This is a genomic window from Dryocola boscaweniae (assembly GCF_025215095.1).
GTDB lineage: Bacteria > Pseudomonadota > Gammaproteobacteria > Enterobacterales > Enterobacteriaceae > Dryocola > Dryocola boscaweniae.
The window spans coordinates 115343-230685 of sequence record NZ_JALHAP010000079.1; the positions used below are offsets into that span (position 1 = coordinate 115343).

The 115343-nt window shown below is 53.3% G+C and carries 95 protein-coding genes, 4 tRNA genes and 1 other RNA gene (2 of these 100 running past the window's edge); 65 read left to right on the forward strand and 35 right to left on the reverse strand.

The annotated features are described in order from the left end of the window. The 5 genes from pgk to MUA00_RS13070 form a co-directional block, all read left to right on the forward strand. Window positions 1-1008, forward strand: partial view of a phosphoglycerate kinase gene (gene pgk / locus MUA00_RS13050; protein WP_271123472.1) — the 3' portion only. The gene continues 156 nt to the left of window position 1, outside the view; only the last 1008 of its 1164 coding nucleotides appear in the window; the start codon falls outside the window, past its left edge; the stop codon is at window positions 1006-1008. A 91-nt stretch (window positions 1009-1099) separates the two neighbouring features. Further along, window positions 1100-2179: a class II fructose-bisphosphate aldolase gene (fbaA, locus tag MUA00_RS13055; RefSeq protein WP_271123473.1), complete on the forward strand. Its 1080-nt coding sequence runs from the start codon at window positions 1100-1102 to the stop codon at window positions 2177-2179. Window positions 2180-2357: 178 nt separating this feature from the next. Then, window positions 2358-3218: a small-conductance mechanosensitive channel MscS gene (gene mscS, locus MUA00_RS13060; protein WP_271123474.1), complete on the forward strand. Its 861-nt coding sequence runs from the start codon at window positions 2358-2360 to the stop codon at window positions 3216-3218. Window positions 3219-3352: 134 nt separating this feature from the next. Further along, complete coding sequence (gene argO / locus MUA00_RS13065) at window positions 3353-3988, forward strand: arginine exporter ArgO (protein ID WP_271123475.1); 636 nt, start codon at window positions 3353-3355, stop codon at window positions 3986-3988. A gap of 109 nt (window positions 3989-4097) precedes the next feature. Then, window positions 4098-4829 carry an oxidative stress defense protein gene (locus MUA00_RS13070; protein ID WP_271123476.1) on the forward strand — a complete coding sequence of 244 codons (732 nt, stop codon included), beginning with the start codon at window positions 4098-4100 and terminating at the stop codon, window positions 4827-4829. 77 nt (window positions 4830-4906) lie between these two features. Here the strand turns inward: MUA00_RS13070 and argP are convergent, their stop codons facing one another. After that, window positions 4907-5806 carry a DNA-binding transcriptional regulator ArgP gene (gene argP, locus MUA00_RS13075; RefSeq protein ID WP_271123477.1) on the reverse strand — a complete coding sequence of 300 codons (900 nt, stop codon included), beginning with the start codon at window positions 5804-5806 and terminating at the stop codon, window positions 4907-4909. 166 nt (window positions 5807-5972) lie between these two features. Between argP and rpiA the strand changes: the two genes are divergently transcribed. Both rpiA and serA read left to right on the forward strand, forming a co-directional pair. Beyond that, window positions 5973-6632: a ribose-5-phosphate isomerase RpiA gene (rpiA, locus tag MUA00_RS13080; RefSeq protein WP_271123478.1), complete on the forward strand. Its 660-nt coding sequence runs from the start codon at window positions 5973-5975 to the stop codon at window positions 6630-6632. A gap of 282 nt (window positions 6633-6914) precedes the next feature. Then, complete coding sequence (serA, locus tag MUA00_RS13085; protein WP_271123479.1) at window positions 6915-8153, forward strand: phosphoglycerate dehydrogenase; 1239 nt, start codon at window positions 6915-6917, stop codon at window positions 8151-8153. Window positions 8154-8241: 88 nt separating this feature from the next. Here the strand turns inward: serA and MUA00_RS13090 are convergent, their stop codons facing one another. The 3 genes from MUA00_RS13090 to zapA all read right to left on the reverse strand — a co-directional run bounded on the left by MUA00_RS13090 (window position 8242) and on the right by zapA (window position 9434). Beyond that, a complete protein-coding gene (locus tag MUA00_RS13090) occupies window positions 8242-8856 on the reverse strand; it encodes a 5-formyltetrahydrofolate cyclo-ligase (RefSeq protein ID WP_271123480.1) in 615 nt (204 codons plus the stop codon). 23 nt (window positions 8857-8879) lie between these two features. After that, window positions 8880-9063, reverse strand: a non-coding RNA gene (gene ssrS, locus MUA00_RS13095) — 6S RNA. 41 nt (window positions 9064-9104) lie between these two features. Then, complete coding sequence (gene zapA, locus MUA00_RS13100) at window positions 9105-9434, reverse strand: cell division protein ZapA (protein ID WP_271123481.1); 330 nt, start codon at window positions 9432-9434, stop codon at window positions 9105-9107. A 168-nt stretch (window positions 9435-9602) separates the two neighbouring features. On the opposite strand from zapA, the gene MUA00_RS13105 reads away from it, so the two are divergent. From MUA00_RS13105 to MUA00_RS13150, 10 genes are all read left to right on the forward strand, one after another. After that, the gene (locus MUA00_RS13105) at window positions 9603-10181 is read left to right on the forward strand and encodes a YecA/YgfB family protein (RefSeq protein WP_271123482.1); all 579 of its coding nucleotides are present in this window, start codon (window positions 9603-9605) and stop codon (window positions 10179-10181) included. A gap of 24 nt (window positions 10182-10205) precedes the next feature. Further along, window positions 10206-11522 (forward strand): Xaa-Pro aminopeptidase, encoded by a 1317-nt coding sequence (pepP, locus tag MUA00_RS13110; protein ID WP_271123483.1) that lies wholly within the window; start codon window positions 10206-10208, stop codon window positions 11520-11522. Next, a complete protein-coding gene (gene ubiH / locus MUA00_RS13115; RefSeq protein ID WP_271123484.1) occupies window positions 11519-12697 on the forward strand; it encodes a 2-octaprenyl-6-methoxyphenyl hydroxylase in 1179 nt (392 codons plus the stop codon). Before pepP ends, ubiH begins: the two co-directional genes overlap by 4 nt. Before the next feature lie 12 nt (window positions 12698-12709). Beyond that, window positions 12710-13912: an FAD-dependent 2-octaprenylphenol hydroxylase gene (gene ubiI, locus MUA00_RS13120; protein ID WP_271123485.1), complete on the forward strand. Its 1203-nt coding sequence runs from the start codon at window positions 12710-12712 to the stop codon at window positions 13910-13912. A gap of 436 nt (window positions 13913-14348) precedes the next feature. Beyond that, window positions 14349-15446 (forward strand): glycine cleavage system aminomethyltransferase GcvT, encoded by a 1098-nt coding sequence (gene gcvT, locus MUA00_RS13125; RefSeq protein WP_271123486.1) that lies wholly within the window; start codon window positions 14349-14351, stop codon window positions 15444-15446. 22 nt (window positions 15447-15468) lie between these two features. Beyond that, window positions 15469-15858: a glycine cleavage system protein GcvH gene (gcvH, locus tag MUA00_RS13130; RefSeq protein WP_271123487.1), complete on the forward strand. Its 390-nt coding sequence runs from the start codon at window positions 15469-15471 to the stop codon at window positions 15856-15858. Between the two features lie 128 nt (window positions 15859-15986). Beyond that, a complete protein-coding gene (gene gcvP / locus MUA00_RS13135; RefSeq protein WP_271123488.1) occupies window positions 15987-18860 on the forward strand; it encodes an aminomethyl-transferring glycine dehydrogenase in 2874 nt (957 codons plus the stop codon). Between the two features lie 147 nt (window positions 18861-19007). Next, on the forward strand, window positions 19008-19751 hold the full coding sequence (locus tag MUA00_RS13140) for an SDR family oxidoreductase (protein WP_271123489.1): 744 nt from the start codon (window positions 19008-19010) through the stop codon (window positions 19749-19751). An 83-nt stretch (window positions 19752-19834) separates the two neighbouring features. Continuing rightward, complete coding sequence (locus tag MUA00_RS13145; protein WP_271123490.1) at window positions 19835-20548, forward strand: response regulator transcription factor; 714 nt, start codon at window positions 19835-19837, stop codon at window positions 20546-20548. 3 nt (window positions 20549-20551) lie between these two features. Continuing rightward, window positions 20552-22018: a sensor histidine kinase gene (locus tag MUA00_RS13150; protein ID WP_271123491.1), complete on the forward strand. Its 1467-nt coding sequence runs from the start codon at window positions 20552-20554 to the stop codon at window positions 22016-22018. 151 nt (window positions 22019-22169) lie between these two features. On the opposite strand, the gene MUA00_RS13155 is transcribed toward MUA00_RS13150, so the two are convergent. The 3 genes from MUA00_RS13155 to MUA00_RS13165 form a co-directional block, all read right to left on the reverse strand. Continuing rightward, window positions 22170-23603 (reverse strand): 6-phospho-beta-glucosidase, encoded by a 1434-nt coding sequence (locus MUA00_RS13155; RefSeq protein WP_271123492.1) that lies wholly within the window; start codon window positions 23601-23603, stop codon window positions 22170-22172. A 163-nt stretch (window positions 23604-23766) separates the two neighbouring features. After that, window positions 23767-24498 carry a MurR/RpiR family transcriptional regulator gene (locus MUA00_RS13160; protein WP_271123493.1) on the reverse strand — a complete coding sequence of 244 codons (732 nt, stop codon included), beginning with the start codon at window positions 24496-24498 and terminating at the stop codon, window positions 23767-23769. Window positions 24499-24540: 42 nt separating this feature from the next. Beyond that, complete coding sequence (locus MUA00_RS13165) at window positions 24541-25137, reverse strand: HD domain-containing protein (RefSeq protein ID WP_271123494.1); 597 nt, start codon at window positions 25135-25137, stop codon at window positions 24541-24543. Window positions 25138-25295: 158 nt separating this feature from the next. Between MUA00_RS13165 and trhA the strand changes: the two genes are divergently transcribed. After that, window positions 25296-25949 carry a PAQR family membrane homeostasis protein TrhA gene (gene trhA / locus MUA00_RS13170; protein ID WP_271123495.1) on the forward strand — a complete coding sequence of 218 codons (654 nt, stop codon included), beginning with the start codon at window positions 25296-25298 and terminating at the stop codon, window positions 25947-25949. Window positions 25950-25988: 39 nt separating this feature from the next. Here trhA and ygfZ read toward each other — a convergent pair whose 3' ends face one another. Then, window positions 25989-26975 carry a tRNA-modifying protein YgfZ gene (gene ygfZ, locus MUA00_RS13175; RefSeq protein WP_271123496.1) on the reverse strand — a complete coding sequence of 329 codons (987 nt, stop codon included), beginning with the start codon at window positions 26973-26975 and terminating at the stop codon, window positions 25989-25991. Between the two features lie 246 nt (window positions 26976-27221). On the opposite strand from ygfZ, the gene sdhE reads away from it, so the two are divergent. Both sdhE and MUA00_RS13185 read left to right on the forward strand, forming a co-directional pair. Then, on the forward strand, window positions 27222-27488 hold the full coding sequence (gene sdhE, locus MUA00_RS13180) for an FAD assembly factor SdhE (RefSeq protein WP_121263928.1): 267 nt from the start codon (window positions 27222-27224) through the stop codon (window positions 27486-27488). Then, window positions 27469-27891, forward strand: a complete 423-nt coding sequence (locus MUA00_RS13185) for a protein YgfX (RefSeq protein ID WP_271123497.1) — start codon at window positions 27469-27471, stop codon at window positions 27889-27891. The genes sdhE and MUA00_RS13185 overlap by 20 nt, the downstream gene beginning before the upstream one ends. A 7-nt stretch (window positions 27892-27898) precedes the next feature. Here MUA00_RS13185 and fldB read toward each other — a convergent pair whose 3' ends face one another. Beyond that, on the reverse strand, window positions 27899-28420 hold the full coding sequence (gene fldB, locus MUA00_RS13190; protein ID WP_271123498.1) for a flavodoxin FldB: 522 nt from the start codon (window positions 28418-28420) through the stop codon (window positions 27899-27901). 101 nt (window positions 28421-28521) lie between these two features. On the opposite strand from fldB, the gene xerD reads away from it, so the two are divergent. The 11 genes from xerD to MUA00_RS13245 all read left to right on the forward strand — a co-directional run bounded on the left by xerD (window position 28522) and on the right by MUA00_RS13245 (window position 38044). Next, window positions 28522-29418, forward strand: coding sequence for a site-specific tyrosine recombinase XerD (gene xerD, locus MUA00_RS13195; RefSeq protein ID WP_271123499.1), 897 nt, complete (start codon window positions 28522-28524; stop codon window positions 29416-29418). Between the two features lie 22 nt (window positions 29419-29440). Then, a complete protein-coding gene (dsbC, locus tag MUA00_RS13200; protein ID WP_271123500.1) occupies window positions 29441-30160 on the forward strand; it encodes a bifunctional protein-disulfide isomerase/oxidoreductase DsbC in 720 nt (239 codons plus the stop codon). Window positions 30161-30163: 3 nt separating this feature from the next. After that, complete coding sequence (recJ, locus tag MUA00_RS13205) at window positions 30164-31897, forward strand: single-stranded-DNA-specific exonuclease RecJ (RefSeq protein ID WP_271123501.1); 1734 nt, start codon at window positions 30164-30166, stop codon at window positions 31895-31897. Between the two features lie 94 nt (window positions 31898-31991). Continuing rightward, a protein-coding gene (prfB, locus tag MUA00_RS13210) for a peptide chain release factor 2 (protein ID WP_121263943.1) occupies window positions 31992-33090 on the forward strand; the annotation gives its coding sequence in 2 pieces (ribosomal slippage) (window positions 31992-32066 and window positions 32068-33090; 1098 coding nt in all). 9 nt (window positions 33091-33099) lie between these two features. Beyond that, window positions 33100-34617, forward strand: coding sequence for a lysine--tRNA ligase (lysS, locus tag MUA00_RS13215; RefSeq protein WP_271123502.1), 1518 nt, complete (start codon window positions 33100-33102; stop codon window positions 34615-34617). Between the two features lie 41 nt (window positions 34618-34658). Then, window positions 34659-35444, forward strand: a complete 786-nt coding sequence (actS, locus tag MUA00_RS13220; protein ID WP_271123503.1) for an amidase activator ActS — start codon at window positions 34659-34661, stop codon at window positions 35442-35444. A gap of 97 nt (window positions 35445-35541) precedes the next feature. Next, window positions 35542-35615, forward strand: a tRNA-Gly gene (locus tag MUA00_RS13225). Window positions 35616-36190: 575 nt separating this feature from the next. Next, window positions 36191-36649: an STM2901 family protein gene (locus tag MUA00_RS13230; RefSeq protein ID WP_131050635.1), complete on the forward strand. Its 459-nt coding sequence runs from the start codon at window positions 36191-36193 to the stop codon at window positions 36647-36649. Further along, window positions 36643-36975, forward strand: coding sequence for a DUF1493 family protein (locus tag MUA00_RS13235; protein WP_271123504.1), 333 nt, complete (start codon window positions 36643-36645; stop codon window positions 36973-36975). The genes MUA00_RS13230 and MUA00_RS13235 overlap by 7 nt, the downstream gene beginning before the upstream one ends. Window positions 36976-36993: 18 nt before the next feature. After that, window positions 36994-37479 carry an Hcp family type VI secretion system effector gene (locus tag MUA00_RS13240; RefSeq protein ID WP_271123505.1) on the forward strand — a complete coding sequence of 162 codons (486 nt, stop codon included), beginning with the start codon at window positions 36994-36996 and terminating at the stop codon, window positions 37477-37479. A 154-nt stretch (window positions 37480-37633) separates the two neighbouring features. Beyond that, complete coding sequence (locus MUA00_RS13245; protein ID WP_271123506.1) at window positions 37634-38044, forward strand: VOC family protein; 411 nt, start codon at window positions 37634-37636, stop codon at window positions 38042-38044. 190 nt (window positions 38045-38234) lie between these two features. Here MUA00_RS13245 and MUA00_RS13250 read toward each other — a convergent pair whose 3' ends face one another. After that, entirely contained in the window at window positions 38235-46820 is an 8586-nt protein-coding gene (locus MUA00_RS13250) for a GH36-type glycosyl hydrolase domain-containing protein (protein ID WP_271123507.1), read from the reverse strand. A gap of 418 nt (window positions 46821-47238) precedes the next feature. Here MUA00_RS13250 and MUA00_RS13255 point away from each other — a divergent pair, with 418 nt between their 5' ends. Beyond that, a complete protein-coding gene (locus tag MUA00_RS13255; RefSeq protein ID WP_271123508.1) occupies window positions 47239-48420 on the forward strand; it encodes an acetyl-CoA C-acetyltransferase in 1182 nt (393 codons plus the stop codon). A gap of 398 nt (window positions 48421-48818) precedes the next feature. Next, complete coding sequence (locus tag MUA00_RS13260; RefSeq protein ID WP_271123509.1) at window positions 48819-49502, forward strand: porin; 684 nt, start codon at window positions 48819-48821, stop codon at window positions 49500-49502. Between the two features lie 271 nt (window positions 49503-49773). On the opposite strand, the gene MUA00_RS13265 is transcribed toward MUA00_RS13260, so the two are convergent. Continuing rightward, window positions 49774-50949, reverse strand: a complete 1176-nt coding sequence (locus tag MUA00_RS13265) for an oligogalacturonate lyase family protein (RefSeq protein WP_271123510.1) — start codon at window positions 50947-50949, stop codon at window positions 49774-49776. A 395-nt stretch (window positions 50950-51344) separates the two neighbouring features. On the opposite strand from MUA00_RS13265, the gene kduD reads away from it, so the two are divergent. Then, entirely contained in the window at window positions 51345-52106 is a 762-nt protein-coding gene (gene kduD / locus MUA00_RS13270) for a 2-dehydro-3-deoxy-D-gluconate 5-dehydrogenase KduD (protein WP_271123511.1), read from the forward strand. Window positions 52107-52270: 164 nt separating this feature from the next. Here the strand turns inward: kduD and MUA00_RS13275 are convergent, their stop codons facing one another. The 5 genes from MUA00_RS13275 to MUA00_RS13295 form a co-directional block, all read right to left on the reverse strand. After that, on the reverse strand, window positions 52271-53401 hold the full coding sequence (locus MUA00_RS13275; protein ID WP_271123512.1) for an oligogalacturonate lyase family protein: 1131 nt from the start codon (window positions 53399-53401) through the stop codon (window positions 52271-52273). An 82-nt stretch (window positions 53402-53483) separates the two neighbouring features. Further along, on the reverse strand, window positions 53484-54728 hold the full coding sequence (locus MUA00_RS13280) for an ABC transporter substrate-binding protein (protein WP_408639712.1): 1245 nt from the start codon (window positions 54726-54728) through the stop codon (window positions 53484-53486). Window positions 54729-54787: 59 nt separating this feature from the next. After that, the gene (locus MUA00_RS13285) at window positions 54788-55915 is read right to left on the reverse strand and encodes an ABC transporter ATP-binding protein (protein WP_271123514.1); all 1128 of its coding nucleotides are present in this window, start codon (window positions 55913-55915) and stop codon (window positions 54788-54790) included. A 13-nt stretch (window positions 55916-55928) separates the two neighbouring features. Beyond that, window positions 55929-56843 (reverse strand): carbohydrate ABC transporter permease, encoded by a 915-nt coding sequence (locus tag MUA00_RS13290; RefSeq protein WP_271123515.1) that lies wholly within the window; start codon window positions 56841-56843, stop codon window positions 55929-55931. Beyond that, window positions 56836-57726 carry a carbohydrate ABC transporter permease gene (locus tag MUA00_RS13295; RefSeq protein WP_271123516.1) on the reverse strand — a complete coding sequence of 297 codons (891 nt, stop codon included), beginning with the start codon at window positions 57724-57726 and terminating at the stop codon, window positions 56836-56838. Before MUA00_RS13295 ends, MUA00_RS13290 begins: the two co-directional genes overlap by 8 nt. A 692-nt stretch (window positions 57727-58418) precedes the next feature. Between MUA00_RS13295 and wzz(fepE) the strand changes: the two genes are divergently transcribed. Continuing rightward, window positions 58419-59555, forward strand: a complete 1137-nt coding sequence (gene wzz(fepE) / locus MUA00_RS13300; RefSeq protein ID WP_271123517.1) for an LPS O-antigen length regulator Wzz(fepE) — start codon at window positions 58419-58421, stop codon at window positions 59553-59555. 54 nt (window positions 59556-59609) lie between these two features. On the opposite strand, the gene MUA00_RS13305 is transcribed toward wzz(fepE), so the two are convergent. Beyond that, the gene (locus tag MUA00_RS13305) at window positions 59610-59933 is read right to left on the reverse strand and encodes a cupin domain-containing protein (protein WP_271123518.1); all 324 of its coding nucleotides are present in this window, start codon (window positions 59931-59933) and stop codon (window positions 59610-59612) included. Between the two features lie 164 nt (window positions 59934-60097). Between MUA00_RS13305 and MUA00_RS13310 the strand changes: the two genes are divergently transcribed. Together MUA00_RS13310 and MUA00_RS13315 are read left to right on the forward strand one after the other, a co-directional pair. Further along, window positions 60098-60796, forward strand: a complete 699-nt coding sequence (locus MUA00_RS13310; protein ID WP_271123519.1) for an aspartate/glutamate racemase — start codon at window positions 60098-60100, stop codon at window positions 60794-60796. A 204-nt stretch (window positions 60797-61000) separates the two neighbouring features. Continuing rightward, on the forward strand, window positions 61001-62167 hold the full coding sequence (locus MUA00_RS13315; RefSeq protein ID WP_271123520.1) for an MFS transporter: 1167 nt from the start codon (window positions 61001-61003) through the stop codon (window positions 62165-62167). 1 nt (window position 62168) lies between these two features. Here MUA00_RS13315 and MUA00_RS13320 read toward each other — a convergent pair whose 3' ends face one another. Further along, entirely contained in the window at window positions 62169-63092 is a 924-nt protein-coding gene (locus MUA00_RS13320; protein ID WP_271123521.1) for a LysR family transcriptional regulator, read from the reverse strand. Between the two features lie 169 nt (window positions 63093-63261). Here MUA00_RS13320 and lysA point away from each other — a divergent pair, with 169 nt between their 5' ends. Beyond that, window positions 63262-64524, forward strand: coding sequence for a diaminopimelate decarboxylase (gene lysA, locus MUA00_RS13325; RefSeq protein ID WP_271123522.1), 1263 nt, complete (start codon window positions 63262-63264; stop codon window positions 64522-64524). Here lysA and MUA00_RS13330 read toward each other — a convergent pair. Beyond that, entirely contained in the window at window positions 64516-65547 is a 1032-nt protein-coding gene (locus tag MUA00_RS13330) for a LacI family DNA-binding transcriptional regulator (protein ID WP_271123523.1), read from the reverse strand. The genes lysA and MUA00_RS13330 overlap by 9 nt on opposite strands. 171 nt (window positions 65548-65718) lie before the next feature. Then, on the reverse strand, window positions 65719-66726 hold the full coding sequence (galR, locus tag MUA00_RS13335) for an HTH-type transcriptional regulator GalR (RefSeq protein WP_271123524.1): 1008 nt from the start codon (window positions 66724-66726) through the stop codon (window positions 65719-65721). Between the two features lie 690 nt (window positions 66727-67416). Here galR and aas point away from each other — a divergent pair. Both aas and lplT read left to right on the forward strand, forming a co-directional pair. Then, on the forward strand, window positions 67417-69567 hold the full coding sequence (aas, locus tag MUA00_RS13340) for a bifunctional acyl-ACP--phospholipid O-acyltransferase/long-chain-fatty-acid--ACP ligase (RefSeq protein ID WP_271123525.1): 2151 nt from the start codon (window positions 67417-67419) through the stop codon (window positions 69565-69567). Next, window positions 69560-70756, forward strand: coding sequence for a lysophospholipid transporter LplT (gene lplT, locus MUA00_RS13345; RefSeq protein ID WP_271123526.1), 1197 nt, complete (start codon window positions 69560-69562; stop codon window positions 70754-70756). The genes aas and lplT overlap by 8 nt, the downstream gene beginning before the upstream one ends. A gap of 87 nt (window positions 70757-70843) precedes the next feature. Here lplT and MUA00_RS13350 read toward each other — a convergent pair whose 3' ends face one another. From MUA00_RS13350 to mutH, 4 genes are all read right to left on the reverse strand, one after another. Continuing rightward, window positions 70844-71884, reverse strand: coding sequence for an NADP(H)-dependent aldo-keto reductase (locus MUA00_RS13350; protein WP_271123527.1), 1041 nt, complete (start codon window positions 71882-71884; stop codon window positions 70844-70846). Between the two features lie 144 nt (window positions 71885-72028). Then, window positions 72029-72247, reverse strand: coding sequence for a YgdI/YgdR family lipoprotein (locus MUA00_RS13355; protein ID WP_271123528.1), 219 nt, complete (start codon window positions 72245-72247; stop codon window positions 72029-72031). A 126-nt stretch (window positions 72248-72373) separates the two neighbouring features. Beyond that, complete coding sequence (locus tag MUA00_RS13360) at window positions 72374-73087, reverse strand: TerC family protein (protein ID WP_271123529.1); 714 nt, start codon at window positions 73085-73087, stop codon at window positions 72374-72376. A 71-nt stretch (window positions 73088-73158) separates the two neighbouring features. After that, window positions 73159-73845 (reverse strand): DNA mismatch repair endonuclease MutH, encoded by a 687-nt coding sequence (gene mutH, locus MUA00_RS13365; RefSeq protein ID WP_271123530.1) that lies wholly within the window; start codon window positions 73843-73845, stop codon window positions 73159-73161. A 686-nt stretch (window positions 73846-74531) separates the two neighbouring features. Between mutH and rppH the strand changes: the two genes are divergently transcribed. From rppH to recD, 12 genes are all read left to right on the forward strand, one after another. After that, on the forward strand, window positions 74532-75062 hold the full coding sequence (rppH, locus tag MUA00_RS13370; protein ID WP_034498067.1) for an RNA pyrophosphohydrolase: 531 nt from the start codon (window positions 74532-74534) through the stop codon (window positions 75060-75062). Between the two features lie 12 nt (window positions 75063-75074). Then, window positions 75075-77321 carry a phosphoenolpyruvate--protein phosphotransferase gene (gene ptsP / locus MUA00_RS13375; protein WP_271123531.1) on the forward strand — a complete coding sequence of 749 codons (2247 nt, stop codon included), beginning with the start codon at window positions 75075-75077 and terminating at the stop codon, window positions 77319-77321. A gap of 171 nt (window positions 77322-77492) precedes the next feature. Next, window positions 77493-78368, forward strand: coding sequence for a prolipoprotein diacylglyceryl transferase (gene lgt, locus MUA00_RS13380; RefSeq protein ID WP_271123642.1), 876 nt, complete (start codon window positions 77493-77495; stop codon window positions 78366-78368). 6 nt (window positions 78369-78374) lie between these two features. Then, a complete protein-coding gene (gene thyA, locus MUA00_RS13385) occupies window positions 78375-79169 on the forward strand; it encodes a thymidylate synthase (protein WP_271123532.1) in 795 nt (264 codons plus the stop codon). A gap of 129 nt (window positions 79170-79298) precedes the next feature. Next, complete coding sequence (locus MUA00_RS13390) at window positions 79299-79826, forward strand: prepilin peptidase-dependent protein (protein WP_333780876.1); 528 nt, start codon at window positions 79299-79301, stop codon at window positions 79824-79826. Further along, a complete protein-coding gene (locus MUA00_RS13395; protein ID WP_271123533.1) occupies window positions 79817-80377 on the forward strand; it encodes a prepilin peptidase-dependent protein in 561 nt (186 codons plus the stop codon). The genes MUA00_RS13390 and MUA00_RS13395 overlap by 10 nt, the downstream gene beginning before the upstream one ends. Continuing rightward, a complete protein-coding gene (locus MUA00_RS13400) occupies window positions 80374-80802 on the forward strand; it encodes a DUF2509 family protein (protein WP_271123534.1) in 429 nt (142 codons plus the stop codon). The genes MUA00_RS13395 and MUA00_RS13400 overlap by 4 nt, the downstream gene beginning before the upstream one ends. Beyond that, window positions 80784-81125: a prepilin-type N-terminal cleavage/methylation domain-containing protein gene (locus tag MUA00_RS13405; RefSeq protein WP_271123535.1), complete on the forward strand. Its 342-nt coding sequence runs from the start codon at window positions 80784-80786 to the stop codon at window positions 81123-81125. Before MUA00_RS13400 ends, MUA00_RS13405 begins: the two co-directional genes overlap by 19 nt. A gap of 7 nt (window positions 81126-81132) precedes the next feature. Continuing rightward, window positions 81133-84507: an exodeoxyribonuclease V subunit gamma gene (gene recC, locus MUA00_RS13410; protein ID WP_271123536.1), complete on the forward strand. Its 3375-nt coding sequence runs from the start codon at window positions 81133-81135 to the stop codon at window positions 84505-84507. Between the two features lie 155 nt (window positions 84508-84662). Then, window positions 84663-87551: a pitrilysin gene (gene ptrA, locus MUA00_RS13415; protein WP_271123537.1), complete on the forward strand. Its 2889-nt coding sequence runs from the start codon at window positions 84663-84665 to the stop codon at window positions 87549-87551. A gap of 130 nt (window positions 87552-87681) precedes the next feature. Continuing rightward, on the forward strand, window positions 87682-91224 hold the full coding sequence (gene recB / locus MUA00_RS13420) for an exodeoxyribonuclease V subunit beta (RefSeq protein WP_271123538.1): 3543 nt from the start codon (window positions 87682-87684) through the stop codon (window positions 91222-91224). Next, window positions 91221-93056 carry an exodeoxyribonuclease V subunit alpha gene (recD, locus tag MUA00_RS13425; protein WP_271123539.1) on the forward strand — a complete coding sequence of 612 codons (1836 nt, stop codon included), beginning with the start codon at window positions 91221-91223 and terminating at the stop codon, window positions 93054-93056. Before recB ends, recD begins: the two co-directional genes overlap by 4 nt. A gap of 39 nt (window positions 93057-93095) precedes the next feature. On the opposite strand, the gene argA is transcribed toward recD, so the two are convergent. Next, window positions 93096-94427, reverse strand: coding sequence for an amino-acid N-acetyltransferase (gene argA, locus MUA00_RS13430; protein WP_271123540.1), 1332 nt, complete (start codon window positions 94425-94427; stop codon window positions 93096-93098). Window positions 94428-94663: 236 nt separating this feature from the next. On the opposite strand from argA, the gene amiC reads away from it, so the two are divergent. After that, window positions 94664-95914, forward strand: a complete 1251-nt coding sequence (gene amiC, locus MUA00_RS13435) for an N-acetylmuramoyl-L-alanine amidase AmiC (RefSeq protein WP_271123541.1) — start codon at window positions 94664-94666, stop codon at window positions 95912-95914. A 77-nt stretch (window positions 95915-95991) separates the two neighbouring features. Here the strand turns inward: amiC and MUA00_RS13440 are convergent. The 3 genes from MUA00_RS13440 to MUA00_RS13450 all read right to left on the reverse strand — a co-directional run bounded on the left by MUA00_RS13440 (window position 95992) and on the right by MUA00_RS13450 (window position 96346). Next, window positions 95992-96068: transfer RNA gene (locus MUA00_RS13440), tRNA-Met, on the reverse strand. Between the two features lie 62 nt (window positions 96069-96130). Next, a tRNA-Met gene (locus tag MUA00_RS13445) sits at window positions 96131-96207 on the reverse strand. A gap of 62 nt (window positions 96208-96269) precedes the next feature. Beyond that, window positions 96270-96346 (reverse strand) — tRNA-Met (locus MUA00_RS13450). A 208-nt stretch (window positions 96347-96554) separates the two neighbouring features. On the opposite strand from MUA00_RS13450, the gene mltA reads away from it, so the two are divergent. Beyond that, entirely contained in the window at window positions 96555-97661 is a 1107-nt protein-coding gene (mltA, locus tag MUA00_RS13455; protein WP_271123644.1) for a murein transglycosylase A, read from the forward strand. A gap of 72 nt (window positions 97662-97733) precedes the next feature. Then, window positions 97734-98540 (forward strand): tRNA cyclic N6-threonylcarbamoyladenosine(37) synthase TcdA, encoded by an 807-nt coding sequence (gene tcdA, locus MUA00_RS13460; protein ID WP_271123542.1) that lies wholly within the window; start codon window positions 97734-97736, stop codon window positions 98538-98540. Here the strand turns inward: tcdA and csdE are convergent, their stop codons facing one another. Together csdE and csdA are read right to left on the reverse strand one after the other, a co-directional pair. Next, the gene (gene csdE, locus MUA00_RS13465; RefSeq protein ID WP_271123543.1) at window positions 98541-98984 is read right to left on the reverse strand and encodes a cysteine desulfurase sulfur acceptor subunit CsdE; all 444 of its coding nucleotides are present in this window, start codon (window positions 98982-98984) and stop codon (window positions 98541-98543) included. Further along, entirely contained in the window at window positions 98985-100190 is a 1206-nt protein-coding gene (gene csdA, locus MUA00_RS13470) for a cysteine desulfurase CsdA (protein ID WP_271123544.1), read from the reverse strand. A 195-nt stretch (window positions 100191-100385) separates the two neighbouring features. Here csdA and MUA00_RS13475 point away from each other — a divergent pair, with 195 nt between their 5' ends. The 4 genes from MUA00_RS13475 (at window position 100386) to rlmM (ending at window position 103418) form a co-directional block, all read left to right on the forward strand. After that, window positions 100386-100613: a YgdI/YgdR family lipoprotein gene (locus MUA00_RS13475; RefSeq protein WP_271123545.1), complete on the forward strand. Its 228-nt coding sequence runs from the start codon at window positions 100386-100388 to the stop codon at window positions 100611-100613. A 343-nt stretch (window positions 100614-100956) separates the two neighbouring features. Beyond that, entirely contained in the window at window positions 100957-101874 is a 918-nt protein-coding gene (gcvA, locus tag MUA00_RS13480; protein ID WP_271123546.1) for a glycine cleavage system transcriptional regulator GcvA, read from the forward strand. A 49-nt stretch (window positions 101875-101923) separates the two neighbouring features. Further along, window positions 101924-102319 carry a DUF423 domain-containing protein gene (locus tag MUA00_RS13485; protein ID WP_271123547.1) on the forward strand — a complete coding sequence of 132 codons (396 nt, stop codon included), beginning with the start codon at window positions 101924-101926 and terminating at the stop codon, window positions 102317-102319. Beyond that, complete coding sequence (rlmM, locus tag MUA00_RS13490; RefSeq protein WP_271123548.1) at window positions 102312-103418, forward strand: 23S rRNA (cytidine(2498)-2'-O)-methyltransferase RlmM; 1107 nt, start codon at window positions 102312-102314, stop codon at window positions 103416-103418. The genes MUA00_RS13485 and rlmM overlap by 8 nt, the downstream gene beginning before the upstream one ends. Window positions 103419-103564: 146 nt before the next feature. Here rlmM and xni read toward each other — a convergent pair whose 3' ends face one another. Continuing rightward, complete coding sequence (xni, locus tag MUA00_RS13495; protein WP_271123549.1) at window positions 103565-104329, reverse strand: flap endonuclease Xni; 765 nt, start codon at window positions 104327-104329, stop codon at window positions 103565-103567. A 185-nt stretch (window positions 104330-104514) separates the two neighbouring features. On the opposite strand from xni, the gene MUA00_RS13500 reads away from it, so the two are divergent. Beyond that, a complete protein-coding gene (locus MUA00_RS13500; protein WP_271123550.1) occupies window positions 104515-105699 on the forward strand; it encodes an aminotransferase-like domain-containing protein in 1185 nt (394 codons plus the stop codon). 435 nt (window positions 105700-106134) lie between these two features. Continuing rightward, complete coding sequence (kduI, locus tag MUA00_RS13505; RefSeq protein ID WP_271123551.1) at window positions 106135-106971, forward strand: 5-dehydro-4-deoxy-D-glucuronate isomerase; 837 nt, start codon at window positions 106135-106137, stop codon at window positions 106969-106971. Between the two features lie 112 nt (window positions 106972-107083). Here kduI and MUA00_RS13510 read toward each other — a convergent pair whose 3' ends face one another. From MUA00_RS13510 to queF, 4 genes are all read right to left on the reverse strand, one after another. Next, window positions 107084-108448 (reverse strand): L-serine ammonia-lyase, encoded by a 1365-nt coding sequence (locus tag MUA00_RS13510; protein ID WP_271123552.1) that lies wholly within the window; start codon window positions 108446-108448, stop codon window positions 107084-107086. A gap of 72 nt (window positions 108449-108520) precedes the next feature. Then, a complete protein-coding gene (locus MUA00_RS13515; RefSeq protein WP_271123553.1) occupies window positions 108521-109810 on the reverse strand; it encodes an HAAAP family serine/threonine permease in 1290 nt (429 codons plus the stop codon). Window positions 109811-110269: 459 nt separating this feature from the next. Further along, window positions 110270-111634 carry a nucleotide 5'-monophosphate nucleosidase PpnN gene (gene ppnN / locus MUA00_RS13520; RefSeq protein ID WP_271123554.1) on the reverse strand — a complete coding sequence of 455 codons (1365 nt, stop codon included), beginning with the start codon at window positions 111632-111634 and terminating at the stop codon, window positions 110270-110272. 114 nt (window positions 111635-111748) lie between these two features. Continuing rightward, window positions 111749-112591 (reverse strand): NADPH-dependent 7-cyano-7-deazaguanine reductase QueF, encoded by an 843-nt coding sequence (gene queF, locus MUA00_RS13525; RefSeq protein ID WP_271123555.1) that lies wholly within the window; start codon window positions 112589-112591, stop codon window positions 111749-111751. 68 nt (window positions 112592-112659) lie between these two features. Here queF and syd point away from each other — a divergent pair, with 68 nt between their 5' ends. From syd to MUA00_RS13545, 4 genes are all read left to right on the forward strand, one after another. Continuing rightward, the gene (gene syd / locus MUA00_RS13530; protein WP_271123645.1) at window positions 112660-113208 is read left to right on the forward strand and encodes a SecY-interacting protein; all 549 of its coding nucleotides are present in this window, start codon (window positions 112660-112662) and stop codon (window positions 113206-113208) included. Window positions 113209-113863: 655 nt separating this feature from the next. Further along, window positions 113864-114193 carry a YqcC family protein gene (locus tag MUA00_RS13535; protein ID WP_271123556.1) on the forward strand — a complete coding sequence of 110 codons (330 nt, stop codon included), beginning with the start codon at window positions 113864-113866 and terminating at the stop codon, window positions 114191-114193. Continuing rightward, entirely contained in the window at window positions 114193-114975 is a 783-nt protein-coding gene (truC, locus tag MUA00_RS13540; RefSeq protein WP_271123557.1) for a tRNA pseudouridine(65) synthase TruC, read from the forward strand. Before MUA00_RS13535 ends, truC begins: the two co-directional genes overlap by 1 nt. Window positions 114976-114991: 16 nt before the next feature. Continuing rightward, a protein-coding gene (locus MUA00_RS13545; protein WP_271123558.1) for a flavodoxin crosses the window boundary here: on the forward strand, window positions 114992-115343 show its 5' portion. 98 nt of this gene lie beyond the right edge of the window; only the first 352 of its 450 coding nucleotides appear in the window; the start codon lies at window positions 114992-114994; the stop codon falls past the right edge of the window.

A 115343-nucleotide genomic window follows, 5' to 3' on the forward strand; every position in this document is an offset into this window, starting at 1 on the left:
AAAGTGATGGTTACTTCTCACCTGGGCCGTCCGACCGAAGGCGAGTACAACGAAGAATTCTCTCTGCTGCCAGTTGTTAACTATCTGAAAGACAAATTGTCTGCCCCGGTTCGCCTGGCTAAAGATTACCTGGATGGCGTTGAAGTCGCTGCCGGCGAGCTGGTCGTGCTGGAAAACGTTCGCTTCAATAAAGGCGAAAAGAAAGACGACGAAACCCTGTCTAAAAAATACGCTGCTCTGTGCGACGTATTCGTCATGGATGCTTTCGGTACCGCTCACCGCGCCCAGGCTTCTACTCACGGCGTGGGTAAATTCGCGGATATCGCCTGTGCAGGCCCGCTGTTGGCTGAAGAGCTGGACGCGCTGGGCAAAGCATTGAAAGAACCTGCTCGCCCGATGGTTGCTATCGTTGGCGGTTCTAAAGTTTCCACCAAACTGACCGTTCTGGATTCCCTGTCCAAAATTGCTGACCAACTGATCGTCGGCGGTGGCATTGCAAACACCTTCGTTGCCGCTCAAGGCCACAACGTGGGTAAATCCCTGTACGAAGCAGATCTAGTTGATGAAGCAAAACGTCTGCTGACAACCTGCGATATCCCGGTTCCAACTGACGTACGCGTAGCGACTGAGTTCTCTGAAACCGCGCCAGCGACGCTGAAATCTGTAAACGACATCAAAGATGAAGAACAGATTCTGGATCTGGGCGATGTTTCTGCGCAGAAACTGGCTGAGATCCTGAAAAACGCGAAAACCATTCTGTGGAACGGCCCGGTTGGCGTGTTCGAATTCCCGAACTTCCGCAAAGGTACTGAAATCGTCGCTAACGCTATCGCCGACAGCGAAGCGTTCTCCATCGCAGGCGGCGGCGATACTCTGGCCGCAATCGATCTGTTCGGTATTTCCGACAAAATTTCCTACATCTCTACTGGCGGCGGCGCATTCCTCGAATTCGTGGAAGGCAAAGTTCTGCCAGCGGTAGCCATGCTCGAAGAGCGCGCTAAGAAGTAATAATTACGGGCAGGGTATCCTGCCCGTTGATTTCTTGTCGCCCGTAAACCTTAGGCGGCACAAACGTTTCGACGATACAGGACAAACAACCATGTCTAAGATTTTTGATTTCGTAAAACCAGGCGTAATCACTGGTGATGATGTACAGAAAGTTTTCCAGGTAGCTAAAGAAAACAACTTCGCTCTGCCGGCAGTGAACTGCGTAGGCACCGACTCCATCAACGCCGTACTGGAAACCGCTGCGAAAGTTAAAGCGCCGGTAATCGTTCAGTTCTCTAACGGCGGTGCTGCTTTCATCGCTGGTAAGGGCGTGAAAACCGACGTTCCTCAGGGTGCTGCAATCCTGGGCGCTATCTCTGGCGCACACCACGTGCATCAGATGGCTGAGCATTATGGCGTGCCGGTAATCCTGCACACCGACCACTGCGCTAAGAAACTGCTGCCGTGGATCGATGGCCTGTTAGACGCGGGTGAAAAACACTTCGCAGCGACCGGCAAACCACTGTTCTCTTCTCACATGATTGACCTGTCCGAAGAGTCTCTGGAAGAGAACATCGAGATCTGCTCTAAATACCTGGAGCGCATGTCCAAAATCGGCATGACTCTGGAAATCGAACTGGGCTGCACCGGCGGCGAAGAAGATGGCGTGGACAACAGCCATATGGACGCATCCGCGCTGTACACCCAGCCAGAAGACGTTGATTACGCCTACACAAAGCTGAACGCAATCAGCCCGCGCTTCACCATCGCGGCTTCCTTCGGTAACGTACACGGCGTATACAAACCAGGTAACGTTAAGTTGACCCCGACTATCCTGCGTGACTCTCAGGATTATGTGTCCAAAAAACACAACCTGCCGCACAATGCGCTGAACTTCGTGTTCCACGGCGGTTCCGGTTCTACCGCTCAGGAAATCAAAGATTCCGTGAGCTACGGCGTTATCAAAATGAACATCGATACCGATACCCAGTGGGCAACATGGGAAGGTATCCTGAACTACTACAAAGAAAACGAAGCTTACCTGCAGGGCCAGTTGGGCAACCCTAAAGGCGAAGATCAGCCGAACAAGAAATACTACGATCCACGCGTATGGCTGCGTGCTGCACAGACTTCTATGATCGTTCGTCTGGAGCAGGCTTTCAAAGAGCTGAACGCTGTCGACGTTCTGTAATTTAAAGCGCTTTATGCCTGAATCAAGCCCGCTTCGCGCGGGCTTTTTTGTCGATTTTTTTTGCACCTGTCGGCCATTTTTGTGACCAACCTGGCACATTCACCGGTTTTTACTTACCCTTTAAAGTCTTAGCCGCGCCTGTCGGGCGCAATTTTTCGGTAAGAACAAGGAACCGTGAATGGAAGATCTCAATGTAGTAGACAGTATTAATAATGCCGGAGGTTGGCTGGTACACAACCAGGCGTTACTGCTGAGCTATGCGGTCAACATCGTGGCGGCCATTGCCATTATCGTCGTCGGGATGATTATCGCCCGTGCGGTCTCTGGCGCAATTAATCGTGTGATGCGCGCTCGTCATATTGATGCAACGGTGGCTGATTTCCTTTCCGCTCTGGTGCGTTACGGGATTATCGCCTTTACGCTTATCGCAGCACTTGGCCGGGTTGGCGTACAAACCGCATCGGTTATCGCCGTACTTGGTGCCGCAGGTCTGGCGATTGGTCTGGCGCTGCAAGGCTCCCTTTCTAACCTGGCAGCAGGCGTCCTGCTGGTAACCTTCCGTCCTTTCCGTGCCGGTGAGTATGTTGATCTTGGGGGAACCGCCGGTACCGTACTGAGCGTGCAAATTTTCTCCACCACGCTGCGTTCCGCGGACGGCAAAATTGTGGTGGTGCCGAACAAGAAAATCATCGACGGAAACATCACGAACTTTTCACGTGAGCCCGTACGTCGCAATGAATTTATCATTGGCGTGGCGTACGACGCGGATGTCGACAAGGTCAGGCAGATCCTGACTGAAATCATCAATAGCGACGATCGTATCCTGAAAGACCGTGAAATGACGGTGCGCCTGAACGAACTTGGTCCCTCCTCGGTGAACTTTGTGATACGGGTCTGGAGCAACAGCGGCGATTTGCAAAACGTTTACTGGGACGTGCTGGAGCGCATCAAAAAAGCGTTGGATGAAAACGGCATCGGCATTCCTTATCCGCAGATGGACGTGAACTTCAAACGCGTAAAAGAGCCTGCGCAAGGCTGATTATTTATGGCCAGTTTCGGCTGGCCTCTTTATCATTAGCCATTCTGATAAACCATTAAAATTATCCATTTCCGCTAATAATTCTTCCCTGGTACACTTCTCTTCAGTTGCTAAACGTTGAAGAGTAAATCATCGTGTTATCTTACTATTTTCAAGGGCTTGTATTAGGCGCTGCTATGATCCTGCCCCTTGGTCCGCAGAATGCTTTCGTGATGAATCAGGGCATTCGTCGTCAGTACCATCTGATGATTGCCTCGCTTTGCGCATTAAGCGATCTGGTGCTGATCTGCGGCGGAATATTCGGCGGCAGCGCAATTTTGATGAGATCACCGTGGCTGCTGGCGATTGTGACCTGGGGCGGCGTGGCGTTTCTGCTGTGGTACGGGTGGGGGGCGCTGCGAACCGCGATGAGCGCCAGCGTGGAACTGGCAACGGCTGAGGTGATGAAGCAGGGGCGCTGGCGAATCATCGCTACCATGCTGGCCGTGACCTGGCTTAATCCGCACGTTTATCTCGATACTTTTGTTGTGCTGGGCAGCCTGGGCGGACAGCTTGCTGAAGAGCCGAAGCGCTGGTTTGCACTCGGCACCGTCAGCGCTTCGATTCTGTGGTTTTACGGGCTGGCGATTCTCGCCGCATGGCTTGCGCCGCGCTTGCGGACAGCGAAAGCCCAGAGGATCATTAACGGCGTTGTGGGTCTTGTGATGTGGTTTATCGCCTCCCAGTTGGCGTGGGACGGCGTCCGGCACATCAATGCGCTGGCGGGCTAATTCGCCTTTATCCGATAGACAAGTTACCATTTCAGACTAAGCTTGCTGCCAGACGCCCGCGTTCTTACCCGGACGTGATGACAGTGGAACGTAGCATGGAGGAATTACAGTGAAGTTTAAAACCCTGGCATTAGCCGCTTTAGTAGGATTTGGCTCGGTACCAGCGCTGGCGGATGAGTTGCCAAACGGCCCGCACGTTGTGACATCCGGCACCGCAAGCGTGGATGCCGTACCTGATATCGCCACGCTCGCCATTGAAGTAAATGTCTCCGCGAAAGACGCGGCATCGGCCAAGAAGCAGGCTGACGATCGTGTTGCGCAATATCTGACGTTTCTGCAGCAAAGCGGCGTCGAGAAGAAAGATATCAACGCCGCGAATTTGCGCACCCAGCCTGAATATGAATATCTGAAGGACGGTAAAACGCAGCTAAAAGGCTATCGTGCCGTGCGCCAGGTTGAAGTGACGCTGCGCAAGCTCGACAAGATGAACGAATTGCTGGATGGCGCTTTAAAATCCGGCCTGAACGAAATTCGTTCTGTTTCGCTGGGTGTTGCGCATCCGGAAGAGTACAAAGACAAAGCGCGTAAAGCGGCTATTGATGACGCGACTCGTCAGGCCAAACTGCTGGCCGAGGGCTTTGAGAGCAAACTGGGGCCGGTATATAGTGTGCGCTATCACGTTTCGAACTATCAGCCAGCGCCAATGGTGCGCATGATGAAAGCCGACGCTGCGGCGCCGGTTTCTGCGCAAGACACCTACGATCAGCAGACCATTCAGTTTGACGATCAGGTTGATGTGGTGTTTGAGCTGGAACGAGCTCAGAGTCAGGCTGCGCAATAGCAATTTAAAACGTAGTGGATGGCGTTTGCGCCATCCGACAAAATAAAGCCCGCTTTTGCACTTAAGCGGGCTTTTTGCTATTCGGCATCCTGACGCAGCACGCGGTGCCCGTATTCCAGCAGAGCGTCCGTCACGTTGCGCATCATCCTGCTTTCCGGCGCAAACCTGTGCCAGTACAGCATGCGCCTTTGCATCAGGCCAGGCGTCAGGTCGATTAACTCGCCGCTGTTGAGTTCTCTTTCAATTTGCAAATGCGGAATCATGCAACACGTCGTGCCCTGGCGCGCCAGTTGTACGAAGGCTTCCGATGAATTAACGATATGGCACGGCACGCTGCCGGGCGAAAGATCGAAGTTTTGCTGCAAAAACGCCTGATGCATATCATCAAGATGATCAAACGCCACCGCGGGCGCTTTTAATAGCGCAGAACGAGTGACGCCGTTCGGGAAGTAGCGAGCGGCAAAATCTTTGGAGCCGACAAACAGATAGTCCAGCGCGCCGAGCCGGTCGACCAGGCAGCTTGGCAGCGGCTGCGGTTGAATCGATACCGCGCCAACAACTTCGCCGCGACGCAGGCGTTCCTGAGTTCGGGTTTCGTCTTCGACCTGAAGATTCAGACGAATAGGGGAGTCGGCCAGCACCGGGGCAAGCGCTGGCAGCAACCAGGTTGCCAGGCTGTCGGCGTTTACCGCCAGCGACAGCAGCAGCGGCGTTGAGCCAGTTTGTTCATCACCCAGCCATTCTTCTTCCAGCAACTCCACCTGGCGCAACAGAGCCAGCAGTTTTTGCCCCTGTTCCGTCGGGCGCGGCGGCACCGTGCGAACTAACAATGGCTGGCCGAACATGTTTTCGAGCTGCTTGATACGTTGTGAAACCGCTGATTGAGTAATGCAGAGCTTTTGCGCCGCGCGCTCGAATCCTCGTTCACGAATAACCGCATCCAGCGCCTGTAGCGTTCTGTAGTCCGGGCGTTTCATTGTTGTTTGCTGACTCCTGTTTTCGTTGTGCCAGCACTATGACATAAATTTGTGACCGATCCAGACCAAATCCACAAAGATCGGATGAGTTCGGTCATTGCCGGGGACTTTCCCGCAACGCTTGCTTTATAATGCGCGTCAGTTTTCACAGCACAGGCAAATAACCATGACGCAGGATGAACTGAAAAAAGCAGTCGGTTGGGCAGCGCTCCAGTACGTGCAGCCAGGCACTATCGTTGGTGTGGGCACCGGCTCCACGGCCGCACATTTTATTGATGCTCTGGGCACCATCAAACATCAGATTGACGGTGCGGTTTCCAGCTCCGACGCCTCCACTGCCAAACTGAAAAGTCTCGGCATCCCCGTATACGATCTGAACGAAGTGGATTCTCTTGGCATCTATGTTGATGGCGCAGATGAAATCAACGGGCATATGCAGATGATCAAAGGCGGTGGCGCAGCGCTTACCCGCGAGAAAATCATTGCATCTGTGGCTGAGAAGTTTATTTGCATCGCGGATGCGTCCAAGCAGGTGGATATCCTGGGTAACTTCCCGCTGCCGGTAGAAGTGATTCCCATGGCGCGTAGCTGTGTAGCTCGCGAGCTCGTCAAACTGGGCGGACGCCCGGAATACCGCCAGGGCGTAGTGACGGATAACGGCAACATCATTCTTGATGTTTATGGCCTGAGCATCATCGACCCGATAGCGCTTGAAAACGCCATTAACGGCTTGCCGGGCGTGGTGACCGTTGGGTTGTTTGCCAACCGTGGCGCGGATGTCGCGCTGATTGGTACGGCTGACGGCGTGAAAACCATCGTAAAATGATCTGACCGGGGCGCACCATGCGCCCCAAAAATACGTATAAAAAATGACAAATTATTTTAACGGTAAATTTGGTGACATATGTCACATTCCTATAAAACACCTGTGATTCATTCCTGTAACTTCTGCACTACCAGCATTTTGTGCTAACCCCTTCCCTTTTATTCCTTTTTGTCACGGTGCGGATGCAATCGTTTATATTGCCGAAGGCGTAGATTTTGATATTTTGACAGAAGGGTAGCTTATAGGCAGTAACACAACAGCACAGAAAAATAGGGTCGGGAAATGGCAAAAGTATCACTGGAGAAAGACAAAATTAAATTCCTGCTGGTGGAAGGCGTGCACCAGAAAGCGGTCGAGAACCTTCGTGCGGCAGGTTATACCAACATCGAGTATCACAAAGGCGCGCTGGATAGCGATGCGCTTAAAGCTGCTATCCGTGATGCCCATTTCATCGGCTTACGTTCCCGTACTAACTTAACTGAAGATGTTCTGGCGGCGGCAGAGAAACTGGTCGCGGTCGGCTGCTTCTGTATCGGCACCAACCAGGTCGATCTGGATGCGGCGGCAAAACGTGGCATACCGGTCTTTAACGCGCCATTCTCCAACACCCGCTCTGTTGCTGAGCTGGTTATCGGCCAGCTATTGCTTCTGCTGCGCGGCATACCAGAGGCGAACGCAAAAGCGCACCGTGGCGTGTGGAACAAGCTGGCTGTAGGGTCCTTTGAAGCGCGCGGGAAAAAACTCGGTATCATTGGTTACGGCCATATCGGGACGCAGCTTGGCATTCTGGCTGAAGCGCTGGGCATGAACGTCTTTTTCTATGATATTGAAAATAAACTGCCGCTGGGTAACGCAACCCAGGTTCAGCATCTTTCCGATCTGCTTAACATGAGCGACGTCGTCAGCCTGCACGTGCCTGAAAACGCCTCGACTAAAAACATGATTGGCGCCAACGAACTGGCGCTGATGAAGCCGGGCGCGCTGCTAATTAACGACGCCCGCGGAACCGTGGTCGACATTCCTGCGCTGTGCGATGCGCTGGCCCGTAAGCATCTGGCCGGTGCGGCAATCGACGTGTTCCCGACGGAGCCTGCAACCAACAGCGATCCGTTCACTTCCCCGCTGTGTGAATTTGATAACGTGATCCTGACGCCGCACATCGGCGGGTCAACGCAGGAAGCGCAGGAAAATATTGGTCTTGAAGTGGCGGGTAAGCTGGCTAAATATTCCGATAACGGCTCAACGCTTTCTGCGGTGAACTTCCCGGAAGTTTCTCTGCCGTTGCACGGTGGCACCACAAGCCGCCTGCTGCACATTCACGAAAACCGTCCCGGTATTTTGACCGCGCTGAACCAGATTTTCGCCGAGCAGGGTATCAACATCGCCGCGCAGTATCTGCAAACGACGCCGCATATGGGCTACGTGGTAATTGATATTGATGCTGAGGAAGATGTTGCCGAGGCGGCATTGAAATCAATGAAGGCGATTCCGGGGACTATCCGCGCGCGCCTGCTTTACTAATCGGCTAATGGCGGGGGGCGCTACGCTTACCCGCCCTACATTTTTTGGCTTCAATAGGGTGGATAAGCAAATGCGCCATCCACCCGTTTCACCACTCCCAAAGCCGCGACGGCGTTACTACCGCAGGCAAAGGAATATCCCACTCTTCGACAGGCAGCGTCGGCACCAGTTGACAATCATGCGCCAACCCAACGGGCCATAAGCCATGCTGCCGCCAGTTCTGTAAAGTACGATCGTAGAACCCGCCGCCCATGCCCAGCCGTTGACCTTGCTCATCAAAGGCGACCAGCGGCGTTATTAACACATCCAGATTATCCAGCGGCAAGACGTTGCGCACATCAAGTTTTGGCTCAAGGATTTTCAGGCGATTCATTACCAGGTGGCTGTTTTTGTCGTAGCGTAAAAACAGCAAGCTGCCTTTACTGAAAGGATGAAGCACCGGCAGGTAAACGGCCTTTCCAGCTTGCCACAATGCTCGAATCAGCGGACGCGTATCCAGCTCGCCATCAAAAGATAAAAACACAGCGACGTTTGCGGCATTGATCACCGGCGGAAAGCTAAGCATACGTAAAGCGGCCTGTTCGGCGAAGATTTGCTGTTCGGTATCAGTGAGGGTACGGCGTCGTTGCCGAATGGTTTGGCGAATTTCAGTACGAAGCGCTGAGACAAAATGGGGTGGTGAACTTAACGGATTGTGCGTCATGCGAAATGACCGGGTAGAAAGAGGGAATCTCCGAGATGCCGCCGCAGGCTGTAACCCTTGAACCCTTGGTTCAAGGTGAATGCAGCGTCACTGTCTTAAGGCTTCTCGGACGGACCGAGCATGCTCACCGACGGTGGAGCACCACATTCTTGTGGTATGAAATATCGGCTCAGGGGACTGGCCCGCTTGCAAACATCTCAGAGAAATTTTTACTTCACAGTCACTCTACCATAGTCAACTGTAAAGCGTTATTCAAAATTTGGACCCTGTCTTTCTGTTATGCGACCTTGCTCAAGTAACGCTTGTTCAATGGTCTGCTGTAACATTTTGATCCGCTGTTCCATGTTAGCAGCGTAGTCACGGGTTTTCGATTTTTCCTGAGCTAATTCATAGCAAATGTTTAGCGCTGCGATGAAAACTAACTGCTCAGTATTTGTGACTCTAGTGCGAACTTTTAAATCTTGCAACCGCTGATCCAGCTCAACCGCAGCCTGATTCAGCGCATCCTGTTGTTCAGGCGGACAATTCACGCGCAATGAACGACCGAAAATTTGGATATCGACTGGTTGTGCAGACATGCCACCTTCCTGCTGTTAACTCGCCTGCCTGACGTAACCCATTAGCAGGTCACGAAAGGGGCGTCACTATAGCTACCCCGTTATGAAGATACAAGCCCTTTTCTGGTGCCCCGGAGTCCCTGGTGGTAGCATAACATGAACTATCCCTGCCAACGATGACGAATGCGCATGTCTATACAGAACGCTATGCCAGGCTACGACGCCGTAAGCCAACTTTTGAACCAACAGGGCGTGGGGCTCACTCCCGCGGAAATGCACGGCTTAATCAGCGGCATGCTGTGCGGCGGTAATAAAGACAGTAGCTGGCAACCGCTGCTGCACGACCTGACAAACGAAGGACTGGCCTTTAGCCAGAACCTGGCCGATATCCTGCGCGATATGCATGGCGCAACCGGCGACGCCCTGGAAGACGATGGTTTTCTGTTCAAGCTCTACCTGCCAGACGGCGATGAAACCACGGTGTTTGACCGTGCGGACGCGCTGGCCGGTTGGGTGAACCACTTCCTGCTGGGGCTCGGCGTCACCCAGCCTAAGCTCGATAAAGTCGCTGGCGAAACCGGCGAGGCTATCGACGATCTGCGCAACATCGCCCAGCTTGGTTATGACGAGGATGAAGATCAGGAAGAGCTGGAAATGTCGCTGGAAGAAATCATTGAGTACGTGCGGGTTGCCGCATTGCTTTGCCACGACACCTTTACCCGTCCGGTGCCAACCGCGCCAGAAGTGCGTAAGCCAACGCTTCACTAAGAACAATAAGCTTCAGGAGGTGTGATGACTCAGCAGGAATTTCTTCGCCGCCGCCAGGCGCTACTGGCGAAAATGGCTCCGGCCAGCGCCGCGCTAATTTTTGCGGCTCCCGAAGCAATACGCAGCGCGGACAGCGAATATCCGTACCGCCAGAACAGCGATTTCTGGTACTTCACCGGTTTTAACGAGCCTGAAGCGGTACTGGTGCTTATCAAAAGCGACGAAACTCACAACCACAGCGTGCTGTTCAACCGGCTGCGTGATAAAACCGCCGAAATCTGGTTTGGTCGTCGTCTGGGGCAGGAAGCCGCGCCGGAAACCCTGGCGGTCGATCGCGCCCTGGCTTTTTCCGAAATTGGCGAACAACTGCATCAGTTGCTGAATGGCCTGGATGTCGTCTATCACGCCCAGGGCGAATATGATTACGCTGACAGCATCGTGTTTGCGGCGCTGGATAAGCTGCGTCGCGGCTCCCGCCAGAATCTCTCCGCTCCTGCAACGCTTACAGACTGGCGTCCGTGGGTGCACGAGTTGCGCTTGTTTAAATCAGAAGAAGAGATCGCCGTGATGCGCCGGGCAGGGGAAATCACCGCGCTCGCCCATACTCGCGCGATGGAAAAATGCCGCCCGGGCATGTTCGAATATCAGCTTGAAGGCGAAATTCTGCATGAGTTTAGCCGCCACGGCGCACGTTTCCCGTCTTATAACACCATCGTTGGCAGCGGTGAAAACGGCTGCATTCTGCATTACACCGAAAACGAAAGTGAAATGCGCGACGGCGATTTAGTGCTGATCGACGCAGGCTGCGAATACAAAGGTTATGCAGGCGACATCACCCGCACCTTCCCGGTAAACGGCAAATTTAGCGCACCACAGCGGGCCATTTACGACATCGTTCTCGAATCCCTGGAAACCGCGCTGAAGCTTTATCGCCCCGGCACCTCAATGCAGGAAGTAACCGGCGAGGTCATTCGCATTATGGTTAGCGGTCTGGTGAGGCTTGGCATTCTTAAAGGCGAAGTCGACCAACTGATTGCGGATAATGCGCATCGCCAGTTCTTTATGCACGGCCTGAGCCACTGGCTGGGGCTGGATGTGCACGATGTCGGCGCGTACGGGCAGGATCGTTCCCGCGTGCTTGAGCCAGGCATGGTCATCACCGTTGAGCCGGGCCTGTATATCGCGCCGGATGCGGATGTGCCTGCGGAGTACCGCGGCATTGGCATTCGTATCGAAGACGATATCCTCATCACCGCCGAAGGTAACGAAAACCTGACGGCGAGCGTGGTAAAATCCGCAGATGACATCGAAGCCTTGATGGCGGCGGCGCGTCAGCTATGAGCGTAATCATTGTCGGCGGCGGCATGAATGGCGCAACGCTTGCGCTTGCCATCTCAAAAATGACGGGCGGTAAACTGCCGGTGCATCTGGTAGAAGCCACCGCGCCTGATTCAGCGATTCATCCAGGCTTCGACGCTCGTGCCATTGCGCTGGCGCAAGGCACCTGCCAGCAGTTGACTAACATCGGCGTCTGGCCTGCCATTTCGTCGTGCGCCACGGCAATCACCTCTGTGCATGTGAGCGATCGCGGCCACGCCGGTTTTGTCACACTTAAAGCAGAAGATTATCAGATTAGCGCGTTGGGGCAGGTTGTTGAGCTGCATGATGTCGGCCAGCGGCTGTTTGCCCTGTTACGTAAAGCGCCTGGCGTTACGCTGCATTGCCCGCAACGTGTGGCTTCCTTCATTCGTGAAGAAAATGGCGTTAGCGTTACACTCGATAACGGCGCGGTGCTTGAAGGTAACGTTCTGGTCGCGGCGGATGGTTCGCGTTCCGGGCTTGCGGAACAGTGTGGCATTACCTGGCAGCAGGAGGATTATCGGCAAATCGCCGTTATTGCTAACGTCACTACCGCGCTGCCGCATAATGGCCGTGCGTTCGAACGTTTCACGCAGCATGGTCCGCTGGCAATGTTGCCGATGTCTGGCGGACGCTGCTCGCTGGTCTGGTGCCATCCGTGGGATGCGCTGGAAGAGGTGAAAAGCTGGAGCGACGAACGCTTCTGCAACGAACTGCAACGCGCCTTCGGCTGGCGTCTGGGACGCATAACTCACGCGGGCGCTCGCAATATCTATCCGCTCGCACTGACCACCGCTTCACAGGCGATTTCGCACCGCGTGGCGCTCGTCGGCAATGCAGCACAAACTTTGCATCCCATTGCCGGCCAGGGCTTTAACCTCGGCTTGCGCGATGTTATGTCGCTCGCAGAATCTCTGGCCGCGGCCTGTCAGGCACAGCAGGACCCGGGCAGTTACCCGGTACTGGCAGAATATCAGCAGCGCCGGGCAACAGATAAAGCCGCCACTATTGGCGTAACGGACGGTCTGGTGCAATTATTTGCCAACCGTTGGGCGCCACTGGTGATTGGGCGTAATCTTGGCCTGATGGCGATGGAACATTTTACTCCGGCACGCGATGTGCTGGCACAGCGCACCCTTGGCTGGGTTGCGCGTTAAAGGAGAGTCAATTTGCAAAGCGTTGATGTGGCGATTGTTGGTGGCGGCATGGTAGGCCTGGCTGTTGCCTGTGGCCTGCAGGGCAGCGGTCTTCGCGTGGCTGTACTGGAGAATCATCTTCCGCAGCCGCAGGCCCCTGACGCCCCCCCGGCGCTACGCGTGTCGGCCATAAACGCTGCCAGTGAAAAGCTGCTGACTCATCTTGGCGTCTGGCCAAAGATCATCGCCCAGCGAGCCTGCGCCTATCACGGCATGGAAGTGTGGGAGAAGGACAGCTTCGGGCACATTGCTTTTGATGATAAAACCTATGGTTTTAGCCACCTCGGCCACATTATTGAAAACGCTGTGATTCATCATGCGCTCTGGCAGCGTGCGGAGCAGTGCGCAGATGTCACGCTAATGGCGCCCGCTGAATTACAGCAGGTTGCCTGGGGTGAAAACGAAGCGTTTATCACCTTGAAAGACGGCGCGATGCTGACAGCGCGCCTGGTCGTCGGTGCAGACGGCGCCAACTCCTGGCTACGTAAACAGGCGGATATCCCGCTTACCTTCTGGGACTACCGCCATCACGCGCTGGTTGCCACTATTCGTACCGCGCAGCCGCATCAGGGCGTGGCTCGCCAGATTTTCCACGGCGAAGGCATTCTGGCGTTCCTGCCGCTTTCCGATCCGCATTTATGCTCGATTGTCTGGTCGTTGCCGCCGCCGGAAGCGGAGCGTATGCAAAACGCCTCGCCCGAAGAGTTTAACCAGTCGCTTTCCGTGGCCTTTGATATGCGGCTGGGGCTTTGCAGCGTTGAAAGCGAACGTCAGATCTTTCCGCTAACCGGGCGCTACGCGCGTAGTTTCGCAGCGCATCGCCTCGCGCTGGTGGGCGATGCGGCACATACCATTCACCCGCTGGCCGGGCAGGGCGTCAACCTTGGCTTTATGGATGCCGCCGGGCTGATTGATGAAGTTCGCCGTGCGCATCGGCAGGGCAAAGATATCGGTCAATATCTGTATCTGCGCCGCTACGAGCGTAGCCGCAAGCACAGCGCGGCGATGATGCTGGCGAGCATGCAGGGCTTCCGTGATTTGTTCGCAGGCAGTAATCCAGCCAAAAAGCTTTTACGCGACGTGGGGCTGAAACTGGCCGATACGCTTCCGGGCGTGAAACCGAAATTGGTTCGGCAGGCGATGGGGTTGCAGGATCTGCCGGCCTGGCTTCGCTAACTCAATAACGTTAGGTCGATCACATTTCCCTTTCCGGTCTTCGGAAAGGGATCCGCCTCCCTCATTTGAAATATTCTAATCTCAGGCTAAATTTCGGATTACTTTTTTTAATGGCATGTTTTTCTTGATGCAGTGAATTTGTTTCTGAAATGGTCGTAAATGTTAGCTAACTCTAAATTCTTCGTTTAGCACTTGCGGTTTATGCGCACTGCCTCGCATTTTTGCAGTTGAATACTCTGCATGCTGCATCGCCTGTTTGGGTCATAAGCTAATGCAATAGCTGTTTTTCCCTTATGGTTTACACGTCCTTTCAGTGGTAAGTTCAGACCAAAGGTAACGTTTGCGTCGCTATCGGGAACGGTGGCGATGCCGGGTTTCGTCTGACAGAAAGCAAAGTGTAAAAACGCTTTGTAACCAGTTGGTTAAAGAGGAAAAGATGGCTCAACAGACCCCTTTGTTTGAACAGCATAATCTCTGCGGCGCGCGCATGGTGGATTTCCATGGCTGGATGATGCCGCTGCACTACGGCTCGCAGATTGACGAACACCACGCGGTACGCACCGATGCGGGCATGTTCGATGTTTCCCACATGACCATTGTCGATTTACATGGCAGCCGCACCCGCGAATTCCTGCGCTATCTGGTAGCCAACGACGTTGCCAAACTGACCCAGCCGGGCAAAGCCCTTTACACCGGGATGCTCAACGCCTCCGGCGGCGTTATCGACGACCTGATTATCTATTTCTTCACCGAAGACTACTTCCGCCTGGTGGTTAACTCCGCCACTCGCGAAAAAGACCTTGAGTGGATCAACCAGCACGCTGAACCGTTCGCGGTTGACGTGACCGTACGCGACGACCTTTCTCTGATTGCCGTGCAGGGGCCGCATGCCCAGGCCAAAGCTGCAACATTATTCACTGAAGAACAGCGCAGCGCGGTAGCTGGCATGAAGCCATTTTTTGGCGTGCAGGCGGGCGATTTGTTTATCGCGACCACCGGCTACACCGGCGAAGCAGGCTATGAAATCGCCATGCCAAACGAGAAGGCCGCAGGCTTCTGGGCGCAGCTTGTTGAAGCGGGCGTTAAGCCTTGTGGTCTCGGCGCGCGTGACACGCTGCGTCTGGAAGCGGGCATGAACCTCTATGGCCAGGAAATGGACGAAGGCGTGTCCCCGCTGGCGGCAAACATGGGCTGGACCATTGCATGGGAGCCCGCTGAGCGTGATTTTATCGGCCGTGAAGCCCTTGAAGCGCAGCGCGCAAAAGGCACCGAGAAGCTGGTTGGCTTGATCATGACCGAGAAAGGCGTATTACGTAATGAATTGCCCGTTCGTTTTACCGATGAATCCGGCAACGCCTGCGAAGGAATTATTACCAGCGGCACCTTCTCGCCAACGCTTGGCTACAGCATTGCTCTGGCGCGCGTACCGGCCGGTATTGGCGATACCGCCATCGTGCAGATCCGCAACCGCGAAATGCCGGTAAAAGTCACTAAACCTGTTTTTGTTCGCGCCGGCAAAGCCGTCGCACAGTAAATTTTGAGAGAGGAAAAGAACAATGAGCAATGTGCCGAATGAACTGAAATACAGCAAAGAACACGAATGGCTGCGTAAAGAAGCGGATGGTTCCTACACCGTAGGCATCACCGAACACGCGCAAGAGCTGCTGGGCGATATGGTGTTTGTCGATCTGCCGGAAGTGGGTTCTACCGTTAGCATTGGCGACGACTGCGCCGTTGCGGAATCCGTTAAGGCCGCATCCGACATTTATGCCCCAATCAGCGGTGAAATCATTGCCGTAAACAGCGAGCTGGAAGGCTCCCCGGAACGGGTGAACAGCGAACCTTACGCCGGCGGCTGGATCTTTAAAATTAAAGCCCGCGACGAGTCCGAACTGGACGGCCTGCTGGACGCCGCCGCCTATGAAGCCCTGCTGGAAAACGAGTAATACTGTACCTGGCGGGTGACGCTCTGCTTACCCGCCCTACGATGTTCACCGAATCTTGTTTTGTAGGGTGGATAAGCGTCGCGCCATCCACCGCTAAAGTTCTGCATGTATTTCAGGAATCACCGCTCATGACCCAGTCCTTACGTAGCCTTGAAAACCACGAAGCGTTTATCGCCCGCCATATTGGCCCGTCCGCCCAGCAACAGCACGAAATGCTGGAGGCCGTGGGCGCCGCCTCTTTAAATGAACTTATCTCCACCATTGTTCCGGCTGATATTCAGCTCGCACAGCCGCCGATGGTGGGTGAAGCGGCAACAGAATTCGCAGCGCTTGCGGAACTAAAAGCCATTGCCAGCCGGAATAAACGCTTCAAAACTTACATTGGGATGGGTTATGCCGCGGTGCAAACGCCGCCGGTGATTCTACGTAATATGCTGGAAAATCCGGGCTGGTACACCGCATACACGCCTTATCAGCCGGAAGTGTCTCAGGGTCGTCTGGAAGCGCTGCTGAACTTCCAGCAGGTAACTCTGGATTTGACCGGGCTGGACATCGCCTCCGCCTCGCTGCTGGATGAGGCAACCGCTGCCGCAGAAGCAATGGCGATGGCAAAACGCGTGAGCAAGCTGAAAAATGCCAACCGCTTCTTCGTGGCGGCGGACATTCATCCACAAACGCTGGACGTGGTGCGTACCCGCGCGGAAACCTTTGGCTTTGACGTAATTGTCGACGATGCAGCAAAAGTGCTGGATCACCAGGACGTATTCGGCGTGCTCCTGCAACAGGTTGGCACCACTGGCGAAGTGCACGATTACAGCGCGCTGATTGCTGAACTGAAACAACGCAAAGTTGTGGTAAGCGTAGCCGCTGATTTTATGTCGCTGGTGCTGCTCACCGCACCGGGTAAACAGGGCGCAGATATCGTCTTTGGTTCTGCACAGCGCTTTGGCGTGCCGATGGGTTACGGCGGCCCGCATGCGGCGTTCTTTGCCGCGCGTGATGAATTCAAACGTTCCATGCCTGGCCGTATTATCGGCGTTTCTCGCGATGCTGCTGGCCGCACCGCGCTGCGCATGGCAATGCAGACCCGTGAGCAGCATATCCGCCGCGAGAAAGCGAACTCCAACATCTGCACTTCTCAGGTGCTGCTGGCCAACATCGCCAGCCTGTATGCGGTATTTCATGGTCCAGATGGCCTGAAACGCATTGCTGGCCGTATCCATCGTCTGACCGATATTCTCGCCGCGGGCCTGCAAAAGAAAGGCCTGGCGCTGCGTCACAAACATTGGTTCGACACGCTTTGTGTCGAAGTCGCTGATAAAGCCGCCGTTCTGGCTCGTGCCGAAGCAAACGAAATCAACCTGCGCAGCGATATTCTGGGCGCGGTCGGCATTACGCTTGACGAAGCGACCACTCGCGAAGACGTGCAGGCGCTGTTCACCGTGCTGCTGGGCGATAACCACGGCCTGGAAATCGACAAGCTGGATCAGGACGTTGCCGGCGACAGCCTGTCTGTTCCGGCGGAAATGCTGCGCGACGACGAAATCCTGACCCACCCGGTGTTCAATCGCTACCACAGCGAAACCGAGATGATGCGCTACATGCACTCTCTGGAGCGTAAAGATCTGGCGCTCAACCAGGCGATGATCCCGCTGGGTTCGTGCACCATGAAGCTGAACGCCGCGGCGGAAATGATCCCCATTACCTGGCCGGAATTTGCCGAACTGCACCCGTTCTGCCCGGCGAATCAGGCGGAAGGCTACCATCAGATGATTTCCCAGCTTTCCGACTGGCTGGTGAAACTGACCGGTTATGACGCGTTGTGCATGCAGCCAAACTCCGGTGCGCAGGGCGAATATGCGGGTCTGCTGGCGATTCGTCGCTATCATGAAAGCCGCAACGAAGCGGGTCGTAATATCTGCCTGATCCCAAGCTCCGCGCACGGCACTAACCCGGCTTCTGCACAAATGGCTGGCATGGAAGTGATCGTTGTCGCATGCGACAAACAGGGCAATATCGATCTTCAGGATCTGCGTGCGAAGGCGGAGCAGGCGGGCAGCGCGCTTTCCTGCATCATGGTGACTTACCCATCCACGCACGGCGTTTACGAAGAAACCATTCGTGAAGTTTGTCAGATTGTTCACCAGTACGGCGGGCAGGTTTATCTCGACGGCGCGAACATGAATGCCCAGGTCGGCATTACTTCCCCGGGCTATATCGGCGCGGACGTTTCGCACCTTAATCTGCACAAAACCTTCTGCATTCCCCACGGCGGCGGCGGTCCGGGCATGGGGCCAATCGGCGTGAAAGCGCATCTGGCTCCGTTTGTGCCGGGTCACAGCGTAGTGCAGGTTGAAGAGATGCTGACCCAGCAGGGCGCGGTTTCTGCGGCCCCGTTTGGCAGCGCCTCGATTCTGCCCATCAGTTGGATGTACATCCGCATGATGGGCGCCGAAGGCCTTAAAAAAGCAAGCCAGGTAGCGATTCTGAACGCGAACTATATCGCCAGCCGCCTGCAGTCTGCTTTCCCGGTGCTGTACACCGGCGCGAACGGCCGCGTGGCGCACGAATGTATTCTCGACATCCGTCCGCTGAAAGAAGAAACCGGCATCAGCGAGCTGGATATTGCTAAGCGTCTGATTGATTTTGGTTTCCATGCGCCAACTATGTCTTTCCCGGTTGCGGGCACGCTGATGGTTGAGCCAACGGAATCCGAAAGCAAGCTGGAGCTGGATCGCTTTATCGATGCGATGCTGACTATCCGTACTGAAATCGATCGTGTAGCGCGTGGCGAATGGCCGCTGGACGATAACCCGCTGGTGAACGCCCCGCATACTCAGGACGAAATCGTGACCGAGTGGGCACATCCGTATACCCGCGAGCTGGCCGTTTTCCCGGCAGGTCACAGCAATAAATACTGGCCGACCGTCAAGCGTCTGGATGATGTATTCGGCGACCGTAACCTTTTCTGCTCCTGCGTGCCGATGAGCGAATACCAGTAAAGTAGCTTCGATCTCCCCCTGACCTTCTCCCTCAAGGGAGAGCTAACGGGGAGATAGGTAGGGTGGAAAAGCGAAGCGTCATCCATCATGTAAAGCAATTAAGGGCACCCCGGTGCCCTTTGTGTTACCTGGACATCTGGAGGAAACATGGCAACAGTTCTGGTCACCGGCGGCAGCCGCGGCATTGGCAAGGCAACCGCCATTCTGCTTGCCCGGCACGGTTATAAAGTCGTAATTAACTACCTGCGTAACAAACAGGCCGCTGATGAGGTGGTCAATACCATTCGCGCTACGGGCGGCGAAGCGCTGGCTATCAAAGCGGACATCGCCGATGAACTGCAGGTGCTGGCAATGTTTGCTGAAATCGACAACGCCTTTGGCGCGGTTACCGCGCTGGTCAATAACGCCGGCATTCTCTTCCAGCAATCCACTATCGAAAACCTGACGGCAGACCGTATCAACCGCGTGCTGGCGACTAACGTTACGGGCTATTTCCTTTGCTGCCGTGAAGCAGTCAAACGCATGGCTTATCGCCACGGCGGAGAAGGCGGTTCGATTGTTAACGTTTCTTCCGCTGCGGCACGCCTGGGTTCGCCGGGTGAATATGTCGATTACGCAGCTTCAAAAGGAGCGATAGATACGCTAACCACCGGGCTTTCGCTGGAAGTCGCGGCGCAGGGTATTCGCGTTAACTGCGTACGTCCCGGGTTTATCTATACCGATATGCATGCAACCGGCGGTGAAGCCGGAAGAGTTGATCGCGTGAAATTTTCTCTGCCCATGCAGCGTGGCGGGCAACCGGAAGAAGTTGCGCAGGCAATCGTCTGGTTATTAAGCAGCAAAGCGTCTTATGTTACAGGCAGCTTTATTGATTTGGCCGGAGGGAAGTAGCGCCAGAGTTCAACAAAATGTGACAACTTCCAGCGTGCTTGTTGTGTAGACTTTCAACACGACGTGCGTGTGGGAGTAGGCAAGTGAATCAGGCGAAAAAGCTGTTAATAGTGGAAGACGATGAAAATATCGCCGAGCTTTTACAATTGCATCTGCGGAAAGAAGGTTTTGAGATAGCCCATGCCGCAGATGGTAATACCGGCATGGATAAGCTTAAGCAGGGCGGATGGGATGCGTTAATTCTCGATCTGATGCTGCCAGGCGTGGACGGGCTGGAAATTTGCCGCTTTGCACGCACCATGACCCGCTATACGCCGATTATCATTATCAGCGCCCGTTCAGGTGAAACGCACAGGGTGCTTGGCCTTGAACTTGGCGCTGATGACTATCTTGCCAAGCCCTTTTCCATGCTGGAACTGGTGGCGCGCGTTAAAGCGTTATTTCGCCGCCAGGAGGCGATGAGCCAGAATTTGCGGCTTGACGCGGGCACGCTCACCTTCGGCACGCTGACTATCGATCCGCTGACTCGCGATGTGCAGCTTAACAATGTTCCTGTTGATCTCACGCCACGCGAATTCGATCTGCTCTATTTCTTTGCCAGAAACCCGGAAACCGTCTTCTCCCGCCTGAACCTGCTTAATCAGGTGTGGGGATATGAGCATGAAGGTTACGAACATACGGTTAATACGCACATCAATCGTCTGCGAATCAAGATTGAAGACAACCCGGCGGAACCGAACTTTATCCGCACCGTCTGGGGTAAAGGTTACAAATTCACCGCACAGCCACGCGAGTAACCCATGCGAACTTTTTCCCTTTCACAGCGCCTGACGCTGGTATTTGCAATTTTGCTTTTCGCCTCCTGCGCGCTCATGGGCTGGATGCAGGTTCGCACCAGCACGCAATACAGTCAGGCGGTTATTCAGCAGCTCTCAAGCAATCTCGCACAGCATATCAACCAGAGCTATCCGCTGCTCGGTAAGGACGGGCTTAACAAAGACTCGGTTCGCACGTTGTTTGACCATTTGATGTCGGTCAATCCAAGCGTTGAGGTTTACCTGCTTGATAAAGAAGGCAATATCATTGGCGATGCGGCGCCGGATGGACACATAAAACGCCAGCGGGTCGATTTAGCCCCCATTCAGGCTGCTTTAAACGAGCAGAAATATCCCGTTTACGGCGACGATCCGCGCAGCATCGACTCCAGGAAAGTATTTAGCGTGGCGCCGATGCTTCAGGACGGACAGCTCAGAGGCTATCTTTACGTGATCCTGCTGGGGGAAAACTACAGCGCGCTAAATAACGACGCGCACTTTAACGCGCTGCTGAAGATCGTGCTGATCTCAATCAGCCTTGTCGCCTTGCTTGGCATGATAGTCGGGGGACTGGCTTTCCGCTGGATAACTCGCCCGCTGCGCGATCTGTCCCGTCAGGTCCACGCGCTTGAGATGGGCGGCATAGAAGAGATGCAGACGATGGCCGCGCTTCCTCTTAGCAATGAGAAAGGCAAAGATGAAATCGGTCTGCTGCGTCAGGGGGTTATCAGCATGGCCCGGCGCATTGCCGAGCAGTGGCATCGTTTATCTCAGCAAGACCAGCTTCGCCGTGAATTTATCGCTAATATTTCCCATGACCTGCGCACGCCGCTGACTTCGCTGCATGGCTATCTTGAGAGCCTGTCCGTCATGTCCGCCACGCTTTCTGAAGCGGACAAAAAACGCTATCTGGACATTGCGCTTGGCCAGAGCCAAAAAGTAGGGGCTCTGGCGCAGTCCTTGTTTGAACTTGCGCGTCTGGAATATGGCGTGGTGAAACCGCAAAAAGAGCAGTTTTCTCTCGCTGAGCTTTTGCAGGACGTCTTTCAGAAATTTGAACTGGCCGCGCAAACCCGCCAGCAGCAGATGCTGGCGGATATTCAGCCCGGTTTGCCGCTGATAGATGCCGATCTCGGCATGATAGAGCGCATTTTTACCAATCTGCTTGATAATGCGATTCGTCACGTGCCGGAGCAGGGCACTATAGCCGTACGCGTATGGAAAGAAGGCGAGAAAGTGCTGGTTCAGGTGAGCGATAACGGACCGGGTATTCCGCAGGAGCTTAAAGAAGGGCTGTTCGTTCGCCCTTCGATTGCCAGTCAGTCGCGGCTACGAGCAGGCGGTCTGGGATTAATGATTGTACGCCAGATGCTGCAGCTTCACGGCAGCGACATTACGCTTGTGGAAAAGCCTGAATGCGGGGCGTGTTTCCGGTTTGCTCTGCCAGTTTAAGAGGCTAAAACTTTATGTCGGGTGGCGCTAGCGCTTACCCGACCTACGGAAGCACCCGAAACGTAGGGTGGATGGCGCTGACGCTTACCCGACCGCCGAAAGTATTCGAAACGTAGGGTGGATAAGCGCAGCGCCATCCACCGTTTACTGATTAGAGATTTTCGCCGTTGCTGGCGATAACTTCTTTATACCAGTTGAAGCTTTTCTTACGGGAGCGAGACATATCGCCGGTGCCGTCATCATGCTTATTCACGTAGATGAAGCCGTAGCGCTTGCTGTACTGGCCGGTGGTAAAAGAGACGCAGTCGATGCAACCCCACGGGGTATAGCCCATCAGATCGACACCGTCGTAGGTAACTGCTTTCATCATCTCCGTAACGTGAGCTTTCAGATAATCGATGCGGTAATCGTCATTGATAGAACCGTCTTCTTCAACTTTGTCGTAAGCGCCGAAGCCGTTCTCAACGATAAACAGCGGCTTCTGATAACGCTCATATAATTCACACAACGCAAAACGCAGGCCAACCGGGTCAATCTGCCAGCCCCAGTCGGAGGCTTTAACGTGCGGGTTTGGTTCGCTGCCCTGGAAACCAGACAGTGCGTCGCCCGAACCGCCCTCTGCTTTTACGGCGTTGGTCATGTAGTAGCTGAAACCGAGGTAATCACACACGCCTTCACGCAGAATTTGCTCGTCGCCCGCTTCCATTTTGATATTGAACTCGCGGCGTTCCCACTCGTTAAGTACGTAAGTCGGGTAGTAGCCACGCAGTTGAACGTCGGTAAAGACATAACGCTCGCGCATGGATTCCTGGGCGTACATAACGTCTTCAGGTTTGCAGGAGAACGGGTAGAGCGGCACCATCGCCAGCATGCAGCCGATTTGCATCTCAGGGTTAATGCGATGGCCGATTTTCACCGCCATGGCGCTTGCTACAAACTGATGATGCAGAACCTGATACATCACTTCTTCAGGGTTATCGTGCTCGGTGTATACCACGCCGGAGCAGCAATAGCCGAACAGCGGCGCGCGCCAGTTACGCTGGTTGTTGATCTCGTTAAAGGTCATCCAGTATTTCACTTTGCTCTTGTAGCGCTCGAACACCACTTCAGCAAAACGCACGAAGAAATCAACGACCTTACGGTTGGTCCAGCCGCCGTATTCGGTGACCAAATGATGCGGCATTTCGAAGTGGGAGAGAGTGATGACCGGCTCGATGTTGTATTTCAGAAGCTCATCGAACATATCGTCGTAGAATTTCAGACCTTCTTCGTTGGGCTGCTGCTCGTCACCTTTCGGGAAAATACGCGTCCACGCAATTGAGGTGCGGAAGCATTTGAAACCCATCTCGGCAAACAGCTTGATGTCTTCTTTGTAACGGCCGTGGAAGTCGATGGCTTCATGGTTCGGGTAGTATTTCCCCGCAATGACTTCCTTTGTGATTTCGCGAGGAACGCCGTGTGCGCCGCCGGTTAACACGTCGCAGATGCTTGGACCTTTACCTTCTTTGTTCCAGCCGCCTTCAACCTGATGCGCAGCAACCGCGCCGCCCCATAAAAAATCTTTCGGTAATGTCAGTTTTTTCATATTTTTTAATCTCACTGTCCGCGCCAAAAAATAATGTGCGATACATCACAAAATGATGCTGCGTTAATTAGCTCTGTCGTGGAGTCTAACAAATGAGATTTAATTGTCACGATATAACAAATGGCGACGCTTGTGATTTGTTACAGCTAAAAAACAATATGTTTTATTCTGCCATTTTTTTCGCCAGCTTGCGGCCAATGGTTTCTAAAATATATATAACGGGGATTTGCGTCGTGATGTCATAAACTCCGCCTACGCGGGTCAGCGGAATATGCCAGGAAATATTAAAGTCGGCAAGCCTTGCCAGAGAAGAGTTCTCGTGGCTGGTGACCGACAATACCTTGCAATTGTGCAGGCTAAACTGGCTGGCAAAGCGCAGGATTTCTTCTGTTTCACCCGAAACGGAGAGCACGATTGCGAGCGCGTTTTTTGCCATATCGTTAGTCACGGGAAAATAAGGATCGTCAATATGATTACTAAATTTTCCGACGTTAGAAAAGAAACGTGCGCCATATTTTGCTAAAGCGCCAGAGGTCCCAGCGCCGACAAATATAATTCGCTCTGAAGAACAAATAATATCGACCGCATGATCGATTAAATTATCGAAATCTTCATTGTTAGTGCTTTTAAAAAAACTGATTATTTCGCTGGGGCCAAAATTAACCAACTGCTCATCGTTTTGTTCCAGATATAATTTAAAACGTACGCGAAACTCGGAATAACCTTCGCAGTTCAGCTTGCGGCAAAAGCGCAGCACGGTGGTCGTGGAAACTCCCGCGCCGTCGGCCAGTTCGCGGATGGTCATATACATCACTTTGTCACGATTTTTAATGACATAGTTGTAGACCATCATTTCCAGGCCGTTGAGATTAGCAATCGCCGCGTGAGTAAACATTGTACATCTTCCTGAGTTTCAGCCGTGAGCCGGTAAGAGAGTTTAGCGCAGCCAGCCTTTTTCCTGCGCACCATATAAATGGCTGACGACATGTTGCCATAATTCCGGCCAGCTTTCGCCCACCTGTGCATTGCGGGTTAATACTTGCTCAAGAGAAATATTATTCTCGCGCCAGCTTTGTCCTTCATTATGTAGATTTTGCAGTATGGGCAAAATGCGATCCAGCGCGCTGGCAAAGCGTGCATCGGCGCTTATTCCTGCTTCGTATTCCAGCCAGAGTTTGAGAAATTCACGGCTCTGCGGCTCGGGTAATAAACCAAACAGCCGCGTTGCTGCAAGCGCTTCTTTTTCTGCGATAGCTTCGCGTGCGGCTAAATCATAAACCAGGACATCACCCACATCGATTTCAACAATGTCATGCAACAATGCCATTTGTACCACCCGTGAAATATTTACTTCTGCAGGTGCGAAAGGGGCAAAGCTCATCGCTGCAACGGCAAAATGCCAGCTATGTTCGGCTGAATTTTCTGGGCGGCCATGGCCGATTATCTTTGTACGTCGCTCAACGAGTTTGAGCTTGTCGATTTCCATCAGAAAATCAATCACATCGCTCATCTCGCCAAAAGCGTGGGGGGACATAGCTATTCTCCAGGTATTTAAGGCAGATATGCCGATTGTACAGGCGCGCCGCTTGCCGCCGGCAGATTTATTTTAGCGCACATGTGTTCGCTGGAATCATTCTCAGTTATGCTAACCGTGCTGCATTTTTCATCTTAAGTCTCACCTGGAGTAGCCTTATGGCTGACAAACCAATTAAAGCGCTGGGATATTCGCTGGCTGAGGAAATAGCCAATAGTATTAGTCACGGCATCGGGCTGGTATTCGGCATTGTCGGACTGGTTCTGTTGCTGGTTCAGGCGGTGGATACAAACGCCAGCGCCACGGCAATCACCAGCTACAGCCTTTACGGCGGCAGCATGATTTTGCTGTTTCTCGCCTCCACCCTGTACCACGCCATCCCCCATGAGCGCGCCAAACGCTGGCTGAAAAAATTCGACCATTGCGCCATTTATCTCTTGATTGCCGGAACATATACGCCGTTCCTGCTGGTAGGACTTAATTCACCGCTTTCACGTGGGCTGATGATTGTAATCTGGAGCCTGGCGCTGGCGGGAATATTGTTTAAGCTCACTATCGCGCATCGCTTTAAGGTCTTATCGCTTGTGACTTATCTGCTGATGGGCTGGCTGTCGCTGGTAGTTATTTATCAGATGGCGGTGAAACTCGCCGCAGGCAGCGTGGCGCTACTGGCAATTGGCGGAATTATTTATTCTCTTGGCGTGATTTTCTACGTCTGCAAACGTATTCCTTATAACCACGCTATCTGGCATGGCTTCGTACTCGGCGGCAGCGTGTGCCACTTCCTCGCCATCTATTTATATATTCGCTGATGCGATTGCCCCCGCAGCGCAGGGGCATTTGCCAGATGATTAACTCTCTTCTAATGAATAAGGCAGTGGTTCGATGGCCAGCTCGCTGCCGCCATCTTCCCGTACACGGAAAACGCTGTCTGGTTCGAGATCGTTATTCATTACGGCCTGAATAAGCACACGTCCGTCGTCCAGATGGCTTGCGGCAAGTACTGTGCCGGTACGACGCCAGTTATCGCCCATTTTCATCTCAAGGTCTTCGCCAACTTCCGGCAGACGTGAAGCGCTGCCTGCGAGATACCAAAGCGCGCGTTTGTTAGCGCCACGAAACTTCGCTCGCGCCACCATTTCCTGGCCGGTATAGCAGCCCTTTTTAAAGCTGATACCGCCCAGCGCCTGGAGGTTCGTCGCCTGCGGAATAAACTGAGCGCTGTTGGCGCTGTCAATCACCGCCAGGCCGCCTTCAATATCCAGCGCCAGCCATTGTTGGCTGTCATTAAGCTGCGCTTCACCGCGTAGGTTTTCGGTAAGCCGTTGCGCCGTGGCTACGTCGGTGACGAGCAGGAAACGCTCGGCTGGCAGGTTAAACCACAGCAGAGTGGTTGCGCCGTCCTGTACGACAGGATTTTGTGCGTCCGGCAGGGCCGCAAAAAGATTCGCCAGCGCTGCGCGAGCCTGAAAACCAGCAAGCCCCAACAGGACGCTTTCGTTGTCAGGCGTCATCGTAACCTTTGAGAACACGGCATACTTTTTCAGCTCCGAAAGCTGGGCTTCATAAAGGTTGCGACGTTCAATAAAGGCAAAACCTTCGCCGCGATGGAACAGGCGCAGGTTGCTCCACATCTTGCCTTTGGCGTCGCAATGGGCGCAAAGCAGATGTTGGTTGGATCCCAGCAGTGCTACATCGGCGGTGACCTGCCCTTGCAGGTACTTTTCAGCGTCTGCGCCAGTCACATTCACTAGCGCCCAGTCATCGAGCGTCATCAGCGTCAGTGGCAGGCGAGCTGCGGCTGTAGGTTGACGGGGAGGAAACGGGTTGAAAGCCATATTTTGTCCTGGGTTATCCAACGGGTGAATGTCGTTAATGGTAAAAGAGCCACTCGCCAATGCAAGCAGTTTGATGACGCGAATTGTGCCGTTTCGAGTTACCTCGCAGCGCAAATGTAACGATGTCGCGTTGCGGCTATTTCTCCAGAGTCAGTACGCAGATAGCAACATTCAGGTAATACATGCGGCGAAAACAAGTTACACTAGCATTCGTATCTTACACGTCATTTAAGCAGGAAAGAGCACATGGATATCAATAACAAAGCCCGAATCCACTGGGCGTGCCGCCGCGGAATGCGCGAGCTCGATATTTCGATTATGCCGTTCTTTGAGTATGAATATGACACGTTAAGCGATGAGGATAAGCAGTTATTTATCCGCCTTCTGGAATGTGATGATCCCGACCTCTTTAACTGGTTGATGAATCATGGTGAACCGGCAGACTCAGCGTTGCAGCGTATGGTGAAGCTTATCCAAACACGGAATAGAGAACGTGGTCCTGTGGCAATCTGATCTTCGCGTCTCCTGGCGGGCGCAGTGGTTATCCCTGTTAGCCCACGGGCTGCTTGCGTTAATTGTGCTGCTTCTACCCTGGCCGATGAGCTATACGCTTATCTGGATGCTTTTACTTTCTCTGGTGGTTTTTGACAGCGTACGCAGTCAACGCCGGATTCATGCAACACATGGCGAGATCAAACTGCTGACGAATTATCATCTGAAATGGCAGGATAAAGAGTGGGAAATAGTCGGCACGCCATGGATGCTGCGCAGCGGCATGATGCTACGAATCCGCCAGACGCGGAAAACAAGATGCCAGCATTTGTGGCTGGCGGCCGACAGCATGGATATTGGCGAGTGGCGGGATTTACGTCGCCTGATGTTGCAACAGCAGGCGAGCGGTAACGGCCAGGCTTAAGCACCTGTCATGCGAACTTCTCAGCCATTTCACCCAGAATTTGCTCGCACCAGTTCTGAATGCGTTCATCGCTCAGATCGTACTGGTTGGTTTCATCCAGTGCGAGGCCAACGAATAATTTTCCATCGGCGGTAATAGGTTTATCACTTGTAAACTCATAACCTTCAGTTGGCCAGTAACCGATAAATTGCGCACCGCGGGGAGCCAGTTTGTCGTGCAGCATACCCAGCGCGTCGAGGAACCATTCGCCGTAGCCTAGCTGGTCGCCCATGCCGTACAAGGCCACGAGTTTGCCTTCCAGATTCAGGTTATCCAGTTGATCCCAGATGGCTTCCCAGTCTTCCTGCAGTTCGCCAAAATCCCAGGTTGGGATGCCGAGGATCAGTACATCGTACTGTTCCATTTGCGCAGGGGAGTCATCTTTCAGGTTATGGAGCGTCACCAGCTCCGGGCCGATGATGTCACGAATCTTTTCGGCAGCCATTTCGGTGTAGCAGGTGCTGGAGCCATAAAAAAGGCCAATGTTCATAGCGATAACAACTCATTTAATAACGTGCAGGCTGGCAAGTGTACCAGATCCCATTACGCATCATGCATAATGGACAGAATTCAAGCTTAAGTGAGGCTTCAGTGGAACAGGATTTGGCTCGTATTGAACAGTTTCTTGATGCGCTTTGGCTCGAAAAAAATCTGGCCGAGAACACGCTGACCTCGTACCGCCGCGATTTGAAAATGGTTGTGGAATGGTTAGAGCGTCACGGTTTAACGTTATTGACGGTACAGGCGGGCGATCTTCAGTCGCTGTTTGCTGAACGACTGGAGGGGGGATACAAAGCCACCAGCTCCGCGCGCATGTTAAGCGCTGTACGCCGTTTATTTCAGCATCTCTACCGCGAGAAAGCGCGCGATGACGATCCGAGCGCCTTGCTTTCATCACCTAAATTACCGCAGCGCTTACCAAAAGATCTCAGCGAAGCGCAGGTTGAGCGGCTGCTTCAGGCTCCATGTCTTGACCAGCCCATCGAGTTACGCGACAAAGCGATGCTGGAATTGTTGTATGCTACCGGCCTGCGCGTGTCCGAGCTGGTAGGTTTATCAATAAGCGATATCAGCCTGCGTCAGGGCGTGGTGCGGGTGATTGGCAAAGGGAATAAAGAACGGCTTGTGCCGCTTGGCGAGGAAGCCGTTTACTGGCTGGAAAACTATCTTGAGCATGGCCGTCCGTGGTTGTTAAACGGACAGTCTATCGACGTGCTGTTTCCGAGCCAACGGGCGCAGCAGATGACAAGGCAAACCTTCTGGCATCGCATCAAGCATTACGCGGTAATTGCGGGAATCGATAGCGAAAAACTCTCTCCGCACGTCCTGCGCCACGCTTTTGCTACGCATTTGCTGAACCACGGGGCGGATTTACGTGTCGTACAGATGCTTCTTGGGCACAGCGATTTGTCTACTACACAAATTTATACTCATGTAGCGACCGAACGTTTGCGTCAGCTACATCAACAGCACCACCCACGGGCGTGAGTGCCAGAATAAAGGAATCATGATGAAAAAAGGTATTTTGCTGCTCTCGTTGTTGGCGGCATCTGTCTCCGGTTTTGCTCACGCTGACGATGCGGCAATCAAGCTATCCCTGGCGAAGCTGGGCGTTCAAAATGCAGATATCCAGGCCGCACCCGTTGCCGGCATGAAGACCGTCTTAACCGACAGCGGCGTGCTGTATGTGACCGAAGACGGCAAGCATATTATTCAGGGCCCGCTTTATGACGTCAGCGGCGCGCAGCCGGTAAACGTCACCAACCAGTTGTTGACAGGCAAACTGAACGCGCTTGAAAAAGAAATGATTGTTTATAAAGCGCCCCAGGAAAAGCACGTTATTACCGTATTCACCGACATCACCTGCGGCTATTGCCACAAGCTGCATGAAGAAATGAAAGACTATAACGCGCTCGGTATTACCGTGCGTTACCTCGCGTTCCCGCGTCAGGGGCTGCAAAGCCAGGCCGAAAGCGACATGAAATCCATCTGGTGCGCAAAAGACCGCAACAAAGCGTTTGATGCCGCAATGAAAGGCGATGCCGTTCCTTCTGCGACCTGTGCAACCAATATTGCTAACCATTACAACCTTGGCGTGCAGTTCGGCGTGCAGGGTACGCCAGCTATCGTGCTGAGTAACGGTACGGTAATTCCTGGTTACCAGGGGCCAAAAGAGATGAAACAAATGCTGGATGCGCACCAGCAACTGAGCAAAGTAAGTGGTCAATAACGGGTGAAACAGCAAAAGCAACTTCGTCGCCGGGTGGTGGATGACACGGCGGTCTTACCGGCGGGTTTACCTCCGCTGTTAAAACGTCTCTATGCCAGTCGCGGAGTGCGTGGCGAACAGGATCTGGAACGCAGCGTGAAAGGGATGCTGCCCTGGAAGCAGCTCAACGGCATGGAAAAAGCTGTTGAAATCCTGCATAACGCGTTTCGTGAAGGGCTACGTATTATCGTCGTCGGAGATTTCGATGCCGATGGTGCGACCAGCACGGCATTGAGCGTGCTGGCGTTACGCAGCCTTGGTGGTACAAACGTGGGCTATCTGGTACCGAACCGTTTCGAGGATGGCTATGGCTTAAGTCCGGAAGTAGTGGATCAGGCCCATGCCCGCGGTGCGCAACTGATTCTGACGGTTGATAACGGTATTTCATCGCACAGCGGCGTTGACCGCGCGCATAAGTTGGGCATTCCTGTGATCGTGACAGATCACCACCTGCCCGGTTCGGAGCTTCCGGCTGCGGAAGCCATCATCAATCCGAATCTGGTTGACTGCGAATTCCCGTCAAAATCACTCGCAGGCGTAGGCGTTGCGTTTTACCTGATGCTCGCTCTGCGCGCGCATCTGCGCGACTGCGGCTGGTTTGAACAGCAGGGGCTTGCGATCCCAAATCTGGCGGAACTGTTGGATCTGGTGGCGCTGGGTACGGTGGCAGACGTTGTGCCTCTTGATACCAACAATCGCATCCTTACCTGGCAAGGTTTAAGCCGTATTCGCGCAGGGGTTTGCCGTCCGGGCATACGCGCGCTGCTTGAGGTCGCCAATCGTGAACCCCATAAGCTTGCGGCCAGCGATCTGGGCTTTGCTCTGGGGCCGCGCCTGAATGCGGCGGGGCGTCTGGACGATATGTCCGTCGGCGTGGCGTTACTGCTTAGCGAAAACATCGGCGAAGCGCGCATGCTCGCGAACGAACTCGACGCGCTGAATCAAACCCGCAAAGAGATAGAGCAGGGCATGCAGGTTGAAGCGTTAACGCTGTGCGAAAAGCTGGAGCGCAGCAACGAAGAGTTGCCGTATGGCCTTGCGATGTATCATCCCGAGTGGCATCAGGGCGTGGTCGGCATTCTTGCCTCGCGTATTAAAGAACGCTTCAACCGTCCGGTGATAGCTTTTGCGCCGGCAGGCGACGGCACGCTTAAAGGCTCCGGGCGTTCAATTCAGGGGCTGCATATGCGCGATGCGCTGGAGCGGCTGGATACGCTGAATCCAGGCCTGATGCTAAAATTCGGCGGCCATGCCATGGCCGCGGGGCTGTCCCTTGAAGAAGCGCGTTTTGAAGAGTTCCGCCAGCGCTTCGGCGAACTGGTGGGGGAATGGCTCGATCCTGCGCTGTTGCAAGGCGAAATCTGGTCCGATGGCGCGCTTGCCGCATCGGAAATGACGCTGGAAATCGCCGAGATGCTGCGTGATGCAGGTCCCTGGGGGCAGATGTTCCCGGAACCGCTGTTCGACGGTAAGTTCCGCCTGCTGCAACAGCGGCTGGTCGGCGAGCGTCATCTGAAGGTGATGGTGGAACCGCTGGGCGGCGGCCCGCTGCTGGACGGCATCGCTTTTAATGTCGATACCGCTCACTGGCCGGACAACGGCGTTCGCGAAGTCGAACTGGCTTTCAAGCTCGATGTAAATGAGTTTCGCGGTAACCGAACAGTGCAGCTTTTAATCGACCATATCTGGGCGTTATAAAGCCAACCAAAGCTATAAAATGTGGCGTAATTCCGGTAAACTTTCCGGTTTACGACCGCATTTTCGTCTTAGTCCCCAACATAAGATATTACACATGTTTGAAATTAACCCGGTAAAAAACCGCATCCAGGACCTCACAGAGCGCAGCGACGTTCTTAGGGGGTATCTTTGACTACGATGCCAAGAAAGAGCGCCTGGAAGAAGTAAACGCAGAGCTGGAACAGCCTGATGTGTGGAACGAACCTGAACGCGCGCAGGCGCTGGGTAAAGAGCGTTCTGCACTGGAAGCGATTGTCGAAACGTTGGATCAAATGACCCAGGGGCTGGAAGATGTTTCCGGTTTGCTGGAGCTTGCTATTGAAGCCGACGACGAAGAAACCTTCAATGAAGCCGTTGTTGAGTTAGATCAGCTTGAAGCCAAACTGGCGCAGCTCGAATTCCGTCGTATGTTCTCAGGCGATTACGACAGCGCCGACTGCTACATCGATATCCAGGCAGGCTCCGGTGGTACCGAAGCGCAGGACTGGGCAAGCATGTTGATGCGTATGTATTTGCGCTGGGCCGAAGCGCGCGGGTTCAAAACAGAAATCATTGAAGAATCCGAAGGCGAAGTGGCGGGCATCAAGTCTGTGACGATCAAAATTCAGGGCGAATACGCTTTTGGCTGGCTGCGCACCGAAACCGGCGTGCATCGTCTGGTTCGTAAGAGTCCTTTCGACTCCGGCGGCCGTCGCCATACTTCCTTTAGCTCTGCCTTCGTCTATCCGGAAGTGGATGACGACATTGATATCGAAATCAACCCGGCCGATTTGCGTATCGACGTATATCGCGCGTCAGGCGCGGGCGGTCAGCACGTTAACCGTACAGAATCTGCGGTACGTATTACCCACATTCCGACCAACACCGTCACCCAGTGCCAGAACGACCGTTCGCAGCATAAGAACAAAGATCAGGCCATGAAGCAGATGAAAGCGAAGTTATACGAGCTGGAAATGCAGAAGAAAAATGCTGAGAAGCAGGCGCTGGAAGACAACAAATCGGATATCGGCTGGGGTAGCCAGATTCGTTCTTACGTCCTTGATGATTCCCGTATCAAAGACTTGCGTACCGGGGTTGAAACCCGCAACACGCAGGCCGTACTGGATGGCGATCTGGACAAATTTATCGAAGCAAGTTTGAAAGCAGGGTTATGAGGAACCAACATGTCTGAACAACAAGCACAGGGCACCGAAGCGGCAGTCGATCTTAATAATGAACTCAAAACCCGCCGCGAGAAGCTGGCTGGCCTGCGCGAGCAGGGCATTGCCTTCCCAAACGACTTCCGTCGCGATCATACCTCAGACCTTCTGCACGCAGACTTTGACGGTAAAGAGAACGAAGAGCTTGAAGCGCTTAATATCGAAGTTACCGTCGCTGGCCGCATGATGACTCGTCGTATTATGGGTAAAGCTTCTTTCGTGACTTTACAGGATGTTGGCGGCCGTATTCAGTTGTACGTTGCCCGTGACGATCTGCCTGAAGGCATCTATAACGAGCAGTTCAAAAAATGGGACCTCGGCGATATCCTCGGCGCGCGCGGCAAGCTGTTTAAAACCAAAACCGGCGAGTTGTCTATTCATTGCACCGAGCTGCGCCTGCTGACTAAAGCCCTGCGTCCTTTGCCGGATAAATTCCACGGCCTGCAGGATCAGGAAGCGCGTTACCGCCAGCGTTACCTGGATCTGATTTCCAACGACGAATCCCGCAACACCTTTAAAGTGCGTTCTCAGATCATGTCCGGCATTCGTAACTTCATGGTTGGCCGCGGCTTTATGGAAGTCGAAACGCCAATGATGCAGGTGATCCCCGGCGGCGCGTCTGCTCGCCCGTTTATCACCCACCACAATGCGCTGGACATCGATATGTACCTGCGTATTGCGCCGGAGCTGTATCTGAAGCGTCTGGTTGTCGGCGGCTTCGAGCGCGTATTCGAAATCAACCGTAATTTCCGTAACGAAGGTATCTCCCCGCGTCATAACCCAGAGTTCACCATGATGGAACTCTATATGGCGTATGCGGATTACAAAGATCTGATCGAACTGACCGAATCCCTGTTCCGTACCCTGGCGCAGGACGTTCTGGGCACCACCGAAGTGAAATATGGCGAAGAGATTTTCGATTTCGGCAAGCCGTTCGAAAAACTCACCATGCGCGAAGCTATCAAAAAACACCGCCCTGAAACCAATATCGACGATCTCGACGATATGGGCAAAGCGCTGGAAATCGCGGCTGCTATCGGTATTAAAGTTGAGAAGAGCTGGGGTCTGGGCCGCGTAGTCACTGAGATCTTCGAAGAGGTTGCCGAAAGCCATCTGATTCAGCCTACCTTCATCACTGAATATCCGGCAGAAGTTTCTCCGCTGGCGCGTCGTAACGATGAAAATCCAGAAATCACTGACCGCTTCGAGTTCTTCATCGGCGGCCGTGAAATCGGTAACGGCTTCTCTGAGCTCAATGATGCAGAAGACCAGGCGCAGCGCTTTGCTGACCAGGTTGCGGCGAAAGACGCAGGCGATGACGAAGCGATGTTCTTCGACGAAGACTACGTGACTGCGCTGGAGCACGGCCTGCCGCCAACGGCTGGCCTGGGCATCGGTATCGACCGTATGGTTATGCTGTTCACCGACAGCCATACCATCCGCGACGTTATCCTGTTCCCTGCATTGCGTCCGGTTAAGTAAACCGTTCCGGGCTCCTCTCTTCGGAGAGGAGCCTGTTAATTATGTTATTGTTTCAGAGGCTTAGTTTGCGCAAGGAAAGCACAGTCAGCAAATGGGCATTGAATGCCGCCGTCGCCATCCTGGGCCTGTTACTCGTCGCGTGCTCATCAAACAAAGCGAATACTTCTAAAGCATCCGCAGGCAGTTACAGCGGGTCGGTTTATATCGTCAAACGTGGCGACACGCTCTATCGCATCTCGCGCATGACCGGCTCAAGCGTCGGCGAACTGGCGCGTCTTAACGGCATTTCCGCCCCTTATACCCTTGAGATCGGACAAAAGATTCGCGTAAAGGGCAGTTCTGCAAAGAAAAAAACAGCCGTCGCGAAAACGTCGAAACCCCGCTCTTCAACCTCCAGCAACACTAGCGTGGCGAAAGTCGCGGCTCCCCCTGTGGGGTCAAGATGCTGGCGCTGGCCAACCAGCGGCAAAATTATCGAACCCTTCTCCAGCAGCGACGGCGGGAATAAAGGCATTGATATTGCCGGCTCGCGCGGCCAACCCATTTATGCATCCGCAGCGGGCACCGTGGTTTACGTTGGGGATCAGCTAAGAGGTTATGGCAACCTGGTGATGATTAAACACAGTGAAGACTACATTACTGCTTACGCCCACAACGATACAACGCTCGTCAATAACGGGCAAAAAGTGAGCGCAGGGCAGAAAATCGCCACTATGGGCAGCACCGGCTCCGATTCGGTTAATCTGCACTTCCAGATCCGTTACCGGGCTACGGCATTAGACCCGCTGCGATATTTGCCCCCACAGGGCAGCAAACCTTCTTGCTAAGTGGTGCGCAAACAACCGTTTAAAATACCAACACTTAGTATGATTGCCCCTTGTCACCTTGCCCCGGAGGGTTATAATGCCGGGGCTCCTCAAAAAAGCGGGTGTAGTTCAATGGTAGAACGGCAGCTTCCCAAGCTGCATACGAGGGTTCGATTCCCTTCACCCGCTCCAGATCTCTCCCCTTGTGGAGCAAGCATTCTAAAATGCTGCTCTGCCAGCAACTTAAATAGTTACCTATTTCAGTCGCTTACGGGTTCTACCTTATTGAACTACACAAGTGATTATCACGCTTTGGTTAGTGGTGAGATGAGAGCTTATGAAAGCGTTGGCGGTGGTTTCAAGGTTCTTACCGCGATAGCCCAACAATGAACACAAAGCCCGCACCCGGCATTAATTCTCATAAACTTTTAACCGTTCCACACTTAGCGCGGTGTCTTGATCCTGCTTGTCGTGATGACATTGCAGCAGATAAACGAGCAAATGTTGGGAAGCCTAACCAGATCGGGAAAGGATCTGGTTCTGCCGTGGTGTTCACCGTGCCATAAATGAACGCTACTCGATAAGAGAGCGGTTAACTGACAAAATCCCTGATGATCCGTCTACGGCGCTTTCTGTTGGATACCCAACACGGCGCTAAATGGCAAGCATTGTCTAAGTTCAGACATTTCTTTGAAATTATTTTTCTTTTGTCCGATTGCATAGGAGTACGATAAGCAAGCAAATCAATAGAAACCATAGGGTTACTGATGGATACAGTAGAAGAACTAAACGGAACGTACTTCTATGCGGGAAAATCGAATCTTACCGCCTCTGAACTGTTTTTCATGATTTTCTGTGAAACAACAGCGGATCATTTTGGGATTGATGATGTTGTGGCTGTGGTAGCCCTTTATAGTGGAGTCAATAACCAGAAAACCCGAACGAAACCCAAGGGAGCAAAAGAAGGCACTTCGCGAGTATCAAAAACAATGCGGAAGTTTTTCAAGACCGCAAAATTTCCTTACGGGATAAAGTTGCCAACTTGGGTAGGGGGTTATACGCCCTGGACGGCAGAGCGGCGAATGGTTGCGAAAGTTAGTACCTTTGTAGGGCGAACTATTCCACTTGTAGGTGAAGTTATTTTATTGGCTGATGTGTCACAGATCACCTACTGCGCTATACGTGACTATAACCGTATAGCACGGGGTAACGATAAATTATGGTAGATGACATTGAGCAACGTGTATTTGCGTTGGCAAGGCGCTACAACGGCGTTTATTTGTTTAATAACGACAAAAAGCAAAAGCTGCTAACACTGGAAACTGACTTTGATACTGATATGCAGTTGGATGTTGGCGAAGCCGAAGATTTGATGGATGAATTCTTCAAGGAATTCCGGGTTGAACGAGGCCACTTTAAGATTGAAACATACTACCCTGACGAGCCTTTTTCATGGAATCCATTCAAGAAATTTCCCCCGATCCCCGTTCCAGATTTCACTATCGGTATGCTGATCGAGTCAGCAAAAGCCGGGAAATGGTTGTACGACTAATTGCAAGGAGCTTAATAAATGGCTGTACCTGTTCACCTAATTTTAAAAGATGATGGCGGTTCTCAGATTATGGGATCTTGTGATGTTCACGGAAGGGATGGAAGCATAGAGCTACGCAGCTTGCAGCACGGTGTAATTATCCCTACAGATTCGCTCACTGGTAAAGTTACTGGTTCCCGTCAACACTGCTCTTTTAATTTCACCAAAGAGATCGATAGTTCATCCCCTTACCTGTTTAAAGCCGTTGCAACAGGCCAGACACTTAAAAGTGCTGAATTTCAGTTTTACAGAATAAACTACAGTGGACAAGAGGAAATTTACTACACGATCACTTTGGAAAACGTGAAAGTGGTTAGCCATAGTCCACTGATGCACGACACTCGCAACGTAACAGGTACAGGACATATGGAAGATGTTTCTCTGAGTTATGAGAAAATCACTCATCTCTATAAAGACGGAAATATTCTTCACTCAGATTCGTGGAACGAGAAGAAACAAGCCTAACAGCATAAGAAAGGGGGGCATTACGCCCCCTTGTATCATTCCTGTAGAGACCGTAGCCACATCATCAACCAGTGGATGCCCATAGCAAATAGCACGTATGAGCAAGTGCATAAATTTGTTTGGTTTACATTTTTGCAACAATGCTAAAGAGGCTATGATTATATCATTTGTTCACATGCGCATCGCTCGGCCCGTCACCAACCTTGAACTTTCTTATCAGATGTACAGTAAAGGCCTCGACCTGAATAAGATTGCTGATTTCAACGACCATGAAGGTTTCAGCGGAATCATGTTGGGGCGGGAAGGATTGCACTGGCACATGGAGTTAACTACCTGCCATTATCACCCGGTTAAGCCATTGCATACGGAAGAAGACCTACTGGTTTTGTACTACCCAGATAGTACTGAGTGGGAAGGTGTGCGTGCAAGAATGGTTGAATCCGGCTTTATTTTTGTTCGTTCATTCAATCCGTATTGGGACGTTAGCGGGCGCACTTTCGAAGATCGAGATGGTTATCGCATCGTTATCCAAAATAGAAGTTGGCCAATGCCCAAAAATGACTAATCCTCAATATCGAATGTTATGGTGTATTTGCACGATTCAGACGGTCTTATCGTCGCTATCTCTGTCCTGGTGGCGTTTTCGTAGATGCACACCTTAGCGTTCTCTGTAGTGGTCAACAAAAGCTGTGCCAGTTTTTGTTGACCACTACTATCTGCGGTTTTCTTCTGCTCCTGGTTTTCCGCATAAACCCTTATTGCCTTCTGGCTAATAAGATCTCAACCCTGTGCTCCTGTCCGTCATCAACCAGCGGGATGCGATCGTTGACCAGCGCGCTGCCATCCAGCGTGACGCGATAGTCGCCTTCGCCCTGGGTAACGGTAATGTGATAGTAGCTGCTTTGATGTTGATAGTTCATGCTGAGCGACGTCCAGTCAGGCGGCAGCAGAGGGCGAACAGAAATCGCTTCGCCGTGTCGCTCGATGCCTAGCAGCGATTCAACAATCAGACGATAGGCCCAGCCCGCTGAACCGGTATACCAGCTCCAGCCGCCGCGTCCGGTGTGCGGGGCGACGCTATACACATCCGCCGTCATAACATAAGGTTCCACTTTGTAGCGCTCTACCGCTTCGGCCGTCAGACCATGGTTGACCGGGTTTATCATCGACCAGAGCTGCCAGGCGCGCTCGGTATTGCCGCTGCGCGCAAAGGCCATCACCGCCCAAATCGCGCCGTGGGTATATTGGCCGCCGTTTTCACGCACGCCGGGCAGGTAGCCCTGAATATAGCCGGGGTTCGGCCCTTTGCCGTTAAACGGCGGGGTTAACAGTTTTATAATGCCAACTTCGCTATCCACCAGCCGTTCATCCAGCGCCTGCATGGCCTGAGCGCAGCGTTCCGGGCTTGCAGCACCGGACAGCACAGACCAGCTCTGGGCGATGGCGTCAATCTGGCATTCTTTTGCGGTATGCGAGCCAAGCGGCTCTCCGCTGTCGAAATAGCCCCGGCGATACCACGCGCCGTCCCAGCCTGCGGATTCGAGATTTTTTTGCAGGCTAAGGGCTTCTTTACGGCACAGCCCGGCGATATCGTTATCCGCGCGGCTTTCGGCAAGCGTCGCAAAACGCTGCAGGATGTCATAAAGGAAGAAGCCCAGCCATACGCTTTCGCCTTTGCCCTCAAGGCCGACGAGGTTCATGCCGTCATTCCAGTCCCCGGCACCCATCAGCGGCAGGCCGTGCTGCCCAAATCGCAAACCGTGGCGAATAGCCTTCACGCCGTGCTGCCATAAAGTCTCCTCGATTGCGCTAATGACCGGCTGTTCATAGGCGGACTCTTCTCCCGGCGCCAGCAATCTGCCCTCAAGATAAGGCAGGCGATGTTCGAGCAGGCCCGTATCGCCGGTGGTTTCGACGTAATGGCAGATGGCGAGCGGCAGCCAGAGATAATCATCCGAACAGCGAGTGCGCACGCCGTTGCCCTGCGGCGGATGCCACCAGTGCTGAACATCCCCTTCCACAAACTGCCGTGAGGCGCACAGCAGGATCTGTTCGCGCAGGCGCTCCGGCGCGGCGTGGCTCAGGGCCAGCGTATCCTGAAGCTGATCGCGGAAGCCAAAGGCTCCTCCGGACTGGTAATAACCGCTGCGCGCCATAATGCGGCAGGCCAGCGTTTGATAAAGCAGCCAGCCGTTCGCCAGCAGATTCACCGCAGGGTCAGGCGTCGTCACCACGATTTTGTCGAGCATGCGGTGCCAGTAGCGGTGTACATTCGCCAGTTCGTTGCGTGCGGCATCTTCGCTAAGATACTGGCCGATCATCGTTTCCGCCTCGTGCTGATTTTGCCCAATGCCAAGCACGAAAACGAATGTCCGCTGATCGCCATCTATCATCGTGGTGGCCGACTGCACCGCGCCGCAGGGATCTAATCCCGCGCCCGTTTTATCGGAAAGTGTTCGCTGTTTCATGGCGGCAGGGGAGCGCTGCGAGCCGTTACGACCAAGGAACTCGCGGCGGTCGCCGGTGAAGGAGCAATGCACGCCGGTCACAGCAAAAAACGCCGTTCTTTCTGAGCCGCTGCTGCTGTAGTAATTGTTCGCCAGCACGCCGCAGCCCCTCGCAACTTTGGCGGCGCGGGTGACCACATGCATCGAGGATTTTGTGCGGGATTCGCCCAGCGTCCACTCCACATAGCCGGTAACGGAAATTTTACGCGAGCGGCCAGAAGTATTGTTGAGCGTCAAAATAGCGATTTTTATCGGGGCGTTTTCCGCCACCAGAACGGTCAGTTCGCTGTCGATACCGCTCTCACGGTGGGCGAACACGCTGTAGCCAAAGCCGTGTCGCGACAGATAGTGGCCGTTGCCGCGTACGGGTAACGTGGTGGGTGACCAGACCGCGCCGCTTTCTTCATCTCGCAGATAAAAGGCTTCGCCAGATCTGTCGCTGATGGGATCGTTTTCCCACGGCGTCAGGCGATACTCATGGGCATTCTCAAACCAGGTATAGGCCTGACCCGCCTCAGAAATAACGGTGCCGAAGCCGGCATTCGCCAGCACGTTGGACCACGGCGCCGGGGTTTGCCCTTGTTCTTCGAGGATTATCTGATATTCGCGACCATCCTGCGAAAATCCTCCTCGCCCGTTAAAGAACACCAGAGCGCTGGTATCCGGCTGCCACGGATCGTGCTGGTTGGCGGGCAGACCCGTGGCTGGCACCAGGTCCTGTGACGCAGAAAGCGTTGGCACGATACGCCGGTTGAGCTGCTCTTTCAGGCTGCCGGAGCGGTCATCAAGAACGATTTGCGCCACGCTCAGCAGCAGCAGACGATCTTCCGCCGACATGTGTTCGCCGTTACGGACGAAAATGCCGCCGGGCTTGTCCATCTGGCTTGCTTCGGAACCGGCGACAATCAGCTCCACTATCTGATTTTGCAGCTCCTGCTGATAGCCGCCCTGGCTGTCGTTAAGGATAACCAAATCCACCGCCAGCCCTTTCAGCCGCCAGTAGTGGTGCGCCTGAATCAGAGTGGTAATCAGCAGAATGCTTTCGTCGCTGCTGACGTTGAGAATAACGATGGGCAGATCGCCCGAAATCGCCCAGCCCCAAAGGCCGGACTGTCCGCGGCGGTTACGGCAAATCGTTTTTGCTTCCGCTCGCAGTTCCGGACCCGGGAAAAGCACGGCGCTTGCAAGACGGTTAAACAGCGTAGCGTCATCTTCGTTGGCGTTAATCTGGCGCAGCACAATCTGGCTGTGCGACCAGGCGAGTTCAAATACGCGGTCGGCAATAGGGTGATCGCGATATTTTTCCAGCAGTGCCTGGCTGAGCTGGCGGCTTTCCGTTACGCCATAAAGAATATCCACGGTGACCGGAACGCCCGGTTGTAAAACAATGGGCTGCCGAATGGCCAGAATAGGGTCCAGTACCGGCCCGGCGGTATTGCTAAGGGAGCCGCTTTGTTCCGCCGCAAGCGCATTGGCCGGAGTACGTCCGCGCCCAAGGAACCTTGCGCGATCGGTTTCGAAAGAAGCGTTTTTCTCCGTCTGGCCGTGTACGACCACCATATGAAACAGCCACGGGCAGCGATCGTCCGGCGAACGCGGGCGGCGGTGGCACAGAATCGCTTCCTGATCCGGCACCAGCTCAGTTTGAATAAATAAGTTGCTGAACGCCGGGTGCGCGAGGTCGCTGGTGGCCGGGGCCAGCACAACTTCTGCATAAGTCGTCAGTTCAACGGTGCGGGGCTGGCGTCCCCGATGAAGCAGGGTGACGCGGCGGAGTTCGATATCGTCTTCCGGCGAGACAACAATCTGCGTTTTCACGCTAAGGGAGCCTTCGATGCGTTTGAATTCTGCTCCGGCATCGGTAAAGACCACGTCGTACTGGCTTGCCGGTTCACCGACAGGCTGCCAGGTATTGCTCCAGACCTCTCCGGTTTTCGGGTCGCTGATATAACAGAAGGTGCCCCAGTTATCGCAGGTGGCGTCGCTGCGCCAGCGGGTCAGCGCCAGATCCTTCCAGCGGCTGTATCCGCCGCCGGACTGGGTTACCATCAGGTGATATTCGGCGTTGGACAGCAGTTGAACTTCGGGAATCAGGCTGTCAACGTCAGTGAATTCACGGATTTCGTACTGAACCGGCTGCAACGCTCCTTCGTGGGATTCAAAGTGGCGGCGCGGGCTGTAGAGCTCGACCGCATCAGGCACGCGTTCCTGTAAGAGTAAACGAGCCGACTGGAAAGCCGGACTGGACATAAATCTGTCGACCATCGGGGCATTGAGCAATACGTGCGACAGCGCCTGGAAGGCCATGCCCTGATGGTGCGCCATCCACGAGCGTACTACCGCATACATCTGGCCGCTTGCCAGTCGCGAAGGTGTGTAATCCAGCGCTTCGTAGAATCCATATTCGCCACGCGCGCCGTTTCTTTCGAGGGTAGCTAAATTGTCGCAGGCTCTTTGCGGAGCGACGGTTAACGCCATCAGCGTGGCATAAGGCGCGATAACCATATCGTCGGCCAGCCCACGGCGCAGGCCGAGTCCCGGCACGCCGAAAGCGTGGTACTGATAATTCTGTAGCGCATCAAAAGAGTAATAGCCCGATTCGGAAATACCCCACGGCACGCCGCGCTCTTTGCCCCAGTCGATTTGACGGTTAACCGCCGACTGGCTCATCTCATCGAGCAGGCTGCCGGGATAAATCGGCATCACCAGGTTCGGCATCAGGTATTCGAACATGGAGCCGCTCCAGGACATCAGCGCGGTTTCGTTATCGATGGTGGTGAACAGGCGGCCCAGCGCAAACCAGCTTTTGAGCGGCAACTGGTTGGTGGCGATGGCGAGGAAACTGGTGAGGCGGATTTCCGAAGGCAGCAGATCGTAATGGCTGTTATCAAGTCTGTTGTTATCGCAGTTGTAGCCGACGCTGAGCAGGCTTGTCACTTCGTTATACAGGAAGGTGAAGTCCATCCTCGCATGTTCGCTAAGCCGCTGTTCCAGCTCGGTAATAATATCCAGCCGCGTGCGGGCCTGGCGAATGGCCGACTCAGAAGGTGTGCCTTCGCCGGTATATTTTGCCTGGGCAATCCAGCTTAGTGACGGCAGCGGTTGGTTGCCCCAGCCGTGCGGTAACCAGCCAAGAAACTGTGACCATTCGTGGCAGATAAGCACCAGTTGATGCTGAAGATGATCCACCCAGCGGCGAATTTGCCCGTCTTCATGGCTGCAAAGCGCGTGCAGGCGATTGCTTTGCGTACGCATGTTCTTCAATTCCGGGAATAACAGCGCGGGAGAAAGCATGGCCGCGGCGCTGCAATGTTTGCGAAACTGGCGCAGGGAGGTGGGCGCATGCTGACCCCAGACTTTTTCGAGGATGCCAAGCGTGTCGTCCAGCCCCATCAGCAACTGGGCGCAGTCGAGCACCGGCTGATTGCGTAGCTGCGTTAAGCCAGCGCTGAGCGTAAGAAGATGCCCGGCCATGTTGCCGCTATCCACGCTTGAGATGTAGCGCGGATTGAGCGGTTGCAGCGTGCGGGTGTCGTACCAGTTATACAAATGCCCGCGGTAATGCTCCATTTTATCCAGCGTATCGAGGGTGAGCGTAATACGCTGCAGCATTTCCCCCTGCGGGATGTAACCAAAATCCCAGGCCGTGAGATTCGCCATCAGCGACAGGCCGATATTGGTGGGCGAAGTGCGGTGGGCAATTACCGGCTGCGGAATTTCCTGATAGTTATCCGGCGGAAGCCAGTTCTCTTTCGCCGTGGTGAAGGTTTCAAAGAATGCCCAAATTTCGCGGGCGGTCTGGCGCAGCAGCCGGTTTTGACTGGTATTGAGCGAATGCGATTGCCGGGAAGGCTGGCGGCTTAGCCAGCTTAATAACAGAGGGGCCGCGCACCACAGCGCGCCGACTGGCAGGGCAAAAATCAACAGCATGGGAGCCAGCCAGGCCGTCAGTGAAACAAGCGCCACGCCGCACAGCACGTTCATCCACATTGCGCGGTAAAAGCGCACGGGGGAGGTTTTTGCGCTTTCTGCGCTTTGCTCGAAGCTTGCCCACTGATTGAGATTGCGATGGCTGATTCCCAGACGCCAGAGCGTTACCGCAATGGCCCGCAGGGAGTAGCCGGCTTCGTGAGGAAGCGTAATAAAACCAAGGCCGATGCGCGTCAGACGTTTTAGCGCGCCCGAAGACACCAGAATGAGATGTTGCAGGAAAGGCCGCCGCGCAGGCTTATTGATAAGATCCTGCGCCACCACTAAAACGGTTGGCAGCAGCAGCGCGCTCGCCAGCACGGCCAGCCACAACGGCGGGTTCGGAACCAGCAGCAGCGTGCAGAACAATAGAATCAATAAAGAAGGGGCGACCAGGCTGCGGCGCAGGTTATCCAGCAGTTTCCAGCGCGAAAGCGTGCTCAGCGGATTTTTATCATGCGTGCCGTCTGCTTTTCTGACGTTGGGTTTAAGCCAGTTGAGAAGCTGCCAGTCGCCGCGTATCCAGCGGGTGCGCCTTGCCACATCGGTGAGATAATTATTGGGATACTGCTCGTAGAGCAAAACTTCGCTCAGCAAACCCGAGCGGGCATAACAGCCTTCAAGCAGGTCATGGCTAAGCACCAGATTTTCAGGGCAGGTGTTATGCGTCGCCATAACGAAAGTATCCACGTCATAGATCCCTTTGCCGACAAAAGATCCTTCGCCAAACAGATCCTGATAAATATCGGACGACATCATCGAGTAAGGATCGTTGCCGGGGATACTGCTGCACATAGCGGCATAGCGACCCTGGCCGTTACGCGGGATCTCTTCCGCAAGCCCCGGCTGCAATATTCCGTAGCCTTTCACCACTCTTTGTCTTGCCGGATCGTAGACCGGATGATTGAGCGGGTGCGCCATAGTGGCCACCAGCTTGTGGGCCGTATCGCGCGGCAGCACGGTATCGCTATCAAGCGTGATGACGTATTTCACACCAACGGGCGGGCTGATGGCATTGCTGTGTACTTCAACAAACTGAGCCTGATTGCGTAACCAACCGTTCAGCATTGACAGCTTGCCGCGTTTTCGCTCGTATCCCATCCATACGCCCTGCTGTTCGTTCCACTGCGCTTTGCGATGAAGCAGGAAAAATAGCGGCCCGGAAGCCGATGCGTAGCGGCGATTCAGATTCTGCGTTTGCGCCTCGGCCCAGTGTAGCAACGCGTCATTTTCAGCGGAGTTTTCAGCCGCTGAATCCGCAAAGTCGGTGAGCAAGGCAAAATAGAGATTTGCGGTGTTATTGCCAAGGTAGCTGACCTCAAGGCTGTTGAGCAGCTTGTCTATCCCTTCGCGGCTGGTAAGCAGGCTGGGAATCACCACCATGGTGCAGAATTGCGCCGGAATACCGGATGAAAAATCCATACGCGGCAGCGGCAGCGGCGCTCTGAAACGGGTTGTCGCCTCGCTCAACAAATTGCTGGCAAGCTGGCTGATGAGCACGATAAGCGGCAAGGCCAGCAGCCAAAGCGGCCAGCCCATTCCGCTTTGATAAGTGTGAAACAATACCTCGGCGCTAACCGCCGTAATCAGCAAACTCAGGCTACCCAGCCAGGAAAGTAGAGGCACCTGGTTAAAACTGTGGCGCAGCCGAATTATCCACGAGGTGTTCGCCGCCAGTTGTTTTTCAAGCTCAGGACGTCCTTCGCCAATCAGATAGTAGCCAACGTGATGTTCGGGCGTGCCTGCATCCGCCCCTTGGGCCAGATCCAGAATACGGCGGGCAACGGCCGGTTCATTGAAGCGGCTGTGTCTGGCCAGCATTTCAATGATATGCCGGTAGTGATCCCGGGTATCAAAGTGCATGGCCGGATAAATCCCGGACGGGTCTTGTCGCAGCGTTTGTTCCACAAGGCTCATGGCCTCGGCAAAGTCTGCCCAGTTGGTTTCGCTCAGCAGGCGTAAACCGGCGATGCTGTTGCTTACGGAAAGCTGGCTGGCGGCAAGCTGCTGGTTAAAACGGTGGATAAGAAAATCGGTGGTAACGCCCGTTTCGGCCAGGCGCTGCTCAACCCAGGTCAGGGGCAGGGATAGCATGTTGCCTCGTCCCTGCAGGCGGCGCACCAGTTCCGCCACAAATGCGCTGGAGAGCGGCGGGCGTGAACGGGCCATATCGGCAATCAACAAAATCAAATCCGCCGGGGCATTTTCGGCGCAGTCAAAAATGCGCGTTACCCAAACGTCGGCCAGGTTTCGTTCTTTTTGGGCATCCGCCACTTCGATGCTGACGCGGCGCAGGTTCTCGATCAACGCCAGGCGCAGCATGCCCGGCAGTGCCCAAAGTTCGCCCAGCGTTAAGGGCGTTACCTGCTGATAGGCTGCGATATAACTGGTCAGGCTGCCTGCGTCCCAACGGCCATCGCCGTGGGCGATGGCTTCAGCGGCGATGTCATAAATACGCGGGCAGTTATGCGGAGAGGCAAGCGACGGCAGGCCTTTGCCGAAATTTTTCGGCAAATGGTGGCGAACCACGCGGATCTGCTCTTCGATAAGATAATAGTTATCCAGCAGCCATTCGCCCGCAGGGGTGATGCTGGTTTTGTCACCGGCGTTGAGCAAATAACAGTTACGGGTAATAACGGCTTCGTTATCCTCCAGGCGCTTCAATAAATAGTAGGGCATCCTGGCGGGGGATAATTTATGCGATTGCGCAAGCTTCTGACCATAGCGTTCCATTTGCGCGGTAGAAAACAGCTCTGCTTTGATCGCGCTGTCATTAGCCGATGCGCCGCCGGGCCAGGGGCGCAGGTCCGATCGAAGTTCCTTCGGTTTATTAGGGGTAAACCACTGTTTGACTTTTATTTTCATTAAGTTGCTCGTCGGGCGATGTGAACTCGCAGGAGCAGTTGTGAAATCAGATCAGAAACGTTCTCTCAGGATGGTGTGCAAGACATCAGGGATTTAACAGCTGCCAGAGTGCTATCTTTTAGAAGTATAGATGAAACTTTTCCCCTTCAACTTACGCCCTTTTGCCGACAATAGCCCTGAAACATTTCAACGGCCTGCTTTGTGCTGTAATTAAATTGTGATGACGTTCACTGGTTGTGAAGAAATATTCCCAGGCGAAACGCGGTGGATTTTATTTATCCCTTTGAAGTTATTGTTTATTTATTTAATTAATAACTTTTTAAATATAACGATCTGCGAAAATCGAAATTAACAATTAATTAATATTCACCCATGATATGCGCACTTAGGGTCAGGGTGCGCGTTGCGGAGAATTTTAATGAAAGATGTGGTGATTGTTGGGGCGGCCCGAACCCCGATCGGCTGCTTCCAGGGCGCGCTTTCCCCGCGCAGCGCGGCGGAGTTAGGCAGCGCGGTGGTTAAAGCGCTGCTTGAACGCAGCGGCGTGAGCGAGCAGGAGATTGACGAGGTGATTCTGGGCCAGGTGCTAACCGCCGGAGCCGGGCAAAACCCTGCGCGACAAACGGCGCTCAACAGCGGCCTGCCGTGGTCTGTTTCCGCCATCACGATTAACGACGTTTGCGGTTCCGGTTTAAAAGCGCTGCATCTTGCCACGCAGGCTATTCAGTGCGGCGAAGCGGATGTGGTTATCGCAGGCGGCCAGGAAAATATGAGTCGCGCCCCGCATGTTCTTGCCAACAGCCGGACGGGTGCGGCGCTCGGCAACAGCCAGCTTATCGACAGTCTCGTTCACGACGGCCTGTGGGACGCGTTCAATGATTATCATATGGGTGTAACGGCGGAAAACCTTGCCCGTGAATACGGCATCAGTCGCGAAAGCCAGGATGCTTTCGCGCTCGCCTCGCAGCAAAAAGCGCGAGCGGCCATTGATTCAGGCCGGTTCAAAGATGAAATTGTCCCGGTTGCGGTAGAGATGCGTTCGGGCGGCACTTTGTTTGTCGATACCGACGAGCAGCCGCGTACCGACGCCAGCGCCGAAGCGTTGGCACAGCTTATTCCGGCCTTTGATGTCGGCGGGAGCGTAACCGCAGGCAATGCCTCATCGATTAATGACGGCGCCGCTGCGGTGCTGATGATGAGCGCGGCCAAAGCCGAAGAGCTGAATTTGCCGGTGCTGGCGCGCATTCGGGCCTTCGCAAGCGTTGGCGTCGATCCCGCTTTGATGGGGATTGCGCCAGTAACCGCAACGCGGCGCTGCCTCGAACGTGCGGGCTGGTCGCTGGAGGAGCTGGATTTGATCGAGGCAAACGAAGCTTTTGCGGCGCAGGCGCTTTCCGTGGGCAAGATGCTGGAATGGGACGAGCGCAAAGTGAATGTCAATGGCGGGGCGATAGCGCTTGGTCATCCAATTGGCGCGTCCGGCTGCCGTATTCTGGTTTCGCTGGTGCATGAAATGGTCAAGCGTGATGCGAAAAAAGGCCTGGCGACATTGTGTATCGGCGGCGGGCAGGGTGTGGCGCTGGCCGTTGAGCGCGATTGATTAAATTTTTAGTATTTCCCTTCACCGGCGCTTTCTTCTCCCGTAGAAAGCGCTTTTTATTTGCCTGACGCTTCCCACTTATAAACGTTCCCTTACCTCGTCCGTAGCGAATAAGTTTCCCTTCCGCTAATTACTTTGCCGTACACGCAAGATAATTCCTATTCGGATAGCCAAAACAAAAGTTGAAATATTGTTTTATTTATGTTTGCGTTTTTATTTTTGTGACTTAACTCGCTGTTTGTAGTGTTTAAATATCCACTTTGTTGATGGCTATCACGAAGGCATGTACGAAAAATTCAGACATAAATATTTACGATCTCGATCACTAAAATATTGTTGGTTTAAAAATAAAATGGCATTTCATAATAATGAAACAATATTTCAATGAGGGATTGATGATGTTTAAGAAAACTCTGGTGGTAGCGGTTCTCTGTGGTACCAGTATTGCCGCGCAGGCGGTTACTGTTGATTTACGTCATGAATATATTGATTCCGGCATTAATGCTGACCGTGTCGCGGTGTCCCATCGTTTTGATAACGGATTAGGTTTTAGCGTTGAAGCCAAATGGAAGTCTGGCGGTACCGATCAGGATCAGCCTTTCGCGGATTTAGTCGGTAACGGCCATGAGGATCAGGTGAGCTGGCGCTGGAAAGCGACGGATAACATTTTCCTGACGCCAGCCCTGACCGTTGAAAGTAACGACAGCCGGACCATCTGGAAACCGAACCTGCACGCGCAATACAGCTTCGATAACGGCTTCTATGTCGCCGCTCGTTACCGCTTCGAATACACGCGTAACCCGAACAACGCCAATAAAGAAGATGACAAAGTAAACCGCGGCGATTTATGGGCAGGCTTCGCGCTGGGCGACTGGCGTACCGAGTTGAACTATGTGTACGCGAAAAGCGAGCACCAAATCCGTTCTAACAACGACAAAGATTCGGATGAATACAACGTGAAGCTGGCCTATAAATGGGATAAAAACTGGGCGCCGTATGCTGAATTGGGCAACGTCAGCGGCAGCAAAACCACTGATGAACGCCAGACCCGCTATCGCGTTGGCGTTGCCTACTCGTTCTAACCCCTGTTCTGTATCTGATATTACTCTCGGTTTTTGTATCTCCGGCCCCCGAGCAGTCAGCGGGGGTTTTTTGTTGCCTTCATTTTAAGATTATCTCGGGCGGCGCTGGCGCTTACCCGATCTACGTGATTATCGAATGTGAAAGGTTAGGGAGGCTGGATAGGCGTAAGCGCCATCCACCTGTCTTTAGCGGCCAAATCGCAGCCAAAAAAAGCCCTCCGCGCAGGAGGGCAAGGCCAGTTACAGGACACTCAAAGGTTTAGTTTTAAGTTCAGGCGGTGACAAACTCCGGGCTGGCGGGCATGTTGGCGATATACAGCGCCGGTTTGCCGTCTTTGTCCGAACTGAACAGAATCGCGCTGTCGTCCGGGGTGAATGAAGGATGCGGATGGGTAACCTGGCGGCTGTTAGCAAACGTAGCCCAGGAAGTGTCGTGACGCGCCACGCGGAAATAAGCTTTTTTCGCTACGTCAAAGGCATACAGATACGGATCGTTATCGATGGTGTAGCCGCTGGTGTCTTTGACATCAACCGGCGTACCTGAACCATCGCCCACCAGCAGGCTGCCGTCGAAGTTGCTCATCAGATGTGAACAGGCGGGCATTTGCATTACAGCTTCGTTTACGCCGCAATCGGGGTTGTAGCTATAAATGGTGCGGCCCTGCTGGCCCTTCAGATAGGAAACGTACATCAGCGACGAGCCGTCTGGCACCCAGAATTCATGCGTGCAGCTTTCACCTTCGGCATGTTCTTTTACTTTGCGTACGTTGCTGCCGTCTTCGTTGACCATCCACATACGTGCGTCGACCAGGTCGTGCGGACCTTCGTGACAGAAGGCAACGGTATTGTCATCGAACGGCTGGTAAATCGGGTGGCCAAGCCAGTTTTTCTCCTGGTGAATCACAGCGCTTTCGCCGGTTTGCAGATCAACACGCAGCAGGCGGCAGTTTGGCCCTTTGTGGAAGAAGTCGTGGAAGATTTTCCAGTCGTTTAGCGGCACCCAGTCGCTTTTGGCTATTTCGATGCCGACCAGTTTGGTGCAGTCGCTGTTGGCAACCCAGGTGCCATAGCCTACCCAGTCGTCCGGTACGCGATAAACTTCGCGTTCAGCAAGGGTGCTGAGATTCACTTCCAGCAGGGTACGCTCGTTCTTCACGTAATAAAGGGAGCGATCGTCCGGGGAAAGGAAGCCGCCAAAGGTGTTATCGCCAGCTCCTTCCGTAAGCTGCACCGCTTCATGCCTGGCGATATCGAGCAGGTAGTAATTCCAGTTACCGTCAAACTCGCCCGCGAACAGAAGCTTGCTGCCATCGTTGGTAAAACACTTTTGATAGAAATAGTTACGATGACATGTCACTTCCGGTGGGGTTAAGCGGGTGACGTCGACGCCCGTGTCCGGGTCCTGGCTTACTTCGTAAACCAGTTGTACCCGCATACCTTTAGCCATAATGCTCTCCTTCGAATCATTATTCGTATCTACAGGATGTTCTGAAAGTTCGAACAGATGGTCATAATTTATCAAAACGATGTTTCAATATGTGTGATAGCTTTCACTAAACGACAACTTACCTCACTTAAACGACGCAGGCTGCGGGCCAAAGCGCGCGGCTTTGCGCGCTTAACCGTGATCCCATTATCAAAATCAATGAATATTATTATAAAATTGAAACGATGTTTTATTTATAATTGAAATGAAGTTTCAACAAGATTACTATCACTTCATCAAAGATTACGGAACAGTGTTTTCACCGTAAGTTCTTCGTGTGAAGGTGCGCTTATTGCGTGAACAATATTTTTCCAGAAACGCCTGCCGGCGCAGGCTCGAATAAAAAGGAAACCTCCATGATTCTGGATTCATTCTCCCTACAAGGTAAAGTTGCTGTTGTTAGCGGTTGTGATACTGGCCTGGGTCAGGGCATGGCGCTTGGGCTTGCACAGGCGGGTTGCGACATTGTGGGCATCAATATCGTTGAGCCGACAGAAACCATCGAACGCGTCACCGCTCTGGGCCGTCGTTTTGTGAGCCTGACTGCCGACCTGCGCAAGATCGACGGCATTCCTGCGCTGCTGGATCGCGCGGTTGCTGAGTTCGGTCATATTGATATTCTGGTGAACAACGCGGGCCTGATTCGTCGCGAAGATGCCATCGACTTCAGCGAGCAAAACTGGGACGACGTGATGAATCTGAACATCAAGAGCGTATTCTTTATGTCTCAGGCTGCGGCGAAGCATTTCATTGCGCAGGGCAACGGCGGCAAAATCATTAACATCGCCTCCATGCTTTCCTTCCAGGGAGGCATTCGGGTGCCTTCTTATACGGCGTCAAAAAGCGCGGTGATGGGCGTGACCCGTCTGCTGGCGAACGAATGGGCGAAACACGGCATTAACGTGAACGCTATCGCGCCGGGCTACATGGCGACCAACAATACTCAACAGCTTCGTGCCGACGAGCAGCGTAGCAGCGAGATTCTGGATCGTATTCCGGCGGGTCGTTGGGGTTTGCCAGACGACCTGATGGGGCCGGTTGTATTCCTGGCGTCCAGCGCTTCTGACTATATCAACGGTTATACCGTGGCTGTAGATGGCGGCTGGCTGGCTCGTTGATTCCATTAGGTTCATTGTGTCGGGTAGCGCTGCGCTTACCCGACCTGGGTTACTGGTTACCCTTTGAGTAGTCGGGCGGATAACCGCTAGCGCCATCCGCCGCCATACCTAAACCCGCGCCAGAGTCGTAGGGCGGATAAGCGCAGCGCCATCCGCCGCCATATCTAAACCCGCGCCAGATATAAAGCAGGCATCCCTTCTTCATCAGAAGTAAACAGCACCCACTGGTTATCCGGCGAGAACGACGGATGCGGATGAGTAACCTGACGGTCGCCGTCCAGTACTTTCCATGATGTATTGTGCTGGCACACCGCTTTTTGCGTGCCTTTATGCAGGTCGAACACCCAAATAAACGGATCGTTAAGATCGATATTTCCCGTTTTATGCTGTGCGCCGTCACCGACTACCAGCGAACCATCATGATTGCTCATCAGGTGCGAGCAAGGCGGAATTGCTCTTAGCTGGCGATTTTCAAGCGTCTGCGGATCGGCGCTGCACAGATAACGATGCGCCGATCCTTCTTTATGCGCCACGTAATAAAGCGCGGAGCCGTCCGGCACCCAGAATTCATGGGTAAAGCTTTCGCCTTCTTCGTGCTGGCGCACTTTGCGCAGGCTGCTGCCGTTTTGGTTTATCAGCCACATGCGGGCGTCGATGGCATCACGCGGGCCTTCGTGGCAGAAAGCGACGGTTTCATCATCAAACGGACGATAAATTGGATGCCCCAGCCAACGTTTTTCCTGCAGGATGGTGTCCTGCTCGCCGGTTTGCAGATCGATACGAATCAGGCGACATTCCGGGTTAGTAAAGTAGAAGTCGCGGAATTTTTGCCAGTCGGTGAGCGGTGACCAGTCGCTTTTTTTAATCTCAATGCCGACAAGCTTTGTGCAGTCTGAATTCGCCACCCAGGTGCCGTAAGCGACCCAGTCTTCGTCTACTTCATAAACGTTATATTCTTCAAGCGATTCCAGATCGACGCGACGTAATTCACGGGCATTTTTCACATACCACAACGACTTATCGTCTGCGGATAAAAAGCCGCCGAAGGTATTATCGCCGCCGCCTTCTGTTAATTGCGTAGCGATCTGTTTGTTGAGATCGAGCAAATAATAGTTCCAGTGGCCCTCAAATGCGCCGCCGAAAATTAACTGCTGGCCGTCGGCGCTGAAACATTTTTGATAGAAGTAATTACGGTGGCAAATCACATGAGGCGGGGTTAAGCGCAATACTTCGGCGCCGGTTTCCTTGTCGCGTCGCGAGCGGAAGGAAAGCTGGATTTTTTTACCTTTAGCCATGACGAAGATCCTTATCTTTTTAAAAAAATACCCTGCCGCGCAAGCAGGGCAGGGTACGGAGACTTGATAACTGACGAATAAATTAACGCATGGCGCGTTTGAGAATACGGTTACCCTGACGTTCGAATTCCGCCGCCGTTTCTTCCACGCTTTTCTGGCCGTAGTCGATGTATTGCAGAGAAGTACCGAACAGAGAAACGATCTGCGGATCGTCAAAGTACGGCGAGGTGGTCAGGTGATTTGGCAAAGACTGAGCCAGTTTCAGACCCGCAACCGCCGGATCGTTATCTTTAATCACGCCGTCAGCCGTAAGCTGCGCAACTGCCGCTTTGCTCAACGGCACGCCACGCTCCAGACCCAGCGCTTCCACACCTTCTTTACTATTGAGCAAGAAGTTAATCAACTGCGCTGATTCCTTCGGATGTTTTGTGGTTTTGCTGATGGAGAACATCTGCGCCGGTTTAAAGAACAGGCCTGCATCTTTGGCATCCGGCAGCATTGGATACGCGCCCAGCTCAAGTTTCGCCGGCGGCTGCAGGTTGTCGGAGTACTTGGTAATGGTGGAGTTCCACATGTAAGTACCTGCCCACTCGCCCTGAATCCACGGCTTCATTTCGTACATGTTGCTCTTACCAAACGAGGCGTAATATTTGGTATCCGGCATGACGTGGTTATCGATAAGTTTCTTGTACATGCTAAAGAACTCCACCCACTGCTCTTTGCTCCAGGCGAATTTCTTACCGGCAACGTCCACTTCGGCGATATTGTATTTCTGCACCATGTACGAACGCAGCAGCGCTAAGGTGTCCTGATGCTCAAGCACCACCGGGAAGTATTGTTTACCCAGTTTAGATTCGAAAGTTTTCCCGGCGGCCATCAACGCATCCCAGGTTTTCGGGTATTCAACGCCCGCTTTTTTCCAGGTTTCATCGTTGAAATAGAACACGCGCGCGGTGACGGAAATAGGAATTCCGTTCAGCTTGCCGTCGACGGTGGTGGACTTCAGCTCTTTTGGATCGAACTGCGTAAGATCCAGATCGTCGCTCACGGTGTTCAGATTATAAAAGCCGGTGCCGGTTTTCGAGAAGATCGGCAGCCAGTTCCAGTTGGTCTGCATAACATCCGGCTCTGTTCCGCCCGCAATCTGGGTGGTCAGTCGGGAAAGATGGCCGTCCCAGCCGGTGTACTCCGATTTCACATTGATGTTCGGGTGCTGTTTATGGAACTCCTCCAGCGCTTTCAGCGTGACCTGGTGACGGCCGTTTCCGCCCCACCAGGACATACGTAAATCGACCTGTTCTGCTGCAAATGCACAACCGGTAGCCATGACCAGAGTAGAGGTTATCAGGGTACTCAACACTAATTTTTTCATTATCTTAGACTCACTCAAAGAGAGATGTTTTGTTCTGTTTTAGCGTCAAAAATATGACATTTTTCCATGTCGAACTTGAAATACACCTTACGATGAAGTCCCTTTTGAATCATTGGCTTAGCTTCATCGGAAGGAATGCGGCAGGTCATTTCAAAGTCGGCCACTCTCAGGTAGACGAAGAATTCATGACCCATGTTCTCCACGCGAACCATCTCTCCGCTGGAATGGCTCTCAGCGAATGGCTCATCAGAGATTGAAACGAATTCAGGGCGAATGCCGAAGAACACATCCTGGTTTTTATAAGCCGCGCAGCGCGCCTGCTGCCGCTCGTTCAGCGCCAGAGTGTCGTTGCCAACGCTGATTTGCAGACGGCCGTCTTTTTCAATCAGCTTGCTCGGCCTGATGTTCATTTCCGGCGCGCCGATAAAGCCTGCCACGAACATGTTTTTCGGGAAGTGATAGAGGTTATCCGGCGTATCAACCTGCATGATATGGCCCAGTTTCATCACGCAAATACGGTCGCCCATGGTCATCGCTTCGGTCTGATCGTGGGTTACATACACGGTGGTTGCTGGTTTGCCGCTTTTCTTAAGCTGCTTGTGCAGGTCAGAGATACGAATGCGCATCGAGGCGCGCAGCTTCGCATCCAGGTTAGACAGCGGTTCATCGAACAAGAACACGTCCGGCTTCTTCACAATCGCGCGGCCGACCGCCACACGTTGCGCCTGGCCACCGGAGAGCTGGCGCGGCAGCCTGTCCATCAGCTCATCAAGCTCAAGGATTTTCGCCGCTTCATTTACCTGCGCGGTTATCTGGTCCTTTGGCATTTTGGAAAGCTTCAGGCCGAAGGCGAGGTTTTCGCGAACGGTCATGTGCGGATAAAGCGCGTAGTTCTGGAACACCATCGCAATGCCGCGAGATTTTGGCGCGAGGTTGTTCACCACGCGCTCGCCGATTCTTACTTCGCCGCCGCTGATGGTTTCAAGTCCGGCCAGCATGCGCAGAGTGGTTGATTTTGCACAGCCAGACGGGCCGACGATAACCATAAACTCGCCATCCGCAATGGTCAGGTCAATGCCGTGAACCGCCTGGAAGCCGTTGGAGTAGACTTTTTGCAATTTGTTGAAAATGACTTCAGCCATGATATTCCCTCACTTAACCTTTAATTCCGCTGCTGGTCACGCCTTGTACGAAGTAGCGTTGAGCCAGGAAGAAGATGATGATCGACGGCAGAATGGAGATGCTCGCCATTGCCAGAATTTCGTTCCACGGTGCGCCTTCGGTGACGTCGATAGACATCTTGAGCGCCAGTGCAATCGGGTATTTATCCACGCTGTAGACGTAAATCAGCGGCCCGATAAAGTCGTTCATTGACCACATGAACTGGAACAGGGCGACGGAGATAATGGCCGGTTTGAGGATTGGCACCACCACGTACCACAGCACCTGGAAGGAGTTGCAGCCATCAATCTGGGCGGCTTCTTCCATATCGCGCGGCACGCCACGCAAGAACTGGATCAGCATGAAAACAAAGAACCCCTGGGTCGCGAATGCCAGCGGTAAATAGAGCGGCAGATAGCTGTTCAGCATGCCCATTTCACGGAACATCAGGTACTGAGGGATTAACAGCACGGTGCTTGGCAGCAACATGGTGGTAATCAGCGTGGCGAACCAAAACTTCTTAAACGGGATCTCAAAGCGGGCAAAGCCATAAGCCACAATCGTTGAAGAGATAATGGTTAAAATCACTTTCGGAATGACGTACTGGAACGTGTTCCACATGTAATGACCGAAGGTGTACTCGGTACCGGTTTTCCAGCCGTTGACGAAGCCGTCGCTGGTTGGATGCGCAGGCCACAGGCCGAGCGTGGTAAAGATTTCATGGTTCGGTTTAAAGGATGCCGAAAACATCCATACCAGCGGATAAAGCATCAGCAAACCGACCGCTAAAAGAATGACATAACGGATGACGCGGCTAATTTTTTCACGACGCAAAGTGCGCTGGACTTCCTGTTCAGCAAGGTCCGCAGCGTTGCTTGCCGGTAACTGGCTTTGTTGAATATCAGCCATTTTTGCCTCCCTTATCGGCAGAGTAGAACACCCAATATTTCGATGACTTAAAGGCGATGGAGGCAAAGACCGCCACGACCAGGAACAGAACCCACGCCAGCGCTGCGCCATAACCCATTTCGAAGTATTTGAACGCCGTGTCGTAGATATAAAGCGAGAAGAGGTAGGTATAGTGAGTCGGGCCGCCGCCGGTAATAATGTACGGCGCGGTAAACTCCTGGAACGCCTGAGTCGTTTGCATAATGAAGTTGAAGAAGATAACCGGCGTAATCAGCGGCACGGTGACTTTCGTGAACATTTGCCATTTGGACGCGCCGTCGATCATCGCCGCTTCGTACTGGGATTGCGGTACGTTTTGCAGCGCGGCGAGGAAGATAACCATGGCGGAGCCAAACTGCCATACGCGGAGCAAGGTTACGGACATCAGCGCCAGAGACGGCTCGCCCAGCCAGTTCACCGGGTCAAGACCGAACACGCCAATAAAGCTATTGAGCAGGCCGTCGATGGCGAACAGAGCGCGCCACAGCACGGCGATAGCCACGGAGCTGCCGAGAATAGAAGGGATGTAATAAGCAGTACGGAAGAAACCAATGCCGCGCAGCTTGAAGTTAAGAACAAATGCGATGCCAAGGGCAAAAGCAAGTTTTAGAGGGATGGTTAAAAACACGTACGCGAAAGTCACGCCCATGGATTTCCAGAACAGCGAATCCTCGGTCAACATGTAGCGATAGTTTTCAATACCGGTGAAAACCGGCGGGTTCATCAAGTCGTACTCAGTAAAACTGAGGAAGAAAGATGAAACAAACGGGAAGGCGGTAAAGACAAGAAGCCCTATTATATAGGGCGATATCCACGCCAGTCCCAACATCTTGTTTTCATTCATACATACCTACCTGGCATCCAATGGTTTAAAAAACAGTTGTTACAAATTCGTTGTGAAAACACATCGTTTCCTGTTCCCGGAAAACGCGGGTAATATTTCTGGCGCGCTACGCAACTTTTCGAGAATTAAATAACCCAGTTATTTCAATAACGTAAATAAATCTATGTCAGTTGTTACTCACGCTATTTCTTTGGGTTTCATTAACTAACAAACCGCGGTTCCTGATTTATAAAACAGCGTTTTAATTCATCTTATTACTATTTGTAACGGCGTCATTCAATAAATGATGGAAATGTGATCGGAGTCGAAACGCCGTTTCGATTATTTGAAGTGAGTGGGGATTTTGGCCCAAAACCAGGCAAATTCCTGAATATAGGAAAGTTCTAAAACTGCAAGAGATGGTAGTTGTTTTTAAGACAAATCTTGGGAATAATGGAGCCTCTCCTCAGGCACTTTTTAACCAACCGTAAGCATATGTAAGCGCGCTGGCAGTAGCGATTACCTTGTAAAAAGTGCCTTTCAGACAATGCTTTGCAATCAAAAGTGATATTCACAAGGAAAATGATGTGCTGCATATCCCTTGTTCATAAACGTCCCGTTATTGCTTGTTCTGAGGTTGTCGCACGAAAGCGTTTTTTCGTGTCCGGCATCTGGCGTAGATCATTTTTCCATCAACTTTTAAGCGGCCAGTTATGTCTTCTATCGAAGTAAAACCCAGTCAGTTAGAAAGCGCTTCTTCTTATAAAATGCTGTCCCCTGCGCGTGAAGAGATAGATTTACTGAATCTGTTGGCGACATTATTCGCCGCCAGAAAGCAAATTGTTGCCATCACGTTTGTCTTTATTCTGGCGGGCCTTGCGGCGAGTTTCCTGCTGCCCCAAAAGTGGACCAGCCAGGCGATTATCACCGCGCCTGAAAACGAGCAGATGATTGAGCTGCGCCGCGCGATGATCAATATGACGGTGCTTGGCGTGGGCGCGAAGGTTGAAGCGGGCACTATCTACAATATGTTTTTGAAAAAGTTCGATTCCCAGACGCTACGTGAGCAATTCCTCGCTCAGTCTCCTTACGTGCAGGCGCTGTTGAACAATCAGGAAGTTGATAACAGCGAGCTGCACCGAGCGATTATCAGCGTTTCGGAAAAATTCAAATCCCTCAACAACATAGACCTGAAAAAGACAGACAACGCGCCATACTCTTCCTGGACCCTGAGTTTTGTCGCGCCGGATGCGGGCGACGCCCAACAGGTGCTGGAAAATTACATTCAGTTTATTACCGCTGAGGTGAAAAAGGATGTGCTGCAGGATTTGAAAAATGCGGTTGAGCTAAAAATTGCCTTTGAGAAAGACAAGCTGCAGTTGGATCGCACGATGCTGGAAAATCAGCATAATATTAACGTGCAGCGTCTGGGCTACTCCTTGCAGGTGGCAAATGCTGCCGGGATAAAAAAACCCGTTTACAGCAACGGCCAGGCGGTGAAAGACGACCCTGATTATTCTGTCGCGCTGGGTGCCGATGGTTTAGCTGAAAAGCTCAAAATTGAGCAGTCCATTAAAGACGTCGCTGAGCTGAACGCATCAATGCAGAACCGTGAACATCTGCTTACCCAATTGGCCACTCTTAACGTTGGCGATGTGAACTTCACGCCGTATAAATATCAGATGCAGCCTTCATTGCCGGTGAAAAAAGATGGTCCGCGCAGGTCCTTAATTATCGTACTTGCGGCGTTTCTGGGTTTGATTGTTGCATCGGGTACGGTGCTGATGCGACATGCCATAGGTAGCCGCATGGAGATGGAAAATCCTCTGGAGATGGAAAAGATTATCTAAGGCCGGTTTATTCCTTATATAACGGCTCCTTTTGGAGCCGCTGTCGTTTGTAGCCTACTTCAGAAAATCTTCGCGAATTGGCGTGAAGGTATCCAGCAGCGTGCCGGCGGCCAGGCATACGCAGCCGTGCATCACGTGGGGCTCTTTATACAGCGTATCACCCGCTTTTACCGTGTGGACTTCATCGCCGATGGTGAACTCAAACTCGCCGGACAGTACGTAAGTCAACTGCTCGTGGGGATGATTGTGCATCGGACCCACAGCGCCCGTTTCGAAGTTAACTTGTACCGCCATCATTTGGCCGCCGTGCGCCAGAATGCGGCGGCTCACGCCTGCGCCGAGAGAGTCCAGGGTGGTGTCTTTAAAAAAGGTAAACATTCGCAGATCCTTATCTAAGTGAAACATTGTTTCATTTTTATAATCGTATCGCGAAAAAGATATTTGCGATAGCTCGCCGGTGATAATTGCTGCGGCGATCACGCTTTCATTGTTCGACAAACCTCTGCTATAACCGGGGAATAACGATGACAAGGTGACAAATAATGAAAACGATAGGCCTGATTGGCGGCATGAGCTGGGAATCTACTCTTCCTTATTATCGCCTGATAAATGAAGGCGTGAAGGCGCGTCTGGGCGGGCTGCACTCGGCGAAGATCCTCCTGCACAGCGTGGACTTCCATGAAATTGAAGCCTGCCAGTCCAGCGGGGAATGGGACAAAGCGGGCGAGATGCTGGCGGATGCGGCGCTGGGGCTACAAAAAGCGGGCGCGGAAGGCATTGTGCTGTGCACGAATACCATGCACAAAGTGGCGAACCACATTGAATCACGCTGCGGTTTGCCGTTTTTGCACATTGCAGATGCAACCGGCAGGGCGATTACCGCGCAGGGCGCAACCAGGGTGGCGCTGTTGGGCACGCGTTACACAATGGAGCAGGATTTTTATCGTGGTCGCCTGCACGCGGAATTCGGCATTGAATCACTGATCCCCAATGAGCCGCAGCGCCTGCGTATCAACCAGATTATTTTTGAAGAGCTGTGCCTGGGGAAAATCACCGCGGCATCCAGACGCTATTACCAGCAGGTTATCGAAGACCTTAAGCAGCAGGGCGCGCAGGGTGTGATTTTCGGCTGCACGGAGATAGGCCTGTTGCTGCGACAACAGGATTGCCCGCTGCCCGTGTTTGATACTGCTGCAATCCACGCCGAGGATGCGGTCAATTTCATGCTTGATGAACGATAATTTTTTCTCTGCTATTTCAAAGAATTAAGCGGCAAAAAACCTTATCCTCACGGCGCGTCGGGTCATCCCCGGCGCATTCTGTGTTATAAATTTGTTAAGCAGCGCACATATTTCAATAAGCTGCACCTCTGACATTCCCACAAATCTGGCGGCTGAGCCCATGCTCTCCCGCCTTTTGTCAAATTTGTACCCGGGAGTTATTCCATGCCTGTTTCCTTACTGGCGCTGGCGATGAGTGCCTTTGCCATCGGCACGACGGAGTTTGTCATTATGGGTCTGCTGCCCGATGTGGCCGGCGATCTTCATATTTCGATTCCTACCGCCGGCTGGCTCATCAGCGGCTACGCGCTCGGCGTGGCCATCGGTGCGCCGATCATGGCTCTGTTAACGGCCCGACTGCCGCGCAAGCTCTCGCTCGTGCTGTTGATGGTGATTTTTATCATCGGCAACCTGCTATGCGCCGTGGCTATCTCTTATAACTTCCTCATGCTGGCGCGTATTATCACCGCGCTTTGCCACGGGGCATTTTTCGGTATCGGCGCCGTGGTGGCGGCAAGCCTTGTCGCCCCGAATCGCAAAGCCTCGGCAGTTGCGCTGATGTTTACCGGCCTGACCCTTGCCAACGTGCTCGGCGTGCCGATTGGCACCTGGTTTGGGCAAATGTACGGCTGGCGCTCGACTTTTTGGGGCGTGGCGGCGATCGGCGTGATTGCATTTATTGCGCTGATTATCAGCCTGCCTTCGCAAAAAGATGAGACGCCCACGGATTTAAGGCGCGAAGTCAGCGCGCTGGGCAACGGCAAACTGTGGCTTTCTTTGTCGATGACGGTCTTCTTTGCCGCAGCAATGTTTGCGCTGTTTAGCTACGTGGCGCCAATGCTGTTGCAGGTAACCGGGATTACGCATCAGGGCGTGAGCTGGACGCTATTCCTGATGGGCGCGGGGCTTACGGTGGGGAATATTCTGGGCGGGCGTCTGGCCGACTGGAAAGTCTCTGTCAGCCTGATGCTGAGCTTTACGTTTATCGCCATTTTCTCGCTGCTGTTCCGCTGGACGAGCCACGGCATGTGGCTTGCTGAAATTACGCTGTTCTTGTGGTCGATGGCGGCGTTCGCTACCGTGCCGGCGCTGCAAATCAACGTGGTGCTGCACGGCAAAGATGCGCCAAATCTGGTTTCTACGCTCAATATCGCCGCCTTTAACGTGGGCAATGCACTGGGGGCGTGGGTGGGCGGTATGGTTATCGCGCGCGGTTATGGTTTAACCGCCGTGCCGGTGGCAGCCGCGGGCCTCGCGGTGATTGGGCTGATAATCTGCCTGATTAACTTCAGCAACGGCACCGGACATCACCAACCGGCGACCGAGCAGTAAATCAGGCGTCGAGCAGCGCATTTAGCGGGTCGCTATAAATATGCATGTTGTCATGCAGATGCTCGCTAAAGGCGCTGACCAGCGCGGAGGCGGGGCGGTGCAGGGGGCGAATCAGGCTCACGGTAAAAGGCACCGCCACGCTGAAACGCCGGGCGACTACGCCGCTTGAGGCGTAATCCAGCGCCGTAAGCGGATTGACTACCGAAACGCCCGCCCCCGCTCGTACCATCGCGCAAACCGAGGCCGCGCTGTGGGTTTCCACCACCATCCTGCGCTTAACATCGTGCTCCTGAAAGAGCGCATCAAGAAGCTGCCGATAGCTGTCGGTACGTGACAGGCTAATGTAATTTTCTCCGGCGAAATCCTGCGGCGTCAGCTTTGCTTTATGGGCCAGGCGGTGTCCGGCAGGCAACACGCAAACCTCATTTAAAGTCAGCAGCGTCTGGCGCTCCGTACCTGCGGGCGTGGAGATATTTTCCGTCAGCCCTAAATCGTGGCGTTGCGCTGAGAGCCACTCCTCAAGAAGCGGTGATTCCTGCGGCACAATATTCAGGCTCAGTTCCGGGTAGCGCGCCAGAAACGGCTGCACCAGCAGCGGCAGGAAAGACTGAGAGAAGACCGGCAGGCAGGCGATAGACAGCTCGCCCTGGCGGAATTCACGCAGGCTTTCCGCTGCGTTGACGATCCTGTCCAGCCCATACCATGAACGCTGCACTTCTTCAAAAAGCCGTAGCCCCTGAACGGTAGGATGCAGCCTCCCACGGCTGCGCTCAAAGAGTTGCAGACCAATGAGTTTTTCAAGGCGGGCCAGCTCACGGCTGACGGTGGGCTGCGAGGTATGTAGCAGGCCTGCCGCTTCGGTAAGGTTTCCGGCGGTCATCACGGCATGAAAAATTTCGATATGGCGCAGCGTTACGGATGGCATGGTTTTCGACTTTTATGGCGTTTTAACATTCGTATGGGCGGCTAAGCGAAACGCACCCGTCATGATACAAATGTATATCACAAGTGAATAGACTTGCGAGAAATCGATATTTTTTCTTCATCTTCGGCTGTGGCGTAATAAACAAAATAATTTATTGCCGGAGCTAACGATGCCACGCCCACTCAATACAACCGACACCGCGCTGAATGCGAAAAACCTGCTGGCGCTGCCTGCTGAATTTGGCTGCCCGGTGTGGGTTTATGACGCGGAAATTATCCGCCGGCAGATTGCCCAGTTGCGCCAGTTCGACGTGATTCGTTTTGCACAGAAAGCGTGCTCGAATATTCATATTCTGCGTCTGATGCGCGAGCAGGGCGTGAAGGTGGATTCGGTATCGCAGGGCGAAATTGAGCGTGCGCTCGCGGCGGGCTTCAACCCGCAGGAAAACCCGGACGATATCGTGTTTACCGCCGATATGATCGATGAAGCCACGCTACGGCTGGTGGCGGAGCAAAAAATACCGGTCAACGCAGGCTCGGTCGATATGCTGCAACAGCTCGGCGAAGTTTCTCCAGGACACCGCGTCTGGCTGCGCGTAAATCCGGGCTTTGGACACGGTCACAGCCAGAAAACCAATACCGGCGGTGAAAACAGCAAACACGGCATCTGGCATGCCGATCTGCCGCAGGCGCTGGAGATGATTCAACGCTACAACCTGCATCTGGTCGGCATTCATATGCATATCGGCTCGGGCGTGGATTATGGCCATCTGGAGCGCGTTTGCGGGGCGATGGTGCAGCAGGTTATCGACTTTGGGCAGGATCTGGAGGCCATTTCCGCAGGCGGCGGTTTATCTGTTCCTTATCGAGAAGGCGAAGAGACTATTGATACCAGCCACTATTTTGGCCTGTGGAGCGCGGCTCGCGACAAAATCGCCCGGCGTCTTGGTCATGCGGTAAAACTTGAAATTGAACCGGGGCGTTTTCTGGTGGCGGAATCTGGCGTGCTGGTAGCCCAGGTGCGTTCCGTAAAAGACATGGGATCGCGCCACTTCGTGTTGATCGACGCCGGTTTTAACGATCTGATGCGCCCGTCTATGTACGGCAGCTATCACCACATTTCAGCCATGGCCTGCGACGGGCGCGACTTATCCACGCAGCCGCCGATCGATACCGTCGTTGCCGGGCCACTGTGTGAATCAGGGGATGTCTTTACCCAGCAGGAAGGCGGCAAAGTGGAAACTCGCGCGCTCCCGCCGGTTAAAGTCGGTGATTATCTGGTGCTGCATGATACGGGAGCATACGGCGCGTCTATGTCTTCAAATTACAATAGCCGCCCGCTGTTACCGGAAGTGCTGTTTGATAACGGGGCCGCGCGTTTGATTCGTCGCCGTCAGACTATTCAGGAACTGCTCGCGCTGGAACTACTTTGAGGGTTTGCGCCCGCTGCGGAAATAAGGGCCGGGCGCAACGGATTCACGCAGCACCAGCGTACCGACAAATGGCGGGATCGGTTCAAGATCTTCGCCGTTTGCCAGTTTGATTGCCTGGTCGATGGCGGTAGTTATCATATTATCAATCGGCAAATAGACGGTGGACAACGCAGGCTGGAGCCACTGCGCGCTTGGCGCATCGTCAAAACCAAACAGCGAAACGTCCTGCGGAATACGCATACCCGCCTGGTGCAGGGCTTTTGAGGCGCCCAGCGCCATATCGTCGTTACAGGCAAACAGCGCGGTAAAAGGCACATGGCTTTCCAGCAACTCCTGGCAAAGTTGATGGCCTACCGTCATGGTGGAATCGCCGTTTTTTACGCGTTCTTCATTAAAGCGAATGCCGTGCTTTTGCAAAGCCTTGCGGTAGCCCATCAAACGGGCCTGCCCGGTTGGAGTGGAAATCGGCACCGTGATACAGGCTATTTCGCGATGGCCCTGCTGAATTAAATATTCGGTAGCCTGAAATGCCGCATCCTGCTGTTCGAAGAATACGCAGCGTTCCCGCGCCTGGGTTACATCGCGGTTAATCACCACCAGCGGTACCCGAATGGAACCCATCAAGGATATTAACGCCCGTTCAGACATAAAGCGGGTATACAGCACGATGGCGTCGCAATGTCTGTCGACCAGCATTTGTACCGCATCTAACTCTTTTTGCGGGGTGTCGTGCCCGTCGGTGACGATTAGCTGCTTGCCATGGGCTTCGGTCTGGCGGGAAGCCTGCTGTAGCAGGCGGCCAAAGTAGAATCCGTCAAAGGTTGAAACCACTAATCCCACGCTGTTACTGCTGCGGTTGGCAAGCGAACGCGCCAGGAAATTAGGGCGGTACCCTAACTCCTCCATAGCCTTAAAGACCTGTTCGCGGGTGCTTTCTTTCACCTGCCCGGTGCCGTTCAACACGCGAGATACCGTTGCTTTTGAAACGCCTGCGCGTAGCGAGACATCCAGCATTGTTACCATCGATTCATTCCTGATTAAGTCTTCCGTCGCGATACCGCAGTTTTCATCGCAGTCTAACACAGGTGCCAGAAGGGTAAGATCCGGCATACCGCTTCGCCATGTAAATTGTCATACGAGGATCACGCTTTTAGACAATGAATGATGAAAAGCCAGTGCAATACCCAACGTCGGCTACTCACCACTTGGCGCAACTACCGAATGACGGCGCACGAGCGTAGGGCTAAAAATGTGTGTGGTTTCGGGCAGCGGACGGTTTTCCGCAAGCGCCATCGCAAGCTCGGCGGCCTGGGTCGCCATGGTAATTATTGGGTAACGAACGGTAGTGAGACGCGGGCGCACATAGCGTGAAATCAGCACATCATCAAAGCCAATCAGCGAGATCTCTTTCGGTACGTCGATGCCGTTGTCGTTCAGAACGCCCATTGCCCCTGCAGCCATCGAGTCGTTATAACAGGCGACGGCAGAAAAATGTTTTCCGCGCCCAAGCAGCTCGGTCATGGCCTGTTCGCCGCCGCTTTCATCCGGCTCGCCAAAGGTCACCAGACGATCGTTAACCGGAATACCGTGCTCTTTTAGCGCGTCGTAATAACCTTGCAGGCGATCTTCGGCATCGGAAATCGTGTGGTTGGAGCACAGGTAGCCAATTTTTGTATGGCCCTGCTGAATCAAATGACGGGTGGCAAGCCAGGCGCCATAGCGGTCATCCAGCGCCACGCAGCGCTGTTCAAAGCCGGGCAGGGTACGATTAATAAGCACCATGCCTGGCATCTGTTTCATTAAGGAAATCAGTTCGCTGTCAGGAATTTTTTTGGCATGTACCACCAGGGCGGCGCAGCGGTGGCGAATCAGTTGTTCGATGGCCTGGCGCTCTTTTTGTTCGTTGTGATACCCGTTGCCAATCAGCAGAAAGTTGCCGGTGCGATAGGCCACTTGCTCAACGGCTTTCACCATGGCGCCAAAGAAGGGGTCGGAGACATCGCCCACAATCAGGCCAATCGTTTCGGTTGTCTGTTGGGCTAATGCGCGGGCATTGGCGTTGGGATGGTAGTTAAGCTCTTCCATCGCGCAGGTCACCGCCTGACGTGAAGCGTCGCTGGCTTTTGGCGAGTCGTTAATCACACGGGACACCGTGGCGACAGAAACACCTGCAAGCCGAGCTACATCCTTAATTGTCGCCATAAGTCACATTCCGGTTGGGTAAACGTTTACACAAACTTAAGTGTTACGGAAAAGCCCTGCCACTTCAAGGGGACAAGTGTCACTGCGCTCGCAAACCTGAGCAAAATGCCTCGCAAAAGAGTCCCATTGTTACATGTCCTGGGCGGTCGAAATTCAGACGCAGCGGCAGAATTGAGCATGTTGCGGATTTTTAATAATTTCCGGCAAAATTTTTGCTTACAGTTTGCAGTGCGCTGTTGCGATTTCCATATGGCGTAAGCGGCTGAGCCGCTGCTACATTTGTGATCCCAGAGGTATTGATAGGTGGTGTCGGCGCCTGATGCTGACCACAAGAATTACACCAACCTGCGCGGATGCGCAGGTTTTTTTTTGCCTCACGATCCTCACCTGTAACAAGAAGCGAGAATTTAAACACCTGGTTGCACTTCCGCTCATTCCTTTTCGTTTTCTCGCTGGTTAGGCCTGTCATCCTGCGCCACAATTCAGATCCCAGAGGTATTGATTGGTGAGAATTCTTCGTACGCTGTGTGTACAATTCTTCTTGCACCGACCTGCGCAGATGCGCAGGTTTTTTTTTGCTTTTTTTCAGAGTTTGTATGCTTGCCTGGACTCGCTCCTTCAAAGCTAGTCGTGTACTCTTCAGCCACTACACTTAAGTGTCTGTGCCGATTAACGACAAAGGGAGTTGATATGCTGTTAGGTTTCTTCCGTGCGCTGTTTCGCATGCTTTTTCGGGTGCGTTTGTCTGGCGATACGAATGCCCTCAATCTGCCGCGCGTGCTGATTGTTCCCAACCATGTCTCCTTTATCGATGGCATTCTGCTGGCGCTGTTTTTGCCGATTCGCCCGGTTTTTGCCGTCTACTCTTCCGTTAGCCAGCAGTGGTACATGCGTTGGCTGAAATCTATTATCGATTTTGTGCCGGTTGATCCGACAAAGCCGATGTCGATTAAACATCTGGTGCGCCTGGTAGAGCAAGGCCGCCCGGTAGTTATCTTCCCGGAAGGGCGAATCTCGGTTACCGGCTCGCTGATGAAAATCTACGAAGGCGCGGGGTTTGTGGCCGCTAAAGCAAACGCCACGGTGATCCCGCTGCGCATTAACGGTGCGGAGCTGACCTTCTTTAGCCGCCTGAAAGGCCTGGTCAAACAGCGCCTGTTCCCACGCATCACCCTGCACATTCTGCCGCCGACCTCCGTTCCAATGCCGGATGCGCCGCGGGCCCGCGACCGCCGCAAGATGGCGGGTGAAATGCTGCATCAGATTATGATGGAAGCGCGCATGGCGGTACGCCCGCGTGAAACGCTGTATGAAGCTTTGCTCGCCGCGTGCTACCGCTATGGTTCACGTAAAAACTGCATTGAAGACATTAATTTCAAGCCGGACACTTACCGTGCGCTGCTGACCAAAACGCTGTTTGTCGGGCGGATCCTCAATAAATACAGCAAAGCGGGCGAAACCATCGGCCTGATGTTGCCCAACGCGGCTATCAGCGCGGCGGTGATTTTTGGCGCATCGTCCCGCGGCCGTATCCCGGCGATGATGAACTACACGGCGGGCATAAAAGGGCTGACCAGCGCTATAACCGCCGCGCAAATCAAAACGGTATTTACCTCGCGCCAGTTCCTCGACAAAGGCAAGCTGTGGCATTTGCCAGAGCAGCTTACTCAGGTGCGCTGGGTCTTCCTGGAAGATCTTAAAGGAGAGGTCACTGCCGCCGATAAACTGTGGATCTTCGCCCATCTGTTTGTGCCGCATCTGGCACAGGTAAAACAGAAGCCGGAAGATGCCGCGATGGTGCTGTTTACCTCAGGTTCCGAGGGCAATCCAAAAGGCGTGGTGCACAGCCATAAAAGCCTGCTGGCGAACGTCGAACAGATTCGTACCATTGCGGACTTTACCGCTAATGACCGCTTTATGTCGGCGCTGCCGTTGTTCCACTCCTTCGGCCTGACCGTCGGCCTGTTTACCCCGCTGCTGACCGGGGCGGAAGTGTTCCTTTATCCAAGCCCGCTGCACTACCGCGTAGTGCCTGAGCTGGTTTATGACCGCAACTGCACGGTGCTGTTTGGCACTTCAACGTTCCTCGGTAATTACGCGCGTTTCGCGAATCCTTATGACTTTTTCCGCCTGCGTTATGTTGTTGCGGGAGCCGAAAAACTCCAGGAAAGCACTAAACAGCTTTGGCAGGACAAATTCGGCCTGCGCATTCTGGAAGGCTACGGCGTAACTGAATGCGCGCCGGTGGTATCAATTAACGTTCCGATGGCCGCGAAACCGGGCACCGTTGGGCGCATTCTGCCTGCTATGGACGCTCGCCTGATGGCCGTGCCCGGCATTGAAGAAGGGGGCCGCCTGCAGTTAAAAGGGCCGAACATCATGAACGGCTATCTGCGCGTGGAAAATCCGGGTGTCCTTGAAGTACCCACGGCGGAAAATGCGTTGGGTGAAATGGAAAAAGGCTGGTACGACACCGGCGATATCGTGAAATTTGACGATCAGGGCTTCTGCATTATTCAGGGGCGCGCTAAACGCTTTGCCAAAATCGCAGGCGAAATGGTGTCGCTTGAGATGGTGGAACAAGTGGCGCTGGGCGTGTCGCCGGACAAAATGCACGCAACCGTTATTAAGAACGATGCGGCAAAAGGCGAGGCGCTGGTGATGTTCACCACCGACAGCGAACTGAACCGTGAAAAACTAATGCGCTATGCCCGGGAACATGGCGTGCCTGAGCTGGCCGTACCGCGCGATATCCGCTTCCTTAAACAGTTGCCGGTGCTGGGCAGCGGTAAACCGGACTTTGTTACCCTGAAGGCGCAACTGGAGGCAGAGGATGCATGAGAATGCGCTAAACGATGCCTCTTTGTGGTCACGAGGAATGAAAGCGGTCACGGCGGCGCAGTTCCTGTCCGCCTTTGGCGATAATGCTTTGCTGTTCGCGACGCTTGCGGTGCTCAAGCAGCAGTTTTATCCGGACTGGAGCCAGCCGGTGCTGCAAATGGTATTTGTCGGCGCATACATTCTCTTTGCTCCGTTCGTTGGGCAAGTTGCGGACAGCTTCGCAAAAGGGCGAGTGATGATGTTTGCTAACAGTCTGAAGCTTGTGGGCGCGGGAGTTATCTGCCTGGGGCTGAACCCCTTTGTGGGCTATACGCTGGTGGGAATTGGCGCGGCAGCTTACTCGCCGGCGAAATACGGCATTCTTGGCGAATTAACTACCGGCGATCGTCTGGTAAAAGCCAACGGCATCATGGAATCTTCAACCATCGCCGCGATTTTATTGGGATCGATGGCGGGCGGCGTGCTGGCCGACTGGCATATTCTGGCTGCGCTGGGCGTTTGCGTGCTGGTTTATGCGGGAGCGGTGGTAGCCAATATGTTTATTCCAAAACTCGCTCCGGCCCGTCCCGGTCAGTCATGGCGCTTTATGCCGTTGACCCGTAGTTTCTTCACCGCCTGCCGCACGTTATGGCGCAACGGCGAAACGCGTTTTTCTCTCGTTGGCACAAGCCTGTTCTGGGGCGCGGGCGTGACGCTTCGTTTTCTGCTGGTGCTATGGGTGCCTGTTGCACTGGGGATAACGGATAACGCTACGCCAACTTACCTGAACGCCATGGTTGCGGTCGGCATTGTGGTTGGTGCGGGGGCTGCGGCGAAGCTGGTAACGCTTGAAACCGTGGCGCGCTGCATGCCTGCCGGGGTTTTGATCGGTATTGGCGTGCTGTTCTTCGCGATGCAACACGCGTTGCTGCCATCTTACGTATTGCTGATGCTGATTGGGGTGCTTGGCGGTTTCTTTGTGGTGCCGCTCAATGCGCTGTTGCAGGAGCGCGGGAAGCGCACCGTAGGGGCCGGTAATGCGATTGCGGTGCAAAACCTCGGCGAAAATACCGCGATGCTGCTGATGCTCGGCCTGTACTCGCTGGCGGTAAAAACCGGCGCGCCGATTGTCGGCATTGGCATCGGCTTTGGCGTAGTGTTTGCGCTGGCGATTAGCGCCCTGTGGGTCTGGCAAATACGGCAGAAATGAGAACTCAATGGCGCATGCGCTTATCCGCCCTACAAATTCAATGATAAGTAGGGCAGATAAGCGAAACGCCGTCCGCCAATAATGGCCTTAAGGAGCAGGATAGGTATAAACGCGATGTACCGCTTCGAGTTCTTCAACCACCTCTTCGCTTAGGTTCAGATGCAGGCTTTCAAGGTTTGTTTTCAACTGTTCCAGCGTCGTTGCGCCCAGCAGCGTGCTGGCGACAAACGGCTGACGGCGCACAAACGCCAGGGCCATTTGCGCCGGGTCCAGGCTATGGCGTTTCGCCACGTCCACATAGGCGGCAACCGCCTGTTGCGTTTGTTCGCCGCTATAGCGAGTAAAGCGGCTAAACAGCGTATTACGCGCACCGGCAGGTTTGGCGCCGTTAAGGTATTTTCCCGTTAGCGTGCCAAAAGCCAGGCAGGAATAGGCAAGCAGTTCAACGCCTTCGCGCTGGGTTATTTCCGCAAGTCCCACTTCAAAGCTGCGGTTCACCAGGCTGTACGGGTTCTGAATAGTGACAATGCGCGGCAAATCGTGCTTTTCCGCCAGTTGCAGATAGCGCATCACGCCCCACGGCGTTTCGTTCGATACGCCGATATAGCGAATTTTTCCTGCGCGTTGAAACTCCGCCAGGGCTTCCAGCGTTTCCAGCAGCGTGACGGGAACCGCGTTATCCGTCCAGGTATAACCCAGTTTGCCGAAGCAGTTGGTCGCTCGCTGCGGCCAGTGTACCTGGTAAAGATCGAGATAATCCGTTTGCAAACGCTTCAGGCTTGCATCCAGCGCGTCACGAATATTCCTTCGATCGAGTATTTGGTTCGGGCGGATCCCTGCATCGTTGTTGCGGCTTGGTCCGCTAACTTTGGACGCGATAACCAGCTTGTCACGGTTGCCGCGCTGTTTGAGCCAGTTGCCTACGTAGCTTTCTGTTAAGCCTTGCGTTTCCGGGCGCGGCGGCACCGGATACATTTCCGCGACGTCAATCAGGTTAACGCCCTGGCTTACGGCGTAATCGAGCTGCTCATGGGCGTCGGCTTCGCTGTTTTGCTCACCAAAAGTCATGGTTCCTAAGCCCAGCGTGCTTATTTCAAGAGAGCTATGGGGGATACGGTGATAATGCATAACCGGCTTCCTTATTCTTCTGGCAGACCACATCAGGCAAGCGCCCGACAAAAAAGGACTATTAACATGGCAGAGGGAAAGCAAAAGCGAAAGAGGGGGAGGTAAGAAAAGTATTCAGGCCAGCGAGGCGCTGACCTTCAGGGTTTAACGTTCAATAATTTGTGAAACGTCGTCGCGGTTGATTTGCATCTCGTTGCCCTGCTGGTCGCGATAGCTCACCAGCCCGGTTTCATCATCAATTTGCGGCTTGCCATCGGTAAGAATCATGCGGCCATCTTTGGTTGCCATCACGTAATCGCTGCTACAGCCAGAAACGGCGCATGCCAGCCCGATAGCGGAAATTACAACTGCCCATTTTTTCATCGTTATTCGCCTCGTCAGGAATGAAATGACATACATAGTTTAGTAATAACTTTATAAAGGCGAGAGGATAAGCGGGGAATTCTTAAAATAAATCAGGGGAAAGCATTAAAGCCTTCCCCTTGCGGATTAGAGCGGATTTTTTTTGTTGCGGATAAGGTTGAGGCTTTCCACTGCGATTGAGAAGAACATCGCAAAATAGATGTAACCCTTCGGCACATGAATATCGAAGCTTTCGAGAATTAACGTAAAGCCGACCAGCAGCAGGAAGGCCAGAGCGAGCATTTTCACCGATGGATGGCGGTCAACGAAATCGCCAATCGAGCGTGCGGCAAACATCATTACCCCAACGGCAATAATCACGGCGGCCATCATGATAAACAGATGGTCGGACAGGCCGACGGCGGTGATCACCGAATCGAGGCTGAAAATAATATCCAGCAGCATGATTTGTACGATGGCGCCAAAGAAAGAGTGGACGTTGGTTTTCAGCCCTTCTTCTTCGCCTTCGATGGATTCGTGAATCTCCTTACTGGCTTTCCAGATAAGGAACAGACCTCCAAACAGCAGAATTAAATCTCGTGCCGAAATTTCGTTGTCCATGACCGTAAACAGCGGCGTCGTTAAGCGAATAACCCACGCAATGGAGGCCAGCAGCGCCAGGCGCATTAACATTGCAGCGCCTAAACCAAGACGACGCGCTTTTTGCTGCTGCTCTTTCGGGAGCTTCGCAACGACCAGAGAAAGAAAAATAATATTGTCGATACCCAGTACGATTTCCAGAATCGTCAGCGTGCCTAACGCCATCCACGCATTGGGGTCGGAGATCCATGCAAACATCAAAAAAGTCCTGCCAAAAAATGAAAACGCTAATTATAAGCGCGTGCCGGAAAGGGAGTACAAATTAATTGATGCTACAGATGGAAATGACGCGCCAGCAGCCGAGCGGTGAAGTTTTTTTTCAGATAAAAACCCCGGGGCAGCGTAAGGATCCGCTCGCCGTTTGTGCCTATGGCTTCGGTGAGCGCTTTGCTGTTGGCCGCTTTCGGGCGCAGTTGCAGCACCTCGCCGTGACGCGCGGTAATACGTTCTACCTGGCCGAGCACGATCAAATCCATTAATTCTTCCCAGTCGAGCCTTAGCTGACGTTCCTCTTCTTCTGACGGCTCCCACAACAGCGGCGCGCCAACGCGGCGCTCGGCAAGGGGGATTTGTCGCTCGCCTTCTACCGGGATCCACAATACCCGTTTCAGTTTGTGACGCACGTGGCTGGTTTCCCACACCACGCCCGTATTGCCGGTGAGGGGCGCGACGCAGACAAAAGTCGTTTCCAGCGGGCGACCCTGTTGATCTATCGGGATCGTTTTTAGCTCAATGCCCAGGGCGGCGAAGTCTTGTTCTGGTTTACTCCCGGCGCTCGCGCCAAGCCACAGCTCCAGCAGAATGCCGATCCAGCCTTTATCGCGTTTCAGGTCGGGAGGAATAGCAAGGCCCGCAAGGGCCGCCAGTTCTCCGAGCGTATAACCCGCGAGGCGCTGAGCCTGGCCCAGCAAAATCTGTTCATTTTCTGGTGGATGAAGCAAGGGTTGTAATAGGTGCATAACGCATAGCTGCCATGTGGTTAAAAAATGACCGTGGTTTACCCACAGAGTTGAAATAGTTTAACGTGCCGGGGTCATGAATATCAATTACATGATTTTTAATACTTTTTTTAGTGGATATACGCATATTGAACGAGGTGAAAAAATCTTTTCCAATTCTGGTCACTGGCAATGAACAGGATCTTACACCGGGTTATCCACAGAAAAATGGGATAACTGAGGAAAACCAACACTACTGGTTCCATTTACAGCCTTGACTGAGGGGCAAAACACATTTTTTCGACGAATAGCGCCTAACTTGTTGGCACAATCTGTGGATAAAAACATCATTGTTCGATCTTTCATCAGCTAACGATCCTTATGTGTGATATACATCACGCTATGAAAGTTTTAAACAGCTTTTTTATTGGTATATATATGAATTATAATTATTTTTCCTCTTGGTGAGATTGTTCTTGTTTTGAGTTGTAAGAAGTTGTCCCGAGAGTATCGGCTAGTTTTTCACAGTTATATCCACAGAAAAAGTGAATAAAATCGCGAGGTATTCGCCGTGTCTGTTTATAACTCCGGTTAAATTTGTGAGTTATTCAAATGTTATTAGTCACGGTTGTCTATCAAGAGTGGTTTACCGCCTGAGGCTTGTATGAAACAATCGCTGCAATCCAGGTTTTATTTGAGGTAGTCCGGTGATCGATGATGATGGCTACCGCCCGAATGTTGGTATTGTAATCTGTAATCGGCAAGGGCAGGTGATGTGGGCCAGACGTTTTGGTCAGCACTCCTGGCAGTTTCCGCAGGGTGGCATCAATCCAGGCGAATCCCCTGAGCAGGCGATGTACCGTGAGCTTTTTGAGGAAGTTGGTTTACAGCGAAAAGATGTCCGTATCCTCGCCTCGACCCGCAACTGGTTACGTTACAAATTACCGAAACGTTTGGTGCGTTGGGACACAAAGCCGGTTTGTATCGGCCAGAAACAAAAATGGTTTCTTTTGCAGTTGATTAGCTCTGATAACGACATCAATATGCAGACCAGCAGCACCCCGGAGTTTGATGGCTGGCGCTGGGTGAGCTATTGGTATCCAGTGCGTCAGGTTGTCTCCTTTAAACGCGATGTTTATCGTCGGGTGATGAAAGAGTTTGCCAGTGTCGTTATGCCGCTGCAGGAAGTTACGCCACCACGCAATAACGCGCCTGCATGGCGACGTAAAAGAGGTTAAGTCACGCAAAAAATGCTCACCCGTTTGCGAGAAATAGTTGAAAAGGTAGCCAGCGCCCCGCGCCTCAATGAGGCGCTGGATATCCTGGTTACGGATATCTGCCTTGCGATGGATACCGAGGTCTGCTCGGTTTATCTCGCAGATAGCGACCGCCGCTGCTACTATCTGATGGCAACGAAAGGGCTGAAAAAGCCGCGCGGACGCACCATTACCCTCGCATTTGATGAAGGCATTGTCGGGCTGGTTGGGCGACTTGCCGAACCCATTAACCTTGCGGATGCACAGAAACACCCCAGCTTTAAATACGTGCCAGCGGTAAAAGAGGAGCGTTTCCGCGCTTTCCTCGGAGTGCCTATCATCCAGCGACGCCAGTTGCTGGGTGTGCTGGTCGTCCAGCAACGTGAACACCGCCAGTACGACGAAAGCGAAGAGTCCTTCCTCGTTACCCTCGCCACGCAAATGGCGGGCATTCTTTCCCAGTCCCAGCTTGCAGCTTTGTTTGGCCAGTATCGCCAGACGAGAATTCGCGCGCTTCCCGCATCGCCGGGCGTTGCCATTGCCGAAGGCTGGATGGATTCCACGCTCCCGCTTATGGAGCAGGTATCTGAAGCATCAACGCTCGACACCACTCGCGAGCGTGAACGCCTCACCGCAGCTCTTGAAGAAGCCGCAAACGAATTTCGTCGCTACAGCAAACGTTTTGCGGCAGGCGCGCAGAAAGAAACCGCCGCTATTTTCGATCTTTACTCTCACCTGTTAACCGATGCCCGCCTGCGCCGAGAATTGTACGGCGAAGTGGATAAAGGCTCAGTCGCAGAGTGGGCGGTCAAAAAGGTCGTCGAGAAGTTTGCCGAACAATTTGCCAGCCTGTCGGACGGCTATCTGAAAGAGCGGGCAGGCGACCTGAGAACGCTTGGGCAACGCCTGCTTTTCCACCTTGATGACACTATTCAGGGGCCAAACACCTGGCCGGAACGTTTTATTCTGGTAGCCGATGAGCTTTCGGCGACCACGCTTGCGGAACTGCCGCAAAGCCGTCTTGCCGGTGTCGTGGTGCGCGACGGCGCAGCAAACTCCCATGCCGCCATTATGGTGCGTGCGTTAGGTATTCCGACGGTGATGGGAGCGGATATCCAGCCCTCGGTGCTGCATCGTCGCACGCTGGTGGTGGATGGCTATCGTGGCGAGCTGCTAGTCGATCCTGAACCGGTGCTGCTGCAGGAATATCAGCGGCTTATCAGCGAAGAAAACGAGCTAAGCCGCCTTGCGGAAGACGACGTAGAAATGCCTGCGGCGCTGAAAAGCGGCGAGCGAGTGCAGGTCATGCTCAACGCAGGACTTAGCCCGGAGCATGAAGAAAAGCTCGGCAGCCGAATCGACGGCATTGGGCTCTACCGCACCGAAATTCCCTTCATGCTGCAAAGCGGCTTCCCTTCTGAGGAAGAGCAGGTTGCCCAATATCAGGGCATGTTGCAGATGTTCAACGAGAAGCCAGTAACGCTGCGTACGCTCGATGTGGGGGCTGACAAACAGCTACCGTACATGCCAATCAGCGAAGAAAACCCCTGCCTTGGTTGGCGGGGGATCCGTATCACGCTCGACCAGCCAGAGATCTTCCTGGTACAGGTTCGCGCCATGCTGCGGGCGAACGCGGCTACAGGTAACTTAAGTATCCTGCTGCCGATGATCACAAGCCTGGATGAAGTGGACGAAGCGCGCCGTCTTATCGACAGAGCAGGGCGTGAAGTGGAAGAGGTGCTGGGTTACGCGCTGCCAAAACCCCGTTTGGGGGTGATGGTAGAAGTGCCTTCCATGGTCTTTATGATGGGGCACCTTGCCAGCCGGGTTGATTTTATTTCTGTCGGAACTAACGACCTGACGCAATATTTGCTGGCTGTCGATCGCAACAATACTCGTGTAGCCAGCCTGTACGACAGCCTGCATCCGGCGATGCTGCGCGTACTGCAACATATCGCCAGCGAAGCCGAACGCCACGGTATTGACCTGTGCCTGTGCGGTGAAATGGCGGGCGACCCAATGTGCGTTGCGTTGCTGGTGGGGATGGGATATCGCCATCTTTCCATGAATGGTCGCTCGGTCGCGCGCGTTAAATATCTGCTGCGTCACATAAACCTTGAAGAAGCAAAGCTGCTGGCAGCGCGCAGCCTTGAAGCTCAACTGGCAACGGAAGTTCGTCATCAGGTAGCTTCGTTCATGGAACGGCGCGGCATGGGCGGGCTGATTCGCGGCGGGCGCTAAAGCGCCTGGCCCCTTGTTGTAAGGCCGGTATTACATATCTTTTACAACTTCGCGGACTTAATCGGCGTGCCCTTTGTGCTATGATTCGGCGCTTTCGGAGCGCATCGGCACTGATGCGTACTTGCAACCTGCCGTCCATGAATGGTGGGATAACAATGGCTTGTGATGACTATGAATAGTGGCTATTTGCGGTTCCCTGAATTTGACCCGGTAATTTTTTCCGTCGGGCCGGTTTCCCTGCACTGGTACGGGATGATGTACCTGGTTGGTTTTGTTTTTGCCATGTGGCTGGCCGGACGCCGGGCCAACAAACCAGGAAGCGGCTGGACCAAAAATGAAGTAGAAAACCTGCTGTACGCGGGCTTCCTTGGGGTCTTCCTCGGTGGTCGTCTTGGTTACGTCTTCTTCTATAATCTGCCCACTTTCCTTGCCGATCCGCTTTACCTGTTTAAAGTCTGGGATGGCGGCATGTCCTTCCACGGCGGTCTGGTCGGTGTGATTTGCGTGATGATCTGGTTTGCGCGCCGTACTAAACGTACCTTCTTCCAGGTTGCTGACTTCATCGCCCCGCTGATTCCTTTCGGCCTGGGTGCGGGCCGTCTTGGCAACTTTATCAACGGCGAGCTTTGGGGCCGTGTCGATCCTTCTTTCCATTGGGCAATGCTGTTCCCGGGCTCGCGTAGTGAAGATATCGGTCTGCTGGCGACGCACCCGGAATGGCAGTCGCTGTTCAACACCTATGGTGTATTGCCGCGTCACCCTTCGCAGCTTTACGAGATGGTGCTCGAAGGCATCGTGCTGTTCATTATCCTCAATCTGTTTATCCGTAAACCGCGCCCAATGGGGTCGGTTTCTGGCCTGTTCCTGATTGGTTATGGCGCGTTCCGCATTATCGTTGAATTCTTCCGCCAGCCGGATGCCCAGTTTACCGGCGCATGGGTACAGTACATCAGCATGGGACAGATCCTCTCGATTCCGATGATCGTGGCCGGTGTGATTATGATGATTTGGGCTTATCGCCGTCGCCCGCAGCAACAGCTTTCGTGAGGTAGCATGCAACAGTATCTTGATTTGATGAAAAAAGTGCTTGAAGAAGGCACCCCTAAAAATGACCGCACCGGTACCGGCACGCTGTCGATTTTCGGGCATCAGATGCGTTTTAATTTGCAGGAAGGTTTCCCGCTGGTTACCACGAAACGTTGCCATTTACGCTCCATAATCCATGAGCTGCTGTGGTTCCTGAAAGGCGACACAAACATAGCCTATCTGCGTGAAAACAAGGTTACCATCTGGGATGAATGGGCAGATGATAACGGCGATCTTGGGCCGGTTTATGGTAAACAATGGCGCACCTGGGCTACGCCCGATGGCCGCCACATTGACCAGCTCACGACGGTGCTTAACCAGTTGAAAAACGATCCTGACTCACGTCGCATCATCGTTTCTGCCTGGAACGTGGGAGAGTTGGACAAAATGGCGCTGGCGCCCTGCCATGCTTTCTTCCAGTTCTATGTGGCCGATGGCAAACTCTCATGCCAGCTTTACCAGCGCTCCTGCGACATCTTCCTTGGCCTGCCGTTTAACATCGCAAGCTATGCGCTGCTGGTGCATATGATGGCGCAGCAGTGCTCTCTGGAAGTGGGCGATTTTGTCTGGACTGGCGGCGACACTCACCTGTACAGCAATCACCTTGAGCAGACCAGACTGCAGTTAACCCGCGAACCGCGTGCGCTGCCAAAACTGGTTATCAAGCGTAAGCCTGAATCCCTGTTCGATTACCGCTTCGAAGACTTTGAGATTGAGGGTTACGATCCGCATCCCGCCATCAAGGCACCTGTCGCAATCTAACGTCGACAGACTGACACAACCGGCGCTTCTGTGCGCCGGTTTTTTTTGCCCTCGGTTTAGTCTTTCGAATTCCCTTCCAGTACGAATGTAACCTGCTGCAAATAAAGATTTTTTTACCGGCATATCTCGATGAAACGTGATCTCCGTATGGCAGATACTTTTAGCGCCGGGCACACTCTCGCCATGAAAAAAATGCAGCGTGGTTTTAGCCTTATGGAGGTTTTGCTGGTCATGGTGATTATCGTGGCGTTGAGCGCGGGCGGCATCTATGGCTGGCAGAAATGGCAGCAACAGCAGCGATTGTGGATAACCGTACAGCAGGTGCGAAACCTTCTGCAGCAACTGCGCAGCGACGCTAACTGGAAAAACATAGACCACCTGCTCAGGCTAACCCATTCGGATACAAGATGGTGCCTGTCGAGTCGCCTTGCCGCAGATACGCAATGCGCAGATGCATCTCGCTGGCAGCTTGCACAGCCTTTTGCCGAAGTCGAACTCGTTGAAATGACTGCGGGGCTGGGTTTTTACGGCATACGGAACACGGCGTGGCCTGGCCACCTGGTTGTGCGGAGCCCTGCCGGTGAGTGGCATATCATTCTTTCTGCGTGGGGGCGCATTCGCACCTGTAAAGCCAGCGAGGCTAAAAAATGCAGTTGAATCAAAGAGGGTTTACCTTACTGGAAACATTAATCGCCATGGCTTTGAGTAGCGTGGTGTTGCTTAGCGCCGGGCGACTTTTTCCCGCTCTCCAGCGTGGCGTGCTGTTGCAATATCAGAAAGAAAATTTGCATGAATCGCTCTGGCAACTGGTTTTTAGCATAGGGAAAAACTTGCAGCGGGCGGGTTATTGCCACGGCACATGTACCGGAAAGGGCTTAACGCTCATCAAAGGCGGGGAATGTGTACTGGTGCGGTGGGATATAAACGGTAACGGGCGCTGGGAGCCTCCCGGGCACGCAGAAGCCGAGGTCACTGGATTTCGGCTAAGAAATGGCAGCCTTGAAACTCTAAAAGGGGCGGCTACCTGCGAGGGCAGCGGCTGGGAGAAAATAACGGATCCGGAAATCGTGGTGATAAATCATTTCTCAGTAACACAGTTATTCCGTAATTCTTTACAGCCGCTGCTGGAAATTCAGCTTAGCGCTTCGTTGAAAGGAGGAGCTCAGCCCGTCTCGTTAAGGCATATCGTTGTGGGGTACAACTTGTGAAAAACCTCCAGCGAGGCAGCAGCTCTCTGGCATTTGTGTTGCTGCTTTTGTCCTTAGGCATACTGATGCTCAACGGGCTGCAACAGCAGCTAAACCAGCAGCGAAAGGCTATTGCCAGCGAAATTAGCTTTCTAAAATACTATGTCGGCGCCGTTTCCGCGCTAGCCTGGGGAGGACAGCAACGCTGGCAGGCAACCAGGCAATGGCAGTGCCAGCAGCAAGGAAAGGAATGGCGAGCTTGCGTCCTGTTAACAGAAAAAGGAGATACGTTAATGGCGGCTCAGAAGCTTCCTGGGCAGGATCAACTCCCGCTTACGCTGTGGCGCTGGGGAAGCCTTGAGGATTCTCGCTGGCGTGCTGCAGCTCATGGTTGGCTCGATTTCTGTCCCATCAGGGAGGATGCTCAGTGCCAGCTTCCACAGTGAAAGCAAAACAAAGTGGCTTTAGCCTGCCTGAAGTGCTGTGTTCTCTGGCGCTTTTTGCCGTGGTGATGATGGCATTACTCGGTTACCACCGGGTTCTGCAACAAGGATTTCAGGCCCAATGGCAGTTCCGATACCTGTGGCGACTGGCTGTTGAAATGAGCGAACCCCTGGTACCGGATCCGCTACCCGAGTGGAAAGTCATCAGACAGCAGACATCTGAGGCAGGATGTGTCAGCATCGCCGTTACTATTACCAGCCCTGCGGGGCGTTCCGGGCAGCTATCGCGTCTGCATTGCCCGCAGGAAGAGAAAAGTCAGGAGTAGCGATTCTATGTTGCGTGTTTACCATTCCAACCGCCTTGATGTCCTCGAAGCCATCATGGAATTTATTGTGGAAGGGCAGCCTCTTCCCGATCCGTTCCAGCCAGAGGTAGTGCTTGTACAGAGCGCGGGGATGGCGCAATGGCTACAAATGACGCTGGCACAAAAGTTTGGTATTGCTGCCAACATAGCGTTTCCGCTTCCGGCAAGCTTTATTTGGGATATGTTCGTCCGCGTTCTGCCGGACGTGCCTGAGGAGAGTGCGTTTAACAAACAGAGCATGAGCTGGAAACTCATGAAGCTGATTCCCGATATGCTCGAAAAGCCGGAGTTTGTTCTGCTGCTGCACTATCTGAAAGAAGATGAGCATGGTCGAAAGCTCTTCCAGCTTGCTTCACGCATCGCGGATCTCTATGACCAGTATCTCGTATATCGTCCCGACTGGTTAAGTAAATGGGAGAGGGGAGAGTTAGTGGAAAATGCGGGTGATGCGCAGCTTTGGCAGGCGCCGCTGTGGGCAGCACTTGTGCAACATACCCGTGAGCTCGGTCAGCCAGAATGGCACCGTGCGAACCTTTATCAGCGATTTATCAGTACCCTGGAAAAGAGCGACGAATGCCCGGCCGGTCTGCCTCCACGGGTCTTTATTTGTGGCATTTCTGCCTTGCCGCCTGTTTATCTCCAGGCCCTTCAGGCGCTGGGTAAACATATTGATGTCCATCTTTTGTTTACCAACCCTTGTCGTTATTACTGGGGTGATATTAAAGATCCGTCATATCTTGCGCGGTTGTTAAGCCGTCGGCGTCGCAGCCATTATCAGGCAGATAATTCATTGCCATTATTTAAGGATAATCAGACGGCTTTCTCTCTCTTTAACGATGACGGGGAGCAGGACGTAGGCAATCCAATGCTGGCTTCGTGGGGAAAGCTGGGCCGTGATTATACTTTCCTGCTGGCGGAGCTCGAGCAGTTTGAAGAGATTGACGTGTTTGTGGACATTGAGCCGGATAACCTGCTGCACAGCCTGCAGTATGATCTGCTTGAGCTACAAAACAATGCCGTTACGGGATTAACGGAAGAAGATTACTCGCATAGTCATAACAAAAGAAGGCTGGATCCCAACGATCGCTCTATCACGTTTCACGAATGTCACAGCCCACAGCGAGAAGTGGAGGTGCTCTACGATCAGCTACTGGCAATGCTGGATGCCGATCCTTCGCTGACACCGCGCGACATCATCGTCATGGTTGCGGATATCGACAGCTACAGCCCGTTTATTCAGGCTGTTTTCGGTAACGCCGCATCAGACCGCAGGCTACCTTTTGCTATTTCCGACCGGCGTGCAAGCCAGGCGCATCCTGCGCTCCAGGCCTTTATCTCTTTGCTTTCCCTGCCGACCAGCCGCTTTATGGCAGAAGATGTACTGGCTTTGCTCGAAGTGCCTGCTCTTGCAGCACGCTTTGCCATCAACGAAGAAGGTCTTCGCTATTTACGGCAGTGGGTGAATGAATCGGGCGTGCGCTGGGGCATTGATGACGACAACGTGCTCGAATTTGATCTACCGGTTACCGGGCAACACACCTGGCGTTTCGGCTTAACCCGCATGCTTTTGGGTTATGCGATGGACAGTAAGGCGGGTGAATGGCAATCCGTTCTGCCTTATGACGAATCCAGCGGTTTAATCGCTGAACTGGTGGGGCAACTGGCTGAGCTGCTGATGCAGCTCAATCGCTGGCGGCAGGCGCTTTGCGCTGAAAGGCTGCTTTCTGAATGGGTGCCGGTATGCCGTGAAATGCTTGATTGTTTCTTCCTGCCGGACAAAGACACTGAGGCGGCATTGGCGCTTATTGAAAAGCAATGGCAGGAAATAATTAAGCACGGTCTGGATGCCCATTACCAGCAAGCTGTCCCCCTCAGGTTATTGCATGACGAACTGGCTCAACGGCTTAATCAGGAACGAATCAGCCCGCGTTTCCTTGCAGGGCCGGTAAACTTTTGTACTCTGATGCCGATGCGTTCTATTCCCTTCAAGGTTGTTTGCCTGTTGGGCATGAACGATGGCGTTTATCCGCGCACGGTGGCGCCGCTTGGCTTCGACCTGATGAGTCAAAAACCACAGCGTGGCGACCGTAGCCGTCGTGACGACGACCGCTACCTTTTCCTGGAAGCCTTAAATTCGGCCGAGCAACGCTTTTATATCAGCTATATCGGGCGTTCTATCCAGGATAACAGTAAGCGTTATCCATCCGTACTGGTCGAAGAGCTGCTTAATTACATAGCCCAAAGCCATTGCCTGCCGCAGGATTCCTCGCGTACCTGCGATGAAAGCGGCGAAGGCGTAAAAGCACATCTCATTTACCAACACAGCCGCACCCCGTTTGATGCAAGTAACTTTATGCCCGTCTCCCATGAGCAAAGCTATGCCAGTGAATGGCTTCCGGCTGCCTGCGAGCAAGGAGAGGTTCATCCGCCGTTTATCCAGGTATTACAGGACAAAGTCCGGGAAGAAATTACTCTGGAGCAACTGCAGCGATTCTGGCGGCATCCGGTACGAGCTTTCTTTCAGATGCGACTGGGAATTAATTTCTGGCTTGATAAAACAGAGCTGCCGGATGCTGAACCTTTTACGCTCGATAGCCTCGAACGTTTCCAGATGAATCAGCAGCTACTCAATACCCTGATTGTTGGCGACGATCCACAACTGCTATTTCGCCGCTATCGTGCAGCCGGAGCTCTGCCGTATGGGGCCTTTGGTGAAATTGTTTGGGAAAACCAGTTAACAGAAATGGAAGAACTGTCCGCAAAAGTGATAGCTGAGCGGCAAAATGGCGCAAGCCTTGAAGTTGATTTAACGCTGGCGGGAACAAGACTGGTAGGGTGGTTGTCGGATGTTCAGTCTGACGGTTTGCTGCGCTGGCGTCCTTCCGTTCTGAACGTCGCCCATGGCATGCAGTTATGGGTAGAGCATATTGTCTGGTGCGCCATGGGTGGGGTTGGGAGCAGCCGAATGTACGGGCGAAAATCTTCCGCATGGAATTTCCCGTCTCTGGACGTTGAGCAGGCCAAAAGCTATTTATTGCAACTTATTGATGGTTATCGGGAAGGATTAAACCAGCCGCTTCTGCTGCTACCAAATAGTGGTGGTGCGTGGATAAAAGCCTGTTATGACCCGGTAAATGATGCCATTTTATGGGATGAACAAACGCAGCAGAAAGCTAAAAGCAGGCTGTTGGCGGCATGGGAGGGTAACCAAATGGTAGAAGGCGAAGGCGCTGATATCTGGTTACAGCGTTTATACCGCACGCTGGATAATGACTACTATGAAGCCGTTATTCGTGAGGCCGAGCGTTACCTGTTACCGCTGTTTCGATTCAACCGTTCATAAATAAATAGTATAAAAATTGCACAGCCCGGTAAGTTCATCTATGATGCGCAACTTGCTCAGGGGTGGCGAAAAAAGTAACAACTAAAAGAGCGTGATACCTTAAAAGTTGTTAATGATGAGAGAGTTAGGAAGTTTCGTGATTATGAGGTTCGTGAATGCCTAAATGCAGCACCTGGTTCAAACCGCTTTTCTTGTTAGTTGCTCTTTGGGCACCATTAAGTCAGGCAGACACGGGCTGGCAGCCCCTCCAGGAAACCATCCGTAAAAGCGATAAGGATAATCGCCAGTATCAGGCAGTGCGTCTGGATAACCATATGACAGTCTTGCTGGTCTCCGACCCGCAGGCGGTGAAATCCTTGTCTGCGCTGGTTGTGCCTGTAGGATCGCTTGAAGACCCTGACGATCATCTGGGACTCGCACACTACCTCGAACATATGACGCTGATGGGCTCAAAGAAATATCCCGAGCCGGACAGCCTGTCTGAATTTCTTAAAAAGCACGGCGGCAGCCATAACGCCAGTACCGCGACTTACCGCACCGCATTTTATATGGAAGTTGAAAATGATGCGCTGGCGGGTGCCGTCGATCGTCTGGCCGACGCCATCGCCGAACCTAATCTGGCTGCGGAATACGCCGAACGTGAGCGTAACGCAGTCAACGCAGAATTAACGCTGGCTCGTGCTCGTGACGGTATGCGTATGGCGCAAGTCAGTGCAGAGACGCTTAATCCTGCGCACCCCGGTTCGCGTTTTTCAGGCGGCAACCTCGAAACTTTGCGCGATAAGCCGGGCAGCAAGCTGCTTGATGCGCTGGTGGCGTTTCGCAATCAATACTATTCCGCCAACCTGATGAAAGCTGTCATCTACAGTAATAAGCCTTTGCCTGAACTGGCAAAAATCGCTGTGGATACCTACGGACGCGTGCCCGATAAAAGTATTGAAAAACCGGTTATCACTGTTCCTGTGGTGACGGACGCCCAGAAGGGCATCATCATTCACTATGTGCCGGCGCTGCCGCGCAAAGTACTGCGCGTCGAATTCCGTATAGATAACAACAGCGATAAATTCCGCAGCAAAACCGATGAGCTGATTGGCTACCTGATTGGCAATCGCAGCGAGAATACCTTATCCGACTGGCTGCAAAAGCAGGGGCTGGCAGACAGCATCCGTGCGGATTCCGATCCGTTAATCAACGGCAATAGCGGCGTGTTTGCTATATCCGTTTCTTTAACGGACAAAGGCCTTGCGCAGCGTGATGAAGTCGTTGCGGCTATTTTCAGCTACCTGAATAATCTGCGTCAGAACGGGGTGGATAAACGCTACTTCGACGAACTGGCGCACGTGCTGGATCTGGATTTCCGATATCCCTCTATTAACCGTGATATGGACTATGTGGAGTGGTTAGCGGACACCATGCTGCGTGTGCCGGTTGAACATACACTCGATGCGGTAAATATTGCCGACCAGTTTGATCCTGCAGCCATCAAAGAACGGCTGGATATGATGACGCCGCAAAACGCGCGTATCTGGTATATCAGCCCGAAAGAACCGCACAATAAAACCGCTTATTTTGTCGATGCGCCGTATCAGGTCGACAAAATCAGCGAACAGACATTTGCCGACTGGCAGCAGAAAGCCGCTGCGATCAACCTTACCCTGCCGCAGTTGAATCCGTATATTCCGGACGATTTCACCCTGATCAAACCGGAAAAAACCTATGCCCATCCGGAACTGTTGGTTAAAGAACCGGGCCTGCGCGTGCTCTATATGCCGAGCAAATATTTCGGCCTTGAACCAAAAGCCGACGTGACTATGGTGCTGCGTAATCCGCAGGCGATGGATAGCGCTAAAAACCAGGTTCTGTTCGCCCTAAACGATTACCTGGCCGGTATCGCGCTGGATGAATTAAGTAATCAGGCGGCCATTGGCGGCATCAGTTTTTCAACCAACGCGAATAGCGGATTAATGGTTAATGCCAATGGCTATACGCAACGTTTGCCGCAACTGTTTGAAGCGTTGTTGAAGGGATATTTTTCTTATACCCCAACGCAGGAACAGCTTATTCAGGCGAAGTCCTGGTATGCGCAAATGATGGACTCAGCGGATAAAGGTAAAGCGTACGACCAGGCTATTATGCCAATCCAGATGGTTTCTCAGGTCCCTTACTTCCAGCGTGAAGCGCGTCGCGCCCTGCTGCCAGAAATAACGTTGCAGGACGTTATTTCCTACCGCGATACGTTAAAAAATAACGCTAAACCCGAATTCCTGGTGTTAGGCAACATGGCGCCGGCTCAAGCTAAAACGCTGGCGCACCGGGTTCAAAGCCAGCTAGCTGCCAGAGGTAACGAGTGGTGCCGCAACAAAGATGTGCTGGTCGATAAACAGACTCTTGCGATGTTTGAGAAAACCGGGAGCAGCACAGATTCTGCCCTGGCCGCAGTATATGTCCCTAAAGGTTACGACGAGACTGTCAGCACAGCTTATAGCTCGATGCTTGGACAGATCATTCAGCCGTGGTTCTACAACCAGTTGCGTACTCAGGAACAACTGGGTTATGCAGTGTTCGCCTTCCCGATGTCCGTTGGACGCCAATGGGGAGTTGGTTTCCTGCTGCAAAGTAGCGATAAGCAACCGGCTTATCTTTATGAGCGCTTTAAGGCCTTTTATCCGGTTGCAGAACAAAAGTTACGTTCTATGAGCGCGGATGATTTTGCCCAGATGCAGCAAGGTGTTATCAGCGAAATGATGCAGGCACCGCAGACTTTGTCTCAGGAGGCTTCGCAGTTGAGCAAAGATTTTGACAGAGGAAACCTGGCCTTTGATTCGCGTGATAAAGTAGTCGCCGAAATTAAAAAGCTGACTCCACAAAAACTGGCGGATTTCTTCCATCAGGCGGTGGTTGAACCTCAGGGCGCGGCAATGTTGTCGCAGGTTTCCGGCAGCCATAACGGCAAAGCGGAATATGCCATGCCAAAAGGGTGGAAAACCTGGGAGGGGGTCAGCAATCTGCAACAATCGTTGCCGCTTATAGACGCTATACCCTAAATAATTCGAGTTGCAGCCAGGCTGCAAGGGAGCTCATCACGGGGCGCTTACTCAGGTAAGTGCCTGGCAAGCGAGTACAGCCAACGCCCTGCAGCTTGAAGAATGACGGGAATAAATAAAGTGAGAGATAATGACCGACACCGCTCAGCCCCTTGATCCACTAAGCTTGCCGCTCATCGGTGAGCGCCTGATTGAAGCTTCTGCCGGTACCGGAAAAACATTCACCATAGCGGCATTGTATTTACGATTACTGTTGGGGCTGGGGGAAAGCGCCGCTTTTCCTCGCCCGCTCGGTGTTGAAGAGTTGCTGGTCGTGACCTTTACCGAAGCGGCCACGGAAGAACTGCGTGGCCGTATTCGCGCCAATATTCATGAGCTGCGCATCGCCTGTGTGCGCAACCACACTGAAAATCCTCTCCTTTCACAACTGCTGGACCAAATTCCCGACAAACATCAGGCGGCGCAAATTTTGCGGCTGGCGGAACAGCAGATGGACGAGGCCGCTATTTTCACTATCCATGGTTTTTGCCAGCGGATGCTAAGCCTTAACGCCTTTGAGTCAGGCATGCTTTTCGAGCAACAGCTCATTGAAGATGAATCCCTGCTGCGCCGGCATGCCTGCGCTGACTTCTGGCGTCGTCACTGTTATCCGTTGCCTAAACCTGTAGCGCAGGCGATGAGCGAGCATTGGTCTGGTCCTGAGGATTTGCTGTGCGACATCAATAGCTGGTTGCAGGGGGAGCAGCCCGCGCTGAAACAGCCTCCGGCAGATAATGAAACGCTGATTGCGCGTCACGAAAAGATTGTTGCCGCCATTGATAACGTGAAAGCGCAATGGCAGGCTGCGGCAGAAGAGATCGCGGCCATTATTGACCAGTCCGGCGTCGACAGACGAAGCTACAGCAGCAAAAACCTGCCCAACTGGCTTAACATCATTGGCGAATGGGCGCAGACATCCACAAGCAGCTATCAGTTACCGGATGCGTTAAGCCGTTTTTCACAGGCGACGCTTGATGAGAAAACCAAAAAAGGCGAGCCGCCGCGCCATGCCGTCTTTAACGAAATAGCTGCTCTACTGGCAGAGCCCCTGACGCTTCGCGATCTGGTTATTGCACGTGCCATGGCAGAAATTCGCTATATCGTACAGCAGGAAAAGCGTCGTCGAGGCGAGTTGGGTTTTGACGATATGCTTAGCCGTCTTGATGAAGCCTTACGTCAACCGGGCGGTGAGGTTCTGGCCGCAGCGATTCGGGCCCGTTTTCCGGTGGCGATGATCGATGAATTCCAGGATACCGACCCGCAGCAATATCGTATTTTCCATCGGCTTTATGCCAACCAGCCAGAAACCGCGCTGCTGCTGATTGGCGATCCCAAGCAGGCGATTTATGCTTTCCGCGGCGCGGACATTTTCACCTACATGAAAGCGCGCCACGAGGTAAGCAATCATTATACGCTGGACACCAACTGGCGCTCGTCTCCATCGATGATAGCCAGCGTGAACACGTTATTTAGTCAGGTTGAAAACCCCTTTTTATTCCGCCAGATACCTTTCTTATCGGTAAAAGCCGCGCCTAAAAACAGCGGCCTGCGATTTACCGTTCGGGATGAGACATTAGCGGCGATGTCGCTGTGGTTGCAGCCGGGAGATGGCTGCGGTGTGAGTGATTACCAACAAGCCATGGCGATGCAGTGCGCACAGCAAATCCGTGACTGGCTAGCCGCGGGGCTTCGTGGTGACGCCCTGCTTTGGGAAGGCGACAAATCCCGCCCGGTGCAGGCATCCGATATCACGATTCTTGTGCGCAGCAGAGGCGAGGCGGCAATAGTTTGTGAGGCGCTGGGCGGGTTGAATATCCCTTCGGTTTATCTCTCGAATCGCGATTCTGTATTCGCCACGCCGGAAGCCCGCGAGCTGCTATGGATTTTGCAGGCGGTGCTGGCGCCGGAAATAGAATCTACGCTGCGTAGCGCTATGGCGACCAGCGTCTTAGGGCTGGATGCGCAGCGTATTGAAGCGCTGAATGAAGACGAGGAAGCCTGGGACCGGCTGGTGGAAGAGTTTACCGGCTACCGGCAAATTTGGTTCCGTCGGGGCGTGATGCCGATGCTGCGCACTTTGATGGCCGCACGCCAGGTTGCAGAAAATCTACTGGCGACGCCCGGGGGCGAAAGACGTCTGACGGATATTTTGCACATCAGCGAACTGCTGCAGGAAGCGGCTTCGCAGGCCGACAGCGAACATGCGTTAGTTCGCTGGCTTGCGCAGCAAATCGCGGAACCTAACAGCAGCGCCTCCAGTCAACAACTGCGTCTTGAAAGCGATAAACACCTGGTTCAGGTTGTCACCATTCACAAGTCCAAAGGGCTTGAGTATCCGTTAGTCTGGCTGCCTTTTATCGCCAATTTCCGGCCGCAGAGCAGCGGTTTGTATCACGATCGCACCACATTTACCTCGTTACTGGACTTAAGCAATAACGAAGAAAGCATGAGCCTTGCGGAAGAGGAACGGCTCGCAGAAGATTTGCGCTTGCTGTACGTGGCGCTAACCCGTTCTGTCTGGCATTGCAGTGTTGGCGTTGCTCCTCTTTTTCGCGGTACACGTGCCAAAAAAGGGACCAGCGATCTGCACCTTAGTGCGCTGGGTTACCTGCTGCAAAAAGGTGAAGCTCAGGATGCTGCAGGTCTGCAGGCATGTCTTGAGGCGTTAGCCTGTGAGGCGATTAGCGTGGAGTCGCTAAGGCAAAAAGATCCGCAACCCTGGCAGCCCGTTGCGGTTAAGCGGCCGGAACTGAGCGCGCGCGTATTGCAACGGAGCATCTCTGATAACTGGCAGGTGACCAGCTATTCCGGCCTGCAACAGCATGGTCAGAGTGTGGCGCTGGATTTATTACCGCGTCTTGATGTGGACGCTGCGGGGGCCGAACAGCAGAAAAGTGAGCCATTACTAACTCCTCACTCCTTCCCACGCGGCGCGGCGCCCGGCACATTCCTGCACAGCCTGTTTGAAGACATTGATTTTACCCAGCCGCTTGATGAAGCATGGCTTGCCGAGGCGTTGACCCTGCAGGGATTTGGCGAGCGCTGGCAGCCCGTTCTTAGCGGCTGGCTACGCGAGATTTTGCAGGCGCCTTTAAATGAAACGGGTGTTTCGCTTAACCAACTGAAACCAAAAGAAAAGCAGGTGGAGCTTGAGTTTTATCTGCCTATTGAAACAGATCTGCGTGCCGAGGTGCTGGATAAACTCATTCGCGAATACGATCCGCTTTCGGCGGGTTGCCCGCCGCTGGATTTCCGACAGGTGCGAGGCATGCTCAAGGGCTTTATCGATCTGGTGTTTCGCTGGCAGGGGCGCTATTACCTGCTGGATTACAAATCAAACTGGTTAGGCGAAGATAGCCAGGCTTATACCCGGCAGGCGATGGCGGGGGCAATGCAATCTCATCGTTACGACCTGCAGTATCAACTGTACACTTTGGCGCTGCACCGTTATCTGCGCCATCGCATCCGCGATTATGATTACGAAACCCATTTTGGCGGGGTGATTTATCTCTTCCTGCGTGGCGTAGAAGGCAACGGTTCTTCACAAGGGATTTTTTCTACTCGTCCTGATGCCGAACTGATTACGAAAATGGATGCTTTATTTGCCGGTACTCAAGAAGAGGTGATGCCATGAAAATGTCGCAATGGTTGCAGCAGGCGGTCGAACAAAAGCTGCTCCGCGCGCTGGACGCCCAGTTTGCCATGATGGTTGCCAATGATGAGCAACCGGCTGTGATGCTGGCTGCCGCGTTGGTGAGCCATGATGCGGGCGAAGGCCATGTTTGCCTGCCGCTCGCCCGGCTTACGCCTGAATATTGCTTTGTAGGGCGACAATCAGAACTGCCGGAGCAACTGTTTGCCGCTGCGGGCGAGGTAAGCGACTGGAAAAATACGCTGCTGCTTTCACATGCGGTAAGCGTAAACGACGACGCCACGCCGCTGAAACTGATAGGCGATCGGCTTTATCTTAATCGGATGTGGCAAAGCGAGCGCTCCGTGGCGCAATTCTTCGGTACTGAAAACCGCCCGATGCCGATGGATGAACAGCAGCTTGCCGCTGTACTTAACCATCTTTTCGAGCCAACGAATGATATCGACTGGCAGAAAGTTGCGGCGGCGGTCGCACTGACAAGAAGGATTTCCGTGATTTCCGGCGGGCCGGGCACGGGAAAAACGACAACGGTTGCCAAACTTCTTGCGGCCCTGGTTCAGCTTTCCGGCGAAAGCCCGTTACGTATTCAGCTCGCGGCGCCTACGGGGAAAGCGGCGGCTCGTTTAACGGAATCGCTCGGTTCGGCGCTGCGTCGTTTACCCCTTAGCGATAAACAAAAAGAAGCTTTGCCGGATGATGCCTGTACGCTGCACCGCCTGCTGGGCGTGCAGCCGAACAGCCAGCGTCTGCGCTATCACGCCGGAAACCCGCTCCACCTGGATGTGCTGGTAGTGGATGAAGCTTCGATGGTGGATTTGCCGATGATGGCGAAAGTCATCGACGCGCTGCCGGCCCATGCGCGCGTGATTTTCCTTGGCGATCGCGACCAGCTTGCATCCGTTGAAGCCGGAGCCGTGCTGGGAGATATCTGCCATTACGTGACGTATGGCTATTCCGCCGCACGTGCGCAGGAACTGAGCCGTATTACGGATTATTTAATTCCCGCCGGGAAGAGTGAACATGCCAGCACATTGTGCGATGGCTTATGTTTGCTGCAGAAAAGCTATCGCTTCGACAGCCAGTCCGGCATTGGGCAACTCGCTTTCGCCGTGAATGCCAGCGATGCGCGTCAGGCTCAGGCAACTTTCAGCCTGGGTTTTACCGATATAACAAAACAGCCGCTGCGTGAAAGCAATGACTACGGGGCGATGATTGCGGACGCGCTGGAAGGCTACAGCGCCTACCTTGAATTAATGCGTAAACAGGCTGAACCCGAGCTGATTCTTGAAGCGTTTGGGCGTTACCAGCTTTTATGCGCGCTACGGGAAGGGCCGTTTGGCGTTAGCGGTTTGAATGAAAGGGTCGAACACGCGTTGTTGAATAAGCGCCTGATCGCAAGGCCGAAGCCCGCTTCATCACGCTGGTACAGCGGACGCCCGATTATGATCACCCGTAACGACAGCACGTTGGGGCTATTTAACGGCGACATCGGTATTGCGCTGGAAAGAGGGGAAGGGCTACGCGTCTGGTTTTCTCTGCCGGATGGTACGGTGAAATCAGTGCAGCCCAGCCGTTTGCCGGATCATGACACCGCATTTGCTATGACGGTGCACAAATCGCAGGGATCTGAATTTGATCATGCGGCGCTGGTGCTGCCGAATCAGTTCACACCGGTTGTGACCCGCGAGCTGGTTTATACCGCCATTACGCGTGCGCGCAGGCGGTTATCCTTGTATGCCGATGACCGCGTGCTTGAAAAAGCGATTATGACGCGTACTGAAAGACGCAGCGGTTTGATTGACGGGTTTAACTAGTTTTTGTAAGGCGGGCGAGCCTGCGCCACCCGCCACAAATCAGGCTAAGTCAGCCATCAGGATCTTCGAGCGGCGTTGATAGTTGTACATCTCTTTTTTACTTTCCGGCAGCAGGTCTACATCCACCGGGGTGAAGCCACGCTCCTGGAACCAGTGAATACTGCGCGTCGTCAGCACGAACAGCTTACTCAATCCCATTTGCCGCGCCTGTGTGGCGATACGCTGCAGCAAAACTTCCCCTCTTGATGAGCTTCGGTAATCCGGATGTACCGCGACGCACGCCATTTCACCGATGCCCTCCTCCTGGAAAGGATACAGCGCCGCACAGGCGATGGTGAGGTTATCGCGCTGGATTATCGTAAACTTATCGATTTCCATTTCCAGTTGTTCGCGTGAGCGACGCACCAGAATGCCCTGTTGTTCCAGCGGGCGAATCAGCTCAAGGATGCCGCCGATATCGTTGATGGTCGCGCGGCGGATTTGCTCGGCGCTTTCCATAACTATCTGGGTACCGATGCCGTCGCGGGAGAACAGCTCCTGCAGCAAAGCGCCGTCTTCCTGATAGCTAATCAGGTGGCTACGGCGCACGCCGCTGCGGCAGGCTTTCACCGCGCCGCGCAGGAAGCGCACCGTGCCGGAGTGATAATCCCCGGCGTTTTCCAGCTCTTCAATACGGCTTTGCGCATCGTTGGGAAACAGTTCAGAGATGATATTGCCATTGTCGTCGGTCACGCCCTGGGACGAGCAGAAACCTATCATTTTCTCGGCCTTGAGCTTTACCGCCAGTTGGGTGGCAACTTCTTCGGAGGTAAGATTAAAGCTTTCGCCCGTTACCGAAACCGCTACCGGCCCCATCAGCACGATAGCGCCGTTATCAAGCTGGCGATGAATGGCTTCTTCGTCGATACGGCGAATACGGCCGCTGTGGCAATAGTCGATGCCGTCATCCACGCCGAGCGGCTGAGCGATAATAAAGTTGCCGCTCACCACATTAATATGCGCGCCCTGCAAAGGCGTGTTGCCAAGGCTCATGGAAAGGCGTGCTGTGATATCCAACTGCAGCAAACCAGCCGCCTGTTTCACCAGTTCGAGCGTTTTGGCGTCGGTGACGCGGGTATATTTGTGATACACCGGCTCGTGATTGTGGGATGCCAGGTTGGCATCAATCTGCGGACGGGCGCCATAAACCACCACCAGGCGGATGCCCAGGCTGTGCAGCAGGCCAATATCGTTAACGATACTGGAGAAGTTCTCATGCTCAATGGCTTCGCCGCCAAGCATAATGACAAACGTTTTCCCCCGATGGGCATTTATATAGGGAACAGAATGGCGGAATCCCTGTACCAGTTCGGTTCTACGTTCCTTCACCACGGCAAGCCCTCATTGCATGATTATTCGTAATTTGTGTATTTTTATTCTTTTATTGGGTTAGGTGCAAGCAGCAATTTCGTCATCTGAAGATTTGTCATCGGCGCGTCGTTTAATGATGTTTGAGAATGTTTACCCTTTTATGGATGACAGTAACCGTGTGATTCGTTAAAGTTTTCGGCTAAAAAATTAGACTTTCCGTCTTTACTGTTCAAAAAAAGATGACTCTCAGGAGAGCCATGCCAGATTCCAGTGCATTAATTAGCCGCCGCCGTTTACTTCAGGGCGCAGGCGCCATGTGGTTGTTGAGCGTAAGCCAGGTTGGTCTGGCCGCTGTAAGCCAGGTGGTTGCCGTGCGCGTCTGGCCGGCTTCGTCTTATACTCGTGTGACGCTGGAGTCCAATCAACTGCTTAAGTATAAGCAGTTCGCTTTGAGCAATCCGGAACGCGTTGTGGTGGATATCGAAGGGGTTAATCTCAACTCGGTGCTCAAAGGCGTCGGAACCCAGATCCGCGCGGACGATCCTTTTATTAAATCTGCGCGCGTGGGCCAGTTCGATCCGAAAACCGTGCGTATGGTTTTTGAACTGAAACAAAACGTTACGCCGCATCTGTTCGCCCTGGCTCCGGTTGCCGAATTTAAAGAACGTCTGGTGATGGATCTTTATCCGGCGAATATGAGTAGCGAGCAGGATCCGCTGCTTGCGCTGTTAGAAGATTACAACAACGGCGAACTGGATAAAAAAATGCCGGCCGAACAAGGGCCGAAACCGGGTAAGGCCGGGCGCGACAGGCCGATTGTTATTATGCTCGATCCGGGGCACGGCGGTGAAGATCCGGGAGCCATCGGGAAACATAAAACCCGAGAGAAAGATATCGTGCTGAAAATCGCGCGGCGTCTGAAAGCGCTGATCGATAAAGAAGCGAACATGAAGGCATATATGACGCGCAACGAGGATGTATTTATTCCGTTGAAAGTTCGCGTGGCAAAGGCCCAGAAGCAGCGTGCGGATCTTTTTGTTTCGATCCATGCGGATGCGTTTACCTCGGGTGCGGCTCGCGGCTCGTCGGTCTTTGCGCTTTCGACCAAAGGCGCCACCAGTACGGCGGCGAAATATCTGGCGCAAACGCAGAACGCCTCGGACTTGATCGGCGGGATAAGCAGAAGCGGCGATCGCTATGTCGATCACACCATGTTCGATATGGTGCAGTCGTTGACCATCAACGACAGCCTGAAATTCGGCAAAGAAGTGCTGCAGAGGCTGGGGCGGGTAAACAAGCTGCATAAAAACAGCGTTGATCAAGCAGGGTTTGCGGTGCTCAAAGCGCCGGATATACCTTCCATCCTCGTGGAAACGGCATTTTTAAGTAACGTTGAGGAAGAGCGCAAGCTGCGTACGGCTTCCTTCCAGCAGGAAGTGGCGGAGTCTATTCTTGCAGGGATCAAAGCGTATTTTGCGGATGGGGCAACGCTTGCACGGCGCGGATAACGCGCCGTTTTTCATTGCGGGCGAGGATATTGCGGATTTCAGATACAAAAAAACACCCGTAAAGGTGTTTTAAAAGTTGGTTGCGGGGGCCAGATTTGAACTGACGACCTTCGGGTTATGAGCCCGACGAGCTACCAGGCTGCTCCACCCCGCGTCCGTATACTGCTTTTACTTCCCACATGATTTTCATCACGGCGCTGTAAACAGCGGCTTAATTGGTTGCGGGGGCCAGATTTGAACTGACGACCTTCGGGTTATGAGCCCGACGAGCTACCAGGCTGCTCCACCCCGCGTCCGTATACTGCTTTTACTTCCCACATGATTTTCATCATGGCGCTGTAAACAGCGGCTTAATTGGTTGCGGGGGCCAGATTTGAACTGACGACCTTCGGGTTATGAGCCCGACGAGCTACCAGGCTGCTCCACCCCGCGTCCGTGGATGCGCACTATACTCTGCTCGCTTTTTGATGCAACCCTTTTTTTAAAAAATGCCGAAATTGTCACAGGTTGTTGAAAATGACGGCTTTTAGGTTAATTTGTATACACATTTACCCTGACGCCCGCGCAACGCATTTAATTATCCCGGCGTGTTTGCTATCTTCGCGTGGCGTGTAGCGGCATAAACCAGGGCGAGGCAGTGATGAAAGGACGTTGGATTAAGTACATTGTAACGGGCGTGATGGTAGCAGCATTGGCGGCCTGCTCTTCAAAACCGACTGATAAAGGTCAGCAATACAAAGACGGCAAGTTTACCCAACCCTTTTCGCTGGTTAACCAGCCAGATGCGGTCGGCGCTCCTATTAATGGTGGAGACTTCGCCGAGCAGGTTAATCAGATTCGTTCAGCCTCCCCGAGACTTTATAACAGCAAGAGCGACGTCTACGGTTCTGTGCAGCAGTGGCTGCGCGCGGGCGGCGACACGCGCCAGCTAAGTCAATACGGCCTGGACGCCTGGCAGATGGAAGGGGCGGACAACTATGGCAACGTGCAGTTTACAGGTTACTACACGCCGGTGGTGCAGGCGCGCTATACCCGCCAGGGTGAATTTCAGTACCCAATCTACCGTATGCCGCCTAAACGCGGACGCCTGCCGTCGCGCGGCGAGATTTACCGTGGCGCGCTGAGCGACAGCTACATACTTGCCTATAGCAATTCCCTGATGGATAACTTCATTATGGATGTACAGGGCAGCGGCTATATCGACTTTGGCGACGGCCAGCCGTTAACCTTCTTTGGCTACGCGGGCAAAAATGGTCATGCCTACCGCAGTATCGGCAAAGTGCTTATCGATCGCGGTGAAGTGAAAAAAGAAGACATGTCGATGCAGGCGATTCGCCACTGGGGTGAAACGCACAGCCAGGCTGAAGTTCAGGAGCTGCTGGAGCAAAATCCGTCCTTCGTCTTCTTTAAGCCTGCCAGCTACGCGCCGGTAAAAGGCGCGAGCGCGGTGCCGTTGATTGGCCGCGCGTCGGTGGCTTCTGACCGTTCCATTATTCCTGCGGGCACTACGCTTCTGGCAGAAGTGCCGCTGCTGGATAACAACGGCAAGTTCAGCGGACAATATGAGCTGCGTGTCATGGTGGCGCTGGATGTGGGCGGAGCCATCAAAGGGCAGCATTTTGATATTTACCAGGGCATCGGGCCGGAAGCCGGGCACCGCGCCGGCTGGTATAACCATTATGGCCGCGTATGGGTGCTGAAAAACGCGCCGGGCGCCGGTTCTGGCGGCAACGTATTTAGCGGTTAATGCTGCGAACCTCCCCTCTTATATGTACGGGCTGTATAATCAGCCCGTTTGTTTTTCCCTGAGGATATCCTGATGTCTGTCGTTCTGTCCGATGCCTGGCTGCAACGCTTTGGCGGCACTGCTCGTCTTTATGGGCGCGATGCTCTGCAACTGTTTGCCGGGGCGCATGTTTGTGTCATCGGTATTGGTGGCGTCGGCTCCTGGGCCGCAGAAGCGCTCGCCCGCACCGGTATTGGGGCGATTACGCTCATCGATATGGATGATGTGTGCGTGACGAACACCAACCGTCAAATACATGCGCTTCGCGATAACGTAGGTCTCGCTAAAACGGAAGTGATGGCAGCGCGTATTCGTGAAATTAACCCGGAATGCCGCGTCACGGTGGTGGACGATTTTATTACTGCCGATAACGCCGTGCAGTTGTTAAGCCAGGGCTTTACCTACGTGATTGACGCCATCGACAGCGTACGGCCTAAAGCGGCGCTGATAGCTTACTGTCGTCGCAATAAGATTCCGTTAGTGACAACCGGCGGGGCAGGCGGGCAAATCGATCCAACGCAGATCCAGGTGGCCGATCTGGCGAAAACTATCCAGGATCCGCTGGCGGCAAAACTGCGCGAAAGATTGAAAAGCGATTTTGGCGTCGTGAAGAACAGCAAAGGCAAACTGGGCGTGGACTGCGTATTTTCCACCGAGGCGCTGGTTTATCCACAGGCGGACGGCTCGGTGTGCGCCGCCAAAAGTACTGCCGACGGCCCAAAGCGTATGGACTGCGCGTCCGGTTTTGGCGCGGCAACCATGGTCACCGCCAGTTTTGGGTTCGTGGCGGTTTCCCATGTGCTTAAAAAAATGATGGCGAAGGCGGCGAGAAACGCCTGATTATTCTCCCCGGGCGGCCTGGCGCACGGCTTCAGCTAAGGCCGCCAGCCCGCTACTGCGTGAAGCGCTGAGCTGATTGCGCAGCCCCAGCTCGTCAAACAGCGCCAGCGGATCTGCGCTTCGCAACTCTTCTGCCGTTTTGCCTTCAATTGCCGTCAGCAGCACCGCCAGCAATCCCCGAACGATACGCCCTTCGCTGTCGCCGTAAAAATGCAGGGTCCCGTTCGCTTCACGCTCGTGACCGAGCCAGACACGGTTTTCACAGCCAGTAATCTCGATATCATCGCGTTTTAAATCCGCGGGCAGGGCAGGCAACTGTTTGCCAAGCATGATCAACTGGCGGTATTTGTCTTCCCACTGCTGCAGCGGTACGAAAGTTGCGCGAAGCGTCTCGGCGGTAATTGTGTTGCCAAAAGGGTGACCTGCTAAGAATCCACTCGTCATTTAATCCACCAGAATATCCAGCGCATGATCGATGGCTTTCACCAGCGCGTCCACGTCGCTTTTTGTGTTGTAAGGAGCGAAAGAAGCGCGAAGGGTGCCGCTCACGCCCAGCGCGGCAAGAAGAGGTTGCGCGCAATGTTGTCCGGCTCGTAGCGCGATGCCTGATTCCGCCAGCAGCGTAACCATATCGCTGTGATGAACGCCCGCGAAATCAAACGCCAGCAGGCTCGAATCCTGGCAGCGGAAGCTGCGAAAACCCGGGCGTTTTGCCAGTTCGGCTTCTGCAAGCGTCGCCAGGCCCCGGCTGTAAGTTTCCGCTTCAACCACGTCTATTTCTGCGAGCCATTCAAGCGCGGCGCTCAGACCAATGACTCCCGCAACGTTTGGCGTGCCGGCTTCGAAACGATAAGGCACCGGCTGGGTTTTAAAGCCGTCAAACGAGACCTGCGAAATCATTTTACCGCCGCCAAGCCACGGGGACATCTCAGCCAGCAGGCCGGTTTTACCGTACAGCGCGCCGATGCCCGTCGGGCCGTAAAGCTTGTGGCCGGAAAAAGCATAAAAGTCGATATCCAGCGCCTGAACGTCCGGCGGGCAATGCACCACGCCCTGCGCGCCGTCCACCATAACTACTGCGCCGACGCCGTGCGCCAGGCTAATGGCTTTCGCGAGATCCGGACAGCCGCCGGTTACGTTCGACATTTGACCCAGCGCCAGAATTTTAGTGCGTTCGTTGAGCAAAGCAGGAAGCTGGGTGAGATCGGCAAGATAATCTTTGCCAATCGGCAGTTTGACGATACGTGCGCCAGTTTGCTCCGCGACCATCAACCAGGGCACGAAGTTAGCATGATGCTCGGCCTCGCTAACGATAATTTCATCCCCGGCTTGCAGGCGCGGACGGGCATAACATTGGGCAACCAGATTGATAGCCTCGGTGGTGCCGCGCGTCCAGATAATATCTTTGCCGGAAGGAGCGTTCAGCAACGTCGCTACGGCTTCGCGCGCGGCTTCGTAACGAGCCGTGAGTCGCTGCGCCGTAGGGAACTGGCTGCGGTGAACGTTGCCTGCGCTGAGGCTGTAAAACTGCTGGCTGGCGTCAATCACAGCCTGGGGTTTTAACGCCGTTGCCGCGCTGTCCAGATAGACGCCGGCATCCGCCAGCGCCGGAAACTGGCTGCGAAAATGGGCGGGATTAAATGCTTTCATGAGTATCCTCGTTTCAATCCTTAGATCGTGGCGCATTTCTTAAGACTGCACAAGGTATGCGTAACTATCGGAATTGTCTGCTTAACCTGGCAAAGTCGCAGAAGAGAGTTATGCTAATAATTGTTAGGCTAAGGTTTCAGCCTGTAAGAAGAAGAGATTTAATTAGCATTAAACTCTACATACAAGGAGAAGAATATGAATAAGGCAGCCGCTATTGTATCTGCATGTATGATGACTTTTGCACTCGCAGCATGTTCCAGCCCGAACTACGTAATGCATACGAACGACGGTCGCACCATTGTTGCCGATGGCAAGCCGCAAACTGACGATGAAACAGGGATGATTTCGTACAAAGACGCCAACGGGAATAAGCAGCAGATTAATCGTACTGATGTGAAAGAGATGGTTGAGCTGGACCAGTAACAGGTAAGCAAAAAAAAGCACCGCTTTGAGCGGTGCTACATTAATCACTATGGACAGACAGGGTAAATGTACAGGAAGTGAAAAAGGGGTAGCTTAGCTACCGGGGTCTGGAATGCCAGACCAAATGCAAACACAACAACACAACATCACAACCGTAAGCCAAAAGCCCTCCAGAACACGCATTCCAGACAACTTTTCGTTCCGGCTCAGGAAGTGCCGCCACTATAGGTATTTGCTGGTGCATCCTCAACGGACAATTTATAATGGCTCAGATAAAAAAAACTAATAGGTTAATTAAAATAACCTGTTTGTTAACAGCCATTAACATTTAAGCCTGTCAACTATGTCCAAGCGCTTGCCACCTCTGAATGCTTTACGTGTTTTTGATGCCGCTGCTCGCCACCTGAGTTTTACTAAAGCGGCCGAAGAGTTATTTGTCACCCAGGCGGCAGTTAGCCACCAGATTAAGTCCCTTGAGGACTTTTTAGGGCTAAAACTGTTCCGTCGTCGTAACCGATCTTTGCTGCTTACTGAAGAAGGGCAGAGCTATTATCTGGATATTAAAGAGATTTTTTCTCAGCTCACGGAAGCGACGCGCAAGCTCCAGGCCAGGAGCGCAAAAGGCGCTCTGACGGTAAGTTTATTGCCAAGTTTTGCCATTCACTGGCTGGTGCCTCGCCTTTCAAGCTTTAACTCAGCTTATCCGGGAATCGACGTGCGTATACAAGCGGTTGACCGTCAGGAAGATAAACTTTCTGACGACGTCGACGTGGCTATTTTTTACGGACGCGGCAACTGGCCTGGTTTGCGGGTAGAAAAACTGTATGCCGAATATCTGCTGCCGGTTTGTTCGCCGATGTTGCTTACGGGCGACAGACCGATTAAAACCCCGGAAGACCTGGCGCGGCACACTTTATTACATGATGCTTCGCGGCGGGACTGGCAAACTTACACGCGCCAGCTTGGTGTAAGCCACATTAATGTGCAGCAAGGGCCTATCTTTAGCCACAGCGCTATGGTGCTGCAGGCCGCTATTCATGGACAGGGCATTGCGCTGGCAAACAACGTAATGGCGCAGTCTGAAATCGAAGCGGGTCGCCTGGTTTGCCCGTTTAACGATGTTCTGGTGAGTAAAAATGCGTTTTATCTTGTTTGTCATGACAGTCAGGCAGAACTCGGTAAAATAGCCGCATTCCGGCAGTGGATCCTGGCAAAAGCCGCCAGCGAACAAGAGAAATTCCGCTTCCGCTACGATCAATAAGTAAATCCTCGCGCGGCCTCAATCCGCGCCTTACATTTAGGGTTACAACATGACCAGCCGTTTCATGCTGATTTTTACCGCTATCAGCGGCTTTATTTTCGTTGCCCTGGGAGCCTTTGGGGCGCATGTATTAAGCAAGTCTCTCGGTGTTGTAGAGATGGGTTGGATCCAAACGGGTCTTGAATATCAGGCGTTTCATACGCTGGCTATTTTTGGCCTGGCGGTTGCCATGCAGCGCCGCATCAGCATCTGGTTTTACTGGAGCAGCGTATTTATGGCGCTCGGCACCGTCTTATTCAGCGGCAGTCTTTATTGCCTGGCGCTGTCGCATTTACGCCTGTGGGCGTTTGTTACACCTGTCGGCGGGGTAAGTTTCCTCGCCGGCTGGATTTTGATGTTGATTGGTGCAATGCGCCTGAAACGTAAGGGCGCAAGCCATGAATAATAAAGTTATTTTATACTGCCGCCAGGGCTTCGAAAAAGAGTGCGCGGCGGAAATTACCGATAAAGCGGGAAGCCGGGGCGTGTATGGTTTTGCACGCGTAAAAGAAAGCAGCGGCTACGTGATTTTTGAATGCTATCAGCCAGAAGATGCTGACAAGCTGGCGCGTGAACTGCCGTTTAGCGATCTGATCTTTGCTCGCCAGATGATCGTTGCCGGCGAGCTATTAAAAGATCTTCCACCAGAGGATCGTATCACGCCGATCGCCGGCATGCTTCAGGGTGTCGTTGAGAAGGGCGGCGATCTGCGCGTTGAAGTTGCCGACACCAATGAAAGCAAAGAACTGATGAAGTTCTGCCGCAAGCTTACCGTACCGCTGCGCGCCAGCCTGCGTGAAGCGGGCGTGCTGGCTAACTACGAAACGCCGAAACGCCCAGTGGTGCACGTGTTCTTTATTGCCCCCGGCTGCTGCTATACCGGCTATTCGTATGCCGACAATAATTCGCCGTTCTATATGGGCATTCCGCGCCTTAAATTCCCGTCGGACGCGCCAAGCCGCTCAACGCTGAAGCTTGAAGAGGCGTTCCACGTGTTTATTCCGGCCGACGAGTGGGACGAGCGCCTGGCAAACGGCATGTACGCGGTGGATTTGGGCGCGTGCCCCGGCGGCTGGACTTACCAACTGGTGAAACGCAACATGTGGGTTTCTTCTGTGGATAACGGTCCGATGGCGCAAAGCCTGATGGATACCGGGCAGGTTACCTGGCTACGTGAAGACGGTTTTAAATATAAGCCAACGCGCACCAATATCTCCTGGATGGTATGCGACATGGTGGAGAAGCCAGCTAAAGTCGCGAGCCTGATGGCTACCTGGCTTGTAAACGGCTGGTGTCGCGAAACCATTTTTAACCTCAAGCTGCCAATGAAAAAGCGTTATGAAGAGGTTTCGCAAAACCTTGCGCAGATCCGCGAGAAGCTTGAAGAAAACGGCATCAGCGCGCAGATTCAGGCACGTCAGCTTTACCACGATCGTGAAGAAGTGACCGTACACGTTCGCCGCATGTGGGCGGCCGTCGGCGGCCGTCGCGACGAGCGTAGTTAAGATTCAGGGTTTGACGTGAATATTGTCGGGTGGCGCTGCCGCTTACCCGACCTACGAATTCAGTTGTCGGGTGCCGCTGCTTACCTGATTTACAAAGTGAGCTGTAGGGTGGATAAGCGAAGCGCCATCCACCATAAATATCGAAACTATGAGCGGCTAGCGGGCAGCCGTAGCTGCTGCAAATTCCCATCCAGCGTTAAATCCGTCTGCAAACTTGCAACCTGGCGACAGACAAAGGCGCTCTCTTTATGCTGCTCCAGCTTTTTCCGCCATTTCTCCGGCACTTCATCCAGCCGCTGATAGAGCTCTTCAAGCGTTGAGAACTGATTTATCAACTGCGTTGCGCTTTTCGGCCCGATACCGGCAACGCCTGGAATTTTGCTGCTGCTGATGCCCGCCAGGCCCCAGAAATCCGGCAGTTGTTCGGGCCGCACGCCGTACTCCTGCGCAATAAAAGGCGCATCCAGCCAGCGTTTCTGAAAGTAGTCGCGGATCTCAATCGTAGGCGCGAGCAACTGGCAAAAGCCTTTATCCGTGGAAACGATAGTAGCGCGATGGCCGCCCGCTGCAAGCTTAGCGGCAAGCGTCGCCGCAAGATCGTCCGCCTCGTTACCCGGCGAATGCCAGCAGGCAACGCCGCGGCGGGTGAAGGCTTCCCGAATGGAGGGCAATTCATGCTGCAAGGTTTCCGGCATCGGCGCCCGTCCGGCTTTATAGTCCGGTAACGCCTGATGCCGCCAGCCTTCGCGTCTGTCTTCATCGTCAAACACCGCAACGGCATGGGTTGGCTGGCTATGGGTTATCAGCGCTTCAAGGGCATGCAGGCAGGTGTCGGCGCACGGCGAGCCCTGTACCGCATGAATACGGCGGATCAGATTCAGGGCGTCGACGATAAGTAGATGAATGCTCATTGTTTTTTCACTTTCCATAATGACTTCATCCACTTTAACATTTCCCTGTACAGCGGGCGAACCTGAGAAATTAATTTGGGAAAGCGCCTCGCAAAAAAAAGCATCGCTTTTACTTCTGAAAAGGCATTGCTAATTAATTTGATTGCTATGTATATTTTAGGCGAACAAAAATCAGAGATAACAATATGAGCAAGAGCACGCACCTCGCACACCGTATCCAGAACCTGCAGCCTTCAGCCATCCGCGAACTTTTAAAACACAGCAAAATGCCGGGCGTGATTTCGCTTGCCGGAGGTATTCCCTCCCAGGAACTGTTTGATAAAGAAGGCCTGGCGCAGGCCACGCAAATGGTGGTGGATAAGAATTTCAACGATGCTTTCCAGTACGGCTTAACGGAAGGAAATGTCGAACTTCGTCAGCAGCTTGTCGGCCTGTGCCGGGAGCGCGGCATTACCACTAATCCTGACCAGTTGCTTATTACTTCCGGTTCTCAGCAGGCGCTGGATCTGCTGATTCGCGCGCTGGCGAATCCGGGAGACGTCTTTGTCGTTGAGCGCCCTACTTATCTTGCTACGCTGCAAATTCTTAGCCTCACTGAAGCCCGGGTGCAATCCGTAGGCGGTGACGAGCACGGCATGATTGTCGATGAACTGGAAGCGTTGCTTAAAACGACCCGTATTAAGTGCGTTTATCTGGTGCCGACCTTTGGTAACCCGAGCGGCACGACTCTTAGCGCCGAACGTCGCGAGAAGCTGGTGAAGCTGGCCATTGAGCACGATTTTATTATTATTGAGGACGATCCGTACGGCGCCATCAGCTTTACCGAAGAGCGTCAGAAAACGCTCTTTCAGGTTGCGGCGGAGATGGGCAATCACGAGAACGTGGTCTATACCTCAACCTTCTCAAAAATTCTGGCGCCGGGCCTGCGTGTGGGCTGGGTAATCCTGCCGGAATGGATGAAGCAGAAGGTGGCGATCGTTAAGCAGGCGACCGATCTTCATGCGAACTCCTTCTCTCAGTCATTAGTCGCTGCTTATTTAACGCTGGGGCGGCTTAATCCGCAGATTGCCCTGATTCGCGATGTTTACAAGCAAAAATGCCTGAGCCTTTCGCGCTACCTGCAAGAAGAGCTGGGCGAACATATCAGCTTTAACCAACCGCAGGGCGGTATGTTCCTGTGGGCGCAGTTCCGCTACGAGTTTGATACTACAAAGTGGCTGCAGCAGACGCTGGAGAAAGGCGTGGTCTACGTGCCGGGCGAGTTCTTCTTTAGTGATAACGCGGACAAAAAGACGCTGCGTTTCTCTTATGCGACAGCCACGGAAGAGCAGCTTTATGAGGCAGTACAGCGCCTGAAGTCAGCGCTGTAATTAAAAGAGGAGCCAAACGGCTCCTTTTCTTTTAGCGATGCTGTACTTCCTGCACCAGTTCTTTCTCACATTCCTTGCCGCACACGCGTCTGCCGCAGATGAAGCGGCAGTCCCTCAAGCACCGCACCGGTTGCATGTAAATCGATGGAAGCGCCGATGGCTGGCGCGCAGCTATGAAAGACGTTACCCGCGTGGCAGTGCTCCAGAGGATAGTTTATAACGGGTCCTGCTGATTAGTTGGAATTGTGATTCAAGCACACTGAAACTATATTTCAATTTAGATCGCATTATTTTTATCCTCCCGGCACTAAAATAGTTTGTAAGGCGACTGAAGGTAAGTTTTGTGTAATTAAAAAATATTTAAATTGTAGTTTTTCATTAATAGCAGCGGATATGTCAGACGCATCCGTTCAGAACTGCCAGAGAGGAGAAGTCATGGATATTCGTCAAAGCATTCACAGCGATCACGCGAAAATGCTCGATACTGCCGGTCTGCGTAAAGAGTTCCTGATTGAGACCATTTTCCAGGCCGACCGGTACACTATGACCTACAGCCATATCGACCGTATTATTGTCGGCGGCGTAATGCCTGTGACGCGTTCAGTGAGCGTGGGCGGTGAAGTGGGTAAGCAGCTTGGCGTAAGCTACTTCCTCGAACGCCGCGAGCTGGGCGTCATTAATATTGGCGGCCCCGGCGCCATTACGGTAGATGGCTCCAGCTATGAAATTGGTCATCGCGACGCGCTGTATGTAGGTAAAGGCGCGAAAGAAGTGGCGTTCGAAAGCGTTGATGCGTCCAGACCTGCTCGTTTCTACTATAACTGCGCGCCAGCCCACACGGCTTATCCGACCAAACGCGTTACGCCTGCGGACGTTGCACCGGTTACGCTGGGTGAAGATGTCACCAGCAACCGTCGCACCATCAACAAATATTTCGTGCCGGACGTGCTGGAAACCTGCCAGTTGAGCATGGGGCTGACCGAACTTGCACCGGGTAACCTGTGGAACACCATGCCTTGCCACACGCATGAACGTCGCATGGAAGTCTATTTCTATTTTGGTCTGGAAGAGAATAGCTGCGTGTTCCATATGATGGGCCAGCCGCAGGAAACTCGTCATATCGTGGTGCAAAATGAGCAGGCGGTGATTTCACCAAGCTGGTCTATTCACTCAGGCGTAGGTACGCGCGCGTACACCTTTATCTGGGGAATGGTGGGTGAAAATCAGGTGTTTGATGATATGGACCACGTAAAAGTGGGAGACTTGCGCTAAGACCGCCAGCAATAAAATGCTTCTCAAGCGAGGGCCTCAGATTGATGACAAACACCCGAAAAATGTGGTTTCCGGGTGTTTGGGATAAACCAGAAGACATAATCCTTTGTTTTTAATCGCAGGAAACCTTCATCGCCAGTCCGCCGCGAGAAGTTTCACGGTATTTGGCGTTCATGTCTTTCCCGGTTTCGTACATGGTTTCAATCACCTTATCGAGACAAACGCGTGGCTCACTGGTGCGGCGCAGCGCCATACGAGCCGCATTCACCGCTTTTACCGCAGCAATGGCGTTACGCTCGATGCAGGGCACCTGCACCTGGCCCGCAACCGGATCGCAAGTCAGGCCAAGGTTATGTTCCATCCCGATTTCCGCAGCGATACAAACCTGCGCCGGGCTGCCGCCCAGCAGCTCCGCAAGGCCTGCCGCAGCCATAGAACAAGCCACGCCAACTTCGCCCTGGCAGCCAACTTCCGCACCAGAAATAGAGGCGTTCATTTTGTACAGCGAACCAATCGCCCCCGCAGCCAGGAAGTAGCGTGCGCAGGAATTAGTGTTCACTTCACGGATAAACTTGTCATAGTAAGCCAGCACCGCCGGAACAATACCGCAGGCGCCGTTTGTCGGCGCTGTTACCACGCGGCCGCCCGCAGCGTTCTCTTCGTTAACCGCCAGCGCAAACATATTGATCCAGTCAACAACGGTCATGGGGTCCGAATTGTTTTTATCACTGCTCACCAGCATTCTGCGTAACGCGGCGGCGCGGCGCGGTACCCGCATTTTACCCGGCAGAACGCCTTCGGTGGTGATGCCGCGTTCAATGCCGCTGCGCATGACATCCCAGACGTTTGCAAAATGCGCGTTGATTTCCGCCTGAGTATGCATCGCACGTTCGTTTTGCATCATTAAGCCGGAGAGCGACAGGCCGGTTGTATCGCAGTGTTTGCGCAAGTCGGCCGCGTTCTTATAGGGATAAGGCACCGCAACCTGTTGGGTATCTTCCTGCCCAAAGTGGGCTTCATCGACGATAAATCCGCCGCCGATGGAGTAATAAGTCTGGCTGTACAACACCTTGTCGCCCGCCAGAGCGGTGATGCGCATACCGTTTTCATGCAGCGACAAATTATCCGCATGGAAATTCATGCAGCAATCTACCGGGAATTCCACTTCATGCGCGCCGTTAGCCAGCATCAGTCGGCCATGGGTATTCACATCCTGAATGAAATGCGGAATGGCATCGATATCCACGCTATCCGGCAGATTTCCCGCAAGGCCCATAATAATCGCGATATCAGTGTGGTGGCCTTTACCGGTCAGGGAGAGCGAACCATAAACATCAACAATTACGCGGGTAACATCGTGCAATATCCCTTGCGCGATTAAGTCGTCTGCGAACTGCTTGCCAGCCTTCATCGGGCCGACGGTATGAGAGCTGGAAGGCCCGATACCAATTTTAAAAATGTCGAATACGCTAATCATGATGCTTCCATTGCGTGAGTGACGTTGAAGAGGGGAGAACCGCCCGCAGAAAGCAGGCGGTTTAAAGGCGAATTAGCCGAACAGAGAGTAAGAGATAGCGGAGATAGCAATCAGGCCCATCACAACAACGAATACGTTGCTGATATGGCCGCTGTATTTACGCATAGCAGGTACTTTCTGAATAGCATACATCGGCATCAGGAACAGGATCATCGCGATAATCGGGCCGCCCAGGGTTTCAATCATGCCCAGAATGCTCGGGTTCAGGGTGGCCACAATCCAGGTGGTGACCAGCATGAAGATCGCGGTAATGCGGTTCAGTTTGCTGATTTCGATGCTCTTGCCTTTGCCGCGCAGCGTTTTGATAACCATGCCGTTAAAGCCTTCACGCGCGCCTAAATAGTGGCCGAGGAAGGATTTAGTAATAGCTACAATCGCGATGATTGGCGCCATCCAGGCGATGATCGGTGCGTTAAAGTGGTTAGCCAGGTAAGACAGAATAGAGATGTTCTGTGCTTTAGCTTCAGCCAGGTTCGCAGGCGACAGGCTCAGTACGCAACTGAACACGAAGAACATTACGGTCAGCACCATCATGATGTGTGCGAAAGCCAGAATGCGGGAGCATTTCTTCTCAGCTTCCTCGCCGTACTCTTCACGCTTGGCAACCGCGAAAGAGGAGATGATCGGTGAGTGGTTAAAGGAGAACACCATAACCGGGATTGCCAGCCACAGGGTCATCCACAGGCCACTGCCGGTCGCCGGAGTGCCGCTTAAGGACAGGGTTTCGAACACCGCGCCGCTCCAGTTAGGAATCAAATACAGCGCCAGAAGCATCAGAGCGATAACAAACGGGAACACCAGGATGCTCATCGCCTTCACTATCATCTGCTCGCCGAAACGAACAATAGTCATCATGCCGACAATCAGAATCAGGGATAGAATGGCGCGCGGAGGCGAAACCATACCCAACTGGTGAGTAATGAAGCTGTCTACGGTATTAGTGATTGCCACGCTGTAAACCAGCAGAATCGGGTAAATGGCGAAGAAATAGAGCAGGGTGATGATTTTACCTGCGCCGATGCCAAAGTGTTCTTCTACAACTTCAGTAATGTCTTCGCCAGGATTTTTACCGGACAGCACAAAGCGGGTTAAGCCACGATGCGCAAAATAGGTCATTGGAAAGGCAAGCACTGCCATAATCAGCAGTGGAATAAGGCCGCCTACGCCTGCGTTAATTGGCAGGAACAGAACGCCAGCACCAATTGCGGTGCCATACAGGCCCAGCATCCACATGGTATCAGTCTTACGCCAGGAACTTTTTGTCTCGACAGAGGCAATACTGCCGGTTTGTGTGGTATCCATCAACTTCTCCAGAAGAAACGATTTTTGCAAAATTTCAGTCAATAAAGATGCTTATCGAATGACCGATGAAACTAAATTCTGTGCCAGGGCTTTTTTCTAGTAATTTTATCCCGTAACTATTGGCGGGCGGAAAGATACATTTATGTAATCAATGTATCAGTGATCGCGATCCCAAATGCATGAATCCACCATCTATAAGGTTATTGACGGTATTTCACACTGCTTGAGATCCCACACGCCATATTTAAGCGCGCAGAGACTAGCATCTGTGAAAGATGCGATAAATTATCCTCTTATAAATAATTCGGTTTTATCTACATAAAGCGGCTTAAGCAGTATTTTCGACGTGAAATTGTTCAAAGGGCATGATGATTAGTGGGAAAGGGAGGAGCGCAATCGTTTGGTTTGTAAAGCTGAGTTAAAAATAGAGAGGGCGACATCGCAGTCGCCCTTGGGGAATCAGGTGCAGATTTCGTAACAGGGGATATAGGCGCTGCCGGGGAGCTTCATACGGTGTTGCGCCACAAATCCTTGCAGCAGGTCGTCCATGCGTTTCATCATCTGAACATCGCCGTGAATCTTGTACGGACCGTATTCTTCGATGGCGCGAATGCCGCTTTCTTTTACGTTGCCGGCAACAATGCCCGAGAAAGCCCGGCGTAGCGCCGCCGCCAGTTTTTCCGCCGGCTGGTTCGGATGCAGGTTAAGGTTCGCCATGTTTTCATGGGAGGGCTCAAACGGCATCTGCAGATCCTGCGCGATACGAATCGACCAGTTGAAACTGTAGGCGTCGCCGGTTTCTCGGCGGTTCTCTTTCACCTGCGGCATCGCTTTTTTCATCAGGCGCGCCACTTCCGGGGCATCGTCAATGATGATTTTATAGTGACGCCGGGCCTGTTCGCCGACGGTATTGACGATAAACTCGTCCAGCACGCGGAAGTAGTCTTCGCTCTCTTTCGGGCCGGTCAGAATCAGCGGCAGCACCTGATCGTGGTTGTGCGGATTCATCAGTATGCCCAGCAGATAGAGCAATTCTTCTGCCGTTCCCACGCCGCCCGGGAAAATAATAATGCCGTGGGCGATACGGACAAAGGCTTCCAGACGTTTCTCAATATCCGGCATGATAATCAGCTCGTTAACCAGCGGATTGGGCGGTTCGGCAGCGATAATCGAAGGCTCTGTGAGGCCAATAAAGCGGCCTTCGCGATAGCGCTGCTGCGCCTGGCCTACCGCCGCGCCTTTCATTGGCGCTTCCATCGCGCCTGGCCCACAGCCGGTGCAGATATTGAGTTCACGCAGGCCAAGCTGGGTGCCTACGCGACGAGCATACAGGTATTCATTTTCGTTAATGGAGTGTCCGCCCCAGCAAACCACGAGGTTTGGCGCTTCGCCAACGTGCAGCGCGCGGGCATTTCGCAGTATCGAAAACACCATGTTGGTGATGTGTGAGGAGTCTTCCAGATCAAGGTTCGGAAAGCGGCCTGCGTTAGCGAGTTGGCCGTTAACGAACAGAATATCGCGCAATACCGCGAACAGGTTAGCCTGCAGGGCGCGGATAATTCGGCCATCAACGAAGGCTTCATCCGGTGGATTAATTAGCTCAAGTTTGACGCCGCGTTCGCGGCGCAACACGTTGATATCAAAGTTTTCGTAGCGTGAGAGTAGTTCTTTGCTGCTGTCGGTCTGGCTTCCTGAGTTAAGGACGGCAAGCGAACAGTTGCGGAAAAGTTGGTAAATGTCGCTGCTGGCCGTGCGTTTAAGCATGTCGACTTCCAGTTGCGACAACATATCCATTGAGCCAAGAGGGCTAATATGTGTAATCAAGTAAACTCCTTACGGAGCGAGTGTGCCGCTCCCACTGATTACAATAGCCCTGCCGCAGCGGATTTAACAACCCGAAAACATCAATCCATTATGGCCCTGCGAGGCATTTCGCATTTATTGGCGAACCAGGCGGCCAAATGCCGGATGGAAATCGGTGTTGGTGCGCCATGGGTTGATATCCAGCCCGCCACGGCGGGTGTAACGCGCATAAACGCTCAGGGACTGCGGCCCGCAAAAACGCTGAATATCATTAAAAATTCGCTCAACGCACTGCTCGTGGAATTCATTGTGGTGGCGGAACGACACGAGATAACGCAGCAGCTTTTCACGATCAATACGCGAGCCGCGATAGCGAATCTGCACTGAACCCCAGTCCGGCTGATGGGTAATCAGGCAGTTGGATTTGAGAAGATGGCTGACCAGCGTTTCTTCTACGATTTCGCTGCCGGCGGCGCCCTCAAGGTAACCGGCATTGAACTCATAGCTATCGATAACGATGTTTTGCTCATCGATGCATTCGCCGTTGAAAGCGGCAATTTCCTGGCCTTCGAGCTCATGTAAACGGAACAGCACGACGCTGACGTCGCCCTGCGCGCAGGCGCTTAAATCGCGTTTCAATGTTTCCTGTACGGTTTCCCAATCGCTAAAGCGCGTCTGGTTAAAACTGTTCAGATAGAGCTTAAAGCTTTTCGATTCCACCAGGTTAACGCTGTTGGCGTCGAGCTGGACGTGCCCAACGGCAACCTGCGGCAGGCCGTTATCGTTCAGCCAGGAAAGTTCGTAGAGCGTCCAGATATCGCCGCCGTTGAAAGGCAGATTATCTGCCTGCAGGCCCAACGGATCGCGATTGAGGCTGCGCGGCACGGCCTGCAGCAGGGCTGGTTCGTAGGTATCCTGATAAGCGGTTGGCTTACCCAGCGTCAGGCCGCTTAAGGCCTGATGTTGTTCATAAGACATGTGTCACCAATAGAATGCGGGTACAATTGGCCTTTATTGTACCGCAGCCTTATGTGAGTGAGAAATTGATGGATAACGATGTGCGCCAGGCGCTGGAAGCATTCACTGAACGTTTTTGCACGCTTTGGCGTGAGCAAACCGGAGGCTGGCCTGCAAGTGAAGAACTGTATGGCGTACCATCCCCCTGCATTGTCACCACAACCGGCAGCGACGTGCGCTGGCGACCGCAGCCTTTTTCCCTTGAGGCCGATTTAAGCGCCGTAGAACGCGCGATGGATATCTCGCTACAGCCCGCGGCCCATCAGTTTTACACCACGCAGTTCGCAGGCGATATGCCCGCGCGGTCCGGCAGCCTGGATTTAACGCTTCTTCAGGCCTGGAGCGAAGATGATTTTCAGCGCGTTCAGGAAAATTTAATTGGTCATCTGGTCACGCAAAAACGCCTGAAGCTTTCTCCAACCCTTTTTCTTGCAACCACGCAGGACGAAATGGAGGTGGTGTCGCTGTGTAATTTAAGCGGTGAAGTTGTGCTGGAGAAAATCGGTACAAAGCAGCGCAAAACGCTTGCGCCATCGCTGGTCGCGTTCCTGGAATCGCTCAGGCCTCAGGTGATTTAGCGCCGTCGTACGCAATGCGTGTGAGATATCTCTTACAAATGCTGTAAGAGATCGCTAACTTTTTGTCAGGCATTGGCTGACTACGAAAAACACGTTTTGTTATTCCTCAAATAGTTACATCGATACGCGTTGGCTTTCGAATGAAAGTTTATGGCGACTTTCATACCAGGTACCTTGTCAGGGTCCGCCAAATAAGAGATCCTGTGTTCGTCGAAAGGAAGACGGGTAGTGAAGGAGATATCAGGATGATGTCACTTCACGAAGAAGCGGAACGCACCGGGATGGTGTTACAAGGAAGGCTTCAGGAAGAAGCATGGAGCAACTCAGGATGAGTAAGGGACACCTCCAGGACGGAGAATGAGAGCCGAATCAGGAAGAGTGGCGGGTCTGGAAGACTAAAGGATTTCGTATCAGGATGATGCAGGAGACCAGCAGGATGTTGGTTGCAGGACGCATGTACGAAGGATTGTAGGTCAGGAGACCGCAGGACAAAGTTGTCAAGGACGAGCAGGGAGCACCAAAAGTAGCCGGATTAGCTGCGAAACGAACCGGGAGCACTGTTTTATACAGTGCTCCCTTTTTTTATGCATTTTTTTCGCCGCGCCGAAGAAGTGGTATGCTTGGCCGCTTCTTTTGACTGACTTATGAGGTTTTCATGGAACGCCATGCGCTGGTACGCCAGCATTTACACGCGATCGAACAGGTTTTACGCGATCATCAGTTATGGCAAAGCGTTGCCCCGCAACCCGCCGCGTTTGAAAGCACACAGCCGTTTTGTATGGACACGCTGGAGCCGCACGCGTGGCTGCAGTGGGTTTTGATTCCGCGTATGCACGCGCTTATCGACAGCAAACAGCCGCTGCCGACTTCGTTTGCCATTGCGCCCTATTATGAAATGGCGCTGGATGCTGCCCATATCGGGCGTGCACAGTTACTGGCCGCACTTCAGGAGCTGGACGTTTTGTTTACGGACGCAGCCGATTGATGCTTGAAATCATTTATCAGGATGAATGGCTGGTGGCGGTGAATAAACCGTCGGGCTGGCTGGTGCATCGTAGCTGGCTGGACAGACACGAAAATGTCTTCGTGATGCAAACCGTGCGCGATCAAATCGGTCAGCATGTTTTTACCGTTCACCGTCTGGACAGGCCGACTTCCGGCGTACTGCTGATGGCGCTTTCCAGCGAAGTGGCGCATTTATTATCGCAGCAGTTTGAAAATCATCAGATTCATAAGCGTTATCACGCCGTGACACGAGGCTGGCTTGAGGATGAAGCGGTGCTGGATTATCCGCTAACCGAAGAGCTGGATAAAATCGCTGACAAGCATGCAAGCCTTGATAAAGGCCCGCAGCCTGCGGTAACGCATTATCGCGGCATGGCGACGGTTGAAATGCCGGTGTCGGTGGGACGTTACCCAACGGCGCGCTACAGCCTTGTGGAACTGGAACCGCAGACCGGCCGCAAACACCAGTTGCGCCGCCACCTTTCGCATTTGCGTCATCCTATTATCGGCGATTCCAAACATGGAGATTTACGCCAGAATCGCGCCGCCGCTGAACATTTTGGCTGTCAGCGTTTGATGCTGCACGCAAGCCAACTTGAGCTTAGTCATCCGGTTACCGGCGAGCCGCTTACCCTGCGCGCACGGCTGGACGATACCTGGATGCAGATGATGTCACAGTTCGGCTGGCGCGGAATGCTTAGCGATATCGAAAAGGTTGAGTTTGCCGCAGGCAACCGTCAGGATGAAAACCAGGAACCATAATCCAGAGAGAAATCCTATGGCTGAAGTGGGTATTTTTGTTGGCACCATGTATGGAAACTCGCTGCTGGTGGCAGAAGAAGCCGAAGCAATTTTGAAAAAACAGGGTCACAAAGCCACGGTGTTTGAAGACCCCGAGCTGTCAGACTGGCAATATTATCGCCATCACTATGTGCTGGTTGTGACCTCCACCACCGGGCAGGGCGATTTACCCGACAGCATTGTTCCGCTGTTTCAGGCCATAAAAGATGAAGTGGGTTACCAGCCGGAGTTACGCTATGGGCTAATTGCCCTGGGCGACAATAATTACGATCATTTTTGCGGTGGCGGTAAGCAGTTTGATGCCTTACTGCAAGAACAGGGCGCGACAC

What these genes read in the sequence shown, in the direction of transcription:
- fbaA (WP_271123473.1), top strand. Translation starts at nt 1,100, where the DNA reads ATGTCTAAGATTTTTGATTTCGTAAAACCAGGCGTAATCACTGGTGAT.
- mscS (WP_271123474.1), top strand. Translation starts at nt 2,358, where the DNA reads ATGGAAGATCTCAATGTAGTAGACAGTATTAATAATGCCGGAGGTTGG.
- argP (WP_271123477.1), bottom strand. Translation starts at nt 5,806, where the DNA reads ATGAAACGCCCGGACTACAGAACGCTACAGGCGCTGGATGCGGTTATT.
- rpiA (WP_271123478.1), top strand. Translation starts at nt 5,973, where the DNA reads ATGACGCAGGATGAACTGAAAAAAGCAGTCGGTTGGGCAGCGCTCCAG.
- serA (WP_271123479.1), top strand. Translation starts at nt 6,915, where the DNA reads ATGGCAAAAGTATCACTGGAGAAAGACAAAATTAAATTCCTGCTGGTG.
- MUA00_RS13090 (WP_271123480.1), bottom strand. Translation starts at nt 8,856, where the DNA reads ATGACGCACAATCCGTTAAGTTCACCACCCCATTTTGTCTCAGCGCTT.
- zapA (WP_271123481.1), bottom strand. Translation starts at nt 9,434, where the DNA reads ATGTCTGCACAACCAGTCGATATCCAAATTTTCGGTCGTTCATTGCGC.
- MUA00_RS13105 (WP_271123482.1), top strand. Translation starts at nt 9,603, where the DNA reads ATGTCTATACAGAACGCTATGCCAGGCTACGACGCCGTAAGCCAACTT.
- pepP (WP_271123483.1), top strand. Translation starts at nt 10,206, where the DNA reads ATGACTCAGCAGGAATTTCTTCGCCGCCGCCAGGCGCTACTGGCGAAA.
- ubiH (WP_271123484.1), top strand. Translation starts at nt 11,519, where the DNA reads ATGAGCGTAATCATTGTCGGCGGCGGCATGAATGGCGCAACGCTTGCG.
- gcvT (WP_271123486.1), top strand. Translation starts at nt 14,349, where the DNA reads ATGGCTCAACAGACCCCTTTGTTTGAACAGCATAATCTCTGCGGCGCG.
- gcvH (WP_271123487.1), top strand. Translation starts at nt 15,469, where the DNA reads ATGAGCAATGTGCCGAATGAACTGAAATACAGCAAAGAACACGAATGG.
- gcvP (WP_271123488.1), top strand. Translation starts at nt 15,987, where the DNA reads ATGACCCAGTCCTTACGTAGCCTTGAAAACCACGAAGCGTTTATCGCC.
- MUA00_RS13140 (WP_271123489.1), top strand. Translation starts at nt 19,008, where the DNA reads ATGGCAACAGTTCTGGTCACCGGCGGCAGCCGCGGCATTGGCAAGGCA.
- MUA00_RS13150 (WP_271123491.1), top strand. Translation starts at nt 20,552, where the DNA reads ATGCGAACTTTTTCCCTTTCACAGCGCCTGACGCTGGTATTTGCAATT.
- MUA00_RS13155 (WP_271123492.1), bottom strand. Translation starts at nt 23,603, where the DNA reads ATGAAAAAACTGACATTACCGAAAGATTTTTTATGGGGCGGCGCGGTT.
- MUA00_RS13160 (WP_271123493.1), bottom strand. Translation starts at nt 24,498, where the DNA reads ATGTTTACTCACGCGGCGATTGCTAATCTCAACGGCCTGGAAATGATG.
- MUA00_RS13165 (WP_271123494.1), bottom strand. Translation starts at nt 25,137, where the DNA reads ATGTCCCCCCACGCTTTTGGCGAGATGAGCGATGTGATTGATTTTCTG.
- trhA (WP_271123495.1), top strand. Translation starts at nt 25,296, where the DNA reads ATGGCTGACAAACCAATTAAAGCGCTGGGATATTCGCTGGCTGAGGAA.
- ygfZ (WP_271123496.1), bottom strand. Translation starts at nt 26,975, where the DNA reads ATGGCTTTCAACCCGTTTCCTCCCCGTCAACCTACAGCCGCAGCTCGC.
- sdhE (WP_121263928.1), top strand. Translation starts at nt 27,222, where the DNA reads ATGGATATCAATAACAAAGCCCGAATCCACTGGGCGTGCCGCCGCGGA.
- fldB (WP_271123498.1), bottom strand. Translation starts at nt 28,420, where the DNA reads ATGAACATTGGCCTTTTTTATGGCTCCAGCACCTGCTACACCGAAATG.
- dsbC (WP_271123500.1), top strand. Translation starts at nt 29,441, where the DNA reads ATGAAAAAAGGTATTTTGCTGCTCTCGTTGTTGGCGGCATCTGTCTCC.
- lysS (WP_271123502.1), top strand. Translation starts at nt 33,100, where the DNA reads ATGTCTGAACAACAAGCACAGGGCACCGAAGCGGCAGTCGATCTTAAT.
- actS (WP_271123503.1), top strand. Translation starts at nt 34,659, where the DNA reads ATGTTATTGTTTCAGAGGCTTAGTTTGCGCAAGGAAAGCACAGTCAGC.
- MUA00_RS13230 (WP_131050635.1), top strand. Translation starts at nt 36,191, where the DNA reads ATGGATACAGTAGAAGAACTAAACGGAACGTACTTCTATGCGGGAAAA.
- MUA00_RS13235 (WP_271123504.1), top strand. Translation starts at nt 36,643, where the DNA reads ATGGTAGATGACATTGAGCAACGTGTATTTGCGTTGGCAAGGCGCTAC.
- MUA00_RS13240 (WP_271123505.1), top strand. Translation starts at nt 36,994, where the DNA reads ATGGCTGTACCTGTTCACCTAATTTTAAAAGATGATGGCGGTTCTCAG.
- MUA00_RS13245 (WP_271123506.1), top strand. Translation starts at nt 37,634, where the DNA reads ATGATTATATCATTTGTTCACATGCGCATCGCTCGGCCCGTCACCAAC.
- MUA00_RS13250 (WP_271123507.1), bottom strand. Translation starts at nt 46,820, where the DNA reads ATGAAAATAAAAGTCAAACAGTGGTTTACCCCTAATAAACCGAAGGAA.
- MUA00_RS13255 (WP_271123508.1), top strand. Translation starts at nt 47,239, where the DNA reads ATGAAAGATGTGGTGATTGTTGGGGCGGCCCGAACCCCGATCGGCTGC.
- MUA00_RS13260 (WP_271123509.1), top strand. Translation starts at nt 48,819, where the DNA reads ATGTTTAAGAAAACTCTGGTGGTAGCGGTTCTCTGTGGTACCAGTATT.
- MUA00_RS13265 (WP_271123510.1), bottom strand. Translation starts at nt 50,949, where the DNA reads ATGGCTAAAGGTATGCGGGTACAACTGGTTTACGAAGTAAGCCAGGAC.
- kduD (WP_271123511.1), top strand. Translation starts at nt 51,345, where the DNA reads ATGATTCTGGATTCATTCTCCCTACAAGGTAAAGTTGCTGTTGTTAGC.
- MUA00_RS13275 (WP_271123512.1), bottom strand. Translation starts at nt 53,401, where the DNA reads ATGGCTAAAGGTAAAAAAATCCAGCTTTCCTTCCGCTCGCGACGCGAC.
- MUA00_RS13280 (WP_408639712.1), bottom strand. Translation starts at nt 54,728, where the DNA reads ATGGCTACCGGTTGTGCATTTGCAGCAGAACAGGTCGATTTACGTATG.
- MUA00_RS13285 (WP_271123514.1), bottom strand. Translation starts at nt 55,915, where the DNA reads ATGGCTGAAGTCATTTTCAACAAATTGCAAAAAGTCTACTCCAACGGC.
- MUA00_RS13290 (WP_271123515.1), bottom strand. Translation starts at nt 56,843, where the DNA reads ATGGCTGATATTCAACAAAGCCAGTTACCGGCAAGCAACGCTGCGGAC.
- MUA00_RS13295 (WP_271123516.1), bottom strand. Translation starts at nt 57,726, where the DNA reads ATGAATGAAAACAAGATGTTGGGACTGGCGTGGATATCGCCCTATATA.
- MUA00_RS13305 (WP_271123518.1), bottom strand. Translation starts at nt 59,933, where the DNA reads ATGTTTACCTTTTTTAAAGACACCACCCTGGACTCTCTCGGCGCAGGC.
- MUA00_RS13310 (WP_271123519.1), top strand. Translation starts at nt 60,098, where the DNA reads ATGAAAACGATAGGCCTGATTGGCGGCATGAGCTGGGAATCTACTCTT.
- MUA00_RS13315 (WP_271123520.1), top strand. Translation starts at nt 61,001, where the DNA reads ATGCCTGTTTCCTTACTGGCGCTGGCGATGAGTGCCTTTGCCATCGGC.
- MUA00_RS13320 (WP_271123521.1), bottom strand. Translation starts at nt 63,092, where the DNA reads ATGCCATCCGTAACGCTGCGCCATATCGAAATTTTTCATGCCGTGATG.
- lysA (WP_271123522.1), top strand. Translation starts at nt 63,262, where the DNA reads ATGCCACGCCCACTCAATACAACCGACACCGCGCTGAATGCGAAAAAC.
- MUA00_RS13330 (WP_271123523.1), bottom strand. Translation starts at nt 65,547, where the DNA reads ATGGTAACAATGCTGGATGTCTCGCTACGCGCAGGCGTTTCAAAAGCA.
- galR (WP_271123524.1), bottom strand. Translation starts at nt 66,726, where the DNA reads ATGGCGACAATTAAGGATGTAGCTCGGCTTGCAGGTGTTTCTGTCGCC.
- aas (WP_271123525.1), top strand. Translation starts at nt 67,417, where the DNA reads ATGCTGTTAGGTTTCTTCCGTGCGCTGTTTCGCATGCTTTTTCGGGTG.
- lplT (WP_271123526.1), top strand. Translation starts at nt 69,560, where the DNA reads ATGCATGAGAATGCGCTAAACGATGCCTCTTTGTGGTCACGAGGAATG.
- MUA00_RS13350 (WP_271123527.1), bottom strand. Translation starts at nt 71,884, where the DNA reads ATGCATTATCACCGTATCCCCCATAGCTCTCTTGAAATAAGCACGCTG.
- MUA00_RS13355 (WP_271123528.1), bottom strand. Translation starts at nt 72,247, where the DNA reads ATGAAAAAATGGGCAGTTGTAATTTCCGCTATCGGGCTGGCATGCGCC.
- mutH (WP_271123530.1), bottom strand. Translation starts at nt 73,845, where the DNA reads ATGCACCTATTACAACCCTTGCTTCATCCACCAGAAAATGAACAGATT.
- ptsP (WP_271123531.1), top strand. Translation starts at nt 75,075, where the DNA reads ATGCTCACCCGTTTGCGAGAAATAGTTGAAAAGGTAGCCAGCGCCCCG.
- lgt (WP_271123642.1), top strand. Translation starts at nt 77,493, where the DNA reads ATGAATAGTGGCTATTTGCGGTTCCCTGAATTTGACCCGGTAATTTTT.
- thyA (WP_271123532.1), top strand. Translation starts at nt 78,375, where the DNA reads ATGCAACAGTATCTTGATTTGATGAAAAAAGTGCTTGAAGAAGGCACC.
- MUA00_RS13390 (WP_333780876.1), top strand. Translation starts at nt 79,299, where the DNA reads ATGAAACGTGATCTCCGTATGGCAGATACTTTTAGCGCCGGGCACACT.
- MUA00_RS13395 (WP_271123533.1), top strand. Translation starts at nt 79,817, where the DNA reads ATGCAGTTGAATCAAAGAGGGTTTACCTTACTGGAAACATTAATCGCC.
- recC (WP_271123536.1), top strand. Translation starts at nt 81,133, where the DNA reads ATGTTGCGTGTTTACCATTCCAACCGCCTTGATGTCCTCGAAGCCATC.
- ptrA (WP_271123537.1), top strand. Translation starts at nt 84,663, where the DNA reads ATGCCTAAATGCAGCACCTGGTTCAAACCGCTTTTCTTGTTAGTTGCT.
- recB (WP_271123538.1), top strand. Translation starts at nt 87,682, where the DNA reads ATGACCGACACCGCTCAGCCCCTTGATCCACTAAGCTTGCCGCTCATC.
- recD (WP_271123539.1), top strand. Translation starts at nt 91,221, where the DNA reads ATGAAAATGTCGCAATGGTTGCAGCAGGCGGTCGAACAAAAGCTGCTC.
- amiC (WP_271123541.1), top strand. Translation starts at nt 94,664, where the DNA reads ATGCCAGATTCCAGTGCATTAATTAGCCGCCGCCGTTTACTTCAGGGC.
- mltA (WP_271123644.1), top strand. Translation starts at nt 96,555, where the DNA reads ATGAAAGGACGTTGGATTAAGTACATTGTAACGGGCGTGATGGTAGCA.
- tcdA (WP_271123542.1), top strand. Translation starts at nt 97,734, where the DNA reads ATGTCTGTCGTTCTGTCCGATGCCTGGCTGCAACGCTTTGGCGGCACT.
- csdE (WP_271123543.1), bottom strand. Translation starts at nt 98,984, where the DNA reads ATGACGAGTGGATTCTTAGCAGGTCACCCTTTTGGCAACACAATTACC.
- csdA (WP_271123544.1), bottom strand. Translation starts at nt 100,190, where the DNA reads ATGAAAGCATTTAATCCCGCCCATTTTCGCAGCCAGTTTCCGGCGCTG.
- MUA00_RS13475 (WP_271123545.1), top strand. Translation starts at nt 100,386, where the DNA reads ATGAATAAGGCAGCCGCTATTGTATCTGCATGTATGATGACTTTTGCA.
- gcvA (WP_271123546.1), top strand. Translation starts at nt 100,957, where the DNA reads ATGTCCAAGCGCTTGCCACCTCTGAATGCTTTACGTGTTTTTGATGCC.
- MUA00_RS13485 (WP_271123547.1), top strand. Translation starts at nt 101,924, where the DNA reads ATGACCAGCCGTTTCATGCTGATTTTTACCGCTATCAGCGGCTTTATT.
- rlmM (WP_271123548.1), top strand. Translation starts at nt 102,312, where the DNA reads ATGAATAATAAAGTTATTTTATACTGCCGCCAGGGCTTCGAAAAAGAG.
- xni (WP_271123549.1), bottom strand. Translation starts at nt 104,329, where the DNA reads ATGAGCATTCATCTACTTATCGTCGACGCCCTGAATCTGATCCGCCGT.
- MUA00_RS13500 (WP_271123550.1), top strand. Translation starts at nt 104,515, where the DNA reads ATGAGCAAGAGCACGCACCTCGCACACCGTATCCAGAACCTGCAGCCT.
- kduI (WP_271123551.1), top strand. Translation starts at nt 106,135, where the DNA reads ATGGATATTCGTCAAAGCATTCACAGCGATCACGCGAAAATGCTCGAT.
- MUA00_RS13510 (WP_271123552.1), bottom strand. Translation starts at nt 108,448, where the DNA reads ATGATTAGCGTATTCGACATTTTTAAAATTGGTATCGGGCCTTCCAGC.
- MUA00_RS13515 (WP_271123553.1), bottom strand. Translation starts at nt 109,810, where the DNA reads ATGGATACCACACAAACCGGCAGTATTGCCTCTGTCGAGACAAAAAGT.
- queF (WP_271123555.1), bottom strand. Translation starts at nt 112,591, where the DNA reads ATGTCTTATGAACAACATCAGGCCTTAAGCGGCCTGACGCTGGGTAAG.
- syd (WP_271123645.1), top strand. Translation starts at nt 112,660, where the DNA reads ATGGATAACGATGTGCGCCAGGCGCTGGAAGCATTCACTGAACGTTTT.
- MUA00_RS13535 (WP_271123556.1), top strand. Translation starts at nt 113,864, where the DNA reads ATGGAACGCCATGCGCTGGTACGCCAGCATTTACACGCGATCGAACAG.
- truC (WP_271123557.1), top strand. Translation starts at nt 114,193, where the DNA reads ATGCTTGAAATCATTTATCAGGATGAATGGCTGGTGGCGGTGAATAAA.